Here is a 114003-nt window from a genome sequence, read left to right as displayed (position 1 = left end):
CATGAGAGTGGCAATCTGGCCTAGGGTCAGCCAGTGAAAGTTCGGCAACACCGGCACGTCGCCGGTAACTTCGACCACCATGTTGCGGTTGCGCTTGCGCTGAAAGCACGACCCATGCTCTGACTGGCGCACATCGGCCAGGATGCGCCGACGTGGCTGCGCCTCGGCGCCACCGAAGAAGTGCTCGAGGTACGGCGTCGATGCTCCCCCGTGACGACGGGTGAAGTTGCTGCGAGTCGCTTGGACGGTAGGTGAGAGTTGAATCCCGTTGATGTTTCCCGGCTCCGCCTTGTTCTGCATGAGGCAATGCAGGACCCCGCCGATCTCGCGGATCAGCAGGCCAAGCATGCCGACTTCGCGCTGCACGATGGCTGGCTGCTGCCACCAGTGCGGGGTCGCTCCCCCGGACCGAGTGACGTCGATGCCCTCGATGGTGAAGAATCCGCCGCTGCGGTGCGAGATCGCGGGCTCTCCAGGGCCAGCATGCCACTGCTTCAGCTCTTCGAGAGGGACCACCGTCGCCTCCGTGAACATCGCGACCTGCTCGAGGCGCGTGTGCTCGAGGTACTCGGCCAGCGACGTCACTCGCCCCGAGGAGGACAGGCTCCTCAGCAACGCCCTGGATGCCTCCCCTGCACTGCCGGAGCGGCTTGAGAGGCGTGGTTGCGTTGCGAACATTGCAACCCTCCTTTGCGGGCGTTGCGGCCAGGGACGACGAACGCGAGTTCGGACCGAGCCGCATTCGCGCTCAGCGTCGCACCACCGCTGGGCGTGCGCCAGCCCCTCGAGCAAGGAGCGCACGACCTGAGAAGGTTCACGTATTCAACGGGCCTACGAGCAACCTCGGAGATGGGCATCAGGAGCGCAACGCCCTAGCGTTGCGGCATCCCGCCTTTCGAATGACCCACGAGGAGCCGCACATGCCGAAGGTCTCGCGAGAGAGCGCGACACAGATCGAGGAAGTTGGACCTGTCCGGGACCGGTTCGAGGTCCTTCACGGATACTCGGTCAACTTCACGATCTTCGACGAGGACATCGACGCTACCCCGTTGCTCGAGGGCCTCCCTCAAGACGAGTGCCAGTGCCCGCACTGGGGATACGTCATCGAGGGCCGGATGATCGTCAGCGTCGGCGGCGTCGATGAGGTGTACGAAACCGGAGAGGCTTTCTACACCCCGCCCGGTCACGTTCCCATCCACCACCAGGCTCACACCAAGGTCGTCATGTTCAGCCCTGAAGACGAGCTGCGCCGAACCGGCGACGCTGTGGCGGAGAACGCTGAGACGCAGGGCCTGCGGGTGCAAAGGCCGCCTCAATTCTTGTGATCACGGTCCGAGTCCTGCACATCTGATCTCCCAGGCACGGCCATCCCACTACCTCCCCTCGACCAAGGAGACACACGTGTTCGATGCCATCATCGTCGGAGGCGGGCCGGCGGGTTTGTCCGCCGCGCTCACCCTGGGACGCGCTCTGCGTCCCGCCTTGCTGATCGACTCTGGCGAGTACCGCAACTCACGGGCCGCGGACATGCACAACGTCTTGACGCGGGACGGCATGGCACCACAGGAGTTCCGAGCCATCGCGCATTCCCAGCTCGAGGCATACGCCACCGTCCAGACCCGCAGCGTCGCGGTCGACCACGGCAAGCACCTGCCCGGCGGGGAGGGATTCGAGCTGTCGCTAGGTGACGGCACGACCGTCCAGACTCGCCGTCTGGTCATCGCAACGGGGCTGGCCGACGACCTGCCGCCGATCGAGGGAATGCAGGAGCTGTGGGGTCGCGGCGTCTACCACTGCCCCTACTGCCACGGATACGAGACTCGTGACACGACCATCGCCGTGCTCTCCGGCGACCCCATGATGATCGAGTTGGCGCTGCACCTGCGACGGTTCAGTTCCGACGTGGTCCTGTGCACCAACGGCGATGACATCGACAGCACCGCAATGAGCCGGCTGTCTCACCAAGAGATCGCTGTCCGCGGCGAGAGGGTGGTGCGGCTTGAGCCCGGCACGAAGGGACTCGAACGCGTCGTCTTCGAGTCGGGTGCGAGCCTCAATCGGCAGTCCATGTTCGCGATGTCTCAGTACCGGCAGCGGTCCGACCTAGCTGCCCAACTCGGGTGTGACCTTTTACCGGATGGCTGCGTCGCGGTCGACGACTTTCAGGTCACTAGCGTCCCCGGGGTGTACGCGGCCGGGGACATGGCGCACCGCACGAGTCTGCCCATGCCGACGCCGTTCGTCGTCACAGCCACGGCCAGCGGCACGATCGCCGCGATCTCGGCCGACAAGAACCTCGTTGCGACCGACACCGCGTTCCGCCCGGCCTGAGTGGATCGGACCGTTCAGCTCGTCTCAGCGCTGCTGTGGCGTCGCCCTTCGGCCGGACACGACGTACGACGTCCCGCGCCCGACCGTCAGTGACATCCGGGCCAGCACACCGGTCCTCCGACCCACGACCGGTCGCAGCACCAGTCGCCGACTCGCCTCGGCGAGCCACAACGTCGCCTCGACGTCCGCCAAGGCGACGCCCGGGCAGCCTCGCGGTCCCAGGCCGAACGGGTGGTATCGCCCGTGATCGGACCGTGACAGGAACCGGGTCGGGTCGAACTGATCTGGATCTGTCCAGCCGTCGCGCTGCACCTCGGCCGTGATGACACACACGTCGTCACCAGCTCGAACCGGCCACCCGTCGATGACGTCGTTCTGGACAGCTCGGCGACTCAGGAGCCAGACGGGGGGGCGCAGCCGGAGAACTTCCTTGATCACGGCCGTCGTGAGCCGGAGCTGACCCATCATCTTCAGCACGCTGGCGGGATCATCAGTGGGTTCGCCGGCATCGTCGCGCTCCTCGGCGAGCGCGTCAAGCAGCGCGGGTCGCCGGCTGAGCTCGTCAATGGCCCAGGTCAGTGTCGAGGCAGTGGTCTCGTACCCGGCGAGGAACAGGGAGACAACGCCATCTCGGTCAGCCCATGCCGGAGGTTCCTCATCGACCGTCGTGGATGCATGAACGGCCGCCACGACATGGTCGGCCATCTCGTCGAGAACTGCTCGCGCCTCCGCGAGACGGCGCTCGGCCCGCGGACGCAACCAGGCTGGCACACGGTCTTGGCTCATCGCGCGGAACATGGCGTCGTCCTGGATCAGATCCAAGGCATGAGCGACCGGTCGAACTTCCGGCGGTGGGACGTCGAGCACGGTGCACAGGCAACGCACCGCGTACTGCGCGAGGACTCCGTCGACTGGCAATTGACGTGAAACCGGGACTGAGAGCTCAGCAACTGAGTCAGTCGCCAACTGATGGATGGCACCGGCGTGCTTGTGGACTGTGCGTGCCCGCAGCAACGGGTTCAGCGAACGTCGAGACCGTGCCCAGGCATGACCCTCACCGGTGAGAATTCCGTGCCCGAGGCCGGCTCGCGCCTCAGCCTGCCCCAGACCTTTCTCGTACCGCTCGGCCCGGTCGACCAGCACGTGCTTGACCGCAGCCGGGCTTGTCATCACATGCATCGGACGGCCAGGGAGCGGAACCGTGACTCCCCCCGGGTGCTCGCGCGCCAAACCAGTGAACGCCGCTGCGCGGTCGGTGAGCATGCCATGCAGCAAGCCCGGCATGCGGCGCAGAGGCAGCGACGCTGGCACTTGATCCTGACTTCCGGTCATGCCAGTCGAGCGGCAATCGCACGCCGCCAGTGCTCGTAGCCGCTCCAGTCGCCGGTGTCGGTACGAACAGGATCAGGCCTCGACTCCCGCGTCACGACCGACACCTCGTCGGCGCCACCACCACACAGCACCTGTGCCGCAACCTCTGTGTGCGGCACCTCCGTCCCCGCGCGGAGTCGTGCGTCGACAGCGAACGAGGCGCCCTGGGCGAGCCAGACACGGTCCTCGCCCGCCAGGTCTTGCAGCTGACGCAAGGCTGCGGCATCTCTGCCGCCCGCGTAGGCGGCTGCCAGCCCCATGCCTGCCCACAGCGAGCTGCGCACCTGCTGATCGAACCGGTCGATCAGCTCGGCGGCAACGGCAGGACTGCCGCCCGCGACGAACCACAGGGCTCGGCCGACGCCCTGCGCCAATTGCTGTTCCCCGTCCTCGACGCTTCCGGGCCAACGACGTTCCAGCGGGAACGGCACAGTCCTTTGCTCAAGTACCTTCTCAGTGCGGAAGAACGTCTGGTGGAACGCGAAGCCGTCCAAGATGAGCGGGGCGACCAACGGATCGAACCGCTCCAGCTTCGGCCACGCGGCACCTGGCACTCTGGCCAGCGACCAGCCAAGACCCACGTACAACATGTAGGCATGTCGCTCGCCGCTGAGCACGAGCAGGTCGGCGAAACGACGACCGCTGGGGCCGAACGCGTCCCGCACGCCGGCCGCCATGCCAAGACCCTCCATGGCGAATCCGCGCCACTGCACGGGAAGGACCTGGATCGCTGCAACAGCACCACGGACCGAGGCGGCCCGCAGACCGGCCCTGTACCCAGACAGGAACGACCGTCCCACCGGTTCGACGATGCTCGGCCCGGATTCCCACAGATGGAAACCGCGATGCCGCGGATCCACTTCCTTGACCGACGGCAGGAACAATCGCTCGCGGAGCCAGGCACCCGGCCCGGCACCGCCATCCACGAGCGGCTCGATGGTGGTTGGTGCGCCGTCGTCAGCGATGAGCAGGGGCATCGGTGTCCTCCTGGCGTGGTTGGGTTGGCGGCTGGGTGGCCCTCGGCGACCACTCCGAGATACGACCGTGCGCGAACACCAGCGGTGCACGGGCGGTGCTGCTTTCGAAGGACTGGACTTCGCCCACCACGATGATGTGGTCGCCACCGTCGTGGACAGCTCCGCGCCTGCACTCGAAAACCGCCTCCGCACCGGCGAGGACCGGAGCCCCGGTGACAGCCCCTGGTGCCCAGCTGGCTCCGACGAACTCGTCATCGCCGGCGGGGCGACTGTCATCGGCGAAATGTCGAGCTATCTGCATCTGACGCTCACCCAGGACCGACACTGCGAAATGTTCGGCACTTTGGATCAAGTCGTCCATGCGCGCGGACCGTGCAATGCACGCAAGAACCATGGGGGGCTGTAGAGACACCGCGGTGAAGGAGCTCGCCGTCATCCCGTGCGGGTGATCACCACCAACCGTCACGACGGTCACGCCCGTCGGGAACGAACCAAAGGCCTGGCGCAACCTGAAGCGTTCAGGCATGTGATCAGCTTCCTGCTGTGAGTCGGAGACGGCTGCGCTCATCGTTGTGCCACCGCATCCGACATGAAAGGGAGCAGCGCCTTGACGAGCGGCTCCGGAACACGGGTCGGCTGGGTGTGACCGTTGGGGCCGCGCATGCACGCAATTCGTTGCAGGCCACGTCCAACGAGTTGCGATCCCTCGGGGCGTTCGCACCAGTACTCGAAAGTGAGCTCGAGTGTTGTCTGCCCCAGGGCTGCCAGCGACATCCGGATGACGAGGTCGTCGAAAGCGGTGATCTCTGCGATGTACTCGCACTCGACCTTCTGGGTGAAGAGCTTCAGATCGCTGCGGATGTCGGCCAGCAGTTCGGGCACCAGCTCCTTGAGGAACATCTCGCGGCAGCGGCCCTGCCACCGCACGTAGTTGACGTAGTACACGTTGCCAACCAGGTTGGTCTCCTCGAAGCCCACCACATGCTGATACTCGTATGCGCGCGCCGTCACACGACCCCACCGCCCACCACGAGAGCGCCGACCGGGGCCCAGGCGATCGTCAGATGAAGGAGGTCCCCCTGGCTCGTGAGCGCCTCGATGGCGACGGCCTGTGCCGGACCAGATGCGGTCCGCGTCAACCCTCTGACTATGCCTGATTCCTCGACGTGCACGTCCGCGGAGCGACCATTGAGCTGCGTGAGCACGGAGGTGAGCACACCCTGCGTCGACGCGGTCGCCAAACCGCGCGTGCACTCGACGCTGCACACAGAATCGTCCACAGAGGCGCGCACCACAGGGAGACCGTCACCACCAGCCGGGCCTACTCGGATGGAGGCCCGTACACCAGCGTCCTCAAGGACCCGCTCGAGATGGGGACCGAGCAGCGCTGTCGGCCACTGCGGCGGCGTGTTGTGCCGGACCGCGCGCAAGTGCAGGCCTCGCCATCGCTCCACGAGAACACCCTGCTCGTCTAGGACATCGATGTCGTACACGTGCAGGGTTCCCTCGTGAAGAATCTCGTTGGCAATGAAGGTGCGGTCGCCCTCGGGATCGGTCCGGAGGATTTCCAACAGGTCTATGTGCTGAGGAATCAGGGTCGCGTCGGGCACGCTGACCTGATTGGCATGCATGAGCGCGTCCCGCGCACCGGGATCACCCAGCACGAGGTTGCCGGGAAGGACATCGGCGAACCACCGGTCCGCACGGCCTGCCACACGGCCCTGCACCTGCGTCGAGCTCAGCGAGTCGTACCCGAGAACCCGCTGGAACCGGCCGCTCTGGAACAGCATCGATCCATACAGTTCGGTACTGGGATCAAGCTCCACGAAGTCGTCCTGTGGTGGCTTCATGAGACGGCCGGGGCCCTGGTCCGTGCGCGCGCCAGTGGTGATCGTGGCCGAGAAGTGTGCGACTGAGTAGTTGGAATCCTGACTGAGGAGCACCACATCGACCGCGCCGTCGACTCGGCGCACTGCCGAAAGCCGCACGGTGACCTCGTGACCGGCCGGCACGACCACCGGGTGATCCAGCCGCACGTCGGTGAACTGGAAACCCGCGGTCTCCCTGGTCACGGCGGAAGCGACCTGCGCCATCGCTTCAAGTCCGATCACGGCAGGAAGCACCAGATCGCCGTCGATCTCGTGATCTGTCAGGTACGGATCGCTGCCCAGCGCGAGAACTGCATCCGTCACCAACTCGTAGCCGACGTGATGTCGGCGTACCCGGTCCAGGAATCGCCCGAGCGGAATCTGCTCGGTGCGAACCGACACCGTGGGAAGTGCGTCGAGACGTCCGCCCACGACCAGAGAAGCTGGCACCTGGCCGGCGGTCGCCCGCAGGAAGATCTCGGTGCCGTCCCCTGGAGTGATCGCCGTGATCCCCGAAGCGGTCAGCGTCTCTACCGCGCCGAGGCGCGCTCCCATACCGACGTCGGACCACACCGACCACTCCAGACACGTCGTCTGGCAGTGCGGGTTCTCCTCACCGTGGCGACGGGTCACCCGAGAGAGCTCTGCGTTGGCCATCGCATAGTGAGCGTCGCCCCACAGACCCGTACGCCCAATGATGCTTCCGAAGGTGACCAGGTGGCGGAGGTTGTGAGCGCCCACCTCGGCCAGTGCGCTCAGAAGAGCCTCGAGGCTGTCGACCTTGGCGGCCAAGGTTTCCTCGACATCGGACCAATCGAGGTTTTCGAGGATCGAGGGTCGATTGTTCCCAGCCCCGTGGAGCAGATGCGTGACAGGGCCCAGCTCGGTCGCGATCTGCTGAACAGTGGACGAGACCTGCGTCGCATCCGTGAGGTCAGCCGCGAAGTACTGCACCTCCAGGCCTGCTTCAGCGAAGCGACTCAGCGTGGTGGCGACCTCAGCATCAGTGATCGGGGCTCGGCCCACAAGTGCTACCCGGGCTCCGAGTCGCCCAGCCCACACGAGGGCGCACTCGGCGGTGATGCCCTTGGCGCCGCCCGAGGCCAGAAGAACAGAGATGCCGGGCCCGTCGGCACCAAGAAGATCCGGCACGGCTGGGAGATGGTGCGGAACGAGATGCGGCACATGTCGCACTCCATCGAGGTATCGAACATGCATGAAGGAGCGGGTCGCTGCGACGTCGGCGACGAGATCACCCGTTCGACACGTGCCATCACCGTCGATGACGGTGACTCTCAGTTCAGGGTGCTCGAGGAACAGGGACTTCGCCAGTGCCGTCGTGGTGTCGTTCCCTCCCACGAAGACGACCCGTTGGCCTACCTCGAGCTGAAGGGCTTGGCGGGCGAGGGTGAAGGTCTCGCGGAGGTCCTCACGACTGGTGTCGGATCGGACCCCGAGCAGCACTCCACCGTCAGGATTGCCGGAGAGCTGCTCGGCCCATACATCCCCGGGGGTGTCGGACGGCCAGCTTCCTGCAACGACCCAGGCGCCTCCCGCCTCGCCATCTGCAACAGGCACAACCGGAACCGGTGCCGGGGTGAACAGCTCCACCCACGTGCCCACGAACGTGCCCACAGCCCCGAGGGGATCGGCCCCACGCTCCTCGGGGACGCGATCGCGCTGTGCTTCCAAACCGTCAGCGAGCTCACCGACGGTCGATGTCGCCAGATTCAGGGCGCCATATTCCTTCACGCCCACCGTCGTCGCTACCGTGGCGACGATCTGTCCAACGGTGATCGAGCTCAGATGCAGGTCCTCGAGCAATCGAGTGTCGGCACCGATCGCTTCGGGCGGCATCTCGGCCCGCTCTGCGACCGTGGCGATCAACACGCCGAGCACGTCCATCTTGCTGTCGTGCGGCTGCTCGTCCAGCACCACGGCGGTGGTGGACGGCACCTGTTCCACCGGGTTGGACAGAAATGATGGGCTCGTGCCGGGAGCCGGGCGGTGAAACCGGCCCCTGACCAGCACGCTCGCGTCCGACAACGCACCGCCGACCCAGGCTGCTGCTGCAACGGTCAGATAGGAGCCAAGTGTGTCGTCGTCGGTATCGAGGCTCACGACCGGCACCGCAACATCGTTGGCCCCGGCCAGCTGCGTCATGCTGCGACCGGGCCCGACCTCGATCAGCAGTGAGCACTGGTCAGCGACGACGGTGACGGCTTCGGCGAACCGCACCGGATCGACGATCTGCCGACAGAGGAGCTCGCGCACGTCATCGGGTCCCATCGGCTCGGTCTCCGCAAGTGCGCCACCGGTGACGGTTGACACCACGGTGCGCTCCCCCGCCGGGACCAGTGCTGTCAGCTCGATCGCGCGAAGCTCATCTCGCAGGACGTCGGCTGCCGGCCGCACGAGGGCTGAGTGAAAGGCGTGCGAGACTGGAAGACGCCGACCGCTGAGGCCAGCGGAGGCGGCGTCGTCCATGAGTTGCTGGACCGCGTCCGTCGTTCCGGCGACCACCGTGTGGCGCAACGAGTTCAGCGCTGCGACGGTGACATCATCAGTTCCGGGCAACAGGTCCCGGACCACGGCTGCTGAAGCGTCGATCGTGGCCATGGTGCCGGGCAGCCCGTGCTGGGCCATCACTGCGCCCCGCATGCGCGCCGTCTCAATCAGCGTCTGCTCCTCGAGCACGCCGCCCCACGCCAACGCAGAGAGCTCGCCCAGTGAGTGGCCGGTGGCGATGTCGGCGCGAATACCCAGTGAGTCGAGTGCGGCGAGACCGGCAAGACTGCCTGCCACGGTCAGTGGTTGAGCATTCTGCGTCGCCACCGGATCCTCGAGCGAAGCGGCGTCGACCGCTGCATGCAGGTCCGCGACTGCGGGCACCCGACCGCTCAGAGCTCCACCACGCAGGTGGCTGCCGGTGCCCTGTCCGGGAAAGAGCAGGCCGACGGCAAGCCAGCTGCCCGCTGGTGCAGTCCCGACGAACCCGGCCCCCGGGACCTCGGTGACGACAGCTCCGGTCGAGGCGCTGCCGCCGGTTCGGGTTCGCGCGATCTCATCATCGAGATAGGTCGCGAGGATCCCCCACCGTCGGTGCGCATCTTGCGGCGACGTCGCCACCACGGCCGCACGATGGGTTCCCTTGGCCGCCGCAGCCCACGCCACGCTGAGGTCGGTGAGCTCGGCATAGCTGCACGAGCGCAGGGTCTCGTCCACCTGACGCACCCGTTCGGCCAGCTCGATCATGGAGCCCGCAGCGACGAGGAGAACCTCGACCTCCTGGCGCGTGGAGCCGATCGCGCGCATGTCCGGTCGTTGCGCCCAGTCCACCATCGCGTTGCCGAGCGGATCGCCTTCGACGACGACGTGCGCATTGATCCCGCCGAAACCCATCGAGGTGACTCCGGCACGAAGCGGTGCCCCCGACGGCCACGGCTCAGCTACTTCCACCGGCCGCAAAGACGCATCCTCTGCCGTGAAGCGCGCGTGGGGGCGTCTACAGCCGATGGTTGGAGGTATCACGCCGTGGCGCACGACCTGGACTGCCTTGATCAGCCCTGCAATTCCGGCAGCAGCCTTGGTGTGGCCGATCTGAGCCTTCACCGAGCCGATCGCCGCACGGTCCGTGGCCCCCCGGTCACGCCGAGCGCCGGAGATGGCCGAGAGCTCCAGGTCGTCGCCCACAGGAGTGCCCGTGCCGTGTCCTTCGAAGTACGGGACCGTCTCGATCCCGAATCCCGCCTTGGCGTAGGCCCGTTCCAATGCCAGCTGATACCCGTTCAGCTCGGGTCGAGTCATGCCGCCCGCGCCGTCGGAGGACACACCCCACCCCGCGAGTCGGGCGAGTGGTGTGCGGCCGGCGGCGAGGGCGTCCTCCTCCCGCATCAGGACCACCATCCCGCAGCCCTCACCTGGCCAGAAGCCGTTGGAACCCTCGTCGTACAGCTTCATCTCCGTACGCGCGAGCGCTCCCGTCTTGGCGAATCCGACGATCTCGAATGGATCGATCGACAGGTCGACGCCGCCGGCCACCGCAGCGTCAAGGTCACCGTCCACCAGCTGTTGGGCCGCCGTCGTGACCGACAGCAGGGACGAGGAGCACGCCCCGTCGACGGTGTAACCACCACCGTTCAGGTCGAAGTAGTTGCAGATCCGGCCAGCGATGGTGTTGGCCAGCCCCCCGGCAAGACTGTCCTCGTCGATCGTGGGGAAAGGTGCCTTGTACCGGCCCTCCAGCTCGTCGACGAACGTCGCCACGGCGGCGTCGTCCCAGCCCATCTCCCGGGCCTGTGCGGCGACGACCCGCCGCACGTATGGCCAGCGCAGGCGCAGCGTGTTCGCGCGGGAGAACTCGCCGGTCAACGTGTTGCCGATGATGACTCCCGTGCGGTCGCGCGGCAATCCATCGCCACCGGCGAATCCAGCATCAGCCAGGGCTCGAGCAGCCACGTCGAGTGCCAGCCAGTGGGTCAGGTCAGTCGACCTGAACGTGCTGCCGGCAATCTTGAATCCCAACCGGTCGAACTCGTAGCCCTCGAGCACGGCTGCTCGGTCGGAGTAGAACGTGTCAGGAGTCGTCGGGTCGGGGTCGTAGTAGTCGGCAAGCGACGTACGGGTGTCGGGAATTCGGCGAAACGCACGGCGCCCGGACATGGCGCTCTCCCACAACTCCTGGGGGCTGTCGGCGTCGGGGTAGACACAACCCATGCCGACGATCACGATTCGACTCACCATGCGCTCCTCTGCTGGCAAACGACCCTCTGGACGTAGCATCGATCGTCTCGACCGAACCTCGGAAGCGACCACTCCGCCGTTGCGCAGTGTTGGCAATCACGGTCCACCTTGGCGATCTCTACCCACTGACCTTCTGCAGCACCGCCCGCACCTGGTCCCGCCACACCCCATATCGGGGCATCGGCCAGTCGCGGCTGGATCGTGGTTCGGACTCATCGACGGCGGCGACGGCCGTCGCCATCGTCATCCCCGTCGTCGCCTGTACCACCTCGGCGCTGTGCAGTGGCACCCATCCAGCTTCGTGACGGGCTTTTGCGGCGAGCAGGGCTCCCACGCCAAGGTCAGGCGCGTGCTGGCCGGCCAGCGGCACCATCGCGGCGAGGTCGTCAGCCTGACCTGCGAATGTCGCGGCGAGGCCGATGCCGGACCACAGGTCGGCTCGCCGTTCCGGCGCGAAACAGCCAATCTCCCGGGCGACGTCGGTCACCTGTCCTGCGTGAGCGAACCACAGGGCGCGCCCGAACCCTTGGTCGACCACCTTCTCGAAGTACCAGTCCTGGCCGCTGAGCCACGGATATGGCTTGGGACGTTGCTGTCCCCTCAGGTACCGGGCGGGATTGAAGTACGCGAGGTCGAATCCGTACCCGTCGACCGCGAGCCAGGCGAGTGTCGGGTGGTACCGAGACGACAGGTGGGTCGGGAGCACACTCGACCACAGGCGGCGAGGCAACCTCGCCATGGCAAAGCCGATACCGATGTAGTTGAGGAGCAGGTGCGGCGTGCCGGCGCCGGACATCACCGCATGAGTGGCCCCCGGCCCAGGGCGAAGACGCGGCATCGCATCCAAGATGGTCGTGGCCATCGTGGCTCCCTCATAGGCGAAGCCGCGATGTTCCTGCTCGACCAGGGCAAGGCGAGCGTGCAGGCTGTCCCCGCTGGTCTCTCGCAGAGCGTGCTCCAGCCCCACGACGACGGCCTGCGGAATCGCCGACAGCGCACGCACGCGGGGGTCTGTGGGATCGCACCCGAACCGGGCGGTCAAGGTGACCTGCTCGACGCCCGGCGACACAGCACCGGCACGTGCGCCGCGGACAAGTCGGCCCAGTACGTTCACGGTCGATCTCCATTCTCTCCCTGAAGGAGCGCCGCGCCATCGAGGATTCGCGGAACGACGACACCAGCGGCCAGCACCGCCACAGCGGCCGTGTATCCGGGGTGGTCCACGTCGAGCTCGAGGTCGTGCAGCGCCACATGGTTTCCGCGGTGCGGCTCGATGAGCTGCCCCGTGCTGCTGATGGGAACATCGCGCAGTGGAACTGAAAGACCGTCGCCCGTCGCCTTCACGACTGCTTCCTTGCGACACCACGCTCTGACCGCAGCGGCCGCGCCAGTCGGTGGGTCCTCTCCGGGACCCGAGATGTACCACGCGATCGCCTCGGCATCGATGGAATCCTGGCGCAGCTCGACGTCGATGCCCACCGGTGCGGCATCGGTGACCGCAACCAGCACCAGGGCGGCCGAATGGGTCACTGAAACGTGCCCGTCGAATCCCACGACAGTTGGCTTACCGTGAAGCCGGGACCCACACCTCAGGCAACGCCGGGCAACTAGCACGTGGTCCGCCTGCGTCTGGGTCCGCGCGGCCACGACGGCGCGGAGCAGGCTGCGGCCACCCGTGTGCCGTCGGTGATCGCGTGGGTGCTTCCCGATGTCGAACCGCCCTCGCTCGTCAACGGTGGCGAAGCGCGAGGTCGCGTCACCCACCTGGTCGACGTCGAGAACCCAGACATCGCACGCCAAGGACCTCATGGGCGCGGGGACACGTGACGAGGGTCGAGCAGCCCGGCCCGAGCCACCGTGGCGATCGCCTCGGTACGCGAGGCCACACCGAGGCGACGATAGACAGCAGCCAGCCGTCGGTACATGACCCGTTCGGACAGCAGCTCGGTCTCGGCGAGCTCGAGTACTGACCATCCCGTCGACAACCGGGCCAACCACGCGAGCTCGTGCGCCGAAGGAACATTCTCGACAGTTGCGGACCCACGCATCATCTGATTGGCCATGGCCGCCGACACGACGAACTGTCCGACCAAGGCGGCACGCACACCGAGCGCTGTGCTCGATTCCGATCCGCGAAGATCCACCACACCGTCGTATCCGCGAGCGAGGGCAGCCCAGAAGGCGTCGTCCCCGCTCACAGCGGCCACGATGATCTCGTGCTCGTCTTCACGGTGAGGCGCCGGCAGAACTGACTCACCTGCCTCGTGGATGACGATGACAATCCGCCGTGTCCCACTGTTCTCGTGGTCCTGGCATGCACCGTCATCCACCACGATGTCATGCAGCCCGCGGCGCATCGCCGGCGTTCCGCCTACGAGCTTGAGCCGGGGCCGGACGTCAGAGACACCCGCAGATCTCGGCGTGCGTCCCTCGCTCATGATGGCTGACATGCAACCTCCTCGTCGTCTCCACGCAGTATTCGCCAGCGCAAGCAGCCGTAGCGCCTTCTGACGTGCGTACCTGTCTCGCGGAACCGCACGTCATGAGATGTCGCGCACGCGGTGCGGTGCGACTCTTGCCAGAAGTGCTCTGCGCCGAGAGGAATCGACCATGCGCGTTCTGTTTGTCACCTGGCCCGGAAATTCACACCTCTACCCCCTAGGACCGCTGGCCTGGGCCCTTCAGGGTTCCGGCCACGAAGTCAGGGTCGCGACTCACTCGTCGCTGACCGCAGCCGTGACCTCGCTGGGCCTCGTGCACGTGCCCATCGGAGACCCCCACGTCCAGCCGACGGGCCCGACGAAGGAGTACCCCGAGGAACAAGAGGCTCAGTTCGAGCGCGACACCGAAGCGCTGGCGATTCCCGCCGACGAAAGCGATCCATGGGAGATATTTCGAAACTTCATGGTTCCGGGCATCTGGGACTACGCGCCTCCGGCAGCTGATCCCGGGCAGCCGAATCCTGCTGTGGACGACCTCGTCGAGTACTGCCTGGCCTGGCGACCTGATCTCGTCGTCTGGGACCCATGCATGCCGGGCGCTGCAGTCGCGGCGCGCGTCTGCGGCGCAGCCCACACACGACTCATGTGGTGGCAGGACTATTTTGCATGGACGCACGACCGCTGGACCGCTGCTGGTCTCGAGGAAGGCGAGGACCCACTGTCGCGGATCATTCGACCGTTGGCTGAGCGGCACGGCGTCGCAGTCGACCGCGAGCTGCTCCTCGGTCAGTGGACCCTTGACCTCCTTCCCAACGGCTATCGTCTCGCGACCACGACCCGAGCCATGCCGTTGCGGTGGGTTCTTTCACCTGTGCGTACCGAGTTGCCTGAGTCCCTCCTCCGACCACCTGAGCGTCCCCGCATCGCCTTGTCGCTCGGCATGTCCCAACGGGACTTCACGACAGGTGGATGGTTCTACGTTCCAGCCGCTCTCGAGGCTCTCGGGAGCCTCGACGTCGAGGTCATCGCGACCTTGACCAAGGAGCAGCTTGAGGACGTCGACTCGTTGCCGCCCAACGTCCAGACGGTCGACTACATGCCACTGGACCAGCTGCTCCCCTCGTGCTCGGCCATGGTCCACCAGGGTGGCTTCGGCACAGTCGCCGCGGCAGCCCGGCACGAGATGCCGCAACTCATCACCGATGCCCCCGGCGTTCCCGTCGTGATGAAGTACCCGGTCGCAAAGTGCGCAGCCCAGTACGTCCTGGGCCACGGCGCCGGACTCATCTTGGACACCGAGGACCCTTCACCCACGGCAATCGCCGATTCGGTCACACGTCTCTTGACCGAGGAGTCCTTCCAGGCTGGTGCCGCGAACGTTCATCACGACTGGCTGGCGATGCCCGGGCCTAGTGACCTGGTTCCCCAGATCGAGCGAATGACTGCGCGCTTCCGCACCGCAGGAACCCGCCCCGACTGACGTGACGCCCAACGTCACGACACGTGAGCACCACACCGAGATACGACCCCGATAGACGCGAGAGACGAGGACGCATGACTGCATTTGTACTCATCCATGGCGCAGGAGATTCTGGTTGGGCATGGCACCTGCTGGAAGCCGAGCTCCAGGCTCGTGGGCACACGAGTGTCGCTCCGGACCTGCCCGCCGAGAACGACGAACTCGGCTACGAAGACTACGCCGACGTTGTCCTCGATGCCGCCGCACCTCTGGGTGACCCGTCCGAGCTGGTCGTCGTCGGCCACTCGCTCGGCGGCTTCACCGCACCGATCGTCGCCGAGAAGGCGAACGCGAAGCAGCTGGTCCTGCTCGCAGCGATGATCCCCGCCCCCGGTGAGTCGACGAACGACTGGTGGTCCTCCACCGGCTACATGGAGGCGGCGAGTGCACAGTCTCAACGCGACGGCGGACTCACCGGGAACTCTGATGAGATGATCTCCTTCTACAACGGTGTACCCGAGGAGCTGGCGCGCGAGGCCGCAGAGCACGCGCTCGGCCAGTCGGAGCGGCCGATGGGCCAGCCGTGGCCATTGACGGCGTGGCCGGACGTCCCCACGCGTTTCCTTCTGTGCCGCGACGATCGTTTCTTTCCCGCTGATTTCTTCCGGGCGCTTGTTCCCGCCCGTCTCGGCATCACACCCGAGGAGGTGCCCGGAGGGCACTGCGTGATGTTGGGCCAGGCCGATGAGCTCGCCGACGCGCTCCTGGCGGGACTCGACTAGCCACTCCCCCGCCGGACGGCAACCTCAGAGATGCCGCACACATACCCGTGCTGGCAACACTGGAGGTCGTTGCCCATCCCATCAGGAGACCCCATGCGTGTTCTATTCGTCCCCTCCATCAATCGGTCGCAGGCCTACACCATGACGCCTCTCGCGTGGGCACTGCGCACGGCCGGACACCAGGTCCGCATGGCAGTGCCGCCCGACCTTGTCGGTGAGATCGCCGGGACGGGGATCTCACCGACACCGGTGGGCCCGTCGAGGGTGGACCTGGAGCAGGACATGAAGGACGCAGAACCCGTTGAGGATCCCGTCGCACCGATACCGACCCCGGACGAGCGTTCCCGACAGGTCGAGTACGGATGGGGCGACGCCGCCACGACCTTCACCCACCTGACGACCGACTTCTTCCAGCTGCTGACTCCCGACGACTTCACCGAGAGCCTGATCGACTACTGCCAGCAATGGCGGCCCGACCTGGTCATCTGGAACACCCTGGCGTTCGCCGCACCCGTTGCCGCGCGCGTCAGTGGCGCTGCACACGCACGGATGCCGTGGGGCGTCGACACCCTCGCCCAGATCCGAGCCGCCGACTGCAAGGCTCGTGCCACCACCGGGGCCGCGGACCCGATGGAGACCTGGCTCGCGCCGTTTCTCCGCAAGCATGGCCACGAGTACGACGAGGAAATGGTGCTCGGACAGTGGACTATCGACCCTGCCCCACCCTGGACCTTCCACGCTGACGCTGGAGTCCGCTACGTCCCCATGCGTGCTCTGTCGTTCAACGGGCCGGCACCAGTGCCATCGTGGGTCGACGAGCCGTTGGAGCGCAGGCGGGTCTGCCTGACGCTGGGTCTGTCCAGCCGGGAGTCACACGGAGTCGAGGCCTCGCCAGCGAAGCTCCTCGAAGCGGTCGCAGATCTTGACATCGAGGTCGTAGCCACCTTCAACGAGAGCCAAGTATCCGGCAACGTTCCCGACAACGTTCGACTCGTCGACTTCGTACCACTCGGCGCCCTACTTCCTTCGTGCTCGGCCGTCGTTCACCACGGCGGGCCCGGCAGCTTCTCCTCCGCACTCGAGCATGGAGTTCCTCAGCTGATCGTCCCCGGAGGCTACTGGCACATCAAGTGGTGGGGTGGCGTGGCGCAGGCCAACGGCCTGGAGGACGAAGGCGCCGGGATCTACCTTGCCGACAGCCCCCACCTCACGCCCGAACGCGTGCGCGAAGGCCTCCACCAAGTACTCGACACTCCGTCGTACGCGACGAACGCCGCGCGGCTGCAGCGAGAGTGGGCCGGCATCCCGAGTCCCAACGAGATCGTCCCAGCCCTGGAGCGTCTGACCGCCGAGCATCAGGCCCGCAAGACTGCACCCCACCGGTAGGACACTCCTTGAGTGACCGACTCGACCACGGAGCGAGCAGGTCGACAGGCGACGCGGCGCCGGTCGACCTGCTTGCGGTCATGGGTGACTCAGGCTGAGCCATCACCCGCGGGCACCGTGGCGCTCACAGCCGCCAGGACCCGCCAGAGGCCGTCAGAGCCCTGCGCGAACGTGAGCGCCGTGTAGAAGTGCTCCGCGAATCCGTCGAACGTCAGCGTGATCTCCGTGACCTGAAGTGCGGTCGGCCCCGTGATCACTCTGCTGAGCTCGGGAAAGGTCGCCGTGAACTCCATCTGGAACAAGCCGCCGAACAGCTCGGCGATCGCCGCAGTTCCCTGCACGTACGTCCCGTCGGGGTCGATCTTGATCGCATCGTCGCGAAAGAACGTGATGAACGTGTCGATATCGCGCGACTCGAACGCCTCGTTGTAGAGACGGATCGTGTCATCGAACGATCGCTTCGCTACATCGTGAACAGTCATGGCGGCCTCCTGGGTGGCGGATGGTAGAACGGCTGGTCTGGACCTACGGGCAGCCTAGGGACGAGCGTCCACCCCAAGCCCCTCTTCTATTGCGGCTCATTGGACGAGAAGGCACTGCTCACACCGACATCCGATACCGCACAGGCCGGCTCTCCAGTCCGCTCATGCGTGCCAGCAGAACGGGCGGTTCGACCAGACGGAGCGTGTGCAGAGCGAGATCGACAACCGCGGCGACGCCTGGCCGCAGGGTGAGTGGGCCACTTGATCCGACGACCTGCGATGCGCCATCGCGGTCATCAGCGCTGGCGCTGGCGCTGGCGCTGCAGGCCATGACGTACCAGTCACCGGCCGGCACACTGTCCAAGGTGAAGTGCCCGGGTCCATCGAGGACGACTGAGCGGATGGGCTTCCCCTCGTGCACGGGCCCCGAGAACACCCCCACGAAGATCAATCCGGTGAGGTCGCATCCCTCGGCCTCGACCCGGCCATGAATGGTCGAGCTTGTGGTTGGATCGGGACGCTGGTCGGGCGGATCACAGGTGCCCGATGTATCTGTTACCGGGCGAAAGCCTCCCAGCGCTCGGTACGCACTCGGCGAGACACCGACGCTTTGGGCGAAGCGCGAGCTGAAGGTGCCGCAACTGGCATAGCCCACGCCATGGCTGATCTCGGTCACCGTCAGGTCGGTGCGAAGCAGTAGCTCTTTAGCTTTCTGGATCCGCACGGCAGACAGGAATCGACCAGGCGTCACGCCCGTCAATCGGTGAAAGACTCGCGTGAAGTGAAACTTGCTGTAGAACGCAGTCTCGGCCAGATCGTCAATGGTGAGCTCATCGCTGTACTCACCATTGATTCGTTCGACAACTCTGGCAACAGCACGTTCGGCTTCACTCATGGCTCCCCCTCGTTGACGTAGCCAGCTCCTCCATGAGCGGCGATGTCATCGAGACTCACAGCGGTTCGTGCCGGCGCGTAGACCCAACGGGGCTATCACTACGGGCGGGAGCAGCTGCGGTGCTCACACGGACCGGCCCAGCTGGGGCCCCTGACGGCATACCCACATGGGTAGGCCACCGACAGGGGGCATGCCAGCACCCCGACCGATCCCGGGCGGGTATTAAGTCAGGCCAACAGGTCGAAGTTCAACGCCTGAGCGACCGCTTGAGTGCGGTTCGAGCAGTTCAACTTGGCAAGCACACAAGAAACGAGACGTTTCACGCCATTCACCGACACCCCGAGCTGTCGGGCGATCTGCTTGTTGCTCAACCCTTCAACCATGAGCTCGAGCACCTGACGCTCCCGAGGCGTCAACGCCGCAGCGACCGGCGACCGCTGGGAGCTGCTCACACGAGCCAAGAGAGTCCGCGCCATGAATCCGGGCATCGGTAGCTGTTCTACGCTGGGCAGGCCTTCGAGAGTGGACCGCAGAACCTCACTGGTCACGTCGCCCATCAAGTACCCGTTGCTCGGGGCCATGGCGAGGATGTCGATCATGTCGTCGCGAAACTCCTCCAGCAGCATCAGGATCTTCACGTTTCGGTCCCGAGCCGTGGTGGTGAGCCGGCTGGTCTCCGTGGCGCTCAGCGTCCCGAAGGACAGGAGCACGACATCGGCTGTCCGGTGCTGGTCGAACATCCATTCACCGCACGACGTGCAGTCACCGTTGCATTCATGGATGACCTCGCACGACTCCAGTTCATTCACCAACGCCACGATGCCTTGCCGTGTGCAATCTCTGGCGACTACGACAGCAATTCGCACGACGTCTCCCCTGGCATTGTTTCGCAGCCACTACGTCTGGACCAATGGCAGCGTGAATCATGATCGTCATGGCTCTTGTTGTCTAGGCCCGTAGTTCGTTCAGGCCATCAGCAAGACAACCATTCGGGACAGGACCCGTCAATATATTTAATCGTTGTATCCATCAACTACCCGACGTCGTGCTGCGTCCTCGATGACAGGCGAGGGTCTGGTCCTAACCGGGCGAGATCATGCGGACGACACGCGCGTCGAGATGGCAATCGCGAAGATGCCACGACCAGCATCCGCGGCGAAGACTGTGAGCTCCAGACCAGGAGTTGATTATGGCCGACACTCACCACACCAGTACCTCCTCTCAGCACTGGGGGGATGCCACCGACATCTTGACCAAAGCCGGAGTCGAGGAAGACACGACGTACTACGGCGAGTTCGACGCACCCGATCAGCGGGCCGTCCAGGCGGTCGCGCAACGCATACAGGTCGCCTGGGCCACCAACGACGCCGACGCCTTCGCCGAGGTGTTCGCCGAGAACGGCAGCCTGTTGCTGCAGGACACCCAACTCACATCGCGCGAAGAGATCCGCGAGTTCATGACCGCGGGGTTTGCCGGCCCGTTCAAAGGCGCTCACGTCGAGGGCGGCCCGCTGCACCTGGAATTCTTGTCCGACACCGTTGCCGTGCTCGTCACTCATGGCGGCATCATCTTCGACGGCCAGTCGGCTATCGAGCCCCAGAACGAGATCCGTGCCATCTGGGTCATTTCTCGCAGCGCCCCTGGCGTTCTCGAGCTCGTGTCTCACCAGAGCAGCCCCGTGCACAGCTGACCACCACACGTCCGGCAATCGGGAAGATGCGGCGCCCCCAAAGACCGCAGGACAGTGAGTGACATGACAGCCATCGCAGGACAACAAGCACCTGACCTGGACGCCTACTACGGCGACTTCACCAGCGACCGGGAGAAGGCCGCACTGAGCGTCCCCCTTCGCCTCGTGCAAGCCTGGGCGAACAATGACGGCCACGCAGTCGCCGAGGTCTTCACCGAGAACGGTCTGATGATTCTTCCCGGTGATGTCTTCAAGCGGGGTCGTGAGGAAATCGGCGGGTTCATGGCCGCCGCCTACGCAGGCCCCTTCAAGGGAACCGGGGTCACCGGACAGCCGGTCGACGTGCGCTTTCTTGGCGACGACGTCGCGCTGCTGCGCACGCATGGCGGCATCCTTCCCCCGGGGGAGACACAGATCGCTCCGGAGCTGGCTGTCGGTTCGACCTGGGTCGTCGTCAAACGAAACGACATCTGGCAGCTCGCCGCTTACCAGAACAGCCCCCGTGGCGACGGCGCCACGCTCCGATGGTGAGCCGGGACGACACCATGACCATCGACAACAAGGCAGCTGACCTCGTACATGGCGCCAAGCAGTGGGCAAGCCAGTACGGCGACTTCGCCCACGGTAGCGAGGGTGCAGTGCTCACCGCTGTTCTGCGCTGCCGAGCAGCGTGGGACTCCGGCGATGCTCGCGCCTTCACCGACATGTTCATCGACGACGCCTGGATGCTCGTTGGCGACCAACAGCTCGCCGACCGCGACGCCATCCACGACTACCTGTCCACCGCGTTCGCCGGTGCTCTCGCGGGCACCCGCCTCGTCGAGGCCCCGCTCGACATCAGGCTGATCACCCCCGATGTCGCCATTGCTGTGACTGAGGGCGGCATCGTCCGGGCTGAGCACGACAGTCCCGACTCCTCGGACCTTGTCCGCAGCACCTGGGTGGCAGTTCGCCGGGGCGGGGACTGGCGCATCGCTTCTCACCAAACCTCACCTGTCCACAACTGAACGCGGCGTGCCGCGCCTGCGGTCGTCCCCCGACCAACTGGAGGTACTTATGTATGACTTCGTCATCATCGGCGCAGGTTCTGCAGGCTGCGTACTCGCGTCGCGACTGACCGAGGACCCCTCGGTCACGGTCTGCCTCATCGAGGCCGGGCCCGCCGACACTGCCCAAAATATTCATGTTCCGGCGGCGTTCTCCAAACTGTTCCGCACGAACGTGGACTGGGACTACGACACCCACGACGAGCCGCACCTCAATCGTCGGCGGGTCTATCTTCCACGGGGCCGCGTCCTCGGTGGAACGAGCTCCATCAATACCCAGATCTACATCCGTGGCAATCGGGTCGACTACGACGGCTGGAACCAACCGGGCTGGAGATACGACGACGTCCTGCCGTACTTCAAGCGGTCGGAGAACAACGAGCGTGGAGCCTCCGAGTTCCATGGCGCCGACGGGCCGCTCGCCGTGTCCGAGAACCGTTCACGCAACCCCATGTCCGAAGCGTTCGTCGAAGCCGCACTCGACGCCGGACACCCTGCCAACACTGACTTCAACGGAGCCGAGCAGGACGGTGTCGGTTGGTTCCAGCTGACCCAGCGCGACGGCCGCCGCGAGAGTTCATCGACCGCTTTCCTCCACCCCGCGATGGGACGGCCGAACCTGACGGTCGAGACCAACCTGCAGGTCATTCGACTGCTGTTGGACAACGGCGTCGCCACCGGAGTGGTCAGTCACCGCTTGGGCGAAGAAGTCACGGTCCGAGCACAACGCGAAGTGATCGTCTCAGCGGGTACGTACAACTCCCCCCAGCTGCTCCTGAACTCCGGGATAGGTCCCGCTCAGCAGCTCGCGCCGTTGGGCCTCCAGGTCGCCGTAGATCTGCCGGGAGTCGGACAGAACCTGCAGGACCACGTCCTGATTCCCATGATCTTCACCCACGACGAGCCCGTCAGCATGCTGGCAGCGGGATCGCCCGAGAGTCTGGCCGAGTTCATGTCCGAGGGTCGCGGCCCCCTGACGTGCAACGGACCCGAGGTTGGCGGGTTCGTACGCACCGACCCGAGCCTGCCAGCGCCGGATGTGGAGCTGCTGTCGGCGCCCGTGATGTTCGTCGACAACGGTCTCGGCGTGCCCACACGTCACGCGGTGTCGTTCGGACCCTCGCCGATCACCCCGCGCAGTCGCGGCTCCGTCACCCTCGGTGGCGAAGACCCGACGACGAAGCCCCGCATCCTGCACAACTACTTCGACGACCCGGACGACATGCGAGTGGCCGTCACTGCTCTTCGCCTGGCGCTCGACATCGCGCGTCAGCCAGCGTTGAACAAGTATGCGGGCTCGCCCTACCGCCCGCCGGCGTCAGATTCTGATGCAGATCTCGAGGCCTACATTCGCGCGTACGCGCACTCGATCTATCACCCGGTCGGCACGTGCGCGATCGGGTCGGTCGTCGACAACGAGCTGCGGGTCAAGGGGGTCGCCGGGCTCCGTGTCGTCGACGCCTCGGTGATTCCAGAAGCGATTCGCGGCAACACCAACGCACCGACGGTCATGATTGCCGAAAAGGCTGCGGATCTGCTGCGTCAGGATCAGAACGACTGACGCAGCAGCCAGTCTTCCCAACGCTCAAGTGCTTCGGCGGCGCCGCTGCGACCGAGACCCACGCGGAACCGGTCCCGCGGTACCGGTCCGAGTTCGGACTCGTACACGCTGGCGGGCAGCAGCAGCACCCCTTCCTGCTCGACGAGGTCGGCACACATCGCCTCGACCCCGTCGGGGCCGAGGTATCGCGGAAAGCAGACACAGCCGCCCTGGGGCGGTACCCACTCGAACAGATCTCGATGGCGACCGAAGAACTCCTCGAACAGGGGAACGTTGTCAGCAATGATGCTTCTGTTGCGGGCAAGAACGTGCTCCTTGGCTCGCAACGCGACGACGGCCAGCACCTCGCTGGGGGCGGAGTTGCAGATCGACGCGAAGTGCTTGGCTCGCTCCATCCGGTCAAGGACGGCGCGATCGCGGCACGCGATCCACCCGACGCGCAGCCCACCCATGCCGTAGGCCTTCGACATGACATTCAAGGACAGCGCCGTGCCTGACATATCGGCGGCCTGCGGCAAGGTGGTGCGTGGGTCGAGCTCGACTCCTCGGTAGACCTCATCGCTCAGCAGCCAGACGCCGCGCTCCTCGCACAGCTGCACCAAGCGTCGCCAGGTGTGATGGTCTGGCACAGCACCTGAAGGGTTGTGCGGGAAGTTCACCGCGACCACTCGCGTGTTCGGGCGCAGCGCCTGCTCGATGGCGTCGACGTCCGGCAGCCAGGAGTCCTCGGGTCGCAGTGGCACGCCGGTCACGTCGCACAGTGCGAGCGGGATTGTCTCGGAGGACTGGTACCCCGGCGTCAGCACGACCGCGTGATCGCCCGGTCCGAGAAGAACCTCGAACGCCACCGCCAGGCCCTCTTGAGCACCTGCAAAGCACAAGACGTCCTCGGCAGCGACGTGGTCGTACGTCGATGCGATCGCTTCGCGCAGGGCCGGCAGCCCGTACGTCGGGCTGTACCCGAGATCGAGGCTCTGCCACAGTTCACGGCCCTCGTCGTCAGCGAGCTCCATGAGCTTCTGGACTGGCATCGACTCCAGGTCAGAAGCAGCGAGGTTGTGACGCGCGACGAACTCCCACTGAGAGAAGTACACCTCAAGTGCGAAGTCACGTCGTGCCATGTCAGGCAGCACCGGAGTCTGGCTGCTGCAACCAGGTTGGGTTCGACCGAGCCCAGTCGATCGTGGCTACCAATCCGTCGTGCAAAGAGGTGAGAGCCTCCCAGCCCAGGACGTCACGCGCCTTGTCGGTCCTCGGTACGCGACGGGCCAGGTCTTGATACCCGGCTCCAAGAACTTTGCACACGTCGGTCGCGCCAAACGAGCGAGGGTCGGTGCCCGTCAGCTGGAGCACCATGGCAATCACCTCGCGGACCGACGTCTCTCGCGTCGCGCCCAAGTTGAACGCCTCACCACGAGCAGCTGGCAACGCAGCCGCGCGCACCGTGCCCTCGACTGCATCGTCGATGTACGTGAAGCAGCGGGTCTGCTCCCCCGAGTCGTAGAGGGCAGCCGGCAGTCCGTTGAGCGCGCGATGTATCGAGCGGCTGACCAGGAACGCCGGACGTTGTCCCGGCCCGTAGACATTGAAGTATCGAACGATCGAGGCGTCCAGCCCGTGCTGGCGGACGAATCCGTACACCATGTGCTCCGCGAGACCCTTGCTCGACGCATAGGCCCACCGGTCGGCCGAGGTGGGGCCGAGCACCCGGTCGCCGTCCTCCGCCCAGGGAACGGCGGGATTCTTGCCGAAGACCTCGCTGGTGCTCGCCATCACGACCCGCACACCTTCGCGGACGGCCGCGTCGAGGACGGCACGGGTTCCCCCCACATTGACGTCGAGCACGTCCAAGGGCCGCCGCAGGTACTGGTCGACGCCAACGACCGCGGCCAGGTGGAACACGACGTCGGCGCCCCCCACGACACTCGCGACGAGGTCGGGGTCGCGGACGTCGCCCTCGACAAAGCGAACCTCACGCGACCACGGAGGGGGCCTCGAGTCGAGAACAGTCACATCGTCACCGTCCTCGAGCAGGCGCCTCACCAGATGGCTGCCGATGAACCCCCCACCGCCGGTGACGACCGATCGCCGCGTACTCACCTCCCGATGCCTCGGTACGTGAGACCTGCGTCGGCGAATCCGGCGATGCGTTCCTTCGAGTAGTAGGCACGGCCGTCCAGGACGACGCAGCCCGAGGCCACCGGAAGGGCCGCCAGGTCCACGTCGGCGAACTCTCGGTGCAGCGCGAGCACGGCCACGCAATCAGCACCGCGAACGGCATCTTCCAGCGATGCCTCAGGCACCATTTCGAACAGGTGATACGCCTCGGCGGGATCGACCAGCGGGTCGTACAGACGCACGGTGGCGCCGGCCTTCTCCCAGATCTGCACCGCAGGATGCACCGGCGTGGCCCTGAGGTCTCCGGTGTTGTTCTTGAACGCCAGGCCCAGCACGGCGATGGTCACGTCCTTGGCCTCCTTGCCCTGGTCCGCCAAGACCCGCAACAGGTCCTCGGCTACGCGCTCGGGCATGGCGCTGTTGACCTCCCGGCCCACGACAACGGTCTGCAAGTTGGTGCCTGCGCGCTTGGCCGAATGCCAGATCATCCAGGGATCCTTCGTCAGGCAGGACCCGCCCACTCCGATGCTCGGCATCAAGATGTTGACCTTCCCGGCACCCTTCGGGATGGTGTTGGCCGCCGAGATGACGTCCAGGACGTCCACGCCGTGCAGGTCACAGAAGATCGCGAGCTCGTTGGCGAGGGCGATATTGACATCTATCCACCAGTTGTCTGCAAGCTTGACGATCTCGGCTGCCTCAAGTGACTCGACCTCCAACACCGGAACATCGAGGTGCCGCTTCCAGAAGGCTGCGGCGGCCGCCGTCGAATCCGCTCCCAAGCCGCCCACGATGATAGGGAAGGTCGCGAGCTCCTGCATGGCCATGCCCTCCGACAGTCGCTCCGGAGAGATCGCCACACCGAAATCATGCCCGGCCTCCAGGCCCTCGTGCTCAAGAAGTCCGGCCATGGTGCGGGTCATGCCCGGAGGGACGGTCGTCTTGAAGACGATCAGCTGATGCCTGCGGAGATGAGGAGACAGGGCCGAGCACGCGGCGCGCACCTGATCATCGTCGATTGATCCGTCGGGCAGGATCGGGGTACCAACTGTCACCAGCACCACGTCGGCTGCCGCCGCCATCGACATGTCAGTGGTGGCGCGCAGGCGTCCGGCCGCCACGCTGTCGGCGATGGACTCAGCCAGACCTGATTCGCGCAGAGGGGTCCGAGCCGCATTCATCTCCTCGACCCGGCTCACGTCACGGTCGATGCCCGTGACGTGAAGACCTCGTGAGGCGAGGGTCGCAGCGAGGCACGTGCCGACATAGCCGATGCCCACCACGGCGACGGACGGTGATTCCTCAGGCAAGAATCGCATGATGTGAATCCCGCTCACAGATAGTGTGTGTTGGGGTCGAGCCCGCACATCAGCCGACCGTAGAGCTCGTAGTTCGTGTCCGGATGCATGACGCCATGCAAGTTGAGTGCCTGGACGTCTCGCGAGATCCGTTGGATCGGTACGTGCCGGTAGATCGAGGAGCCGCCGCTTGCAGTGCTGCAGACGTCGACAGCTTCCTTCGCCCTCACGCAAGCAGCTCCCATCTCGAGTCGGACTCGCGCACGTTCCTCGGTCGTCCAGGTCTCGAACGCCTCGTTCTTGGAGTCGACAAGGTCGGCGGCACGCGTGGCGTGATACGTCGCCTCTTCAGCCTTGATCGTCGCCTCCGCCACCTGCAGATGAGTCAGCGGCGCATTCGACTGCTCTGCATAGTCGGTGTAGGTGATCTTGCGACCGGGCAAGCGGAGACGGAACTCCTCGACGCTGGCCCGCGCCAGTCCGGCAGCCACGCCGCTGACCGTCGCGGAGGCGGTAGAGACCAGGGGCGCCTGGTAGATGGGTTGGTCGGCGTTGGCCACCGATGAGTATTCCTGCCGAAGCACCGGCCCCATGTCCAGCGCATAGTCGCCTGGCACGAACACGTCGCGGGCCACGGTCTTGATGCTGCCCGAACCCTGCAGCCCTGATGAATACCAGTCGTCGACGAGCTCCAGATCCTTCATCGGAATGGCAGTCATCAGCGGAGAAGGCTGACCGCCGGGCGGCATCAGAAGCACCGAGTTGGTGTTCCACTGACTGTCTTGCGCTCCGGAGTTGAACGACCACGCCCCGTTGACGACGTAGCCACCATCGACGGGAACCGCGGTCGCTGTGGGGCTGAGAATGCCGCACACGCGAGTGCCGGGGTCGGAGAAGATCTCATCCTGGACCGAGTCGGGGAACAACCCGGCGATCCACGTGCTGATCATCCAGACCGAGACGGTCCACGAGACCGAACCGTCACCACGGGCGAGCTCGGCGACGACCGCCTGAGTCGTGCGCATGTCGCTCTCGTAGCCACCGTAACGACGCGGCACACGCATTCGAAGTATGCCAGCATCAGTGAGCGCCTGGACGGTTTCGGCCGGGATGCGGCGTGCACTCTCGGTCTCGGCGGCGCGCTCGCGAAGCAGCGGCACCAGTCCGGCCGCAGAACTGACCAGATCGGCTCTGGTCGGTACCGTTGCAGTTTCCACTGGTAACTCCTCGGTTCTCAGGCGGGCAATTCTTCAGTGAACGCAACTGTTGCATGCGCCGGTGGACCGGATGTCTCCCAGAATGCTGACCCCCGCAGAGGCCCTGCCGCACCCCCATCTGCGCCGCTAGCATCAGGTGTCATGTACGAAAGTGACGTAGCTGAGATATGGGATGCCGTCTACACCGGGCGAGGTCGCGACTACCCTGCCGAAGCCCGCTGGGTAGAAGGCGCTGTCCGTGACCTGCGCCCTGCCGCGACGTCGCTGCTCGACGTCGGTTGTGGCACCGGAGAGCACCTGCGTCACCTGCAGACCCTGTTCGACGAGGTCGAAGGAGTCGAACTGTCCGCAGACATGATTGCCTCCGGCCTGGCCCGGTCGCCGGAGCTCACCATGCACCAGAGCGACATGCGCGACTTCGACCTCGGTCGCACCTTCTCAGCGGTCGTGACTCTCTTCAGCTCGATCGCCCACATGGCCACTGGCGAAGACCTCGATGGCGCAGTTTCGCGTCTAGCCGCTCACACCGAGCCAGGAGGCGTTGTCATCGTGGAAGGGTGGTGGTTCCCCGAGAACTTCATCGACGGATATGTCACCGGGGACGTCGTCGAAGACGATGGACGAGTCCTCGCCCGGGTCTCACATTCGTCGCGGGTCGAGGACTCTTCGCGCATCCAGTCGCACTTCGTCGTCTCAGAACCCGCCGGCGGACTGCGTCATTTCACCGAGGACTTCCGGCTCACGTTGTTCACCCAAGGACGGTACGAGGAAGCATTCGCCCAGGCCGGGCTCAGCTGCACCTATCGGACCGACGGCCCTTCGAAGCCCGGAGCGTTCATCGGAACCCGCGAGCCAGCACCTTCCGAACCTCCGCAATGACCTGGTCCACCTGTTCGGGCCAAAGGTGCGGTCCGATCGGAAGACTGAGCGCCTCCCGGGCCAGACGCTCCGCTATCGGGAAGTCGCCCGGGCGCAGTCCCATCTCGGAGTAGGCGCCGCTCAGGTGCACAGGATTCGGATAGTGCACGAGCGTCTCGACGCCCTCCGCGCGAAGCGCCGCGCGAAGCGCGTCTCGGTCGGGCGTCCGGACCACGAACTGATGCCAGGCGTGCACGCCGCCGAGCTGCGGTCCAGGAAGGTCGAGCTCGGCCGGCAACTCGTGGAGATACCGGGCGGCGACCTCTCCGCGTCGATCGTTCCACTGCGACAGTCGCTTCAGCTTGACCCTCAAGAATGCAGCCTGCAGCTCATCAGTTCGCGAGTTGGTTCCCACCACTTCGTGGTCGTACTTCTCACGGGATCCGTAGTTGCGAGCAACCCGCACCCGCTCCGCGACTGTCGGGTCTGACGTGACGACACATCCGCTGTCCCCGAACGCACCGAGGTTCTTGCCCGGGTAGAAGCTGAACGCGACAGTCGAGGGGGCCGCTCCGATGCGCCGGCCGTTCAGTGCAGCGCCGGGCGCCTGAGCAGCGTCTTCCACCACGGCAAGACGATGGCGGTGCGCGACCGCGGTGATCGCGCCGAGATCAGCGGGACGCCCGTAGAGATGAACAGGAACGACAGCTCGCGTACGGCGGGTCACCGCTGCGTCGACAGCAGCGGGATCCAGAGTCATCGTGACCGCATCCGGCTCAGCCGGGACCGGGGTTGCCCCAGTCGCAGACACCGCCAACCACGTGGCAATGAAGGTGTGCGAGGGCACCACCACCTCATCCCCTGGGCCAACTCCGACTGCCCTGAGCGCCAGTTCCAACGCATCGCAGCCGCTCCCGACGGCTACCGCGTCGGAGTTGTCGCAGTACGCCGCCCACTCGGCCTCGAAAGCCTCGACCTCTGCCCCTAGGACGTACCGTCCCGAACGCATCACCCGACGGTAGGCCGCGTCGAGTTCCCCGCTGAGCTCTTCGTACGGCGCCTGCATGTCCAGGAAGGGAACGATCACCGACTCAGTCTCCTCAATCCTGGCCAGTCCGGCTTCTCGCGCCGTGCCGTCTGCCGTGCTCGCGCACGCTCGGAGATGCCGCGCCCGACCAGGCGCAGAAGAATCGCTGCTCAAACAAGGACGACACCGCAGGAGCGAACTCGATGACCGACAAGCGCGTGGCAACAGATCTTGCGATCCTCGGTGGGACGACGGCATGTGCCGAAACCTTGCACACACACCGACCGGGCGACTTCGACCGCGAGCGCCTCCTGACGCGGATCAACGAGGCGCTCGACCGTCGATGGCTGTCCAACGGCGGGCCACTGGTGCAGGAGTTCGAGGCTCGCGTGGCCGAGATGGCAGGAGTCAACCACGCTGTCGCGACCAGCAGCGCCACGATGGCGCTCGAATGCATCGTGCGCGCCCTCGACCTCACCCAGGAGGTCATCATGCCGTCGCTCACCTTCGCGGCCACACCGAACGCTGTTCGCTGGGCGGGGCTCCAGCCCGTGTTCTGCGACGTCGATCCGGTCACGGGATGCCTTGACCCTCAGCGCGTCGCGGAGGTCATGACTCCTCGCACCTCAGCCATCCTCGGGGTTCACCTCTGGGGCCGGACCTGCGCCGTGGACGAGTTGGCCTCCCTCGCCGAAGAGCGTGGCGTCCGGCTCTTCTACGACGCAGCGCACGCGATCGGCTGCGCAGTCGACGGAGTTCCGGTCGGCGGGTTCGGCACGGCCGAGGTGTTCAGCTTCCACGCGACGAAGATCGTCAGCTCCTTCGAAGGGGGCGCCGTCGTGACTGACGACGCCGAACTCGCCGCCCGTGTCCGAGCCCTGCACCAGTTCGGCAAGGGCGGGACGCAGGGCGGAATCAACGGGAAGATGAGCGAGCCATCCGCCGCAATGGGCCTCACCTCGTTGGAGGCCTTCCCCGTCGCCGTGTGGCACAACACTCAGATTCAGCACCTCTATCGCGAAGAGCTGGCCGGCCTGACCGGGCTCACCTTCTTCTCACCGCCGCCATCGGAGGCCACCAATGCGCAGTACGTCATCGTTGAGATCGACGAATCAGAGTGCGGTCTGGGACGCAACACACTCCTTGACATCCTTGAGGCCGAGAACATTCGCGCACTACCTCCGATCGGGGTTCCGACCTGTCACCAGATCGAGCCCTTCGCAGGTGATCGGGCGCGCGAATCACACCCGGTCGCACTTCCTTACACCGAGCGGATTGCCGCTCGCACGATCTCCCTCCCCGCTGGCTCGTCGATCCAGTTCGACGAGGTCCGAACCGTCTGCTCGGTCATTCGCTGTGCCGTCGGCCGTGGGCTCGAAGTGAGACGGGCCCTTGACCTCCACGCGACGAGCAAGCTCGCGACAACTTCAGCATGAACCTCGACGTAGCAGACCCACTGCGCGCCTTCGCCCTGCACGACACCAGCCGGACGTCCGCGCACACACGGGTCGACGACTTGCTGGGCGCAGCGGGCCGACCCTCCCGCGCCGATTCAGCTCACCTGCTGAGTCTCATCCGTCGCTACGCCTCGGAACCGACAACTCCGATGGAGACGGCGCGAGAAGAGCTGCAGGTCCCTCGCGAGAAGTTCGCGCAGCTCGTCGACCTCTTCACGACCATTCCGGAGCTGCGGGCCGCTGTGCTGGCTGGCCCCGCCAGCAAGTACTGGACCAACACCGTGCTGCCGATGGAAGATGCGCACGTCATCGATGACGTGCTGCACCATCGTGTCGTCTATCCGCGTGTCGTCTCCCTCTATCCAGGCCCCACCTGCATGTTCCGCTGCCATTTCTGCGTGCGCGTCACTGGCGCACGGTATGCCGCAGATACCCAACCCGCAGGTGCTGAGATCTTCACCTCGCTGATCGAGGAAATGCCGCAAGCCAACCCGTTCGCGATGTACGCCTCCGGCGGACTCGAACCACTGACGAACTCAGGCATCGGTGACATCGTGGCGCACGCCGCGCGACGCGACTTCAAGTTCACGGTGTACACGAACGCATTCGCCCTCACCGAGCAAACACTCGACCGACAGCCGGGCCTCTGGAATCTGCACGCCGTCCGCACTTCCTTGTACGGACTGGACGACGCCGAATACCTCGAGACCACCGGCAAGAAGGCAGCCTTCAGTCGCGTGAAATCCAATCTCTTGAACTTCCAGCGCCGCCGGTCCGAACGCGACCACCGCGTCCGTCTGGGTTTCAGCTACTTGGTCCTGCCAGGCCGTACTCGAAGGCTCCTCGACCTCGTCGATCTGATCGCCGAGCTCGACGATGCTGGAACTCCGGTCGACTTCCTCGACCTGCGCGAGGACTACAGCGGGCGGTCCGACGGCAGCCTGACTCGTTCGGAGCGCGCCGACCTACAGGAGGTTCTAGAGGAGTTCGAGGAACGCGTCGCCACACGGACGCCGCACCTCAGAGTGGACCTCGGCTACGCCCTGCACAGTCTTCGCGCGGGAGTCCAGGCCCAGCTCATACGCATCGAGCCTGACCAGATGCGCCCGTCGGCCCACATCCAGGCCGGCGTGCAGGTCGACCTTCTAGGAGACGTGTACCTCTACCGTGAGGCGGGCTTCCCAGGCCTCCAGGGAGCCGAGCGCTACATCGCCGGTCGGATTCGCCCGGGCCACGGACTCATGGACGTCATTGCCGAGTATGTCGCCGAAGGTCGGACCATCGAGCCGAGGCCCGGTGACCAGTTCTTCCTCGATGGCTTCGACCAAGTCCTCACGGCCCGGCTCAACCAGGCCGAGGCTGACCTCGCCGCAGGCTGGGGCGACCGGCGCGGTTTCCTACGCTAGCTCCGCGAAGTTCTGGCCGCTGCCATCAGCGCCGAGCAAAGGCCATCACGGCAGCAACCACGGCCAGGCCGGCGGCATACAGGAGGCTGACGCCGACGAAGGGCAAGATCGCAGCCGTGACGACTGCGACCGCTGCGATTCCGGTGCGCAGCGCCCGTCCTTCCTCGAGCATCCAGGCACTGCACAGCGTGACCAGGAACAGAAGCAAGAAGGCTGATGAGGTCGCGGTGATCAGAAGAGTCTCGATGCTGCCGGTCAGCGCAAGAATCCCGACGGGAATTCCGTAACCCGGGATGAGGGCCAAGATTGCGACCCAAGGGACTCCCCAGCGTGTGGTGACGCGGGTCAGGACGCGGGGCAGCAGACCCTCCCGTGCGGTCGAGTAGACCACCCGGGACGTGCCCAGGACCCACGCGTTGGTCGCGAGGACCAGCAGCACGACGGCCACCACATTTCCGAGCTTGGCGACCGAGCTGCCGCTGGCCACCTCGAGCAGCGTGGTGAACGCGGTGATCTGTTCGCCCTGGCCCGCCGCGGGAGGCACCACCATGAGCACCGTGAGCGCCATCGCGAAGTAGAGGAACCCGATCGCGAACACGGCGACCAGGATGGCCCGCGGGTAGGTGCGTTTCGGGTTGACGACCTCCTCGGCGACCGGCGCCGCATTCTCCCATCCGATGAATCCGAAGAAACAGATGATCAGCACTGGGCCCAGTGCCCCCCAGCCTTGCGGGGCGAACGGCTCCAAGTTCGCCGGCTCGGCCGAGGGGATCGCCACCACCATGACCGTCACGAGGAACAACACCAGCACGACGAGCATGAGGCCCTGGACCGCGCCGCTGACCTGTACTCCGGTGAGGTTGAACAGCACCGAAGCAACGACGATCAGGAAACCCACTCCGACGACCGCCAAGGCCGACGGATTGGGGTCCCAGATGCCAAGCAGGTAGCGAGCGGCTGCCAGGCCCAGCACTGGATTGGCGACGAGGAGCGTCGCCACGAGGAAACACGACACGAACCGCGCGGCACGCTCCCCGAAGGCGAACTGAACGAACTCTGGAATGCCCCGGCTGGTGGGAAACCGTGTGGACAGACGAGCGAAGATGAGGGCCAGCGGGTAGGAGTAGACGATCAGGGCACCCCACGCGACCAACGACAGAGGGCCCGCCTCCGAGGCAGCGTGCCCTGGAAGGATCAGCAAGCCGGTGCCGATCACCGAGGTGATGTAGTGGACTGTCAAGCCCGGGACCCGCATGGTCCGTGTGAGGCTCTGCTGAGTTAGTTGCGACGACTCAGATTCCTCGCTCATCGAATCGCCTCGGCGATCCGGGCAAGCAGCATCTCGACGGTCTGCCGAGTTCCATCCATTCCCACCAGACCGACCCGGAACGCATCGCGCTCGAATGGCGTCAGGCCACCAGCGATCATGATGCCGTCGCCAGCCAGCTTCTCCCGGATCTCGTCGGCCCGAGGGCTGAGCGCCACGACCACGAGCGAGGCGGCGTGCCCCTGAGGCTCGACCACGTCGAAACCGAGCGCTCTGAGCCCGTCCCGACACAGTTGAGCGACCTCGGCTCGTTCGGCCAACCACCGATCGAACCCGCCCTCCCGCATGCGGGAGAGACTGCTGGCCAAGGCCAGGACAAGTCCAGTTGGCATGGTCACCGGGGTCGGCTCCCAGTCGTCGAGCGAGGCCTCGTCCCACCGGGCGAGATCGTAGAACCACGTGTGGGGTCGTGAGGACCGCGCAAGGACAGCCCGGTGGCCGTGCTCTCCGAGCCCCACCACGGCCAGGCCTGGAGCTGCACCAAGGCCCTTCTGCGAGGCAGAGACCACGGCGTCGACCTGGGTGTTCGTGAGGTCGATCCGCTCACCTCCAGCCGCTGAAACTGCATCGACCACGGTGAGCGCTCCGTGAGACCGGGCGAGGTCGGCGATCTTCTCGACAGGGTGACGCACTCCGGTTGCCGTCTCCACGAGCGGCACGATAACACCCCTGCAGCCCGGCAACAGCTGCTCCACCCGCGCAATATCGACCGGAAGTCCGGGCTCGACCGCCGCGACTCGAACCGTCAGTCCGTGAGCCCTTGCCATCTCGATGAGCCGTTGCCCGAAAAAGCCGGTGTCGGCCACCACAACGGTCTGCCCGGGCTCGAACAGGTTGAGCAACGTCGCATCAAGTCCAGAGGAGCCCGATCCCGGCATGACGTACACATGCGCGGCCCCGAGCAGTACCGACAAGTCCGTAAGCACCGACCGGAACGCCGTGACCCATCCTGCGCCGTAGTGCGGACGGGTGGGTTGTGCGAGCACTTCGGAGTCCCTCGGGTCGAGCCGACAAGGTCCCGGAATCATGAGATGGGCGTATTCCAGCGGGTCCACCTGGTCGGCGACGCCGATCTGGGCAGAGGTCACGAAGAGAGCTCCCATCTCTGGCGCGGTGCATGGGATTGGGTCGAGAGCAGATGCTCTGCGGCAGTCCGGGTAAGTAGTGTCCACAACCGCGCAACATCAGGCCCTGTGGTGCGGATATTGCCGATAGAGACACGGATGACATAGCCGTCGTCGAGCACGGCGTGCGACACAAAGGCATCGCCTGAGGCGTTGATCTGCTCCGCGACGGCTTCGTTGAGATCGTCGATCCACGCGCGACGCATGGAGTCTTCGAGACCTGCTGGGGAGGCCGGCTCGAAGCGAATACAGACCAGCGGATACTCCGATTCGACCGGACAGACCCAGTCCGGATGGTCTGTGGCTTGCGCCCTCAACCACCGGGCGTGCTGAACGCTGCTCTCGAGCATCTGGGCGATGCCCCTTCGCCCGAACGACCGGATGACCCACCACACCTTGAGCGCCCTGAAGGCCCGGCCCAGCTGCGGTGACAGGTCCATGAAGTCGACTGTGTCCGTGTCGGGCCGAGAGGTCAAGTACTCAGGAACGAGTCGAAAGGTTGCGGCCAGCGAGCCCTTCCGGCGGCAGTAGAGCGCCGACGCCTCAAGCGGCACGTACAGAGTCTTGTGCGGGTTGACGACCATGGAGTCAGCCGCAGAAATATCGACTGCGCTGCCGGTCAGGGATGGTGCGACCCGCCAGAAGCCGCCATAGGCGGCATCGACGTGCAGCCAGATCCCGTGGCGTGCGCAGACCTCGGCGATCTCGGGCACGGGATCGGTAGCGCCCACCGCCGTCGTGCCCACTGTGGCCACCACGGCGAGGGGCCGCAGGCCGCGGGCAAGATCGTCCCGGATGGCCCGGTCAAGCGTGGCCGGGTCCATCCGGTGACGGTCGTCGCAAGGCAAGTGGACGACGTTGCGCATGCCGATGCCGAGTGTGATGGCCGCCTTGTCGACCGAGCTGTGCGCCTGGTCCGACGTGTAGATGCGCAGGATCGGACCCCCTGCTGTGCCCGAGACACGGACGTCGCCGATCGCGTCGTCTCGGGCTGTCGCCAGCGCGTACATCGTCGCGAGTGAAGCCCCGTTGACCAAAACACCGTCCGCACCGGTGGGGTACCCGGCCAGCTCAGCGATCCAGCCGAGCACCACCCGCTCGAGGGCGGACGCGGCCGGACCGCTCTTCCACAACATCGCGTTGACGTTCAACGCTGCGGTCAGGGTCTCGGCGAGAACCCCTGGGAAGCTTGCGCTGGTGGAGAAGTAGGCATGGAACGACGGGTGGTTCCACTGCACGAGGTGGGGTATGACCCGATCCTGGGTGTCGGCGAGGATGGAGGCGAAGTTCTCGCCCGCCTCGGGCAGGTCGTCACCGAGCGAGGCCATCAGGTCCGCTCCCGGCTTCGGCACGGTGACGGGCGTCGCGCGGACAGTCTCGAAATGCTCGCGGATCAGGGCCAGCACGGCATGACCGTTGGCCTCGAACTCAGCAGGCGTCCAGTCCGACACCGGCTCGTCGGTCATGACGTGCTGCCCTCGAAGATCTCGCCGACCTGAATGTTCTGATCGCGAAAGAGCTCGGTCACCCCTGAGTCGTGCTCGAGCGGACGGTCCTCCCAGTCCCAGCCTCCGGACACGGCGAGCGTCGCTCCTGAGATGTAGGAAGCCGCTTCGGAGACCAGGAAGCCTACGGCTTCAGCGATGTCATGGCCCGTGCCTAGACGGCCAGCGGGCACCCGCTTGGCCATCCAATCTGCTTGCTCGGGCGGCAAGTGCCCGTTGTCAATCAGCCCCGGCGCGACGCAGTTGACCGTGATTCCGTTCGGCGCCTCCTCAGAGGCAAGCGAGCGTGTCAGCACCGCGACTCCCGTCTTGGCGACAGCGTACGCCGCCATGTTGGGTGCGCCGCGCACCCGGAGCGTCGGGCTCAATCCGATCATCACGATCCGCCCGCGCCTCTGCGCGCGCATGCTGGGCAGGGCGGCATGCGTGACGTAGAAGGCCGAGTTCAGGTTGCTGTCAAGGACTCCGTTCCATCGCGTGACCGATGTCTCCGACACTGGGCTGAGAGTGAAGTCACCGACGTTGTTCACCAGGACCGACGCTGGCGTCCCGAACCGCATCGCAACTTCTTCGATCAGGCCCTGGGACTGTTCTGCGTCGCTGACGTCGGCCTGCACTGCTTCTGCCCGGCCGCCGGCTGCTCGCAGCCGATCGACGAGCGCCTCGGCGGCCCCGACGTCTGACCGGTAGTTGACGGCCACGGCGAGGCCGGAGGCGGCGAGGCGCTGACAAATCGCCTCACCGATCCCCCGGGCTCCGCCCGTGACCAGAGCTACCTGATCAGGCATGTGCGTGGCCGTGCTCGTGGTCGTCCTCCATGTCGTGGGTGTGGGGAACTTCGGTCAGGTACCTGACCTCGCGAGGCGCCGTGCAGTACTTCTGGGTGAACTCTGCGATGACGAGGTCCTCGCCGGCAATCAGTTCGTCGGCCTCCTCGGGGCTGCGCCACTGATACAGAACCTTGACCGAGGCGGGATCGTTGACCTCATCACGCAGGAACGTCGCATGACCGCTGAACGCCGGATGGTCGTGAGCAGCCGGTCCGACGAGTTCGTCCATCGTCTGCATCACCGCAGCGATGTCCCCGAGGTGCTCGTCCTTGAAGTGCCATGTCTCAAGTACGTGGATCATGTCGTGCTCCTTTATCTGTGCGGTTGTTGCTGCTGGGAATCTGGGGTGGTCAGTTCGTTCTCGTCCTGCTCAGCGAAGTAGGCCGACAGCAGGGACTTGCCCTCTGGCACGAAGCGCTCGCAGATCAGCACGTGACTGCGGCGGTTGCGCGACTCCGCCCGCCACAGCTGCTTCGCCGCATCCCGCGCCTCCGCGGGTACCTGCGCCGACCGTTGCAATTGTTTGAATCGATGGCGGAAGTCCCGCAAGCTGCTCGCCATCTGCTCGTGCTCGAGGTTGAACACACCCGAGAAGCCGGGGCTGACGAACGGCGGCGCCATGGAGGGACGGATGAGTTGTTCGTACATGTCCTGACCGAAGTCAGAGGCGTACTGCATCGTGGAGGTCGCTGCGTCATAGAGGACGCACAAGTGGTGGACGCGATCACAGACCACGTCCCACCGGGGCTCCTGGAGAGCCGCCCGAGCCTCGTCCAGCATCGAGGTCATCGTCACGAGGTGCATGTGGAACAAGTGATGGCCAAGCTTCCAACGCAGCACCGCCTCCCGAGAGCCCTCCGGAACTTCATCGATCCCAGGAATCGGGATGGGGCATCCACTCATCGGTCCGCATCCTCATCGGTATTGATCCACCGCTCCAGCGTGGAGTGCAGAACGGTCAGGCAACCGGCGAGGATCTCGTTGCGATCCTCGGCGGACAACTCCGTGCGGTCCAGATCGCGCATCACGGCCCGCTGGACTTGGAGGCACGTCCTGACCCACGAGGTGGCGTCTGGGGTTCCGCGCTCCAGCCGAAAGTAGCTGTCGTACTCCTCTTGGCCGGAGGACCCTCCTAGATCCGGCAGCATCCCGTCGCGAGGCAGGGTGATCGCGTCGATGACGCCCAGGTCCGTCGGAATTTCGCTACGGGTCATGCGTCCCCCAGATGTCCACGAACCACTGCACTGGCGTTGCGGCCGGGCACCCCGAAGACCCCGCCCCCGGGACGCGTGCCCGATCCGCACAAGAACAGGCCGGCTACCGGAGTTTCGTGATCGGCGTAGCCCGAGACAGGTCGACCCGCAAAGAGATCCAGGGGGCTCATGGCCCCGTGGTAGAGGTTCCCACCCGGTAGCGCGAACCGCTCCTCAAGATCCGCCGGGGTCAGTATCAGTCGATGAATGACGGCGTCTGTCAGACCCGGAAGATACGGCTCGACGTACTCCAGAAGGTCGTCGAGATAGGCCTCCTTGACATCGCTCCAGTTGCCGTCTGCGACGGTGTGGGGCACGTACTGCACGTACATGCTCAAGACATGTTTCCCGGGCGGCGCCATGCTCGGATCGAGCACGCTGGGGATGGTGCACTCGATGTGAGGCCGTTCCGGCGCGATACCTCGGGCTGCCTTGGCGTGGACCATGTCGAGATGATCCATGCTCGGCAGGATCTGCAACGTGCCGTTGAGATGTCGGCCGGGACCAGTGAACCCTCGGACGTCGGGCAAGTGATCGAGCGCGAGGTGGACCTTGGCCGCAACTCCGGGGAATGGTCGTTGGGCGATGGCGTGCCGGTAGGCGCTCGGCACGTCCTCAGGACCTAGAAGGTCCAGGAAGGTCGTTCGGGGCGAGACCCCCGACACGACGGTGCTGGTGGAGATGCGAGAGCCGTCATCGAGCTCGACTGCCTCTACGCCGTCCGAACCAGTGACGATTCGTTGTACGGCACGGCCCGTGACGAGGGTGACGTCGTACTCGAGGCAAGCCGCGGCCAGCGCTTGAGTGATGCTGCCCATCCCGCCCATGACCTGGCCCCACGCCGGGCGACCGGCCTCACGCGAACCCAGCTGGTGGTAGAGCATCAGGTACGCCGAACCAGGCATCGACGGCCCTGCATCGAGACCAACCGTGCCGTCGGTCGCGAGCGTCACCTTCAGCTCCTCGGACTCGAACCAGGAGTCGAGCAGGTCACGAGCGCTACCGAACATGGCGCCGACCAACCGACCGAGTTCGTCGTCAGGCAGCTTCGCGGCGTCGAGCAGCGCCGACTTCAGCGAAGCAACATCGCGCAACAGCGGCTCTCGGGCGGGTCCCAGGAAGTACGGCTCCACGAACTCGGCCATCTGCCGCATGGCCCGCCCGAACTCTGGGTACCGCTCAGCGTCCCGAGGAGAAAATTTCGCGATCTCCCGAGCGGTCGCCTCGTCGTCAGCACTGAGCGTGAGTGGCTGGCCATCGTCGAAAAGTGCCGTGACCGAGGGATCCCGCGGGACGATCCGCAGCCCCCTGCTCTCCAGCTCGAGATCTTCGATGATCTCCCGCCTGAACAGGGTCGTCACCAAACTCGCGGTAGAGACCTTGAACCCGGGCCAGAGCTCATCGGTCACGCATGCGCCACCGACCTGGTCCCATCGCTCGATCACCGTCACGCGGTGCCCGGCCTGCCCGAGGTATGCCGCGCAGACCAGCCCGTTGTGACCGCCGCCCACGATGACGACGTCGGACGTGGTCTCGCTCTGCTGCGTTGAAGTCACCACAAAAGCGTCCGTCGCCCAGGACCGAATCAACACCTCATGAATTGCGCACCGCCCACCGCGTCAGAAGGCAATTCATGAGGTGCTTGGACGTCTTGTCCTTGCGATAGTGCGCCCATGACACCGACGGAGCACGTCACAAGGAACGTCGAGACTGGCCTGAGTCTCCCCCCGACCTTCCCGGCCGCCTTTCAAAGGACGGTCGCGGCGCACCGTGACGACATTGCACTGCTCACCATCGACCGCTCTGTTGAGCTGACCTGGCAGCAGTACGGCGACGAAGTGCGCCGGATCGCGGGCGGACTAGCGGCGCTCGGGCTGCGCCGAGGCGATACCTTCGCGGCGATGCTGACCAATCGACCGGAGTTCAACGTGACCGAGGTAGCCGCGTCCCACCTCGGTGCCACCACGTTCTCTGTGTACAACACCAGCTCTCCTGAGCAGATCCACCACCTTCTGGCGCACTCCGGTACCAAGATTGTCGTGTGCGACGACCAGTTCGCCGACCGAATCAAGGCCTCAGGTGCCCCCCTCGAGCATCTCCTCGTCGTCGAGCACGGGGACCTGGACCGCCTGCAACCCGCGCCAGACTTTGATTTCGAGGCGGCGTGGCGGGCCGTGGAACCCGATGACCTGTTGTGCCTGATCTACACCTCCGGAAGCACTGGCCCTCCGAAGGGTGTCGAGCACACGCACCGCGGATGGATGCGAATGATCGACGCGATCTGCACCATCTGGCCGCTTGCGGCAGGCGACTCTGCGATCTCCTACCTACCCTCCAGCCACTCAGGCGACCGCTTCTTCCGGCACTACTACCCGATCGTGCGAGGCGCACTGGTGATCAGCGTCGCCGATGCCAACCGGGTCGCCGAGGCGCTCGCCCGCTTCCACCCCACCACGTTCGCGGCCGTGCCCCGCACCTGGGAGAAGCTCAAAGCCGCTGTGGAGCGCGATCTCCTGAAGGCCCCGGAGGCCGCCGAAGCGTTGGCTGCTGGCCACCAGACGGCTCGCGACGACCTCCGCGAAAAGCTCGGCTTTGATCGGATGAAATGGGCTCTCACCGGTACCGCACCGATTCCGGACTCCGTCTGGTCATTCTGGAGAGACCTCGGAGTGCCCGTGACCGTGGGGTGGGGAATGTCCGAGTGTGGATTCGGGGCCGGGGCCTCGCCTGCGGAGTCCGTGATCGGAACAATCGGAACGGTCGCTCCCGGGGCCGAGGCCCGACTGAGCAAAGACGGAGAGCTGCTGGTGCGGATGCCGTGGATGATGCGGGGCTACCGGGACGATCTTGCGGCAACTGCCGAGGCCTTGGATCCCGAGGGGTGGCTTCACACCGGAGACCTTGCAGAAGTCGACCGTGGCACCTACCGCATCATCGGTCGGAAGAAGGAACTGATCGTCAACTCTGGCGGCAAGAACATGTCGCCGAGCAACATCGAGCATGCCGTCAAGGCAGGAACCCCACTCATCGGCTCGGTGCTGGCCGTCGGCGACGACCGTCCCTACAACGTCGCCCTGATCACTGTCGATCGGGACGCGTTGACGGCGCTCTCGGTCGAGCTCGGTCTTGACCTGGATGCGGCCTCGGACCCGGCCAGGTTCGCGACCGACGGACGAGTTCTTGATCGGATTCAGGCCAGCGTCGAGGCCGGCAACCGAACGTTGTCTCGGATCGAGCAGATCAAGAGGTTTGCCGTGCTGCCAGAGCTCTGGGAGCCCGGCGGCGAGGAGCTGACCGCAACGTCGAAGCTCAAGCGCTCGTCGATCTCGCAGAAGTACGCCGCCACCATTGACGCGCTCTACGCAGAGCCGCCCTCTTCACACGGTTCGGCGCTGGTGAGCACTCTGCGAGTGGGCGACACCCGAACACCTCACCGAAGGTGAGGTCGAAGCCCACCACATGATGCGGGAGCCGAGCCGTGACAAGCAGAATGCACACCACCTCGCAGGAGGCGACCCACCGCGGACCAGTCGCTTGCTCCGGCACGCTGCGCGACCGGCCCCCTGAGGAGACGTGGGAGATGGTGGCTCCCCGGATGCTCGACTACGGGGTGACCCGAATCGCCGAGCTCACCGGACTCGACATCATCGGGATGCCGGTCTACATGGCCGTCCGGCCACTCGCAACGACGGTAGGAGTCAGCCAGGGCAAAGGGGCGACACCTCTGCTTGCCCGGATCTCGGCCGTGATGGAAGCGATCGAGATGTCGGTGTGCGAGCGGTACTTCTCGACGCCCGCCTCCTTCATCTCGACGGGCAGCGAGCTAGGCCTTTCCTACGCCACCACGACATTGACCCCCACCAGGCTGTCGGTCATCTCCGAGGAGTTTCCCCTCCGCTGGGTACCAGCTGATTCCTTGACCGACGACAGCTCGACGTTCGTCCCTCTCCGAGCGGTAGCGATGGACGGCACCACCGACGGCAGCTGGCGACCGCCGACACAGTTCTCGACCGCCAATGGCCTGGCCAGTGGGAACAACTTGGCTGAGGCCACCATTCACGCGCTGCTCGAGGTCGTTGAGAGATACTCGACCGCCGCGATGGCGAAGACTCCAATCCGGCAACGACGCGTCATGAACCTGACGAGCCTCCCCGACTGCTGGAGTCGAGACCTCGTCGTGCATCTGCAAGGCCTGGACTTCTGGGTGGAGATCGTTGACTGCTCGATTGTTCCTGGTGTCGCAGCTTTTGCCGCCTTCGTGTGGAGCTCAGACATGCCCGGCCTCTACGCGGGATCGGGCAGCCACTTCCTCCCCGAGATAGCTCTGCAGCGCGCGCTGACCGAGGCAGTTCAAAGCAGGATGTCGGTCATCAGCGGGACACGTGAAGACCTCGGCAGCATGTCCTACCGGGGGGTTCGGCAACCCGTCCCCCCGGAGATCGTGCAACCGAATCACACGTGGGACGCCATCACCCACCCCCTCCTCACGGCCAGTGCGCCGAGCACCACCATGCTCGAGTGGCTCGTGACCCAAGTCGAAGCCAGGTCGGGGAGTTCGGTGTTGCGAGTCGACATGACTCCGCCCGGTGAGCCGTTCGCCGTCTGCAAGGTCTTGGCCCCCGGGCTGCCGGAATCACTCCACGAGGCCACCGAGGAGCTTCCTCGTTACCCGGCACCACCGGAGAGGCAGACGCACACGATCATGGAGGACACCCCATGACCCTGCACGTCTTCGCGGGACCCTCGATGGCGGGTTCACCCGAGCTGGAGCACGACGACGTGTGCTCGCATCCCCCGATCGCCCACGGCGATCTCTACCGGGTGCACCTTGCTCCCGAGGACTCCGTCCTCATCGTCGACGGCGTCTACCAGCACACCGCTCCGGTGCGGCACAAGGAGATTCTCCACTTCTACGCCCAGGGCGTCTCGATCTACGGCGCCGCAAGCCTCGGAGCGCTCCGCGCCTGTGAGCACCTGGGTCACGGCATGACCGGCTTGGGCACCGTCTTCGCGTGGTACCGCGACGGGCGACTGATGTCTGATGCCGACGTCGCGCTGACCCACGGCGACTCCGAGATCGCCTTCCGGGGATTCACCCACGCCATCGTGAGCATCCTGCACGTCACCGACCAGCTGGTGGCCCAAGATCGCCTCGACGCTGATACTGCGGCACGCGTTGTCGCGCTGGCCCGGTCCGTGCACTTCACTGTCCGAAGCAGAGGCGCTCTGTTGGCATCGGTCCACGACGACGAACTCGGTGCTGCAGTTCAGCTCGTCATCGACGAGCTCCACCCAGACCGGACAGGCGACGTCAAGCGGATGGATGCCGAACAGGCAGTCCGCGACATCCGTTCCGAAGCGGCGGGCGCACCGCCGAAACACGTAGCTGTCCCGGTCACCGCCTATCAGAAGGAGTGGCAGCTCCAGCACACCTCGGCGACGGCGGACGCGGACAGCCCCTCCTTGCGCCAGGTTCTGGCCCAGGTCCAATTGTTCATCCGGGACTTCCCGGACCGTCACACCCGCTACGTCCTGGCACATCTGCGTCCCGAGTATCCCCAGTTCGCAGTCACCGAGCCGGCCTCGAACACCGACACACACCGGGCGTCGTGGCTCGACGCCTTGAGCGCGACCGACCTCGTCGAACGGGGGATCTTGACGAGCCACGAAGCCGAGCACCTCAACGAGCGTGAGCGCACCGTGCGCGTGCTGGTGCGAACATTCCGGCGCCAGTCCGGCCGGCTGGTCTTCGAGGAGATGCCCAACGATCTTCATCTCGATCTACCAGAAAAGGCTGCGCAGAGCGCGCGTCTGCTCGGACTGAGCCACCAGGCCATGCGGCTCAATCCTCGCTTTCATCCGGGCGACATTCCGAACGACCTCCTCGACTCGACCTTCGCCGACTTGTGGCAGGTCGACGACGTCGCGACTCACGTCCTCGACCGCGGATTCCGCTCGACCGAGGACTTCCGCGAGAATGCCAGGCCCTACTTCATCGCAGCGCGCGCCTTCATAGCGATGCGCGACGAACGCAACCCGCCCGAGATCGGCTGACGACGACCGCACCGGTGCACACCAGGCGGCAGGGACTCAGGCTCGTGCGGACCGTGCCAGTTCTGCCACGTCCGACATCACCTGGCCGGGAATCTCGCCCACCCCTGAGCCCATCTCTTGGCGCGCACGCGACGTCATCGGACCGGGCTCCAGCACGTGGTGGCCGTCTTCACGCAGAGTCGCGACCGCCCGCCGGACAGCGGGGCTGGCCCACATCCGGGCGTTCATGCATGGCGCGAAGTAGACACCGGGACCGTGAGCACAAATCAACGCCGTCACCAGCGTGTCAGCGATGCCAGCTGCGGCCTTCGCCAACGTCGTGGCCGTGGCCGGCGCGACCACCAGGGTCGACGTCTGCTCCAGGAGCGTGACATGAAGAGGTTCACGGACCCACTCATCATCGGTGTGCACGACAACACGAACGTCGTCGGACACGAAGAGCGCCGCAGCCGCCGGCGTGGCGACGACGATCACCTCATCGGCGAGCTGCATCGCATCATCGACCAGCGCTGCGGTGTCCACGGCGGCACTTGAGCCACAGACCCCGATCAGCACGGTTCCGAGCGGCCGTTCGGTGGGTGGCACAGGATGCGGCACGGGCCCTCTCTCAGGTGGCGATACGTACGAGATTGGGGTGGCGTCGACAAAGCGGCGCCACCCCAATCACGAACTTGTCAGGCGCAGGGCTCTCCAGCCATCACCGACGGGGCAACAGACCCCGCGGAGAAGTCGAGCCCGCTCACACCAGCAGCCGCAAGGAGCTGGTCATCAGAGGTCTTGATGATGTCAGTCATTTTCTTCCTCCATTCGTGCCAGGAGAGGGTCCCCTGGACAGTTCCCCTTCACCATGGCGCGCCCCGCACCAAGGTCACCACTCCTGGATTGCGAAGGGAATCGGCCACATCGTCCTCGGACTGATCTCGCACTACACGAGATGCCGACCGGCACGGACAACCACTGGGATGTAACCAGTCTCTGACCCAGAAGGAAGGTTCGATCCTGCGATGAAACGATTGATTCTGCCGATAGTGGCTCTGAGCGCGAGCCTGATCATGTGGATGCTGATCCCGGCTGGCTCGAGCCCAGCCGAGGTCGACGAAGCTTCGCAAGACGTGCAGTTCGATCGAAAGCTCCTTCCTGCGCCCCAGAGCAACCAGCGCGAGCGACCAGTGGCGCCAGACCTCGAGAACATCCAGGCGTGGATCTCAGCTGTCGGTGCTTCAGTCGGTTCCATGGATCTGCGCGGCCAGGGTCACGCCGGCGACGCCTGCATGACCGATCCTCGAGACGACAGCCTCAAGGTTTTTTCCGTGCCTGGAAGCTCGGGAGCGCCGTTGGAGTCCTTCGAACTTCGCCCTGACGGTCTGAGCTACGACGACACGATGGCACCAATGGGCTGCGTCCCGAGCGACATCAACCAGGACGGCGCCACGGACATCATCGCCTACTACTGGGGTCGTTCCCCGGTGCTCTTCCTCAATCAGCGACAGCCGGGCGAGGGCTCACCGAAACGTGCCGACTTCGAACCGCACGAACTGGTCTCGCCGATGGCGATATGGAACACGACTGCCGTCAACGTCGCCGACGTCGACGGCAACGGGGTTCTCGACATCTACGTCGGCAACTACTTCCCCGACGGGGCACGAGTGCTCGATCCTGCAGCAAACAGCGACCCTCGGATGGCCATGCAGCACAGCATGGGCAAGGCGCGGAACGCAGGAATAGATCGGCTGTTCCTGGGCAGCGCTGTCGAGTCTCCTGGCGAGATGCCTGAGTTCACCGACACCAGCACCGCCATCCCGTTGGAAGCTGCAGATTCCTGGACTCTGGCCATCGGGTTCCAGGACATGACCGGCGACGGCCGACCGGAGGCATATATCGCCAACGACTTCGGACCCGACCAGCTGCTCGTCAACCGGTCGACACCGGGCACCGTTCGACTCGAGGTGGTACGAGATCAAAGGTCGCTGACAGAGCGGCGTTCCACTGCGCTAGGTCACGGGTCCTTCAAGGGCATGGGCGTCGCATACTCATACGACGAGGGCGAGGAGTTGCCTCGAATCTTTGTCAGCAACATCACGACCCCGTGGGGCCTGCAGGAATCCAATTTCGCCTTCTACCCGGACGGGGATCGCGACGATCTGCTCAGAGGCCGGGTTCCTTTCAGCGATCGCTCAGCGCAAACAGGTATCGCGCACTCCGGGTGGGCCTGGGACATCAAGGCCGTCGACTTTCTCAACGAAGGCCAGGACGACCTTCTGCAGGCCACCGGGTTCATCAAGGGCGATCGCAACGTGTGGCCACGTCTGCAGGAGATGGCCATGGGGAACGACCTCATTCTCCAGAACCCGGAAGCCTGGTTGCGCATCGAGGCGGGCGACGACGTCTCCGGCCACGAGCCGAACCGGTTGTGGCGCGAGATGGACGACCAGTGGGTCGACATCGGCGGGCGCGTCGGATTTGACGAGGAGGTCTCTCGTGGTTTCGCCGTGGCCGACGTCAACGGGGACGGTCGGCGCGACTTTCTGGTGGCGAACCAGTGGGAGGATTCATTCGCCTATCTCAACACTGCTCAGACCGACCACAGACGGTTCAGTCTCCGAGTCGTGACCCCTGGCGTCGGCGGACAGCCTCGTTCAATGATCGGCGCGACGGTCGTGATCAACGGCGACGACGGTTACAGCCGCCAGGCCCAGGTCTACCCGGCGAACGGCCACTCGGGAGTCACCGACGACATCGTGCACTTCGGCATCCCCGAGGACCACCGCGACGACGCATTCACCGCCACCGTGACGTGGCGAGATGACGCCAAACTGCACACACGCACGTTCGACCTCGACGACGTCGTCGATCCCGACGAGCCCACCACGACCTTGGAGGTCCGGCCATGACCACGCTCCACCCCCCAGCGACCAACAAGCCAGAACCCGGATCTCCTGCGCCCGACGACGAGACTTCGAGCCGCGACGTCGACGCTCCCTCCGCCGCCATTGCCTCGCCCAGCGAACTACCCCCGTCGCCGGACCCCTTGGTAATCCGCCGGAAGGCGCTGCTGCGTTTTGCGATGTCGATCACCGCGCTCACGGTCATTGGTCACGCGGTGCTCGGCTTCGAGCAACCGCCGATCGTGCCGATCGTCGCAGTTGCCCTCAGCTACGCCCTCAACGTGATCTTCGAGGCCATCGACGCCTGGGCTTGGGGCAGAACTCCGGAGTACGCAGGTGGCGGGAGCAACTTCTTCTACTTCTTGCTACCCGCCCACATCGCTGCGCTCGCCTGCGCGCTGCTGCTGTACACCAGCGTCATCTGGCCGTATCTGCTCGCAGTCACGGTCGCTGCATCGTCGAAGTATCTGTTCCGGGTCACAGTTCGTGGCCGCCGCAAGCACTTCCTGAACCCCTCGAACACCGGCATCGCCGTGACGCTGCTGCTGACCCCGCTGGTGGGCTTCACCCCGCCTTACATGTTTCTCAACAACACCGACGGGCCGGTTGACGTCCTGATACCACTCGGCGTCCTGATGCTGGGCACGATGCTCAACACCAAACTCACCCACCGACTACCACTCATCTTGGCGTGGGTCGGCGGCTACGTGCTGCAGGGAGTCGTGCGATCTCTCCTGTTCGACGACCCTGTCCTCTCGGTGCTGGGTTCGATGACGGGTGTGGCCTTCATCCTCTTCACCAACTACATGATCACTGACCCCGGAACGACACCAATGTCTACCCGCGGCCAGATCGTGTTCGGCCTGACGACGGCGACGATCTACGGCCTCCTCATCACCACTCAGGTCGCCTACGCCATCTTCTTCGCCTTGGTGATCACCTGCGCGCTGCGGGGCGCGGTGATCTACTTCGCTCCTCGGCTGAAGCGGGTCCGCTCGGCCGGTACCTCAGCGGTCCCCGCACCGGCAACGCACTGAGGTCCTCGCCCGGGCGGCGAGGACCTCCTCGCCGTCAGGGTGCGTGGAGGTTCTGGCGGGCTGACGCTTCGCCTCCGGCGAGCCTGCGCTCCAGCAGGTCGAACTCGATGGTGATCGTCTCGATCACCGAGGCCGAAGCGGCTTCGGTGATCCGGTTGCGAAAGAGGGGGACGGTTGCTTCGAGCTCACCTCGCCAGGCCAACCTCGTCCCGGTCTCGACGCTGTGCAGCCGCGCCGAGCCGCGCAGGCGGACCGGGGCACCTTCGATGTCGAGAAGGAACTCCGCATCCCTGGACCGATCGGCCTGTGGTTCATCCCAACGCTCGGTCTCCACGACTGTCATCGACGGCTTCACCAGCGCCTTGACGAACTCCGGCATGCCGCCCGTAGCGACCCGGCGCCGCGTAACGACGACCAGGCGGCCGTCGACAGTCTCGGTCGTCATGGAGTGCGCAAGGGCCGACAATGCTTCGGCCTTCGCTGTCTGGAGGACGGGATCAATCAACGCGCCGTGAACATCATCGGGCGCTGCGTCAAATGTCCGTTCGATCTCGATCAACATGCGGTCTCCTGGTGCGGTGTGGTCACGACCGGGGCAGAGTGCCGCGGTAGTGGACATCCGCGCCCCGCTTGCGGAGGCGGCGAATGACGTGTGGTGCGGCCCGCTCTGCCAGGGCCGCGATCGTGTTCGACGGGTTGACAGTCAATGCCGTCGGCACCGCTGAACCGTCGATCACGAAGATTCCCTCGTGCCCGCGCAGCTCGTGCGTATCATCGAGCGCGCTGGTGGCAGGGTCGTCTCCGATCCGGCATGAGGACAGCGGGTGCACGGTATACGCCCCGACCAGGTCATTGGACCACGGCGTCACGGTACCGAAGCCCGGTTCCTCGACGACGCTGCGCACGAACTCGTCGGCCTCGGCCCAGGCGTTGCGCGTGCTGGGCCGCGGACGGTACCGCAAAGTTCCGCGACCAAGGAGCTGCTGACTGAGGCGTACGGCGTTGCCAGTGGGAGGAGGGGCGCCGAACACGCCCTCGTTGTCATCCTCGATCAGCTGGAACAACATGAGCCACGACTGCCACTTCTCGAGCATGTGCTTCTTCTCGAGCCCGAACCAGCCGGGACCGGTCGCCTCAGCGCGCGAAGCCTGCGCCAGGATCGTGCCCAACCCGGGCGGGAAATACAGCTGCTCGACGGAGTAACGGGTGAACTCAGGACGGTGTGCGTCGAGGAAGTCCCACATGGAGACCACCGGGCCGCGGCCGACCTGGAACGACCGGTAGGGCGAGTCTCCGGCGTCAAGGCCAAGTTCCGAGCCCAACCGGTCCTCATCGAGAACCGCAACGTTGATGCGTTCGCCATTTCCCGAGAAGTACCGACCGACCGCGTGTGGGAGGTTCCCACCCAACCGTTCGCGCGAGCGTTGCAGAATCGTCGGGGTCGCTCCGGCCCCAGCCGCGACCACCACGACCTTGCAGTTGATCTGGCCCCGGCCCGTGTGCTCGCGATAGTCAACAGGGTCCACGACCGTGTACTCGACCGTGTAGTCGTCCGTGCCGGTCCGGGTGATCAACTGCACCTCGTGGAGCGGGCGGATCTCAGTTCCCGCACGCTCCGCGCCCGGCAGGTAGTTCAGGAGCATCGACTGCTTGGCGTCCTCCCGACACCCGGCCATCATCCAGTTGCAGCTCGTGCATCGCGACGTGTCGACGCCCGAGGGCAGCGGATTGGCGGTGTGGCCCGCGTGGTTGCACATCGAGGCCCACGCACCACCCGGGTAGCTGACGTCGTCCCACCCGTGGGAGGTGATGGGCAGCGCCTGCGCCACCCGGTCGTACCACTGGTCAAGTGTGCTCCGCTGAATCGAGGAGGGCCACAGTCGACGATTCAGGGATCCGCGACGCTCGAAGATGAATGAGGGCACACGCGGCATCGCTGCGAAATAGACGACGCTGCCGCCCCCCACGCAGTTGCCCGCCAACACGCTCATTCCGTCGCCGGCGGTGAAGTCGAAGATGCGTGTGCTCGAGCTGCCGAACTGGAAGCTCTGTTGGAACTCCGCAGCGGTGAGGCGTGGACCTCGCTCCAGCACGACCACACTGGCCCCGGCTTCAGCCAGGTGGAAGGCCGTGATTGCTCCGCCGAAGCCCGAGCCGATCACCACGACATCGACCGTCTCTTCCTGCTGAGTGGTCATGGCAGATTCCCGTTCTCGTCAGTAGCCGGGTGGAGCGTTGCCATGGGGCGCCCGTACGTGGCCGGGTCGAATTCCCACACTCCGTTGTCGTCGGGTCGGGCAAAACCGATCGCCAGCAAACCCGGATGGTCTTCGGCCAACGCCATGGCTGTGTCGAGGTGGGGCGCGGAGTCGAAAGCCATGTACGAGAACAGCGCCAGCAGGAACCAGAAGTCCCTCAGCGTTGCGCCGGGCGCCGTCAATGACGCGACCAGCTCGCGCCGGGACGGGTAGTCGAGATCGGCAAAGGCTGTGCCGTCGACGGCCACGACCAGACCACGCTCACTGGCGACGTCCTGAGCATGCTGGTCCAGCAGGTCAGCCATGTCGCCGACACCGTCCTCGATTCCCGTGGCGGGGTCCTGAAGCACCAGCAGTGCCCCAGCGTCCACCGCCCCAGGCGTGGTGGAGACACCCGCGATCGCTCGGTCCTCCGGGTACCGCTTGCACCCGGGAATCACGGTGTCGGCGAAAGCCTCAAGTGTCATGGTCTGGAACTCGGTGAGCACGGCGTCCCTTTCGTCGCTGGATCGGCCCTGGCGCCCAGATTCGTGTCCATCGAAGGCTATGTGTCTGGCCAACGCACGACACCTCGTGTCGTGCCATATCCGAAGCTCTAGCCTTCTCGTCGCGTGCGGTCCCCAGAACGCCCCCGGCGATTCCTTCCCGGACCGCAGGACAGCTGGCAGATCTCTGCCACAAGTACGTCAGACTCCTGACGCCCCGTCCTTGCTAGATGTGTGGAAGACACCTCTCACCCATCCGAGGAGCGACATGCCCGCACTCACCCCCGCCACCATCAGCCCCCTCTCTGCGCTCCGAGAGGAGGTCGAGGCCATCTCGGCACTTCTCGACGACATCGGCGGCGAGGACTGGAGCACCGAGACACCAGCCGAGGGGTGGACGGTGCAACATCAGGTGGCTCATCTGATCAGCGTCTACACCCTCGCTGGCCGGGCCGCGTCAGATCCCGACGGCTTCCGCACCTTCTTGACCCATCTGAGTTCTGACTTCGGCGGCAACGTCGCGGCGGCGATGGAACCCATGCTCACGAAGTCTCCGGACGAGCTGGTCGCGATGTGGGCCGCCACGTCAGCGGAGACCGTCGCGGCGCTCGATACGCTGCCCGGCAACCAGATGGTGCCGTGGCTGGTGAACGACATTCCCGCAGCCGTGCTCGCGATGGCCGGTACGACCGAAGCCTTCGCACACGGACAGGACATCCGCGATGCATTCCGAACCCTGCGCACCCGCACCGATCATGTCCGGATGATCTGCGAATTCGCCTTCCACACCCGCACCTTCGGATGGCTGGGCCGTGGCGAGGAGCCCGCCGAACTCGCTCTGCGCCTCGAAGTCGAAGCGCCGAGCGGCGACCTGTGGGTCATCGGTGATCCCGACGGTGCCGACATCGTCACCGGCGACGCGTGGGACCTGGCCTTGCTGGTGACTCGGCGGCGCCACCTCGACGATCTCAAGGTGCGCGGCAGTTCACAGATGGCTCGCGAATGGCTGACTGTGGCCCAGGCCTACCGCGGGGCCGCTGGTGTGGATCGTCGTCCCGGCCAGTTTTCGGATCACGTCGACGTCGAGGCCTGAAGTCCTTGACGTCAGCGCCCGAGGAACGGCCGCCGATCACCATCGTCGGTTTCCCCCCAGCCGGTGTCGGCGCATCCTTCTTCGTACCGGTCAATCGTTCGGGCGTCCCCGTGCGAGGCCACGACTTGCCCGGTCGGGAGAGTCGTATCTCTGAACTTGCCTGCAGCCACCTCGCCTGCGCGATCGAGGACGCGCTGCGCTTCGTGGAGGAAGTCGCGCTGCAACAATCACGATCCGACGGCGGACTGGTGCTCGTCGGGCACAGCTTCGGGGCGGTGATTGCGTGGCAGGTGGCTGCCGAGCTGACCGAGACGGCGAGTTTGCACCAGCAGCTCGCCGTTGTGGTCAGCGGCGCACCGTCGCCCGCACGCCACCGGGTGCCCCTCGCTCACCTGCCGGACGCTGCGCTCGTCTCGACTGTGGCCCGGCTGACCGGATACTCCCATCCTGCGTACGACGATCCCCACCTACGGTCCATGCTATTGCCGGCGCTCCGCGCGGATCTGGCCTGCCTGGCGATGCCACCTCGACCGCGCCGACCCCTTGACGCCTCCATCCGGCTCATCCGCGGATCTGAGGACCCTGTGGTCGGTCCCCATGACGCTCAGGGGTGGTTGACGACGTCACGGCATCCGGTCCGCGAAGTGATCGTTCCCGGCGGACACATGCATCCAGTCAGCCACCCTTCGCCCTACGCGGCGGTCCTGTCCGAGGTCGTCGACGAGCTGCGTCAGACACTCCCCCCGGTGGTCATTGCCGACCGACGTGAGGACCCGATGAACGCCCTGCGGTAGTGCTGCATGGCAGCGAGCCTCTGATCACCTCGTCGAGCGTCCACTCGCCGTCCGGTGAGCCGGTCGCCGGCCCGTGCCAGCTGACGTCGAGATCGTTGCCCCCGATCGCACCACGAGGTCGTTCGAACGGACGTGCAGGTTCGAGCCTCGCACCACGGACCCCAGAGCTGACGACACGTCGCCATTGAATACCGTGGCAGCATGACTGACTCCGCGCCGGCGACCGCCTCCGACGTGGAGTCAGCCGCCGGACGACTGGCCGGCATCGTCGCTCGCACCCCCTTGGAGCGCAACACCTACTGGTCGTCTGTCACCGGGTACGAGGTGTGGCTGAAGCGAGAGGATCTCCAGCCGGTCCGGTCCTACAAGATCCGTGGCGCGTACAACTTCATCGTCCAGCTCGACGAGGCAACCCGGGCCCGCGGCGTCGTGTGTGCCAGCGCCGGCAATCACGCCCAGGGCGTTGCGATGGCCTGCGAGAAGCTGAAGGTGCGGGGTCGCATCTTCGTCCCGGGGACCACTCCGCGGCAGAAGCGCGACCGGATCGCCGCGATCGGCTCCAACCAGGTCGAGGTGATCGTGGTCGGTGACTCCTACGACGACGCCGCTGCCGCCGCGGACGCCGACGCGGCCGACACCGGGGCTGTTCTCGTCCCTGCCTTCGACCACCCGCGCACGATCGCCGGCCAGGGGACCATCGCGCTCGAGATCGTCGATCAGCTGGGCCGCGCGCCCGACGCCATGGTCGTCCCGGTGGGCGGGGGCGGCCTGATCAGCGGATCCTGTGCGTGGCTCGGAGAACGGCATCCGGGCACGAGGATCATCGGCGCCGAGCCGCTGGAGGCGGCCTCCATGGCAGCCGCACTCGCCGCAGGAAAACCCGTGCGCCTGGAGCACACCGATCCGTTCGTCGACGGCGCCGCCGTCGCACGGGTGGGTCGGCACACCTTCGCCCTGGTCGAGGGCTCCGGCATCGAGCTGCGCACCGTCAGCGACGGGCGCCTGTGCACCGAGATGCTGCGGCTGTACCAGTCGGACGGCATCATCGCCGAGCCGGCGGGCGCCCTGGCCACCGCGGCGCTCGACGTCCCGCTCGACCTGGCGCCCGGCTCGACGGTCGTGTGTGTCGTGTCCGGTGGCAACAACGACATCAGCCGCTACGGCGAGATCATCGAGCGCTCCCTGATCGATCAGGGACTCAAGCACTACTTCTTGGTCAACTTCCCGCAGGAGCCCGGTGCCCTGCGGCGTTTCCTGGACGAGGTGCTGGGCCCCGACGACGACATCACGCTGTTCGACTACGTCAAGCGGAACAACCGCGAGGCGGGGCCGGCGCTCATCGGGATCGAGCTCGCGAACCCCGACGACCTCCACGCACTGATGAGCCGGTTCGCCGACAGCCCGCTCGGGGTGGAACGCGTCGAACCCGGCAGCCCGATGTTCCACTACCTTCTCTGAGCCCGAGAACGAGCCGTTCCTCCCGAGCCTTTGCGACGCCCATGCCCGTCTCGCGATGCCGCAGTGGCACGGGTCGGGCCCGAATTACGTCGTTGAGGCGTCGAATCCGGTCATGCGGACGAGTGTGGCTGGCACACCGGCGACTATCGCGTTCGCTGGCACATCCTTCGTCACCACGGCACCCGCGCCCACGATCGCGCCGTCGCCGATCCTCACTCCTGGGACGACTGTCACTGCAGCTCCAAGCCACACGTGACGGCCGATCACAACGGGTGCCGGAATCATGTCTGCGCGCCGGTCGGGGTCGATCCCATGGTTGAGCGTCGTCAGGGTGCTGCCATGACCGATGAGCGTGCCGTCGCCGATCGTGATGCCGCCGGTGTCCTGGAAGCGGCAGCCGATGTTGATGAAAACATCCTTGCCGAGCGTCAGGTTCTTGTCAAACTCGCTGTAGAACGGTGGAAAGACCGCGACCGACTCGTCGACAGGCTTGCCGGTGAGTCGACCCATCAGTGTCCGCAGCTCCTCGGGTGTGCGGTATCCCGTGTTCATCTCAGCAACCGTGCGCAGCGCCTCCTGCGCGGCGGCATGCATGAACGCGTGAGGCTCTGAGCCGCCCTCGATCGGTGCGCCGCGATTCACGTGATCCAAGAATTCGTGCAGCTCCATCGTCCGATCCTGCCACTCCACGACATGTGCGGGGTGGGTCTCGGCCGCATCGTGTACGCCGGTGACGAGTCGACCCAGCAGCGAGGTGCCAACCGGCAGACTCAGCGGTCGTTGACGTCCTCGTACGCCGGCACGACCTTGTTGATCGCATCGCCCATGTTGTGCACGCGCAGGGCGTTGGTCGAGCCCGGGATGCCGGGAGGTGAACCGGCCACGATGACGACGCGGTCGCCGGGTTCGCACTTCTCGATGGCGAGCAGGGCCTTGTCGACCTGCATGACCATCTGGTCGGTGTACTTCACCTCGGGGACCAGGAAGGTCTCGATCCCCCACGTGAGTGCCAGCTGGTTGCGGGTCAGCTCGTCGGGGGTGAACGCCACCACGGGAATGTGCGAGCGGTACCGGGCCATGCGTCGCGCGGAGTCACCCGTGGTGGTGAACGCCACGGTCATGCGGGCGTCGACGGCCTCCGCGACCTGGCTGGCGCCGCGACAGATGATGCCGGTGGTGGTCTTGGGCGTCCAGGTGAAGGCGGCCATGCGGGGCATGCCGTGATCCTCGGTGGATGCCACGATCCGGGACATGATGCGCACCGTCTGCACCGGGAACTCCCCCACGCTCGTCTCGCCGGAGAGCATCACGGCATCGGCCCCGTCGAGGACGGCGTTGGCGACGTCGGACGCCTCGGCCCGGGTGGGGCGGGGAGAGGAGATCATCGACTCGAGCATCTGGGTGGCCACGATGACCGGCTTGGCATTGCGGCGTGCCTTCTCGATGATCAGCTTCTGCACGATCGGGACGTCCTCGAGCGGCAGCTCGACCCCCAGATCACCGCGGGCCACCATGACGCCGTCGAAGGCGTCCATGATCGCGTCGAGGTTCTCGACGGCCTGCGGCTTCTCGATCTTGGCGATGATGGGGCGGTGCACGCCCTCCTCGGCCATGATGGCGCGAACGTCGTCGGCGTCCTCCGCGTCGCGCACGAAGGACAAGGCGACGAAGTCGACCTCGGCCTGCAGCGCCCAGCGCAGGTCGTCGATGTCCTTCTCGCTCATCGCGGGAACGCTGACGTTCACGCCGGGCAGGTTGATGCCCTTGTTGTTGCTGACCGCTCCGGGCACCTCCACGACACAGGTGACGTCGTTGCTGGTCACCTGCGTGGCGCGCAGACGCACACGACCGTCGTCGATGAGGATCTCGTCGCCGGGACTGACGTCGCCGGTCAGACCCGTGTACGTCGTGGAGCACCGATGCTCATCACCGACGACGTCGTCGACGGTGATGATGAACTCGTCGCCGGTGCCCAGGTGGTGCGGACCGTTGGCGAACCGCCCGAGGCGGATCTTGGGGCCCTGCAGATCTGCGAGTGTCGCGATCGCCTTGCCGGTGGTTGCGGCGGCGGCCCTCACCCACTCGAGATTCTGCACATGGTCGGCTCGGTCGCCGTGGCTCATGTTGAGTCGAGCGACATCCATGCCGGCCAGGGCCAGCTCGAGGATGCGCTCGGAGGAATTGGTGGACGGTCCCAGAGTGCAGACGATCTTTGCTCTACGCACGAGGTCCACCGTAGCCGCGCCGGGCTGTTACCCGCGAGTCAATTTTGTGGTTTCGCGCAACTTATTTGGTGGACCGGTCAGGCAGTCAACGGGCGATCGTTCGGTCCGACCGGCCTGGGCAGGTTGGTCGAGCCCGACAGGTACGCGTCGACCCCGGCCGCAGCCGAACGCCCCTCGGCGATGGCCCACACGATCAGCGACTGACCACGACCGGCATCGCCGGCCACGAACACGCCGGGGACGCTGCTCATGTACGCCTTGTCCCGCTTGACGTTTCCGCGGTCGTCGAGCTCCACACCGAGCTGCTCGACCACTCCCTCGGGCTCGGGGCCGGTGAAGCCCATCGCGAACAGCACGAGCTGGGCCGGGATCACCTTCTCGCTGCCCGGCACCTCCTCGAACTTTCCGTCCTTCATCTCCACCTCGCTGAGGCGCAGGCCCGAGACGTGTCCGTCGTCGTCGCCCACGAATTCCTTGGTCGACACCGCGTAGACCCGGTCGCCGCCCTCCTCGTGGGCCGAGGCGACGCGGTAGGTCATCGGGTAGGTCGGCCAGGGCTGGTGGTCCGGGCGGTCCTCGCCGGGCTGCGCCATGATCTCGAGGCTCGTGATCGACTTGGCCTTCTGCCGGATAGACGTCCCGAGGCAGTCCGCGCCGGTGTCACCGCCGCCGATGATGACGACGTCCTTGCCCTCGGCGGTGATCTGGTCCGAACCGTCCCTGGTCGCGTCCTCGCCGAGCGCCACCCGGTTGGCCTGGGGCAGGAACTCCATGGCCTGGTGGATGCCGGTGAACTCGCGACCCGGGGCCGGCAGGTCACGACGCACCGTGGAACCGATCGCGAGCACGACCGCGTCGTAACGGTCGCGCAGCTGCGATCCGGTGAGGGTCTCCCCCACCCGCACGCCCGTGCGGAACACGGTCCCCTCGCGAATCATCTGGTCGACGCGACGGTCGACCTGCTTCTTCTCCATCTTGAACTCGGGAATGCCGTAGCGCAGCAGCCCGCCGATCTTGTCGTCGCGCTCGTACACCGCGACGGTGTGTCCGGCGCGCGTCAGCTGCTGAGCCGTCGCGAGTCCCGCAGGCCCCGATCCGACGACCGCGACGGTCTTGCCGGTCAACCACTCCGGGGGCTCCGGCTTGACCTGACGGTCCTCCCAGCCCTTGTCGATGATCGAGACCTCGACGTTCTTGATCGTGACGGCGTCGCGGTTGATGCCGACGACGCAGGCGGTCTCGCACGGAGCCGGGCACAGGCGACCGGTGAACTCGGGGAAGTTGTTCGTGGCGTGCAGGCGATCGAGCGCCTCGTCCCACTCCTCGCGCCAGACGAGGTCGTTCCACTCCGGGATCAGGTTGCCCAGCGGGCAACCGCTGTGGCAGAACGGGATGCCACAGTCCATGCACCGGCCAGCCTGCTCGCTGATGATCGGCAGCAGGGCCCGGCCCGCCCCGCCGGGGTAGACCTCGTTCCAGTCGTTGACCCGTTCCTCGACCGGTCGCCGCTCAGCGGTCTCACGCGGCGTGGTGATGAATCCTCGGGGATCAGCCATTCTTGGCCACCTCCATCATGCGTTCGGTCGTGTCTTCCTCGGACAGGCCCTCAGCCTCGGCGGAGGCCTGCGCCTCCAGGACCAGGCGATAGTTCGTCGGCATGATCTCGGTGAATCGAGCCAGCGACTGCTCCCAGTTGCCGAGCAGCTGCTCGGCCACCGCCGACTCGGTCTCCTCGAAGTGCTTGCTGATCAAAGCCTTCAGCTCATCGCGAGCATCCGCAGCGAAGCCGCTTGCCTCCGGCCCCGCCAGGGGCCGCAGCTCAACCATGGCGGTGTTGACCAGGGACTCGTCGAGATCGAGCACGTACGCCTGACCACCACTCATGCCCGCGGCGATGTTGCGGCCGGTGCGGCCCAGGATCACCACGGTGCCGCCGGTCATGTACTCCAGCGCGTGGTCGCCCACGCCCTCGACGACCGCACTCGCACCGGAGTTGCGCACGCAGAACCGCTCGCCGACCTGACCGCGCAGGAAGATCTGCCCGGCCGTGGCGCCGAAGCCGATGACGTTGCCGGCCACGATCTGGGACTCGGCGGCGAAACCGGCGTCGCGGGGCGGTCGCACGATGATGCGTCCCCCGGACAGCCCCTTGCCGACGTAGTCGTTGCCGTCGCCCTCGAGCCGCAACGTGATGCCGCTGGGGACGAAGGCCCCGAACGACTGGCCCGCCGACCCCAGGAAGGTCAGGTCGATCGTGTTCTCGGGCAGCCCCTCACCCCGGTACCGCTTGGTCACCTCGTGGCCGAGCATGGTGCCGACCGTGCGGTTGACGTTGCGGATGTCCAGCTGGGCGCGCACGGGTTCACCACGCTCCAGAGCATCGGCGCTGAGCGCGATGAGCTCGACGTCGAGGGCCTTGTCCAGGCTGTGGTCCTGCGTGCTCGTCTGGTGCAGCGACGCACCCTCGGGCAGCTCGGGCACGTAGAAGATCGGCGATAGGTCGAGACCCTCGGCCTTCCAGTGATCGATCGCAGCGCGAGTGTCCAAGAGCTCCGCGTGGCCGATGGCCTCATCAAGCGTTCGAAAACCCAAGGCGGCGAGAAGTTCCCGCACCTCCTCGGCGATGTAGGTGAAGAAGTTGACCACGAACTCGGCCTGGCCGGAGTACTTCTCGCGCAGCATCTTGTTCTGGGTCGCGACCCCCACCGGGCAGGTGTCCAGGTGGCACACGCGCATCATGATGCAGCCGCTGACCACCAGGGGCGCCGTGGCGAAGCAGTACTCCTCGGCACCGAGCAGCGCGGCGATCACGACGTCGCGTCCCGTCTTGAGCTGACCGTCGGTCTGGACCACGATGCGATCGCGCAAGCCGTTGAGCAGCAAGGTTTGCTGGGTCTCGGCCAGGCCGAGCTCCCACGGGCCGCCGGCGTGCTTGAGCGACGTCAGCGGCGACGCTCCGGTACCGCCGTCGTGGCCGGAGACCAGCACGACGTCCGCCTTGGCCTTGGACACACCGGCCGCGACCGTGCCGACGCCGACCTCCGAGACGAGCTTGACGTGGATGCGCGCGGCCGGATTGGCGTTCTTCAGATCGTGGATGAGCTGCTTGAGGTCCTCGATCGAGTAGATGTCGTGGTGCGGCGGCGGGGAGATGAGTCCGACGCCAGGCGTGGAGTGACGGGTCTTGGCCACCCACGGGTACACCTTGGGGCCGGGCAGCTGGCCGCCCTCACCGGGCTTGGCGCCCTGGGCCATCTTGATCTGGATGTCGTCGGCGTTGGTCAGGTACTCCGACGTGACGCCGAAGCGGCCCGATGCGACCTGCTTGATCGCGGAGCGCCGTTCGGGGTCGTGCAGTCGCTCGGAGTCCTCGCCGCCCTCACCGGTGTTGGACTTGCCGCCGAGGCGGTTCATCGCGATCGCCAAGGTCTCGTGCGCCTCCTGGCTGATCGAGCCGTAGGACATCGCGCCGGTGGAGAAGCGCTTGACGATCGCCTCGACCGGCTCGACCTCCTCCAGCGGCACGGGCTCGCGCTGGCCCTCGGCTCCCTGCTCGTGCGGGAGTGCGAACAACCCGCGCAGGGTCATCAGTCGCTCGGACTGGTCGTCGACGCGCTGCGTGTACTGCTTGAAGACCTCGTAGGAGCCCGACCGGGTCGAGTGCTGCAGCCGGAACACGGTCTCGGGGTCGAACAGGTGCTCCGGTCCGCCGCGGCGCCACTGGTACTCGCCGCCGACCTCGAGCTGGCGGCGCTTGCCCGCGATCCCCCTGGTGGGGTAGGCCCGCTGGTGACGCGTCAGGACCTCGCGCGAGATCACGTCGAGACCGACGCCACCGAGCTTGGAGGCCGTCCCGGTGAAGTAGGAGTCGACCAGATCGTGGCTGAGGCCCACGGCCTCGAAGATCTGGGCACCGGTGTACGACGCGACGGTCGAGACGCCCATCTTGCTCATGACCTTGAGCACACCCTTGCCGAGTGCCGTGACGACGTTGCGCAACGCCTGGGCGGGTTCGACGCCCTCCACGAAGATGTGTTCGCGGGCGAGGTCCTCGGCCGACTCCAGGACCAGGTACGGATTGACCGCGGTGGCGCCGTAGCCGATCAGCAGGGCGACGTGGTGCACCTCGCGCACGTCGCCGGACTCGACGAGCAGGCCGGCCTGGCTGCGCAGCTTCTCGCGCACCATGTGGTGGTGCACGGCGCCGGTCAGCAGCAGCGACGGAATGGGTGCCAGATCGGCGTTGGAGTGGCGGTCGGACAGCACGATGATGCGCGCTCCGTCGCTGATCGCCTCGGACACCTCGGTGCAGATCTGCTCGAGGCGGCTCTTCAGGGCGTTCCCGCCACCGTTGATCTCGTACAGGCCGCGGACCACGTGCACCGCGAAGCCCGGCATGTCGCCGTCCTTGTTCATGTGCCGGATCTTGGCCAGCTCGTCGCTGTCGATCACCGGGAACGGCAGCTGCAGCATGCGGCACGACGCCGGACTCGGCGCCAGCAAATTCTCCTCCGGGCCGATCGTGCCGGCCAGCGAGGTCACGACCTCTTCGCGGATCGAGTCCAGCGGCGGATTGGTGACCTGCGCAAAGATCTGCGAGAAGTAGTCGAACAACGTGCGCGACTGGTCCGACAGTGCCGCGATGGGGGTGTCGGTGCCCATCGATCCGATCGCCTCGGCGCCGGCCCGAGCCATCGGCGCGACGAGCAGCCGCAACTCTTCCTCGGTGTAGCCGAAGACCTGCTGGCGACGCGTCACCGAGGCGTGCGTGTGAACGATGTGCTCGAGGTCCGGCAGGTCGTCGAAACGAACCAGACCCGAGTACAGCCACTCGTCGTAGGGCTTCTCGGCGGCGAGCTGACTCTTGATCTCCTCGTCCTCGATGATGCGGTGCTGGTCGAGGTCGAGCAGGAACATCCGACCGGGCTCGAGACGACCCTTGCGCGTGATGGTGGACTGGTCGAGGTCGAGCACGCCGGCCTCGGAGGCCAGCACGACCAGGCCGTCCTGGGTGACCCAGTACCGGCCGGGGCGCAGACCATTGCGGTCCAGCACGGCGCCGATCTGGGTACCGTCACTGAAACACACACCGGCGGGTCCGTCCCAGGGCTCCATGATCGAGCTGTGGAACTCATAGAACGCCCGGCGGGCCGGATCCATGTCGGCGTCGTTCTCCCACGCCTCGGGGATCATCATCATGATCGAGTGCGGCAGGCTGCGGCCGCCCAGGTGGAGCAGCTCGAGCACCTCATCGAGCGAGGCGGTGTCGCTGCCGAGCGGATCGCAGATCGGGTAGAGCCGCTGCAGGTCGCCGGGGATCAGATCGCTGGCCAGCGTCGCCTCGCGAGCGCGCATCCAGTTGCGGTTGCCCCGGGCGGTGTTGATCTCGCCATTGTGGGCCACGAACCGGAACGGGTGTGCCAGCGGCCAGCTGGGGAAGGTGTTGGTGGAGAACCGGCTGTGCACGATGGCGAGCGCTGACTCGATGCGCTCGTCGGCGAGATCGGGGAAGAACCCCTCGAGCTGCTCGGTGGTCAGCATGCCCTTGTAGATCAGGGTGCGGCACGACAGCGACGGGAAGTACACGCCAGTCTCGTGCTCGGAGCGCTTGCGCAGGCAGAAGGCCATGCGGTCGAGCTCGATGCCGGTGCGGGGTTCACCCGATGAGGCCACAAAGACCAGGGAGAACGACGGCATCGCACCGCGGGACATCGAACCCAGGATCTCGGGATTGACCGGCACGTCGCGCCAGCCGAGCACGTCGAGTCCCTCCTCGATTGCCAGGGCCTCGATCCGCAGTCGGGCCGCGGCCGCCTCACGCTCGTCGACCGGCAGGAAGGCCATGCCGGCCGCGTAGGTGCCGGCCGCGGGCAGCTCGATTTCCGCGTCGTCGCGGGCCACGCCACGCAGGAACCGGTCCGGGACCTGCAGCATGATGCCGGCACCGTCGCCGGTGTCAGGCTCGCCGCCCACGGCGCCGCGGTGATCGAGGTTGCGCAGAGCAGTCAGGCCCTTGAGCACGATGTCGTTGCTCGGCACGCCGGTGAGCGTCGCCACGAACGCCACGCCACACGCATCGTGCTCGTTGGCCGGGTCGTACAGACCCTGCGCGGCGGGCTGGGCCGAGAACTTCGGTGCAGACATCGGGGCCTCTTTCAGTCGTCGGGTGAGCGAGTGCTCGAAACCGGGGACGACATTGGCCTCGGACAGCGTGATGAGTTTACACAGATCTGCGGTGATGGGCCTGCCGCCGTGCGCATGCACCCGGCCCTGTCATTCGGTCGAGGATCCACCGTCCACGGGGGTGGGCTCGTCGAGACGGGTGCGGCGGCGGGTTCGCAGGTAGTAGATGAGCGCCAGCACGAACACGACGACCGAGGTCCACACGTTGACGCGGAACGGCCCGATCTCGTTGGCCGTGTCGATGCGCAGGAGCTCGATCCAGAAGCGACCGGCGGTGTAGAGCATGACGTACAGCGCGAAGGCGCGGCCGGCGGTGAACGAGTAGCGACGATCGAGCGCGATCAGCAGCGCCGCGGCGGCCAGGTTCCACAGCAGCTCGTACAAGAAAGTGGGGTGGAAGGTCGCGAACTGCTCGAAGCCGGTCGGCCGGTTGACCGGGTCGATCTCCAGCGCCCACGGCAGGTCGGTGGGCTGACCGAACAGCTCCTGGTTGAAGTAGTTGCCCAGACGGCCCACGGCCTGGGCCACCAGCAGCCCCGGGGCCAGGGAATCGGCGAGCATCGAGTAGGACGCGTTGTATCGACGGCATGCGATGTAGGCGCCCAGAGCGCCACCCATCACAGCGCCCCAGATGCCGAGGCCGCCCTGCCAGACGTACAGCACGTCGACCACGCTGCGCCCTTCGCCGAAGTACAGCTCGGGGTCGGTGATCACGTGGTAGATGCGGGCGCCCACGATGCCGAAGGGGATGGCCCAGATGGCGATGTCGCCGACCACACCCGGTTTGCCTCCGCGGGCCACGAAGCGCTTCTCCGTGATCCAGATGGCCAGCAGCGCACCGATGATGATGCCCAGCGCGTACGCCCGCAGCGGGACGGGGCCGATCTCCCACACGCCGGTGGACGGGCTGGGGATCGAGGTCGACACGCTGTGCAGGGAGCCTTGCAAGGTCACGATCAGGTCCTCTCGACGCCAGCGCGCAGGTCTTCGGTGAGTGTACGGATCGCCGTGATGCCGGCGGCTGCGTCCGGCGCGTCGAGCAGCGTGCGGACCAGGGCCGAGCCCACGATCACGGCATCGGCGAACTGGGCGATCTCGTGCGCCTGGGCGCCGTTGCTGACGCCGAGCCCCACACCGATCGGCTTGTCGGTGACCTCGCGGGCGCGGGCCACCAGCTCGGGCGCGAGCGAGCTGGTCTGCTCGCGTGCACCCGTCACACCCATGACGGCCGTGGCGTACACGAACCCGCTCGCGGCCTCGGTGGTCATGGCCAGACGTTCAGGCGTCGACGACGGAGCGATCAGGAACGTCCGATCCAGCCGGTGCTCGTGCGACGCGGCGATCCACTCGCCCGCCTCGTCGGGGGTGAGATCCGGAGTGATCAGGCCCGACCCGCCTGCGGCAGCGAGGTCACCGGCGAACCGGTCGACGCCGTACCGCTCCACCGGGTTCCAGTACGTCATGACCACGGTCGGCACGTGGGCCGCCGAGGCGCGCACGACGTCGAACACGTCGGTGGTGCGGAAGCCGGCGGCGATCGCGGTCTCCACCGCGACCTGCACGGTGGGACCGTCCATGACCGGGTCGCTGTAGGGCAGACCGACCTCGACCAGGTCCACTCCCCCGGCGATCATCGCCTCGATCGCGTCGATCGAGCCCTGCTTGGTCGGGAACCCGGCCGGCAGGTAACCGACCAGGGCGGCCCGGTTCTCCGCCCGGGTGCGTTCGAACAGCTCGTCGATCCGGGACGTCGACCCGCTCATCTCTTGATGGATCACTGGCTGACGCTCGTTCACTCCTCGACACCTTCGGTGAGGACGACCGGGCCGTCGAGCAGGCCGAAATACTCCGCGGCGGTGTGCACGTCCTTGTCGCCGCGACCGGACAGATTGACCAAGATGGTCGAATCCGGACCGAGCTCCTTGGCCAGCTCCAGCGCTCCGTGCAGCGCGTGGGCCGACTCGATCGCCGGGATGATCCCCTCCGTCTTGCACAACAGGTCGAATGCCGTCATCGTCTGGGCGTCGGTGGCCGGTCGGTAGGTGGCTCGGCCGATGTCCGCGAGATGGGAGTGCTCAGGACCCACTCCCGGGTAGTCGAGGCCGGCCGAGATCGAGTGCGACTCCATCGTCTGCCCGTCCTCGTCCTGCAGCAGGAAGGACCGTGCCCCGTGCAGCACACCGACGTCGCCACCACTGATGGTGGCCGCATGCCGCCCGGTCTCGACACCGTCGCCGCCGGCCTCGATGCCGACCAACCGCACGTCGGCGTCGTCGATGAAGGCCGTGAACAGCCCGATCGCGTTCGAGCCACCGCCCACGCAGGCGACAGCAGCGTCGGGCAGGGCACCGAACTGCTCGAGGCACTGGCGGCGGGCCTCGTCGCCGATGCCGCGCGTCAGGTCGCGCACCATCGAGGGAAACGGATGCGGACCAGCGGCGGTGCCGAACAGGTAGGAGGTGGTGTCGACGCTGGAGACCCAGTCGCGCAGCGCCTCGTTGATGGCGTCCTTGAGGGTGCGGCTGCCGGTGGTGACCGACACGACCTCGGCACCGAGCATCTGCATGCGGGCGACGTTGAGCGCCTGGCGCTCGGTGTCCACCTCGCCCATGTACACCGTGCAGTCCAGGTCGAGGTAGGCACAGGCCGTGGCCGAGGCGACGCCGTGCTGACCTGCACCGGTCTCAGCGATGGCACGCGGCTTGCCGATGCGCTTGGCCAGCAGCGCCTGACCGATCACGTTGCGGATCTTGTGCGCCCCGGTGTGATTGAGATCTTCTCGCTTAAGCAGGATGCGCGCACCCGCGACCTCGGAGAACCGGGTGGCGTCGTACAGGGGGCTCGGGACGTTCGCGTACTCGCGCATCATCCGGTCGAGCTCGGCCATGAAGACCGGATCTGCCCTGGCCTCGGTCCAGGCGTGATCGAGCTCGTCGAGCGGAGCGATCAGCGCCTCGGGCATGAAGCGACCGCCGAAGCGGCCGAAGTGCCCGGAGGCATCGGGCTGGGCGTAGTGCGGCTGTGCAGTCATGCGGTGTCCTCGATCAGGGTGGATGTGCGGGGCGCTCGCGACACCGAAGACCCGGCGACGCGAGCGATCACCACCGGTGTTGCAGAGCCGGGTGGGCGCCAGCGGCGACGAGGTCGGCCACCGATGCGCGCGGATCGTCGCCGCGCACGAGCGTTTCACCGACCAGCACGACGTGGGCGCCACACTTGGCGTACTCGATGACGTCGTGCGGACCACGGATGCCCGACTCGGCCACCCGCACGACATGATCGGGAATCAGCGGGGCCAACGTCTCGAAGGTGTTGCGATGGACTTCGAGGGTCTTGAGATTGCGAGCATTGACGCCGATGATCTCTGCACCGGCATCAAGGGCCCGTCGCACCTCGTCGGCGTCGTGCACCTCGACCAAGGGAGTCAGTCCCATCGAGCGGGCTCGCTCTATCAGGCTCTCGAGCGCCAGCTGGTCCAGCGCTGCCACGATCAGCAGGGCCATGTCCGCCCCGGCGGCTCGCGCCTCCCACAGCTGGTAGGAGGTGGTGATGAAGTCCTTGCGCAGCACGGGCACGTCGACGACGGCTCGCACGGCGCGCAGGTCGTCGAGCGTGCCGTTGAACCGGCGCTGCTCGGTGAGGACACTGATCGTGGCCGCGCCGCCAGCAGCGTAGTCCGCCGCCAATCCCGCGGGGTCTTTGATGGTGGCCAGCTGGCCCCTGCTGGGACTGGACCGCTTGACCTCGGCGATGACCGAGATGCCGTCGGCGCGGTACGCCGGCAGCGGATCGAGCGCCGGATGCTGCCGTGCAGCCTGTGCCTTGAGGTCGTCGAGGCTGGTGGCAGCCATGCGCACCTCGAGGTCTTCGGCCGCTCCGGCGAGGATCTCGTCGAGCACTGACATCGATTCTCCCTCGGGCCGCGTGAAGCGTGGTCGTGTCTCTAGCGTAGACCCGCTCGTGCGGCAGGTGTCCCGGGGCCTGCAGACCACCGTCCTATGCTCGGCTCATGACGACCGACGACCCGCCCGAGGACGCCGGGCGGCCACACGGTGAGCCGCACGCCGGAGATCCGTCGTCTCCCCACCCGTCCGCTGCACTGAACCAGCGGGCCGTGCTGAGTGTGGGCCTGGGAGTCGTCGCCTTCGTCCTGCTGGTGATCGAACCCTTCGGATCGCTCGTGCTCAGCATGCCGGCGGTCACCACCGGCACGCACGCTCGGCGCGAGATCCTCGCGTCCGGCGGCACGCAACGGGGGGCCGACCTGGCCGGGGCCGGCCTGGCCATCGGTGGCGCGACCCTCCTGCTGGCTGTGGTTGCAGTCTTCCTCGATCTGCTCTGATCGCGTTAGATTGTCCGCATGTCAGCCAACGAACCACCGCCGTACCCCGGCGACGACTCCGCCAACAACCCGCCTCCCCACGCCCCTCCACCTGCTGGCCCGCCGTCAGATCAGGGTCTGCCCGACTACGGCTCGGCCCCGCCGCCCCCGGCCTACGGCTCGGGTCCAGGCGCCATGCCGCCACCACCGCCCGGCGGCCCGATCGTGGGCTATGAGGCACCGGCCGCCTTCGGCTACGGCTGGAAGGCGTTCAAGGCCAATGCCGGCCAGCTGGTGCTGACCACCGTGCTGATCTTCGCCGTGGCCATCGTGCTGTCGCTCATCACCGAGGCCGTCGCGCCCTCCCCGGACTTCGTCGGTGCCGATGGCGGCTTCGCATTCGAGGGCGGTGAGCTGCTGCTCTCCTTCGTGGCGCAGACCATCCTCGGCGCCGTGGTGCTCCTGCCGACGGCTGCCATGATCCGCGGGTGCCTCGACATCTGTGAGGGAAGGAAGTTCTCGCTCGGCGATGCCTTCAGCCGGATCTCTCCGGTGCCGATCATCATCACCGGCATCATCGTCAGCCTGCTGACCTCCATCGGATTCGTGCTGCTCGTCCTGCCCGGGATCATCGTCTCGATCTTCTCGTTCTTCGCGATCTACTTCGTGGTCGACCGGGACGAATCGCCGATCAAGGCCATCGGGTCGAGCTTCGCGATGGTCGGATCGAACTTCGGCTCTGCTCTGCTCAGCGGCCTGCTGGCCTTCCTGATCCTGATCGCCGGAACCCTCGCGCTGGTGGTCGGACTCCTCGTCGCCATACCGATCACGGTCGTGGCAGGGGCCTACGCCTTCAAGAGCTTCAGCGGCCAGCCGGTCGCCGAGGTCGCCTGAACTCGCTGGACCAAACTGCCTGTTCTGAACCCCCGCGGCTGGTCGTGACCGCCTGAAGCAGTGCGGTCCGACCAGGCGCTAGGGTTCTGGCCATGTCCGCGAACGAGCCTCCCGAGTATCCCGACTACGGATCCACCCCGGGACAGGGAGGCACACCACCCCCGCCTCCACCGGACCACCTGCCACCGACGGGCGGTTACGGCCCGCCGTCGATGCCCCCGCCTGGCGCTCCGGGCGGTTATGGCGCCTACGGTCCAGTGCCGCAGACCTCCCAGAAGGCCACCTGGTCGATGATCCTGGGCATCTTGAGCCTGCTGTGCTGCGGCCTGCTCGGCATCGCCTCGATCATCATGGGCCAGCAGGCCAAGGGCGAGATCGCCTCGTCCAACGGACACCTGACCGGATCGGGGCAGGCGCAGGCGGGCTTCATCCTCGGCATCGTCGCACTGTCCCTGACCGCCCTGGCCATCGTGTTCTACGTCGTGGTGCTCGGGTTCGCGTTCAGCGCCTGACGCTCACACTTCTGATGTTCAGGGGGCCAGGGCTGCGCCGAACGGCAGGTTGCGCACCACGCCGAACACCACCAGCACGGCCAGCGCCGCGTAGCCCCAGCGCGCACTCAGCGCAAGCATGGGGCCCGGCCGACCACGCGCGCGGCGAACGGTCCACGCGAGCCACGCGACAGCGAGTCCGGCGACCAGCCCCACCGCGATCACGTTGCTGCTGACGGCAGCAGCCAGATCGCCGTGGGTGAGGTCGTTGACGGCCCGCAATCCGCCGCAGCCAGGGCACGGGATGCCGGTCAGGATCAGCGACGGACAGAATCCATAGCTTCCTGAGTCGTGCGGATCATGCAGACGGAGCAAGGCGAACAGGCCTGCCCCGGCCGCAGCGACGGCTGCGGGGTCACGCCACGTGGACCACCGCGACATCGGCTCGTTCGCGACGGCAGAACTCATCGGGCGGGACTCATCAGGTGGGGCTCATCAGGTGGGGCTCATCAGGCCCGCACCACCACGGAGCTGATCACCTTGTCGTGCACGGACTGGCTCTTGTCGTCCCACAGGGGGAAGAGGCCATCGACCAGGACGTAGACGAACCCGGCGAACGGAATGGCGCCGGGCACGATCACCTGCATGGCCCACCGGCCCAGTGCTGAGGCCGCGCCGATCGGACCACCGTGGTTCAGCGACACCACCTTGATGCCCAGGAGCTTCTTGCCGATGCTCTGCGTCCTGCGGCCCTGACGGAAGATCTTGTTCCAGATGTCGAAGGCGAAGCCGGCCAGGAACCCCAGGACGGCCACGAGGATCCCGAGTCCGTTGACGCCCGTGAGCTCGTCGGTCACGGGGTCGACGTCGGAGTCGACGAAGGCCCAGATGAGTCCAGCAGCCACGGGGACGGCGATGATCAGCGTCGTCAGGAGGCCGTCGATCAGGTAAGCACCCAGCCGCGACCCCCAGCTGGCGTACGCGCCCGGGTTGGGAGGACCGGACTGCATGGGGTGGTTCGAGATCGGTCCTTCGTAGGCAGGCGCAGACGCCTCGCCTGGAGGAGGGTTGTACCCCGGCGGAGGCGTCTGCTGGCCGGGCGACTGCTGGGGCGTCGGCTGCTCACCGGGATCGGGCTCACCGGGATACCGGGGGTACTGGGGTCCGTCGGTCACGAGGTCTCCGTCAGCTCAGTGGTCGTCGTCGGCTCAGTGGTCGTCGTCGCCGGCGCCCATGCCGGCTGCTGACATCAACAGTCCGACCGGACCTGCGATCGCGGCGATGACGCAGCCGATCGTGAAGACGATCCAGTTCGGGTTCGGGATGAGGGCGATGCCACCGATGGTGGTGCCGGCGAGGGCGAGAAGGACAGCCGTCCAGGCGGCAGGCGAGGATCCGTGCATGTCCGCAGCCTACTCGGTGGGATCGCGGCCCTCGTCCAGCGCCTTCCAGATGTCTGCCTCGGTCTTCGGCCGGGTCGGCGCGGCGCCGGTCGGCGCTTCGTACCGCCGACTCATCGCGGACCACCGATGGCCCATCGCCACGGTCACGACACCGAGCGCCACGGCGATCGCGAAGGCCGCTGCGGCGACGACCGGCCACAGCACCGACTGGCTGAACGGCGGCACGTCCCCGCCGGTGAAGGCCGGCGACTGCTCGACGGCATCGGCGAAGGCGCGGTCGATGGAGCCGCCGCCGGTGATCACGACCCACAGGCCTCCAGCAGCCGCGAGCACCGTGATGATGCCGACGCCTCGACGCATGCGGCCACCTGTGGCCAGCACCGCCAGCGCTGCCGTGACCACGACGAGTGCCAGGGCACCCATCAGGGGCAGCGCCTGCGAACCGGTGATCTCGATGGTGTCGCTCGGCAGACCGTCGGAGGCCACGGTGGCGTTCGCCCACTGACGCGACGAGGCGAGGAAGGCCATTCCGCCGGCGGCGAGCAGACCGAGCACGGTCGGCGCGTACCAGCGGCGAGCCCTGTTCTCATCGGTCGTGGCGTCCCCCGTCACAGCAGTCGGTCCGCGTCGAAGCAGGTGTGCTCACCGGTGTGGCACGCCGGACCGATCTGGTCGACGAGCACCAGCAGGGTGTCGCCGTCGCAGTCGAGACGGACCTCACGCACGTGCTGGGTGTGGCCGGACGTCTCACCCTTGACCCAGTACTCGCCGCGACTGCGACTCCAGTACGTGCCGCGGCCGGTGGTGAGGGTGCGGTGCAGCGCCTCGTCGTCCATCCAGCCGAGCATCAGGACGTCTCGACTGGTGGCGTCCTGCACGACGGCCGGGACCAGACCGGCGTCATTACGGGTCAGCCGGGCGGAGACCGCGGGATCGAGGGACGTACGCATGACTCCATGGTCCCAGCCGTCGTGCATCACGACGACAGGGAGGCCTGGGCGACCCAGCTCGCGTGCAGCCGCGCGTAGACGCCGCCGGCCTCGACGAGCTCGGCGTGGCTGCCGTCCTCGACCAGTCTCCCGCTGTCGAAGACCAGCACACGGTCGGCATTCTCGGCCGTGGACAGGCGGTGCGCGATGGTGACGCTGGTGCGGCCGTCCAGCAGACGCTCCAACGCACGGGTCGCCCGCAGCTCAGTCTGCGGATCGACCGCGCTGGTGGCCTCGTCGAGCACCAGCAGGTCCGGATCGGCCAGGGCCGAGCGAACGAGGGCGACCAGCTGGCGCTCCCCCGCCGACAACGACTCGCCGCGTTGACCGACGCGGGTGTCCAGTCCCTGCGGCAGCGTGCGGTACCAGTCGCGCAGCGCGAGCTCGTCGATGACACCGAGCAGGTCGGCGTCGGTGGCCTCGGCGCGACCGTAGACCAGGTTCTGGCGCAACGTGTCGTCGAACAAGAAGCCCTCCTGCGGCACCATCAGCACGTGCCGGCGCAGCTCGGCGAACGCGACCTGCGAGATGTCCACCTTACCGAGGCGGACGGCGCCGTCGCGTGGGTCCATCAGCCGGGTCAGCAGCTTGGCGAAGGTGGTCTTGCCCGATCCGGTCTCCCCCACCACCGCGACCCGTTGACGGGCAGGGATGTCGACGCGGACGTCGCGCAGCACGTCGGGACCGTGGGGGTAGGCGAACGAGACGTGGTCGAACGTGGCACCGAGGGCACCGTCCGGCAGGTCGCGGCCGTTCTCGCCCGGATCGATCACGTCGGCCGGGGTGTCGACCAGGTCCATCACCCGGCGCCACGAGGCGATCGCGTTCTGTGCCTCGGTCAGCACCTGGGTGGCGTTCTGGGTGGGACCCACGACCAGGCTGACCAGGAACGCGAAGGCGATCACGGTGCCGATCGACAGACCACCCGCGACACCGATCACGACGCCCGCGGCGATGACTCCGGCATTGGCGAGGCCCCCGGAGATGCCGGCCGAGGCGAAGGTGACGGCCACCAGCTTCTGGGCCTGTGTGTTGGCGTCGAGGTTGCCCGTGATGCCGCCGTCGACCCGCTCCTGGGTGCGCTGCTCGATGGCGTGCGACCGGACCACCGAGGCACCGACGACCGGTTCGGCGATGACCGCGAGCATCTCGCCGACGGTGCGGCGCACGATGTCGTAGGCGGCGCTGAGTCGCTTGGCGAAGTAGCGCAGGCTGAATACCAGCGGCAGGAAGCAGAACCACACGACGAGGGTCAGCTGCCAGGAGTAGAACAGCATGACGATCGTGGCGACCACGATCTGGCCGAGGCTGATCACGATCATGATGCCGGTCATCTGCAGGAACAGCGAGACCTGGTCGATGTCGGAGGTCACTCGCGAGACGAGCACGCCACGTCGCTCGGAGTTCTGGGTCAGCATGGACAGGTCGTGCACGTGGCGGAAGGCAGTGATGCGCAACTCACCCAAGCCGTTCTCGCTGGCCACGAACAGACGTACGCGCATGAAGTAGGCAGCGACCGCGGTGACCAGCACCAGTCCGAGGGCGATGAGCAGGGCCGGGGCGATGTTCGACAGCTCGACCCCGCCCGCACTGCCGTCGCTCAGGCCGGAGTCGATGGTGCGCTGCACCACGATGGGCACCGCGGTGCCGCCGACGGTGCTCAGCAGGGCCAGCACGATCGTGAACCAGAGACCGTCCTTGACCCCCAGCGACATGTCGAGTCCGCGCTTGATGACCGACAGACCGGTGGCACGCGAGGACTCGATCTCGGGCAGGTCCTCCTGGACACTCATGGTGAAGCCTCCCGGGCCTGGTCGTAGGCGTTGACGATGTCGCGGTACGCCTCGCTTCGCTCGACCAGCTCGTGGTGGGTGCCCTGCTGCACGACGCGACCGCCCTCGAACAGGACGACGTCGTCAGCCAGCGCGATGGTGGCCTTGCGGTAGGCCACCACGAGGACCGTGGGGCCGGAGCCACCGGAGGTCTGACGGGCCAGCGCCTTGAGGATGCGCTGCTCGACCTCGGGGTCGACCGCACTGGTGGCGTCGTCGAGCACCAGGAGGCGCGGCCGACGCACCAGGGCACGCGCGAGCGCCAGCCGTTGGCGCTGTCCCCCGGACAGCGTGGTGCCGCGCTCGCCGATCTGGGTGTCCAGACCCGCGCTGAGTGCGGCGACGAAGCCGTCGGCCTGCACCGTGCGCAGGGCGTCCCACACGTCGTCGTCAGAGACGTCGCGGCCCAGCGTGACGTTCTCGCGCACGGAGTCGTCGAACAGGAACGTCGACTGGGGCACCACCGCGACCGCTTCGGCCAGCTCGGAGTGACCGAGCTCGGGCAGGGCGACGTCGTCGAGCCAGATGGTCCCGCGCGTCGGGTCCATGAGGCGCACCAGCAGCGACGTGATGGTGCTCTTTCCGCTGCCGGTGGAGCCGACCACGGCGGTCACGCTGCCGGCCGGCACCGTCAGGTCCAGATCGCACAGGACGTCGGTCTGCGCGTCGTCGAACCGGAACGACACGTCCTCGATGCGCAGGCGAGCCGCCCCGTCGCCGGGAAGATCGGCCGAGCCGTACTGCATGGAACCGGATGCCTCGAGCACGCTGCGCACCCGCTCCCACCCGACCACGCTGCGGGGCAGCTCACCGAGCACCCAGCCGATGGCACGCACCGGGAAGGCCACCACGGTGAACAGGTAGGCGACCTGCACGACGTCGCCGGGTTCGGCCGCACCGCTCGCCACCCGACCGACCCCGAGCACGATGACCAGCAGGATGCCGAGGTTGGGCAGCACCTCCAGGAGCGGGTCGAACACGCTGCGGATGCGGCCGACCGCGATGTTGGCGTCGCGCAGCTCGCGGGTGCGGACGGCGAAGCGCTCGGTCTCGTCGGACTCACGTCCCAGCGACTTGACCACGGTGGCGCCGTCGAAGGACTCGTGCGCGACAGCACTGAGGTCGCCTCGCAGCGCCTGCGCGTGGGCCACCCGGGGTGACAGCCAGCGCTGGTAGAACACGTTGATCACGAACAGGGCCGGGAACACGATCAGGCCGACGATCGTGAGCACCAGATCGGCGGCGATCATCGCCACCAGGGCAGCGGCGAGCATCGCGATGACACCGACGGCCATCGGCAACGGCATGAACACCGCCCACGCGGCCTCGACGTCGGCGTTGGCGTTGGACAGCAGCTGGCCGGTGGGGTGGCGGTGGTGCCACGACATGGGCAGCTGCAGGTACTTGCGGGTGACGAGCCGACGGTGCGACGCGACCAGGCGGTAGTACACGAGTCCGCCGATCAGGCGGCGGGCGACCACACCGATGGCGCGCAGGACGGCCACGCCGATGAACAGGCCGGCCGACGCCCACAGAGCACCCTGCAGGACCTCGCCGCGCTCGAAGGACGGGCGGATCACGTTGTCGGTGGCCCAGCCGAGGACCCAGGCGTCAGCGACCGTCATGGCACCGAACAGCACGCTGCCGAGTGCAGAGATGGCGAACAGGAACTTCTGCTCGCGGATCCCCCGACCGAGCAGCGTCATGCCACGTCGGGTCATGTGTGAGGAGTCGGCGGTGCCGAGCGATCCGTCGGTCTCCTCGGGTTCGCTCCCCTGGCTGTCCCGCGCAGTGTCGTCGCGCACCCCGTCGTCGTGCAGGGTGTCCTCGCGTGCGGTGGCGCTATCGGACATCGTGTCCAGCAGTTCTCAAGGCGTCCTTCACCTGTCCGATTGTCATGTCTCCGAAGTGGAACACGCTTGCGGCGAGCACGGCGTCAGCTCCCGCGTCGACCGCGGCAGCGAAGTGCTCGAGCCTGCCCGCTCCGCCGCTCGCGATGAGCGGCACTTGTACAACGTCACGGACCGCCTGAATCATTTCCAGATCGAAGCCATTTCTCGTGCCGTCCGCGTCCATCGAGTTCAGCAGGATCTCGCCGGCGCCCAGCTCGGCGGCACGACGGGCCCATTCGACGGCGTCGATGCCCGCGGACTGGCGCCCTCCGTGGGTGGTCACCTCGAAGCCACTGGGCTGGACGCCGTCACCGGACGTCGGGGCGCGACGGGCGTCGACACTCAGGACCAGCACCTGGCTGCCGAAGCGGTGCGCGATCTCGGCGATCACCTCGGGTCGGGCGATGGCGGCGGTGTTGATGCCGACCTTGTCGGCGCCGGCGCGCAGCAGCCGGTCGACGTCCTCGGGCGTGCGCACTCCCCCGCCCACCGTGAGCGGGATGAACACCTGGTCGGCGGTGCGGCTGACCACGTCGTACGTCGTGGCGCGTGATCCCGACGACGCGGTGATGTCGAGGAAGGTCAGCTCGTCGGCACCCTCGGCGTCGTAGACCGTGGCCATCTCGACCGGATCACCTGCATCGCGCAGATCGACGAAGTTGACGCCCTTGACGACACGCCCGGCGTCGACGTCGAGACAGGGGATGACACGCACGGCAAGACTCACCTGCCGAGCCTACCGACGCGGCCCGCTACTCCTCGAGTCGCTTGCGCTCCTGCGCCTTCTGCACCAGCTTCTCCTCGTGGTCCTCGATGCGGGACTCGGCGTTCATGCGCATGGAGAACCACCCGATGCCGACCCCGATCATCGGGAAGATCGGCCAGAAGAAGTACGGCCCGCCGCCAGCGATGCTGGTGGCGCCCCACACCGCCACCGTCGTCGCCGACACGAAGATCCACCCGGTGCGTGCGTCGCGCAGGTCGCGTCGATACGTCGACACCGCCTGGTCGTGCAGGTCATCACGGGGACGGCGCTGTGGCGCCCTGCCGACCGGGACGAGATCGCCCAAGACCGGGACCACGTCACCGAGCACACGGATGGCGAGGGCCGCGTCGGTGCGCTCGTCGTACTCGTCACGACTCAGACGTCCGTCGGCGAACGCCTCGCGCAGCACCTCCAGCGCGAGATCGCGGTCAGCGTCACTGGCGCGCATCGCGGTGGTCGCGACCGCGCGCGGATCCGCCGAGAACCGTTCCCACGCGGCTCCGGCAGACATGCGATCAGGCCTCGGACACCGCTGACAGGGCCTGTGGCAGCGTGAAGGCTCCGGCGTACAGCGCCTTGCCGACGATCGCGCCCTCGACCCCGACATCGGTGAGGGTGGAGATGGCACGCAGGTCATCGAGACTGGAGACGCCACCGGAGGCCACCACGGGCTTGTCGGTGCGCTCGCAGACCTGACGCAGCAGATCGAGGTTGGGTCCGGTGAGCGTGCCGTCCTTGGTGACGTCGGTGACGACGTAGCGCTCGCAGCCGTCGCGCTCGAGTCGCTCAAGCACCTCGAACAGGTCGCCACCCTCCTGCGTCCAGCCGCGGGCGGCCAGCGTCGTGCCGCGCACGTCGAGGCCGACGGCGATGCGGTCGCCGAACTCGCCGACGACCTTGGCGCACCACTCGGGGTTCTCCAGGGCCGCGGTGCCCAGGTTGACCCGGCGGCAGCCGGTCGCCAGCGCTGCCTCCAACGACGCGTCGTCGCGGATGCCTCCCGACAGCTCCACCTGGGTGTCGAGTCGACCGATCACGTCGGCGAGGAGCTCGCGGTTGGAGCCCTTGCCGAAGGCGGCGTCGAGGTCGACGAGGTGGATCCACTCCGCTCCGTCACTCTGCCACTGCAGCGCGGCGTCGAGGGGAGATCCGTAGGCGGTCTCGCTGCCGAGCTCGCCCTGGACCAGGCGCACGGCCTGGCCCTCGGCGACGTCGACGGCGGGGAGGAGTTCGAGAGTCACGACGACGAGCGTACCGAGGACTCAGCCCAGCAGGCCCAGACGGGTGACGGCATCGGCTGCCAGGAAGAACCCGGCGATCCCGATGACCCACCAGATGGCGCCGCCGACGCGATCACCGATCCACCCGGCGACCCGTTCGAGCAGGGCGTCGGCCCGAGAGCGCAGGGCGAGGCGGGCTGCCAGGAGCGCCAGCGCCGGGACGATCATGGTGAGGTTGTAGGCCCCGAGGATCCCGATCTGCGCGGCGAGCGGCACACCGCTGGCGCCGATCAGCGCCAGCGCTCCCAGGTACGGCAGCATGCTGGCCGCCTCGATCAGCCCGGCGACCAGGGCCACGCCCGCGACGGTCGCGACCCGGCCGTCCCCGGTCACGATCGTGTCGACCCAGCGCTGGGCGCGCGACGGACGACCGGACTCGGCACGCTCTCGCGCGGCCGCCTTGGCCCACGGGGTGTCGGGCCAGAAGCTGCCGACCAGCAGCCCAAGCCCGACGACCACCTGGGCCCAGTCCAGCGCCCGGCTGCCGTCCAGTGAGGACACCGCCGAGGCGACCGTGTCGCCCACCAGCAGGATCACGACGCCCAGGGCGAGGTAGAACGTCGCGAGCGTGGCCAGGTAGATCAGCACCCGGTCGGCACGCACGCGCGGGTGAACGAGCATCAACAACGGCAGCACGAGGGTGCCGATGCTCGTGCTGTCGATCAACGCGAGTCCGGCCAGGGCGAGGAGCACCGTCGTCGTCATGACATCTTTTTAACACATCTGTGCGAAAATGGAGAATGCCCAAGATCGTCGATCACGCCGAGCGCCGCCGCGAGATCGCGGCGGCCCTGTGGAGGGTCATCGCCCGCGACGGGATGACAGGTGCCAGCGCCCGGTCGGTCGCGGCCGAAGCCGGTTGGTCGCTGGGTTCGGTGCGCTACTACTTCTCGACCCAGCAGGCTCTGCTGCACTTCGCCGCCGAGGCGATGTTCGATGCCATCGGTGCTCGCGCCCGCACGATCGTGCAGGACCTGCCACCGGGCCCTGCACGATCGCGGATCCTGATCGAGCAGCTGCTCCCCCTCGACACCCAGCGCACCGGTGAGGTTCGAGCCTGGCTGGCCGTGCTCGTGGAGCCCGACGACGACCCGTTCCTCACCACCATGCGTGACACGGCGTGGCGTGACACCCGCCGTCTCTCCCGGATGGTCGTGGCCGACCAGACCGGTCAGCCCCCACCACCATCGGATGACACTGCCTGGTCCGAGCCGTTGGAAGCCGAGGCGGCCAGCCTGCACGCCTGGATCGACGGCCTCACGCTGCAGTCGATCACGGTGCCGGACCGCTTCTCGACCGACCAGCTGCAGCACGAGATCGACCGACGACTGCAGAGCATCACGGATCTGTTCAGGCCCTGAGGCTCACGCCGCGAAGGTTCCGATCCAGTTCTCCAGCAGTCGTCGCCCCGCGTCACCGGACTTCTCGGGGTGGAACTGGGTCGCCCACAACGGACCGTCCTCGACCGCCGACACGAAGCGGTCATCGCCGTAGCCCGTCCAGGTCACGGTGGCGGACGGGTGCGACGGCGGCCGGCTGAGCACCCAGTCGCGCACGCCGTAGGAGTGCACGAAGTAGAACCGTTCGTCCTTGATGCCGTCGAACATCCGTGAACCGTCGGCGGCTCCCACCGTGTTCCAGCCCATGTGCGGCACGACGGGCGCCTGCAGCCGCTCGACCGTCCCCGGCCACTCGCCGCAGCCCTCGGTCCGCACTCCGTGCTCGATGCCCGTGCCGAACAGGATCTGCATGCCCACGCAGATTCCCAGCACCGGCTTGTTCGCGATCAGGCGACGCTCGATGATTCGCATGCCGTCCACCGCGACCAGGCCGCGCATGCAGGCCTCGAACGCCCCCACACCGGGAACGAGCAGGCCATCGGCCTCCAGAGCCACGGTGGGGTCGTTGGTGAGCTCGACCTCGACGCCGGCGCGCTCGACCGCACGCACCGCCGAGCGGAGGTTGCCGGACCCGTAGTCGAGTACCGCCACGCGTGGCAGCGCGGACCCGGCGCGATTCAGCACGGCGCCACTACAGGGCGCCCTTGGTGCTGGGCACACCCGACTCGCGCGGGTCGATCGCCACGGCCTGGCGGAAGGCGCGGGCGACGGCCTTGAACTGGGCCTCGGCGATGTGGTGCGGATCGCGTCCGTCGATGAGAGTCACGTGCATCGTGACACCGGCGTGGTGCGCGATGGACTCGAGCACGTGACCGGTCAGCGACCCGGAGTACTGGCCGCCGATGATGGCGGTGATCTGCCGCTCGGGCTCGCCGGAGTGCACGAAGTACGGGCGACCGGACACGTCGACGACGGCCTGGGCCAGCGCCTCGTCGAGCGGCACCAGAGCGTCGCCGTAGCGCGTGATGCCCGACTTGTCTCCCAACGCCTCGCGCAGGGCGTCGCCGATGCAGATGGCGGTGTCCTCCACGGTGTGATGGGCGTCGATGTGCAGATCGCCCTCGGCCCGCACCGTGAGATCGATCAGCGAGTGCCGCGAGAACGCGGTGAGCATGTGGTCGTAGAAACCGACCCCGGTGGAGATGTCGTGGGAGCCGGTGCCGTCGAGGTCCAGCTCGACGACGACGTGGGACTCAGACGTCCTTCGCTCGATGCGACTGGTACGGGTCATGATGAGCTCACCTCCTGCAGGGCGCGGCGGAATGCCAAGACTTCTTCGGGCGTGCCGACGGAGACGCGCAGCCATCCGTCGGGACCAGTCTCGCGTATCAGCACTCCGCGGTCGACGAGGCCCTGCCAGACGGCGTGCCGGTCCTCGAAGCGACCGAAGAGGATGAAGTTGGCATCGGACTCCGCGACGTCGTATCCGGCCCCGGTCAACCACGCGGCGAGCTCGTCGCGGGTGACCCGCAGGTCGTCGACACGGGCCAGCAGCTCCTCGGCGTGGCCGAGCGCCGCGGTCGCGGCGGCCTGCTGCACCACCGACAAGTGATATGGCAGCCGCACGATGCGCACCGCGTCGACGATCGCCGGGTCGGCCGCGAGGTAGCCGAGTCGACCACCGGCGTAGGCGAAGGCCTTGCTCATGGTGCGAGTGACCACCAGGCAGCGGTACTCGGCCAACAGCTCGAGCGCGGTCGGCGTACCGGCACGCCGGAACTCTGCGTACGCCTCGTCGACGACCACGATGCCGGGCGCCACCTCACAGATGGCCCGCACCGTGTCCAGCGGCAGGGCGGTGCCGGTGGGGTTGTTGGGCGAGGTGAGCAGCACGACATGGGGCTGCTCGGCCACGACCAGCGCCACTGCGGCCTCGACGTCGATGCCGAAGTCCTCGCGGCGCTGTCCGGCCACCCATCGCGTGTGCGTGTTGCGCGCGTACTCGGGGTACATCGAGTAGGTGGGTGCGAAGGACACCGCCGTGCGTCCCGGTCCACCGAAGGCCTGCAGGATCTGCTGCATCACCTCGTTCGACCCGTTGGCGGCCCACACCTGCTCGACACGCACGCCCCCCTCGAGATCGCGGCCCAGGTAGTCGGCCAGGCCTTGGCGCAGCACGGTGGCCTCGCGATCGGGATAACGATTCAGGTCTGCCGCGGCCTCGGCGACTGCTCCGGCGATGGACGCGACCGTCTCGGCGCTGGGACCGTACGGGTTCTCGTTGGTGTTGAGCTGCACCGGCAGGTCCAGCTGCGGCGCGCCATAGGGTTCGGCGTCGCGCAGCTCCTCGCGCAGTGGCACCCAGTCCGGTGCACTCACCGGTCGAGCCGGACCGTCACGGCGTTGCCGTGCGAGGGCAGGTTCTCCGCGTTGGCGAGGGTCACGACGTGGCCGCCGACCTCGCGCAGCGCTGCTTCGGAGTAGGTGACGACCTGCATGTTCTTGCAGAACGCACGCACGGACAGACCCGAGGAGTGGCACGCGCACCCGGCCGTGGGCAGCACGTGGTTGGAGCCTGCGGCGTAGTCGCCCAGCGACACCGGGGTGAACGGCCCCACGAAGATCGCCCCCGCGTTCACGATGCGCGCCGCCACGCCTGCGGCGTCGGCGGTCTGGATCTCGAGGTGCTCGGCGGCGTAGGCGTTGGCGACCGCGACGGCCTGGTCGAGATCGCGCACCAGCACGGTCGCCGACTGCCGACCGCTCAGCGCGGTCCGGATCCGCTCGACGTGCGGTGCTGCGTCGACCAGCTCGGTGAGCGCGTCGTCCACGCGGGCCGCCAGATCCTCGCTGTTCGTGATCAGGACCGATGCGGCCATGGGGTCGTGCTCGGCCTGGCTGACCAGGTCCGCCGCGACGAACTCGGCGTCCGCGGTGTCGTCAGCGATCACGGCGATCTCGGTGGGACCGGCCTCGCTGTCGATCGCGATCGTGCCGGCGAGGTGACGCTTGGCCGCGGCCACGTAGATGTTGCCCGGCCCCGTGACGAGATTGACCGGCCGACACTCCCCCGCGCCGTAGGCGAGCATCGCGATGGCCTGGGCGCCGCCGGCGGCGTAGACCTCATCGATGCCCAGCAGCGCGCAGGCCGCCAGGATCGACGGGTGTGGCAGTCCGCCGTGGTCCTTGGACGGCGGACTGGACAGCGCAATGCCCTGCACACCCGCGACCTGCGCGGGGACTGCGTTCATCACGACCGAGCTCAGCAGGGGCGCGAGGCCGCCGGGCACGTACAGACCCACCCGCTGCATCGGCACGATGCGCCGCTCGACGGTGGCTCCATCGGCCGTCCGGGTCATGACGCTGCTCTCCAGCTCGGCCTCCGACGTCTGCCGCAACCGGCGGATCGACTCGGTCAGGCCGGCGCGGATCGCCGGATCGAGCTCGGCCAGAGCCGTGGCCAGAGCCTGCTGTGGAACGCGGAGGGTCTGGGGGCGCACGCCGTCGAATCGCTCCCCCGCATCGAGTACGGCTTCGACCCCACGCTGGCGCACGTCCTCACAGATCGGGCGCACGGCGGCGAGGGCGGAGTCGACATCGACCTCGGCCCTTGGCACGGCACTGCCGTAGGCGGTCGCCCACTCCTCGGGTGCCGGATCGAGGGACCGCAGGTCAAGACGTCGCATCACGAGGATCAGTCTACGAAAGACCGCTACGGTATCGGCGTGGCCACTCGCAAGCCGCCGCGCGCCGCGGCTCCCACCCCGGCGTTCGCCGCCCTGCAGCGAGCCGACGTGCCGCACACGACCCACACCTACACGCACGATCCGCGGTCGGACGGCTACGGCGTCGAGGCTGCTGCGGCACTCGACGTCTCACCGGAGCGCGTGCTCAAGACGCTGATGGTGCAGGTCGACGGCGCTGACCCGGTGGCCGCGCTGGTTCCCGTCACCACACAGCTGGACCTGAAGGCCGTGGCGGCCGCGCTGGGCGGCAAGCGAGCGCAGATGGCCGATCCGCAGATGGCGCAGCGAGCCACCGGGTACGTGCTGGGCGGCATCTCACCGTTCGGGCAGCGCCAACCCCACCGCACCGTGGTGGACTCGAGCGCCCTGAGCCACGCCACGGTGTTCGTCTCCGGCGGGCGGCGAGGTCTGGAGATCGAGCTGTCGCCTCAGGACCTGGTGTCGACGACCGGAGCCGTGGCCGCCTCGGTCTCGTCCTGATCCTCGTCCAGACCGGTCTGGCCCCAGGTACCGAGCAGAACTCCGACCAGTGCGGCGATGGGCCACACCAGGAACGGGGCGATGCCGTCGACGCGGAGCTCGTCGGGAACCCGGTCGCCCAGGGCCAGACCGGTCACAGACTCGGGCGGCGGAGGCCCCAGCAGCATGCCCACCTGCCAGGCCACCACCCCGGCCAGGGTGGAGCCGACGGCCACGCTGGCGACCAGCAACCACCCGCCGTGGCGTGCCAGCAGGGTCATCGCGGCCGCCCACAGCAGGGCGGCGATCACGCCGATCAGGGTGAAGACCACGATCACCGAGAACTGTCCGCGTGAGGCGTCCTCGGTCAGGACGATGCCGGTCTCCCGGACCTCCCAGCGTGCCGGATCGGCCAACTGGGCCCACACGACGCCGCTGACGATGCCGAGCAGACCTGCGGAGATCGAGATCAGGAGCCACCGCACCTCGTTGACACGACGGGCCCCGGACGCCCGCGTCATGCCAGGCAACCCGGGCCGAGCAGCTCCTTGAGGTCGGCCACCAGGGCCGAGGACTGCGAGACCCGCAGGCCCGCATCGAGTCGCATGGTCTTGACGCCGCTGTTGCTGTGCAGCCGCAGGTGCACCTCCGACCCGCCCGGGTGCGCGGCGAGGATCTGCTTGAACGAGCCGACGGTGTCGGTGGTGCACCGCGCCACCGGCATGGTCACCACGACGGGTGCGTCGGCCCGTGCGGTGTCGATGGGCGGCAAGGTGATCTCGGTGGCGTGCAGGTCGAGCCCGTCGTCCTTGCTGCGGACCCGCATCTTGACCACGACGATGGCGTCGTTGACGAGGGCCGGACCAGCGAGCTCGTAGACCGCCGGGAAGACCATGACCTGCACGGCTCCCTCGAGGTCCTCGACCGTGATGGACGCCCACGTCTTGCCCGCCTTGGACATGCGCCGCTGGACGCCGGTGATGAGGCCGCAGATCTTGACGGTGGCGCCGTCGCGGTCGGTGTCGGAGAGCAGCTCGCCGATCGTGGTGTCGCTGGCGGCCCGCAGCACGTGCTCGAGGCCGAGCAGCGGGTGGTCCGACACGTAGAGGCCGAGCATGTCCCGCTCGAGCGAGAGCAGCTGGGACTTCTCCCACTCCGGCATCACCGGCACCCGCACCGTGACACCGGTGAAGCCGTCGTCGAGGCCACCGAACAGCGAGTCCTGGCCGATCGCGGCGCTGCGCTTGAGGTCGATGTACTGATCCACCGCCTCCTCGGCGACCGTCGTGAGCGCTCGTCGCTGGTGGCCCATCGAGTCGTAGGCGCCGGCCTTGATCAGCGAGTCGACGACCCGCTTGTTGCACACGTGCAGCGGCACCTTGTCCATGAAGTCGGTGAAGTCGGTGAACGCACCCTTGGCCTCGCGGGCCGCCACGATGCCGGCGACCACGTTCTCGCCGACGTTGCGGATCGCGCCCATGCCGAAACGGATGTCGGTCCCGACCGACGCGAAGTTGGAGATCGACTCGTTGACGTCCGGTGGCAGCACCTGGATGCCCATGCGCCGGCACTCGTTGAGGTAGATGGCCGACTTGTCCTTGTCACCGCGCGTGCTGGTCAGCAGGGCCGCCATGTACTCGGCCGGGTAGTTGGCCTTGAGGTATGCGGTCCAGTACGAGATGACGCCGTAGGCCGCGGAGTGCGCCTTGTTGAACGCGTAGTCCGAGAAGGGCAGCAGGACGTCCCACAGCTGCGTGATGGCCTGCTGGGAGTAGCCGCGCTCGAGCATGCCGCCCTGGAATCCGGCGTACTGCTTGTCGAGCTCGGACTTCTTCTTCTTGCCCATCGCGCGCCGCAGCATGTCGGCCTGACCGAGGCTGAACCCGGCGAGCACCTGGGCGATCTCCATCACCTGCTCCTGGTACACGATCAGGCCGTAGGTCTCACCGAGGACGGTCTCCAGGGGCTTCTCGAGCTCGGGATGGATGGGCTCGATGGGCTCGCGGCCGTTCTTGCGACGCGCGTACTTGTTGTGCGAGTCCGCGCCCATGGGACCGGGCCGGTAGAGCGCGCCGACGGCCGAGATGTCCTCGAAGGAGTCGGGTTTCATGCTGCGCAGCAGCGCACGCATGGGTCCGCCGTCGAGCTGGAACACCCCGAGGGTGTCGCCGCGCGAGAGGAGCTCGAAGGTGACCGGGTCGTCGAAGGTGAGGTCCTCGAGCACCAGCTCGATACCGCGGTTGCGCGAGATGTTGTCGAGCGCGTCGTCGAGCACCGTGAGGTTGCGCAGCCCCAGGAAGTCCATCTTGACCAGCCCGAGCGCCTCGCACATCGGGTAGTCGAACTGGGTGATGATCGCGCCGTCGGCCTCGCGCTTCATGATCGGCACGATGTCGATGAGCGGGTCGCTGCTCATGATGACACCGGCCGCGTGCACACCGGCCTGGCGGATCTGGCCCTCCAGGCCGAGCGCCGTGTCGTAGATCTTGCGGACCTCGGGGTCGGAGTCGTGCAGCTCGCGGAACTCCTTGCCGTCGCCGTAGCGGTCGCCGGAGGAGTCGAACATCTTCGACAGGGCCACGCCCTTGCCCATCACGTCGGCGGGCAACGCCTTGGTGATCTTCTCGCCCATGCCGAACGGGTAGTCGAGCACCCGGTTGGCGTCCTTGATGGCCGCCTTGGCCTTGAGGCGACCGAAGGTGGCGATCATGGCGACACGCTCGGCGCCGTACTTGTCCGAGACGTAGCGGATGACCTCGGCGCGACGCCGCTCGTCAAAATCGATGTCGAAGTCGGGCATCGACGGGCGCTCGGGGTTGAGGAAGCGCTCGAAGATCAGGCCGTGCGTCAGGGGGCACAGGTCGGTGATGCGCAGGGCGTAGGCGGCGATCGAGCCGGCACCTGATCCACGGCCGGGGCCGACGCGGATGCCGTTGTCCTTGGACCAGCCGATGAAGTCGGCCACCACCAGGAAGTAGCCGCAGTAGCCCTTGGCACGCACGACGTCGAGCTCCATCTCGACGCGGGCGCGGACGGTGTCGGTGAGCTTGTCGCCGGGATAGCGCGACTCGATGCCGCGCCAGACCTCGCGGGCGAACCAGCTCTCCTCGGTCTCCCCGGCCGGGATGTCGGCCTTGGCCATGTAGCCGCCGGTGGACTCGGTGAAGTCCATGTCGCAGCGTTCGGCGATCAGGAGCGTGTTGTCGCACGCCTCCTTCATGCCGTTGGTGTCCTCCCACAGCGCACGCATCTCGGCCGCAGACTTGATGTAGTAGCCGCCACCGTCGAACTTGAGACGCTTGGGGTCGGACAGCGTCTTGCCCGAGGCGACACAGATCAGCGCATCCTGGGCGTCGGCGTCCTCGGGTGCGTTGTAGTGCGAGTCGTTGGTCGCGACCGGCGGGATGTCGAGCTCACGGCCGAGCCTGAGCAGGTCGTCGCGTACGACCTTCTCGATCGCGATGTCGTGATCCATCAGCTCGAGGAAGAAGTTCTCGCGGCCGAAGATCTCCTGCAGCTCACCGGCGGCGCGCTTGGCCTCGTCGTACTGGCGCAGGCGCAGACGCGTCTGGATCTCACCGGACGGGCAGCCGGTGGTGGCGATGATGCCCGATGAGTACCGGTGCAACAGCTCACGGTCGATGCGCGGCTTGTAGTAGAACCCCTCGAGGCTGGAGTACGAGGACAGCCGGAACAGGTTGTGCATGCCCTCGGTGGAGTGCGCCAGCATGGTCATGTGGGTGTACGCGCCACCGCCGGCGACGTCGTTGCCGCCCTCCTCGCTGGCATCGCCCTTGCCCCACCGGACGCGCTTGCGCTCCGAGCGGTGCGTGCCCGGCGTGACGTACGCCTCCATGCCGATGATCGGCTTGATGTCGTGGGCGCGCGCCTTCTTCCAAAAATCGAACGCACCGTGCACGTTGCCGTGATCGGTCATGGCGATGGCGGGCATCTGCAGGTCCGCGGTGCGTTCGAACAACCCGTCGAGCAGGGAGGCGCCGTCGAGCATCGAGTACTCGGTGTGGACGTGCAGATGCACGAAGGACGAGTCACTCGCCATTGCTGGGATGGCCTCCTGAGAAGGGGGTGGAATCGGGGAAGAGTGTCAGCGTACGTCAGTGGACCGAGGCTCTGAGGCGGCACGCCGCGACGCCCCGGACCACCCGGCAACGGACCTACTTGCTGCTGGCCCGCTGGTACTGGCGCACGGACAGCGGCAGGAAGATCGCGACGATGGCGAGGCTGCACAAGGCGGTGTAGAGCACCGGGTTCTGCAGGGCCCACGACCCCGGGGGTGGACCGTCGGTCGCGACGTTGCCGAACAGCTCGCGACAGGCCTGGGTCAGGGTGGAGACCGGGTTCCACTCGACGAACTGGCGCAACCCGGTCGGGAACGACTCGGTCGGCACGAAGGCGTTGGACACGAAGGTCAGCGGCATGATGACGATGAACGAGGCGTTGTTGATGACGTCGACGCTCGGCACGATGAGGCCGACCCAGGCCATGATCCAGCTGACCGCGTACGCGAACAGCAGCAGCAGCAAGAACGCGATGGTCGCGTCGAAGATGCCCTCGCGGATGCGCCATCCCACCAGCAGTCCGGTCAGCGCCATGATGATCAGACTCAGGACGTTGTAGATGACGTCGGACGTGGTGCGCCCGACCAGCACCGCCGAATTCGACATCGGCAACGACCGGAACCGGTCGATGATGCCCTTCTGCATGTCCTCGGCCAGACCCACTCCCGTGAACGTGGCGCCGAAGACGACGGTCTGCGCGAAGATGCCCGGGACGAGAAACTCGCGATAGTTGACTTCGCCGGGCACGGAGATGGCGCCGCCGAACACGAACGCGAACAGCAGCACGAACATGATGGGCGAGACCAGCACGAAGACCAGGATCTCGGGGACCCGGATGATCTTGATGACGTTGCGCTTGGCCACGACCCAGCCGTCACTGGCGACCTTGGCCAGTCCGGTGACCGCCTCGGTACTGACCTGCGGCGACGACGCCGGGGGTCTGACCTGCCGCGAGGACGATGGCTGCGTGGTCGGATCGGGCTCGGTGCTGGTCATGACGCCTCCTGGTCGGCGGATGGTGAGTCTGCATCGGACGGATCGTCCTCAGCCTGGGCCGCGCGGCCGGTCAGGGTGAGGAAGACGTCGTCGAGGGTGGGCCGGCGCAAGCCGATGTCGAGCACGCTGATGGCCGATTGTTCGAGGTCGGCGAGCACGCGCATGAGCTGGGTGGTGCCGCCGTCCACGCCGGCGGTGAGAGTTCGCCCGTTCGCCTCGACCCGGATGTCGCCGGTGGCGACCTTGCCGAGGATCACCTGCGCCTGCTCGCGATGAGCGGCGTCGACCAGGACGAGCTCGATGCGCTCGCCACCGGTCTGCGCCTTGAGGTGATCGGCGGTGCCCTGCGCAATGGCCCGGCCGTGGTCGATGACCACGATGTCGTCGGCCAGCAGGTCGGCCTCCTCGAGGTACTGGGTGGTGAGCAGCAGCGTGGAGCCCGACGACACGAGGTCGCGGATCACGTCCCACATCTGCTGCCTGCTGCGGACGTCGAGCCCTGTGGTGGGCTCGTCGAGGATCAGGACCGGCGGCGAGGCCACCAGCGCTCCCGCGAGGTCGAGGCGGCGGCGCATGCCGCCTGAGTAGGTCTTGGACGGGCGGTCGCCGGCGTCGGACAGCCCGAACCGTTCGAGCAGCTCGCGTGCGCGGCGCGACGACTGGGCTCGGCCGAGTCCGTACAACCGGCCCACCATGTCGAGGTTCTCGTAACCGGTGAGGTACTCATCGACCGCGGCGTACTGGCCGGACAGGCCGATGTTGCGGCGCACGCCCTCGGGGTCCGTGCGCACGTCGATGCCGGCGATGGTGGCGCTGCCCTCGTCGGCCAGGAGCAACGTGGCCAGGATCCGGACGGCCGTGGTCTTGCCCGCTCCGTTGGGACCGAGCAACCCCAGGACGGTGCCCTCGGGCACCGTGAGATCGAGGTTCGAGAGCGCCTCGAGCTCCTTGTACCTCTTGACGAGGCCCGTGGCCTTGATCATGTCGGTCATGCCGTGCCTTTCGGTGAATCGGACGTGTGGAGATCATCATGGCCGAGCCCACCGACACAATTTACTGCCGGACCTCGAACCGCAGGTGAATTCTGCCCTCTCGGCCGATCTGCTGGCCGATGCGCACGGCAACCTCGACCAGCTGCGCTCACGATGGGGTCAGGCTCGACACGAGCTGCGGGCGGCCCTCGAGGGCGAGCAGGGCAAGCGCGATGCCAAGAAGTCGGCCGACCAGGACGGCAATCAAGGCGGTCAGGTCCAGGAGGGCGCCACGCTGGTGGACGGCGAAGTGGACCGGGCCATGACCCAGTACCGCCACCAGGTCGATGCGCTGCTCGATGAGCTGACCGAGTCGATGCGCCGCGTCCACCGCGCGGACGAGGACATGGCCGAGCACCTGCCGCGTCGGGACAAGAGCGTACTGGCCGCAGAGGCCGTCGACCTCGACGGCAACGCGGGAGACCAGCCGAGCATCATCTCCGGTCCCGAGGACATCCGAATGGTCGCCCAGGACGTGCGCGACGCCGCCCAGTCCATCGATCAGGTCGCAGACCAGCTGCGCGAGATCCGCCTGGGCATCCGGGAAGGGCGGATGCTGCCCGACGACGAGCGGGTCGGCAGCAGCGACGGCTTCGAGCGCACCTGGACCCAGCACTTCGACGAGCTGCGCGAGACCCTCGACCACGCACGCCGCGCGGGTGTGGAGGTTGCGGACCGGCTGGCCGAGATCGACCAGAACGGGCTCGCGCGACGTGCGTCGATCTGGCCGAGGCGGCGGTTCCTGAGGCCCGCTCAGGTCTGCTCGTAGCTGGACAGAAAGTTGCCCAGCCGGCCGATCGCCTCGGCCAGGTCGCGCGACCACGGCAGCGTGACGATGCGCAGGTGGTCCGGGTCTGGCCAGTTGAAGCCGGTGCCCTGGGTGATGAGGATCTTCTCGGACTCCAGGAGGTCGAGCGCGAGCTGCTGGTCGTCCTTGATCGGATACACCTCCGGGTCGAGCCGCGGGAACACGTACAGCGCTCCCTTGGGTTGCACCACGCTGACTCCGGGGATCTTGCGCAGCTCGGTCACCGCGGTGTCGCGCTGCTCGATCAGGCGACCGCCTGGCAGGACCAGCTCATTGATCGACTGGTATCCGCCGAGCGCCACCTGGATGGCGTTCTGGGCCGGCACGTTGGGACACAACCGCATCGAGCACAGCAGCGTGATGCCCTCGAGATAGTCGCGGGCCCGCTCTATGGGGCCGGTCAGCACCAGCCAGGCTGCTCGGTAGCCGCAGACGCGGTAGGCCTTGGACAGGCCGTTGAAGGTCAGGGTCAGCACGTCGGGTGCGATGCTGGCCATCGAGATGTGCTCGGCGTCGTCGTACAGGATCTTGTCGTAGATCTCGTCGGCCATGACGATCAGGTCGTGCTTGCGGGCCAGCTCGGCGATCGCCACCAGCGTCTCGCGCGAGTACACGGCGCCCGTCGGGTTGTTGGGGTTGATCACCACGATGACGCGGGTGCGGTCGGTGATCTTGGACTCCAGGTCGGCCAGATCGGGGTTCCACTCGTTGTCCTCGTCGCACCGGTAGTGCACCGGGACTCCCCCGGCGAGGTTCGTGACCGCGGTCCACAACGGGTAGTCGGGCACCGGGATCAGGACTTCTTCGCCGTTGTCCAGCAGGGCCTGCAGCGCGATCTGGATCAGTTCGGAGACACCGTTGCCGATCCACACGTCGTCGATGTCGATGCGGGGGAACTCCGGCTGAAGCTGGTAGTGGTGCACGACGGCACGTCGGGCGGACTGGATGCCGCGCGAGTCCGAGTAGCCCGCCGAGGCCGGCAGCCCGGCGATCATGTCCTGCAGGATCTCGGCCGGGGCGTCGAATCCGAAGGGTTGCGGGTTGCCGATGTTGAGCTTGAGGATGCGGTGACCCTCGGCCTCGAGGGCGTTGGCGCGAGCGGCGACGGGACCTCGGATGTCGTACAACACATCTCTGAGCTTCTCGGACTGACGCACCACGGGAATCATGTGCGACATCTTCCCATCTGTGGCTCAGGGAGTGCGGACGACCTCCAGGGCAGCGACGAGATCGTCGGGATACGCAGAGGAGTAGGTGACCCACTCGCCCGACCTCGGATGCGTGAAGCCCAGCCCCTTGGCGTGCAACCACTGCCGTTGCAGACCGACCCGGTCGGCCAGGGACGGATCGGCCCCGTACATGAGGTCGCCGACGCACGGATGGTGCAGCGCGCTCATGTGGACGCGGATCTGATGGGTGCGGCCCGTCTCAAGCTTGATCGTCAGCAGGCTCGCGAACCGGTGGGCCTCGAGCGTCTCGTAGTGGGTGATGCTCGCTCGCCCGCCGGCCTTGACCGTGAACTTGAAGTCGTGCCTGGGGTGCCGCGCGATGGGCGCGTCGACCGTGCCGGTGTGCGGATCGGGATGGCCCTGCACCAACGCGTGGTACGTCTTGTCGACGACCCGGTCGCGGAAGGCCTGCTTGAGCACGGTGTACGCGTGCTCGGACTTGGCGACCGTCATCAGCCCGCTGGTGCCGACGTCGAGACGGTGCACGATGCCCCGGCGCTCGGCTGCGCCCGACGTGGAGATGCGCACGCCCGCGCCGGCCAGGTGGTCCAGCACCGTCGGTCCGCTCCAGCCCACGCTCGGGTGAGCCGCCACGCCGACCGGCTTGTCGACCACGACGATGTCCTCGTCCTGGTGCACGATCTGCATGCCCTCGACCTCGTGGGCCACGACCGTCGCGGTGCGGGGCGCCGGGATGGTGGCCTCGAGCAGGGCCCCGGACTCCACGCGCTCGGACTTCGCCGGGGTGGAGCCATCCAGCAGCACGTGTCCGCCCGAGACCAGCTCGCTGGCCCGGGTGCGTGAAAGTCCCAGCAACCGGGCCACGGCGCTGTCGACCCGCTCGCCGGCCAGCCCCTCCGGAACGTGGAACACCTTCTGCTCCAGAGGGGTGGAGTCGTCGGTCGATGAGCTCATCGGGTCTCCTTGGTGCCGTCGATGGCCACGCCACGGACCGTGCGCCACACGATCACGACGGCAGCCACTGTGAGGGCGATGTCGGCGACGTTTCCGACGAACGGTCCGTAGTCGATGAAGTCGACGACCTGACCACGCAGCGGTTCGGGCTCACGGAACAGGCGATCGACCAGGTTGCCGACCGCACCGGCCAGCAGCAGGCCGAGGCCCACTGCCCAGCCGCGGTCGCGCAGCCGAGCGGCCATGCGGACCACGACGGCGGCGACCACGATCGCGATCAGTGTCAGCACGATGGTCATCGATGAGCCCTGCCCGAACGCGGCACCCGGATTGCGCAGGAACGTCAGGTCCAGGAGACCGGGGATCAGCGTCGATGAGGGTTCGCCCTCGAGGAACTCGACCGCGAGCACCTTGGTGACCTGATCGATCACCAGCACCACGGTTGCCACGACGACAAACAGGCGCACGGCACTGTTCGGGGCGGCACTGCGCGGGGCGGCCGACGACTCGGTGGGTTCGGTGATGGCGGGTTCTCCCTGCGGACTCAGTGGTGCTCCCCACGCATCCTGCGTGGCGATACCCCTCCATCGTCCCATGCTGGAGGTACCCGGTTGGTCAGGGGACCTGCCGTGGTCAGTGGCGCTCTTCGCGCTTCTTGCACGGCATGCAGAGGGTGGCACGCGGGAACGCCATGAGCCGCATCTTGCCGATTGGCTCACCACAGGACTCGCACACGCCGTACGAGCTGTCATCGAGTCGGCGCAGTGCCTTCTCGGTCTGCAGCAGCAGCTCGCGCTGGTTGGCCGCCAGCGACATCTCGGCGTCGCGCTCGAGGCCCTTGGAGCCCACATCGGCCTGGTCGTTGCCCGCGCCGTCGACGTTGTCGCGCAGCAGGTCCTGCAGCCCCTTGGCCGAGATCGACAGCTCGCGCGTCAGGCGCTCACGGTCGGCTTCGAGCTCGGTGCGCACCTCGGTGGTCTCCGCGGCTGTCCACGGGTTCTCGTCGGCCAGCACCGCGAGCTTCGTCTTTGGCATGCCGGGAGATTAAACCCGCGATGCAGTGAACACAAATCGCCACTCCGTGGTGCTACTTGAACGTTCCCTGTCTGACTGCGTCGAAGGAGGCGTATCGGGCCCCGGACACGCAAGGACGCCCCCACCCAGCGTGCGGGTGGGGGCGTCCTCGACGACTGTTCAGACGTGACTCAGTACGAGTCCTCTTCGCCCAGGAGCGAACGCAGACGACGCGGGCCGGACTCGGCCGGTGCGGTGACCGGCTCGGAGTTGGTGCTCTCGTTCGCGGCGAGCTGGTCGAGCTGGCTCTGGAAGTAGTTCTTGAGCCGTGCCCGGTACTCACGCTCGTAGGCGCGCAGGTGCTCGACCTCGCGCTGGATCTCGTAGCGCTCGTGCTCGATCGTGGCCACGGCCTGCTGACGACGCTCGTTGGTCTCCTCATCGAGCTTCTGCGCGCGGATGCGGGCGTCGGTCTCGAGGCGATCGGCCTTGCCACGCGCCTCGTTGGTGAGACGCTCGGCCTTGGTGCGGGCCTCGCCAACCACGCGGTCGGCTTCTTCCTTGGCCGAGTCCATGAGCTGGTCGGCGTTGTTGGAGGCGATCTCGAGCAGACGAGCCGCAGCCGACGACGCATCGCCCATGCTGGGCCGCGGCGCAGGAGTCTCGGCCACGGCCACCGGGGCCGGGGTCTCGACGACTGGCTCGGGGGCGGGCTCCGGCTCGGGCTCGGGCTCGGGCTCCGGCGCCGCCTGCACGACGGGCTCGGGCTCGGGAGTGGGGGTCGGGTTCGACTCGAGGGCGGGGATCAGACCGGTGGCTTCACCGCTGGAGGCTGCGGCGACCTTGGCGCGCAGCTCCTCGTTCTCGACGGTGAGGCGCTCGAGCTCTGCCTCGACCTCATCGAGAAACTGATCAACCTCGCCCATGTCGTAACCCTCACGAAGACGGACGGGCGTGAAGCGCTTGTTGCGCACGTCCTCTGGCGTCAATGGCATTGATTCACCTCGGTAGTCGGAGCAGTCCTCGCGGACTATTGAGTGTTCAGCGTACTCTGCCGGGAGTCACTTCTGCCACATACGTCTCTGAACACGCACGAGCGCCCTGCAGACGCACTGCAATGACAGGGCCGGTCACGCGTCGGTCAGAAGATGGCGCGCACGACACCCATCAAGATGTACAGCGCGAACAGCAGGACCATGGGTGACAGATCCAGGGCTGCTCCGCCGAGCCTGATCGGCGGGATGACCCGGCGCAGGCTGCGCAACGGCGGATCAGTCACTGCGTAGATGCCCTCGGCCAGTACCGCGACCAGACCCGTGGGACGCCACGAACGGGCCAGCATGCGCACCCAGTCGAGCACGAAGCGGGCGAGCAGCAGCACGATGGCCACCCACAGGATGAACAGAAGGAAATTGCCGATGGCCTGGGTGGTCATGACTCAACTCTGATTGAAGAACCCGCCCGATGCCAAACGGTGCTTGTCCTCGTCTGTGACCGTGACGTTGGCCGGAGACAGCAAGAAGACCTTGGACGTGACCCGATTGATGGTGCCGTGCACCGCGAAGATGAGGCCGGCCGCGAAATCGACGAGCCGCTTGGCGTCGTCGTCATCGATCTCGGACAGGTTCATGATGACCGGGACGCCGGAACGGAAGTGCTCGCCGACGGTACGCGCATCGTTGTAGGTGCGCGGCGTGACGGTCTCGATGCGGGCGAAGTCGCTGGAGACGGACGCAGCACTGACCGGGGAGGCGGCAGGCCGACGCTCCTGACGGCGCTCGGAGCGACGCTCCTCGATGCTGGCCACGGGCGCGGGCCGCGAGGGCGCCGACTTGGCCGGCTCGGCGACAGCTCGCCCATCGTGGGGATCAGTGTCGTACTCCGTGTCGTACTCGTCGTACTCACCCTGCTCAACCAGGCCGAGGTACTCGCCGACCTTACGCATTGCGCCAGCCATGGGAACTCCGTGGTGTGTTAGATGTGACTAAATGACACTAGTGAGATTAGCCTGCGACGGGCCGATCTCCGAGTATCGAGCGCCCGACACGCAGGTGTGTCGCACCGGCGTGCACGGCATCTTCGAGGTCGGCGCTCATCCCGGCCGAGATCATGGCCGCACCGGGGTGTGTCTCGCGCAGCGTTGCACCGAGCGCGACCAGCTGGTCGAAGCATGGTCGAGGCTCGACACCGAGCGGCGCGACGGTCATGAGGCCGTCGAGGCGCAGGTGGTCGGCGCCGGCGATCAGGTCTGCCAGGTCGGCCACGGCGTCGGGAGTCACGCCCGATCGTCCGGGGTCGGTCGTGTCGAAGTCGACCTGGACGAGACACCCCAGCACCCGACCCGCCGACTCCGCGCCGCGGTCGAGCGACCGCGCCAGCTTGGCTCGATCGACGCTGTGCACCACGTCGGCGTACTGGGTGACCGCGCCGGCCTTGTTGGTCTGCAGCCCGCCCAGGAAGTTCCAGGTCAGCGCGGCGGCGACCTCGGCGTGCTTGTCACCGGCCTCGGGGTGGCGGTTCTCCCCCACCTCGGTGACACCGAGCTCGGCGAGGAGCTCGACGTCGGAGGCCGGGTAGGTCTTGGTGACGGCGATCAACGTGATCTCGTCCCGATCGCGGCCCGCAGCATCGCAGGCCGACTGGATCCGCTGCTCGGTCTCGGCCAGACCGGCCGCGATCTCGTCGCGGCGGCTCATCGCAGCACCACGATGCCACCGATGCGACCCGATGCCGTGCCCTGACGACGATAGGAGAACAGGTCGTGGTCGGTGATGGTGCAGGTGTCGGCACCGAGGTCGATCACCTCGACGCCCAGGTCGGTCAGCTGGCTGACCACTCCGGCGCCGACATCGACCGACGGGGTGCCCCAGGTGGTCGTGGACCGGGTGCCCGGAACCGCAGCCTCGACCTCGTCGGCCATCTGCTCGGGCACCTCGTAACAGCAGCCCCCGGCCCGTGGGCCGATCCAGGCCTGTACCAAGTCGGCTCCGCGGTCGCGCAGCGCGGAGACGAGCGCAGGCACGACACCGCCGACCATGCCGACGCGACCTGCGTGGGCCGCGCCCACCAGCCCGGTGTCGGGATCGGCCAGGAGCACCGGCACGCAGTCGGCGACCCGGACCAGCAGCGGGACCCCGATCTGGTCGGTCACCAGCGCATCGCAGACCGGCACGGTCCCCGAGCCGTGCGCTCGGATGGTGTCTGCGTACGCGACCTCGGCGCCATGGACCTGCGACATCGCATGCAGGCCCTCGACGCCGAGCTCCTCGGACAGAGCCGCGAGATTGCGCACGACGATGTCATCACCATCACCGGCCGAGCTGCCGAGGTTCAGCGAGGTGAACGGACCATCGCTGTGTCCCCCATGACGGTCGGTGAACGCCACCTCGACCTGCCCGGTCGATTCACGATGCCAGAACACGACCTCAGCCTACGTCTCGTGCCGCACGAACGACTCAGCGCAGAAAGTCCGGAACGTCGAGGTCGTCGTCGTAGTCGACCGACGGCGACTCGGGGAGCACAGCGCCGGACGGCGTGGACGAGTCGGACCGACGGTCCGCATCGCGACGCTCGGAGTCGCGACGTTCGGGCGCACCGAGGTCGCGGCGCGGCGAGTCGAGGTGCGGGTCCGGCGGATAGCTCGGGGCCGGACGCGCCGACGGCGGCGGGGGCGAGGACGACTGAGGCGGTGAACCCGCGGGAGCTGCCGCGGGCGGCTCGACCCTGTCGACCTCCTTGAGCAGGGCCGGCTGGTGGGCGTCGCGCGTCTTGGGCTCGCCGCCGTCGAATCCGGCAGCGATCACGGTGACCCGGACCTCGTCGCCCAGCGCGTCGTCGATCACCGCACCGAAGATGATGTTCGCCTCGGGGTGCACGGCGTCGGCCACGAGACCAGCGGCCTCGTTGATCTCGAACAGCCCGAGGTCGGACCCACCCGAGATCGACAGCAGCACGCCGCGGGCGCCCTCGATCGAGGCTTCCAGCAACGGGCTGGACACGGCGGACTCGGCAGCGATGGCCGAACGGTGCTCACCCCGGGCCGACCCGATGCCCATGAGCGCCGACCCCGCATCGGACATGACCGACTTGACGTCGGCGAAGTCGAGGTTGATCAGGCCGGGGGTGGTGATCAGGTCGGTGATGCCTGACACGCCCTGGTGCAGCACCTGGTCGGCCTGTCGGAAGGAGTCCAGCAGGCTGACGTTCGGATCGCTGATCGACAGCAGCCGGTCGTTGGGGATGACGATGAGGGTGTCGACCTCGTCGCGCAGCGCCTGGATACCGTCATCGGCCTGGTTGGAGCGATTGCGGCCCTCGAACTTGAACGGACGGGTGACGACACCGATCGTGAGCGCGCCGAGCGAGCGAGCGATGCGGGCCACCACGGGCGCGCCGCCGGTGCCGGTACCGCCGCCCTCGCCGGCGGTGACGAAGACCATGTCGGCGCCGCGGATGGCAGCCTCGATCTCCTCGGCGTGATCCTCTGCCGCCTGCTTGCCGATCTCAGGATTCGCGCCGGCGCCCAGGCCCCGGGTCGAGTCGCGACCGACGTCGAGCTTGACGTCGGCGTCGCTCATCAGGAGCGCCTGAGCATCGGTGTTGATCGCGATGAACTCGACGCCCTTGAGGCCGATCTCGATCATCCGATTGACGGCGTTGACTCCGCCGCCGCCAATGCCGACGACCTTGATCACCGCCAGATAGTTCTGGACCGCCATGGTGTGTGCCTCTCGAGGTAAAGCTGTGAAGTCTAACCCTCACGTTAAGGTTGATGATTATGTCAACCTCTCTGCATGGGACAGACGCTACGGGTGGGACGAAGCGTGCCGCTGCCGACACGCCGCGACGGTGGCCGCCGGGTCAATTGGTGTGCAGCTCACTTACTCGCGCGTCGTCGGCTGATCGGGTGCACTGACGTCGTACTGGCTGGCCTCGATGCCCAACAACGTGTCCAGCACCTCGAGCTTGCGAGCCGGTTCGGCCACGCTCCCCCACGTGACCGTGCGCCCCTCGGTCAGCCCGAGCTGCACCGAGTCCTTGCTGCCTGCCGTGATCAGGCGCAGCTGCTTGTTGAGAGCAGGATCGTCGCGCCGGATACGGTCCGCCACCCGCGCGACCGCCTCGAGGGTCTGCAATCGCTGTGCCGGTTCGTCGGCGGTGACCCTGGCCTCGATCAGCTTCGTCGGCTTCTCGTCATACGTGCGGAACTCGACACCGAAGCGGTCGACACCGCGGAACTCGCCATCGACGGACATCCAGGTGACAGCGGTCCGCTCGGTGATCTCGATGCTGACGGTGTGCGGCCACGAGCGCGAGACCTCGACCTCCTGCACGCGCGGCATCTTCTTGACCCGCGCCGTGATCCCGGTCAGGTCGATGCGGGCCAGGGGGCCGTCGAGCGGCACCTCGGCCACCTCGTCGACCTGCTTGGCCGACAAGGAGGTCAGACCTTCGACCTCGACCGAGCGCGCTGACAGGACCGAGGAGAACCACACGAGCCAGACCACGACGAGCGCCAGCACGAGGACGAGACCTGCCACGGCGAATCGGAACCAGCGGTGGCGGCGCAGGCCGAGCCGGCGCGCGGTGAACCGATCGTTCATGCCTGCTCCAGCAGGCCCAGGACCACCGGGCCCACCGTCGTGATGTCGCCCGCACCCAAGGTCAGCAGGAGATCACCCGCTCGCAGGCGGGGCACCAGCACCTCCGCCAGGCCCGTCACCGGACCGCCGACCGAGGCCCTCGCAGGATCCATGACCGTGGCGGCGGCGTCGACCACCAGTGCCGCGGTGACGGCCGGATCGGGGTCCTCGCGGGCCAGGTAGATGTCGGCCACCACGATCTCGTCGGCGGCGGCCAGCTCACGGCCCATGCGCTCGCCGTACAGACGGGTGCGACTGACCAGATGAGGCTGGAACGCCACGACCAGGCGATCGCCAGCCGCGATCGCGCGGGCCGCAGCGAGGTCGGCGGCGATCTCGGTGGGGTGGTGCGCATAGGAGTCGTAGACCCGCACGCCTGCGGCCTCGCCGAGCCGTTGCATGCGGCGTGCGGCCCCGGTGTAGTCAGACAGTCCCGCGGCCAGCTGGTGGGCCTCGTGCCCCAGCGCCAGGCCCGCGGCGAGGGCCAGCAGGGCATCGATCGCGTAGTGGCGTCCGGGCACAGCGAGCCGAACCTCGACCAACGGTGCCTCGTCGAGCAGCACCGTGAAGGTCGTGGACTCGGCCTCGACGCGCAGGTCGGTCCCCCGCACCCGGGCTGAGCTGTCAAAGCCTGCGGTCCACACGTCGACACCGGCCTGGGCGTGGACCGCCAGCGTTGCAGCGGCGGGGTCGTCGACCCCGAGGACCACGAAGTCGTCGACACCGCCGACGAAACGGGCGAAGGCGTCGGCGTAGGCCTGCTCGGTACCCCACTGGTCGAGGTGATCGGCGTCGACGTTGGTCACGATGGCGCCAGCCGGCGTGTAGACGAGAAAGGCACCGTCGCTCTCATCGGCCTCGGCCAGGACGACCTCACCGGTCCCCCGGCGGGCGTTGGTGCCCAGGCTGGCCACCTGCGCGCCGATCGCGAAGGAGGGATCGGCCCCGGCCGACTGCAGGGCGCAGGTCAGCATCGCGGTGGTGGTGGTCTTGCCATGGGTGCCGGCGACGGCCACGACGCGACTCCCGAGCAGCACGGACTGCAGTCCGGCCGAGCGGGGCCACAACCGCAGGCCGCGACCGATGGCCTCGAGGACCTCAGGATTGTCCTCGCGTACTGCCGTGGTCGCGATGACGGTGTCGACGCCGGCCAGGTGCGCAGCATCATGACCGACGTGGCAGGTGATGCCCTCGGCCCGCAGGGTCGCCAGCAACGGCGAGTCGGCCGCGTCGCTGCCGCTGACCTCGACGCCACCTTGCGACATCAGGCGCGCGATCGCCGACAGCCCCGCTCCCCCGATGCCGATGAAGTGGACTCGGCCGAGCTGGTCAGCAGGTGCGATGTGCTCAGGAACGTCGATCCTCACCGTGCTGCACCCGCGGCCATGATCATCTCGGCGAGCCGTTGGTCGGCGTCCCGCCGCACCAGGTCCGAGGCAGCGCTGGACATGGCGTCGAGGCGGGGAAGGTCGGTGATCAGAGGGACCACGACGTTGTCGACCCACGTCGACGTCAGTGCGGCGTCGTCGATCAGCAGGCCACCGCCAGCCTGCACGACCGGATGGGCGTTCAGCGCCTGCTCACCGTTGCCGTGCGGCAGGGGGACGAAGGCTGCCGGCAGGCCCACCGCGGCAACCTCGGTGACCGTGTTGGCGCCGGAGCGGCACACGATCAGATCGGCTGCGGCGTACGCCAGGTCCATCCGATCGATGAAGGATCGGATCACGTAGGGCGGACCGTCCGGCAACGGATCGATGGCGACCTCGTCGACCCGGCCTGCGGCGTGGAGCACCTGGATCCCTGCAGCAGCCAGGTCTCGGGCCGCGCCTGCGACGGCCTGGTTGATACGGCGAGCACCCTGGGAGCCCCCGGTGACCAGCAGGGTGGGCCGGTCCGGATCCAGTCCGAAGTGCTGCCGTGCCTCGGCGCGGACGGCGAGCCGGTCCAGCGACGAGATCTCGCGCCGGATGGGCAGACCGACGTACTGGCCGTGCCGCAGCGGAGTGTCGGGAAAGCTGGTGGCGACGTGCTCGGTGAACCGGGCTCCGAGCTTGTTGGCGATGCCGGGAACCGCATTGCCCTCGTGCACCACCAGGGGAATCTTGCGACGCCGGGCCACCAGGTAGGCCGGCACCGACACGTACCCACCGAATCCGCAGATGACGTCGGGGCGCACCCGATCGACGATCTCGCCGGTGGCCTTGACCGTCGCCCGCAACCGGCTCGGCACACGCGCCAGATCACCGTTGAGCCGGCGTGGCAGCGGGACCGGCGGCACCAGCTCGAGGCGGTGTCCCGCCGCGGGGATCAGGGTGACCTCGAGACCACGGGGTGTGCCCAGACAGGTGATGTCCACCCCGTCCTCGGCGAGCACCGCTGCGGTGGCCAGAAGGGGTGAGGTGTGCCCGGCGGTACCGCCGCCGGCGAGCAGGACACGCATGGTGCTCACGTGGCGCTTCGGGCGCGCCCGCGCGCCTTGGCGGCTCGACTGACCTGGAGGGCGCGTTGCGCACCGGGCTCGGTCTTGGCGCAGTTGAGCAGGACGCCCATCGCCACCAAGGTCACCAGGAGACTGGATCCGCCGTAGGACATCAGGGGCAGCGGGATGCCGATGACCGGGAGCAGGCCAAGCACCATGCCGACGTTGATCGCGGTCTGCGCCACGATCCAGATCGTGATGCCGGCCGCGACGTAGCGGGCGAAGGGATCGCGAGCTCGTGTCGCGATGCGGATCCCTGCGACGGCCAGCACCAGGAACAGCGACAGGACGACGAGGGTGCCCAACAGCCCCAGCTCCTCGCCCATGACGGCCAGGATGAAGTCGGTGTGCGCCTCGGGCAGGGCACCCCACTTCTGCCGGCTGCCGCCCAGACCGACACCCCAGAAACCTCCACGGGCCAGCGCCATGCTGGCGTGGATCGACTGGTATCCGGCGTTCTCCGGATCGGCCAACGGATTGGTGAAGTTCAGGAGACGGGCCACGCGGTGCGGGGCGGTCGCGACGAACAGCACGAGGAGCGCGAAGACACCCGCTCCCACCGCCGACATCTGGCGTGCCGGCAGGCCCGCCACCCACAGCATCCCGATGATGACCGAGAACAGCACCAGTGCGGTGCCGAGATCGCGCTGGAGCACCACGAGCATCGTGATGGTCATGGTGATCGGCACCATCGGCAGCAGGATCAGCCGCGGCGTCTGCATGGCCTTGGCGTGCGAGGCGAACCAGTGTCCGATCCACAGGACGACGGCGAGCTTCGCGAACTCCGAGGGCTGCAGCATGAACCCGCCGAACAGCGGGATCCAGTTCTTGTTGCCGCGGATCTCGACGCCGAGAAAGAAGGTGGCGACCACGAGGCCCACCGAGACCAGCAGGACCGGTGTGACGAGGCGGCGCATCGTCGCCAGCGGCATGCGGGCCGCGACATAGGCGCCACCGAGTCCGAGGACGGCGAACATCGCCTGGCGAATGAAGACCGAGTAGGTGTTGCCGGTGCCGCCATTGGCCATGCGGGCGTAGACCGAGCTGGCGCTCAGGACCATGATCAGACCAAGTCCCAGGAGCAGCGCCGTGGCACCGAGCACCAGCTGGTACGAGGCCAACGGACGCTCGAGAAGTCGTCGAACATTCTCGACGATCGCCGGAGGTCGACGCTCGGCCGTCGTGGTCATCGTGTGCTCATCGCGGTCTGGGTCCAATCATGGGGGAAGGAGGACTCAGGACGTGGTCTGCCACCTGGCGACCGCGGCAGCGAAGCTGTCACCGCGGGCGGCGTAGTTGGCGAACTGGTCCATGGAGGCACATCCCGGGGCCAGCAGCACCGTGTCGCCGGGCTGGGCGAACGATGCGGCGACCTCGACGACGCGATCCATGGGATCAGTGTCACCGACCTCGACCTCGACCACGGGCACATCTGGCGCGTGTCGGGCCAGCGCCTGCGCGATGACGTCGCGATCGACGCCGATCAGCACCACGGCTCTGAGCCGGTCGGCCACCTCGAGCACCAGGTCGTCGAAGCTCGCTCCCTTGGCCAGTCCCCCGGCGATCCAGACCGCCCTCCCCTCGGCCACCGGCACGCTGTTCAGCGAGGCCAACGCGGCGTGTGCGTTGGTGGCCTTGGAGTCGTCGACCCATCGGACGTCGTCGACGACGGCGATCTCGGCGATGCGGTGGGCGTCGGGGACGAAGGCCTGCAGGCCGTCGCGGACCGCACGGGGCGAGACCCCGTGGGCGCGGGCCAGGGCCGCTGCGGCCAGCGCATTGGCGATCAGGTGCGGTGCTGGGTTGGTGCCCAGGTCCGAGACGTGTCCGAGCTCTGCGGCGGTGGAGACACGTTCGGTGACGTAGGCGCGATCGGCGAGGATCCCGTCGACGACACCGAGCATGCTGAGTCCGGGGACTCCGAGGGTGAAGCCGATGGCGCGACAGCCCTCGACGACGTCGGCCTCGGCGACCAGCTGCTCGGTCGTGGGGTCGTCGACGTTGTAGACGCAGGCGATCTGCGTGCGCTCGTAGATGCGTGCCTTGTCGGCGGTGTAGTGCTCGAGCCCGCCGTGCCAGTCCAGGTGGTCCGGCGCAACGTTCAGCACGGCGCTGGCCTGCGCAGACATCGAGTGGGTCCAGTGCAGCTGATAGCTGGACAGCTCGACGGCCAGCACGTCGGCCGGGTCGTCGGTGTCCATGACCGCTTCCACGACGGGTCGGCCCACGTTGCCGACGGCCTGGGCGTTGAGACCCTCGGCACGCAGGATCTGCTCGAGCATCTGGACCGTCGTGGTCTTGCCGTTGGTGCCGGTGACCACGAGCCACGGCGCCGCGTCGTCGGCGCGCACCCGCCAGGCCAGCTCGACCTCGCTCCAGACCGGTACGCCCCGATCGAGAGCTGCTGCGATCAACGGAGCTGACGGTCGCCATCCCGGAGAGACGACCACGACATCGACGTCATCGGGGAGCTCGGTGGTGCTTCCCGCACCGAGGCGAAACTCCACGCCGAAGACCTCGAGGAGCTCGACCTTCTCGACCCATCCCTGGTCGGGTCGGGCCGCGTCGGGATCGTCGCGGGGGGTCTCGTCGACCACCAGCACCGAGGCACCGAGATGCTGCAGGGTGTCGGCGGCTGCATACCCGCTGACACCGAAACCGGCGACGACCGCACGGACACCGGACCACGAGGAGCTCCGCCCCAAGGCGTCCAGCTCTGGGGCACCGGTCATATGCCGGAGACCCACTCCCAGTAGAAGATGCCGAGTGCGGTCACGACGCACAGCCCGCTGATGATCCAGAACCGCACCACGATGGTGATCTCGGCCCAGCCGAGCAGCTCGAAGTGGTGCTGCAACGGAGCCATGCGGAAGATGCGTTTGCCGCCGGAGATCTTGAAGTATCCGACCTGCAGGATCACCGACGCCGTGATCGCGACGAACAGACCACCGAGCACGATGAGCAGGAGCTCGGTGCGAGTCATCATGGCAAGGCCGGCCATGGCGCCGCCGAGGGACAGTGAGCCGGTGTCGCCCATGAAGATCTTGGCCGGCGACGCGTTCCACCACAGGAAGCCGAAGCAGGCGCCGGTCAGTGCCGAGGCGACCACGGCGAGATCGAGCGGATCGCGGACCTCGTAGCACTTGGGTCCGGGGAAGGACGAGCAGTTCTGGTTGCTCTGCCAGATGTTGATGACCACGAAGGCACCGAACACCATGACCGAGGCGCCGGTGGCCAGGCCGTCGAGTCCGTCGGTCAGGTTCACCCCGTTGCTGGTGCCGGCGATCAGCAGCAGCACCCAGATCACGATGACGAAGGAGGGAAGGGACCAGCCCGGGATGTCGCGGGTGAACGAGATCGAGTTGGTGATGACGCTGCGCCCCGTGTCGTCGGACAGGTTGAGGGCGGCGATCGCGAAGATCAGGCCGACGACCACCTGGCCGATGAACTTGGCCTTGCTGCGCAGACCGAGGTTGCGTTGCTTGCTGATCTTGATGAAGTCGTCGAGGAAGCCGATCGCGCCCAGCCCGACGAACAGGAACAGCAGCAGCAGCGCGGAGGCGCTGGGCACGAAGCCGGTGAGCAGCTTGGCCAGGAGATACCCGAACACCACCGACACGATGATGACCAGGCCACCCATGGTGGGCGTGCCGCGCTTGGTGTGGTGCGAGGTGGGGCCGTCGTCGCGGATCAGCTGCCCGTAGTTGCGCGCCACCAGGACGTTGATCGCCACGCGGGTGCCCAGCAGGGTGCCCAGCAGTGCGAATCCGCCCGCGAACAGGATCGCCATCATGGTGCGTGCGCTCCTCGTGTCGGGGCCAACAAGGCGTCGACGACTCGCTCGAGCCGACAACCTCTAGATGCTTTCACAACCACCACATCGTCTGGCGTCAGCCACGCGGACAGTGTGTCGACCGCCACATCGACGTCGGCGACGACGGTGGCGATGTCACCGGCACCGTCGGCGATCGCCGCGGCCCCCTGGCCGACCACCAGGATGCGGTCGTAGCCGAGATCGCGGGCCAGCCGGCCGATGTCCTCATGGGCTCGGGTCGAGATCGCACCGAGCTCGAGCATCTCCCCCAGCACCGCCAGGTGGCGGCGGCGGTCAAGGCCTGCCACGGCCCGCAACGCCGCTGCCATCGACTCGGGATTGGCGTTGTAGGCATCGTTGATGACCAGGAGTCCGTCGTCGCGGGTGGTGCGAGCCATCCGCATCGGCGACGTGGCTGCGACCGAGGACAGACTGCGGACCACGTCGCCCAGGTCGAGCCCGAGGGCGAGCGCGGCTGCGGCTGCAGCGGCCGCGTTGATCGCGTGATGGGCACCGACCTGCGGGATGTGCACCGGCTCCGACCGAGCCCCGTGGGTCAGGGTGAAGTCCGGCTCTCCGGAGGCGTCGAGGGCGACGGGCCCGAGGGCGACGTCGCCGCCGACACCGAAGGTCGTGACCTCGGCCGCGGTTCTCTGAGCCATCGCGGCCACCCGAGGGTCATCGGCGTTCAGCACCGCCGTGCCGGTGACCGACAGCGCCTCGACGAGCTCGCCCTTGGCCACGGCGATGGCGTCGGTGGAGCCGAACTCGCCGACGTGGGCCGTGCCGACGTTCAACACCACCCCAACGGTCGGTGGGGCGATGCGGCACAACACCTCGATGTGCCCGATGCCGCGTGCCCCCATCTCCACCACCACGAACCGGGTTTCGGCGTCGAGCCGCAGGACGGTCAACGGAACACCGAGCTCGTTGTTGAACGACCCCACGGGAGCGACGGTGGGTCCGGCGCCGGTCAGCACGTGGGCGAGCAGATCCTTGACGCTGGTCTTCCCCTGCGATCCGGTGATCGCGACGACATCGGCTGCGGAGTGCTGCAGCTGGTGCCGGGCCAGCAGGCCGAGGGCGGCGGTGACGTCGGCCACCACGATGCAGGGGCCCTCGACGCTGCGGGATCCGAGGGTCGCGGCGGCGCCGAGCTCGCGGGCCGTCGCTGCGAAGTCGTGGCCATCGACGTGCTCGCCGGCCAGCGCGGCGAACAGGACGCCCGGCCCCGCGCCGCGAGAGTCGATGACCACGGACGTGACCACCTCGTCACCTGGGGTCCCCGACAGATCTCCGCCGACCACCGCGGCGATGTCAGCCAGATTCATCTCGATCATGAGCAGGTCTCCTACCGACTCGCCTCGATCAGCTCCGCGAGCACGGAGCGGTCGTCGAACTGGTGGACCGTGCCTGCGATGTCCTGGCCGGTCTCGTGCCCCTTGCCGGCCACGACCACGGTGTCGCCCAGATGAGCCAGGGTGACCGCATGGGCGATGGCGTCGCGTCGCCCCGCGACCTCGACGACCAGTCCGGGGCCAGCCTCGGCGCCGGCGACGATCTCTCGGCGGATCGCGGCCGGATTCTCGCTGCGGGGGTTGTCGTCGGTGACGATCGTGATGTCGGCGGCAGCAGCTGCAGCCGATCCCATGAGAGGCCGCTTGCCATGGTCGCGGTCTCCCCCGGCACCGAGCACGACGATCAGTCGACCCGCCGTCACGGGGCGCAGCGCGGCCAGGACTGCGGTGACGGCGTCTGGCTTGTGGGCGTAGTCGACGATGGCGGTGAAGTCCTGCCCTGCCTCGATGCGCTCCATGCGCCCCGGAACTCCGACCGATGCGGCGATGCCGGCCGCGAGGGCCGCATGATCGCGGCCTGTCGTCGCGAGGGCGACCAGGGCCGCCATCGCGTTGGAGACGTTGAACACCCCGGCGAGGGGCACCTGCAGCTCGAAGACGGCGCCGTCGGGGCCCACGACCTCCAGGTCGGTGCCCAGCCGGTGGGGGCGCACGTTGACCGCACGCCAGTCGGCGGCCGCTCCTTCGGAGGAGAATGTGGTGACCGGCAAGGGGGTCAGCTCGACCAGTCGCCGGCCATGGGCGTCGTCGACGTTGATGACGGCGTGACGGGCGTGCTCTGCGGTGAACAGTGCCGCCTTGGCCAGGAAGTACTCCTCGACGGTGTGGTGGAAGTCGAGGTGGTCGCGGCCGAGGTTGAGAAACACGGCGACATCGAAGGCGAACCCGTCGACCCGGCCCTGCACGAGCGCGTGGCTGGACACCTCCATGGCGCAGACCTCGACCTCTTCTTCGACCATCACCGCGAACAGTGCCTGCAGCTGCGGGGCTTCTGGCGTGGTGAGCGCCGAAGCGGCCGGCACGCCGGCAACCCGCGTGCCGATGGTGCCGACGACGGCCGACGGGAATGGAGCGACCGCCGCTTCGGCCAGGTACGTGGTGGTGGTCTTGCCCTGGGTCCCGGTGATGCCGACCGTGGTCATCGAGTCGGCCGGGTGCCCGTAGAGATGGACGCTGAGATCGGCCAGGCGAGAGCGCGGTGCGTCGACGACGAGCACGCACCCCTGCGCGATCCGTGCAGCGCCCTCCGCGTCGGTGAGCACCGCCACCGCGCCGGCCTCGAAGGCCTGCTCGGCGAAGTCGGCGCCGTGGCTGCGGGCCCCTGGGAGGGCGGCGTAGAGGTCACCGGGCTCGATCTGTGCCGTGTTGAGCGCAACACCGGTGACGACGATCTGAGCCGCGCCCTCCGGCGCCTCGACGAGCAGGAACTCCGCCAGCTCGGCCACGGTCCACCGGGGCGCCACCGTGGGCCTCATCCGCATCGTCTCGCTCATCTCCCAAACCTATCTGTCATCAAGGGTGCCGCCGGCAGCCGAGCCGATCTCGGCTCAGCAACCCACGACCCGACCACTGGTCCGAGCGAAGCGAGGACTGACGGGCAGCGGCGAAGCCGCGACCGAGTGCGAGGCACGAGCACGCCCCGTCACCACGTCTGAGGGACCTTGGGGCTCTTGGCTCCCGTGGGCGCGACGCCGAAGCGCTCCAGGGCCATCGACATCACGTCCTTGAACACCGGCGCGGCCGTCGAGCCGCCTCCGGCGCTGCTGACCGGCTTGTCGAGCACGACGTACGTCAGGAATCGGGGTGCGTCGGCGGGAGCGAATCCCATGAAGGACACGGTGTTCTGGCCGCGGATGTAGCGACCGGTGTCGGGGTCGACGCGCCAGGCGGTTCCGGTCTTGCCCGCGACGCGGTATCCCTCGATGGCTGCGGCAGGTGCGGTGCCGTCGGGCGCCGTGACGGCTTCCATCATGCGAGTGACCGTCTTGGCGGCTCCTGCGGAGACGACCTGGTCCGTGCCGGACGTGTCGGCGACCTTGTCCGAACCGTCAGGGCCGCTGATGTCACTGACCACCGAGGGCGTGCACATCGATCCGCCGTTGGCGATGGCGCCGACTGCACGCATCATCTGCACGGCAGTGACCGAGATGCCCTGGCCGAACGAGATCGTCGCGTGATTGGCCTTGGTCCAGTCCTTGCCGGGCTTGAGGATGCCGGCGGACTCACCGGGCAGGCCGAGGCCGGTCCTGGTGCCGAAGCCGAACTTGTCCAGATAGCCGTACATCTCGGTGTCGCTCATCTGGTTGGCCGCCACGATGGTGCCCAGGTTCGAGGACTTCGCGATGACGCCGGCGGCCGTGAGCTGCAGCTGGCCGTGCTCCCAGTAGTCTCCGATCGGGAACTTGTCGATGACCATCTTCGGCGGCACCACGATGGGGGTGTCAGCGGCGATCTTGCCCTGGTCGGCGAGCGCGGCCATCGTGATGACCTTCATGACAGATCCGGGCTCGAACACGTTCTGCACACCGTGCGAGACGGTGTTGGACTCCTGCATTCCGGTGCGCTGGTCAGGGTTGAACGTGGGCGACTGCGACATCTGGACGATCTGGCAGGTCTTGACGTCCATCGTGATGGCGAGTCCCCAGCTGGACTCGGACTCACGCACGGCTTCGGCGAGTCGCTCATCGGCGTAGTACTGCAGGTCGCGGTCGATCGTGGTCGTGACGTCACGCCCGGGCACCATCTCCTCGATCGTGGAGTCGCCCATCGGGATGCGCTCGCCGGACTGGGAGACCTCATAGGTGCTCTGACCGTCGTGCCCGGTGAGCTCGTCGTCGTACTGACCCTCGAGGCCTGAGACGCCCTTGCCGGCTGCGTTGGTGTAGCCGATCAGGTTGGCGGCCAGCGATCCACCGGGGTAGCTGCGCAGGGTCTGCTTCTCGCTGAACACTCCGGGCAGCCCGGCTTCGGAGACTGCTTCCAGTGCCTTCTTGGCGGTCCAGGCGGGGACGTCCTTGGCGAGGTACACGAAGCGGGAGTCCGGGGTTCGCAGCGTGTCGATCAGGTCGAAGTAGTCGAGGTCGAACGCGGGGTCGGCGCCCAGCTCCTGACGCAGCAGCCGCGCGATCTGCGGGGCGTTCTCGGCGGTCATGCTGGGATCGGCGGTCAGGGTCAGGGCGGCGACGCTGGTGGCGAGCTCCTCACCGTTGCGGTCGAGGACGGCACCGCGCGGGGCCGGGACGATGGTGCTGGCCGTGCCGGCGTCGACGGCCATGGCGGCGTAGGCGCTGGCGTCGACCCCCTGGATCTGGAAGAGCCGCACGCCGAAGATGAGGAACAGGCCGACGACCAGCACCATGCAGGTGCGCAGCCGACGGCGGCTGATCTGCAGGCGGCCGGGCTGGGTGGGAGTGGAGCTCATCAGTTCTCCTTCTCGGCCGGTGCGGGCTTGCCCAGGACCTTGCCATCGCTCAGGCGCAGGAACGCCGGGTTGGTGTTGCGCACCATGCCGAGCTCGCCGGCACGATCAGCCACGGTGCCGGGGCTGAGCAGCAGGTCCACCTCTCGCGACAGTGCCTGCTGCTGGGTCTGCAGGTCGGCGATCTCGCGATCGAGGGCTGCCTGCTCGAAGGACTGGGACTGCAGGACCGTGCTGCCCACGATCAGGCCGACCAGGCCGATCGAGAGCACGGTCAGGACGACGACGACGAAGGGCGCACGACGCGCCCTGCTCTGGACGGGACGCACCAGGCGGAGGCCGACCTCCCGGACGTCGGCCTGCACCGCTGCCCAGGTGGGGTGGCCGTTGCGGGACGGAAGTGCACTCACGAGGCGATCCTCTCGACGCAGCGCAGTCGCACTGACGTGGCTCGGCGGTTCTGCTCGATCTCGACCTCGGATGCCTGCTCCGCACCGCGGGTGACGAGGCGGAAGCGCTCGCGGTGGTGCTCAGGCACGACCGGGACTCCCGGGGGCACGTCGGTGGTGGTGGCTGTGGCGAACACGCGCTTGGTGATCCGGTCCTCCAGCGAGTGGTAGGCCATGACGACGATCCGTCCGCCGGGAGCGAGGATCTCGAGGGCGTCCGGCAGGGCGCGACGATAGGCGCCCAGCTCGTCGTTGACCTCGATGCGCAGCGCCTGGAAGGTCCGCTTGGCCGGATTTCCGCCGCGGCGGCGCGCCGGCGCGGGGATGCACGCACCGATCAGCTCGACGAGGGGGCCGTTGGTGGTGAACGGCTCCTCGGCGCGGCGGTCGGCCACGGCCACCGCGATGCGTCGGGCGAACTTCTCCTCGCCGTACTCGCGCAGCACCCGGGCGAGGTCGCGCACCGAGTACGTGTTCAGGACGTCGGCGGCGGTGAGGTCGTCCTCGGGGTTCATCCGCATGTCCAGGGGGGCGTCCTGGGAGTAGGCGAATCCACGCTCGGCCATGTCGAGCTGCATGGAGGAGACGCCGAGGTCGAACAGCACGCCGTTGACCGTGTCGAAACCGGCCTCGCTCACTGCGGTCGCAATCTCGTCGTAGACCGCGTGGACGAAGGTGACACGACCCTCGAAGGGGGCCAGACGCTGCGCTGCACGCGCCAGCGCCTCGGGATCACGGTCGATGCCGACGACGTGCAGGTCGTCGAAGCGGCGCAGCAGGGCCTCGGTGTGTCCACCGAGGCCGAGCGTGGCGTCGACGATGACCGGCGACCCTGACGTGGTGGTCGGCTCGAGCAGATCGATGCAGCGTTCCAGCAGAACTGGCACGTGCGCGCTCACAGGACACCCACCAGCAATGACAGGGCTGCAGCACACAGGACCGAGGTGCCCAGGGAGAACGCCATGAGGACCAGGCCGTCGGAGACCTCGTGCCGTACGCGCTTGGTGCGATGCATTTCCTGCCCCTGACGTGCTTTCCGTGTGATGTGGGTCGTGCTGCGCTGTGCCGTGAAGCCAGATCCGCGACCGAGTGGGTCTGGCACCGGGGAAGTGGTGTCAGAACCACACGGGCACAGATCAAGCTGCGCGGTGGGTGCGTGGTGCGGTCAGAAGATGCCGGGCATCACTTCTTCGGTCATGTCGGCGAAGGGTCCTTCCTGGCTGGCCTGGAACTCGTCCCATCGGGTGCTGTCCCAGATCTCGATGCGGTCCATGGCCCCGACGACCGTGCAGGCACGATCCAGACCGGCCCAAGTGCGCAGCACGGTCGGCACCGAGACGCGACCCTGCTTGTCCGGCATCTCCTCGCTCATGCCGGAGAAGAACATGCGCACGAAGTTGCGCGATCCGGCGTGGGTGAAGGGCAGCTGGCGGACGCGGGAGCTGAACTCTCCGAAGTCCTCCGGGGTCCACCCGTAGATGCAGTTCTCCTGCCCGCGGGTCAGCACGATGCCTCGCTCGAGGCGAGCGCGAAATCGGGCCGGCAACGTGAGGCGACCCTTCTCGTCGAGACGAGGGGTGTAGGTGCCGAAGAACGTCGTGACATCCGGGTTCACCTTCTTCCTCCTCGATCTGCACGCTTGTGCCCGTTTCCCCCATTTGTCCCCACTGTACTCCACCCTCCCCCACTGTCAACGCAAAAAGTGGAGTGTCGCCTGCCATTTCAGGCAGGTTTGTCCCCACGGCCGGGCAGGCGTGTCAGAGCGAGAACGCCTCTGGGGCATGAAAAAACCGCCCCCGTCGATGACGGTGGGCGGTTTTGGGTGACGCGGTGGGGCGAAGTGGTGGAACCTAGCGGTCGTCGCCGTCCTGGCGGCGCTGCCAGCGCTCTTCCATGCGGTTCACGAAGGAGCCGCCGGACTTGGCCTGCTTGGCCTTGGCCGGGCCGGGCGAGCGACCCGAGGACGTCTCGGCCTGATCAGCCCCGCCGATCCCGCTCTTCCACGCCAGCGCGAACACGTATCCGGCTGCGAGCATCCCCACGAATCCGATGATGCCCAGCCAGGTGTACGCCAGCACGGCGCCTGCGAACATGACGCCCAGACCGACGAGGAATCCCAGGCCGGCCAGCACGGCGACACGCCGGTTGTGGGCCAACAACTTGGACCCGCGCAGCGTCGAGGCAAACTCCGGATCCTCGGCAGCCAACGACTGCTCGAGCTGTTGCAGCATGCGTGCTTCTTCGTCGGACAACGGCACGGTTGTCGCCTCCTGGGTCTAGTACTGAGACAAGTCTAGGCGGGCAATCAACTGCAAGCCACCCGACCATGCTGTGAAGTCGCCATGATCTGCCACCAGCCGCTCTAGGGCGAACAGAGCCTCTCTGGCGCCGGGCTGGATGTCGACCAGTGCGCTGGGCACCAGATCGGTGAAGGCACGCAGGCCGCGGGTCCTGACGCCGCTGAGCCCATGCGTGCTGAGCAGGTCGTCGAGCTCGGTCGTGGTGAAGCGGCGTGGACCCATCTCGCGCAGGTTCCAGCTGGCGAGATCCGCCTCGTACATGCGCGTGGCAGACCTGAAGTCGCCGGCCAGTGCGCGGGCCACCACGCCGGCGAGGCGGCCGGCCACCACGACACTCGCGTGACCTCCGGGGCGCAGGGCGGAGGCCACGACGCCCATGGCCTGGTCGGGATCGTCGACGTGCTCGAGCACCCCGTGGCACAGCAGCAGGTCGAACGATCCCGGCTCGACGTGCTGCAGCAGGTCGGTCGTGTCGCCGAGCACACCGCGCACTCGGATGGGATGCTCCTGGCTCCGTACTGCCTCGGCCGCGCGTCGTTCCAGCGATGCCAAGGCATCGGGGCTGGGATCCACGACGGTCACGTCGTGTCCGTCGCAGGCCAGCCGGACTGCGTCTCCCCCGGTGCCTCCGCCGAGATCGAGCACGGCAAGAGGCGCCGCATCCTCGCCGTCGGCAGCTGCGGTCTGCACCGCATCCATGACGGCCTGCCACATCACTTCGGAGCGCACCGGACCCATGCCGACACTGTGACACAACCGAGGACGAACCTCGCCGCTCCGGTCGAGCGACAGACACGCGTTAGGGTTCGGCCGTGGCGAACATCGTGGTGGTCGGCGGAGGATTCGCGGGTATGTCGGCAGCAGCCCGTCTGGCCAAGCTGCGCCACGACGTCACCGTCCTGGAGGCGGGTCCGCACCTCGGTGGGCGTCTTCACGGGTATCGACCGAACCCCGAGGAGACGTCGAGCTGGCCGCTGGACGTCGAGACCGTGACGCTGCCGGGAGTCTTTCGCGACCTGTTCCGCAAGTCCGGCCGCACCCTGGAGCGCTCGCTCGAGATGACACTGACCCAGCCCCGGCGGCACCTGTTCCGCGGGGGCGAGCAGCTCGACCTCCCCTTCGGCGACCGCGCGCTGCAAAACGACGCGATCGCCTCGTCGCTGGCTCTCGAACCCGGTCTCCCCTCCCCCGCCGGCGAGTGGGCCGACTGGGTCGATGCGTGGCCCGATGCGTGGGACGTGCACCGTCGGCGCCTGCTCGATCGGGTCCCGTTGGGCCGAGCGGATCTGGACCGCGCGGCTCGTCGAACCCTGCGTGTGCGGCAGAGCATCTCACGACGCGTCGATCGCGATCTCGATGACGATCGTCTCGCCAAGCTGGTGCTCGACCCCCTGCGGCTGGAGGGACTCGACCGACGCACCACGCCGGCCTTCACCGCCGTCTCGCACTACCTGGACCGCACCTTCGGCCGATGGGCGTTCGAGGGTGGCTTCCCTGCCCTGGCCGAGGCACTGGAGACTCGGCTCGGAGAGCGCCGCGTCGCGGTGTGCCTCGATGAGTCTGCGCACGAGCTGGCCTTCACCGGGTCGGGCGCCAGCCGGACCGTCGCGGCGGTCGTCACCGACCGCCGCAGCCTCGACGCCGACCTGGTCATCTGGTGCGCACCCACCTGGCCGGGCGGGGTGCCCACTCCCCCGGGGCTGCCGGTGATCCCGGCGACGCGAACGCTCCTGACACTCTCCCCAGATGCTCCGATGCTGCCACCGGACGTGCTGCTGCACACCAATCCACCGTTGCGAGTGATCTCGGCCGCACCGGGGCGGTGCACCTTGGTGCACCTCGGTGGCGACGAGGACCCGGTGATCTCGATGGTGCGTGCCGGCCTCGACCTGCGCGAGCACGTCGTCGATCGGGTGACCCTCTCGCCGTCGGACCTGGTGCGCCTCGGCCACTGGGGGTGGGTCTGGAACGGGTGGTCCAGCCTCGACGACACACCTGGTGTCGGTCCACGACACGGCGTGCACTTCGCCGGCGCTCATGCCTGGTCCGGGGGCACTCCTGAGCAGATCGGCATGGCCACGGCGGCGATCGCCGCTGAGATCGGCGCAGTGCCCCGCTAGATGGCCGGGTACAG

The 114003-nt window shown here is 67.2% G+C and carries 108 protein-coding genes (1 of these 108 only partly in view); 28 read left to right on the top strand and 80 right to left on the bottom strand.

Annotated features, from left to right (window positions below):
- Nucleotides 1-585, bottom strand: the 5' portion of a protein-coding gene (locus tag ACHAA3_RS12275; RefSeq protein WP_435709308.1) for an NDP-hexose 2,3-dehydratase family protein. 783 nt of this gene lie to the left of the window's left edge; 585 of the gene's 1368 nt are visible here — the first part of the coding sequence; it begins with the start codon at nt 583-585; its stop codon lies off the left edge, out of view.
- A gap of 335 nt (nt 586-920) precedes the next feature.
- Between ACHAA3_RS12275 and ACHAA3_RS12270 the strand changes: the two genes are divergently transcribed.
- Together ACHAA3_RS12270 and ACHAA3_RS12265 are read left to right on the top strand one after the other, a co-directional pair.
- Nucleotides 921-1325, top strand: a complete 405-nt coding sequence (locus ACHAA3_RS12270; protein ID WP_435709307.1) for a cupin domain-containing protein — start codon at nt 921-923, stop codon at nt 1323-1325.
- Between the two features lie 76 nt (nt 1326-1401).
- Nucleotides 1402-2331: an NAD(P)/FAD-dependent oxidoreductase gene (locus ACHAA3_RS12265; RefSeq protein ID WP_435709306.1), complete on the top strand. Its 930-nt coding sequence runs from the start codon at nt 1402-1404 to the stop codon at nt 2329-2331.
- Nucleotides 2332-2355: 24 nt separating this feature from the next.
- Here ACHAA3_RS12265 and ACHAA3_RS12260 read toward each other — a convergent pair whose 3' ends face one another.
- The 7 genes from ACHAA3_RS12260 to ACHAA3_RS12230 all read right to left on the bottom strand — a co-directional run bounded on the left by ACHAA3_RS12260 (nt 2356) and on the right by ACHAA3_RS12230 (nt 12820).
- Nucleotides 2356-3594 (bottom strand): cytochrome P450, encoded by a 1239-nt coding sequence (locus tag ACHAA3_RS12260; RefSeq protein ID WP_435709441.1) that lies wholly within the window; start codon nt 3592-3594, stop codon nt 2356-2358.
- A gap of 65 nt (nt 3595-3659) precedes the next feature.
- Nucleotides 3660-4679: a DUF1702 family protein gene (locus ACHAA3_RS12255; RefSeq protein ID WP_435709305.1), complete on the bottom strand. Its 1020-nt coding sequence runs from the start codon at nt 4677-4679 to the stop codon at nt 3660-3662.
- Nucleotides 4660-5205 (bottom strand): flavin reductase family protein, encoded by a 546-nt coding sequence (locus ACHAA3_RS12250; RefSeq protein ID WP_435709304.1) that lies wholly within the window; start codon nt 5203-5205, stop codon nt 4660-4662. The genes ACHAA3_RS12255 and ACHAA3_RS12250 overlap by 20 nt, the downstream gene beginning before the upstream one ends.
- Nucleotides 5206-5243: 38 nt before the next feature.
- Nucleotides 5244-5690, bottom strand: a complete 447-nt coding sequence (locus ACHAA3_RS12245; RefSeq protein ID WP_435709303.1) for an acyl-CoA thioesterase — start codon at nt 5688-5690, stop codon at nt 5244-5246.
- Nucleotides 5687-11287, bottom strand: coding sequence for a type I polyketide synthase (locus ACHAA3_RS12240; protein ID WP_435709302.1), 5601 nt, complete (start codon nt 11285-11287; stop codon nt 5687-5689). The genes ACHAA3_RS12245 and ACHAA3_RS12240 overlap by 4 nt, the downstream gene beginning before the upstream one ends.
- Nucleotides 11288-11408: 121 nt before the next feature.
- On the bottom strand, nt 11409-12404 hold the full coding sequence (locus tag ACHAA3_RS12235) for a DUF1702 family protein (RefSeq protein ID WP_435709301.1): 996 nt from the start codon (nt 12402-12404) through the stop codon (nt 11409-11411).
- Nucleotides 12401-12820: a 4'-phosphopantetheinyl transferase family protein gene (locus ACHAA3_RS12230; protein ID WP_435709300.1), complete on the bottom strand. Its 420-nt coding sequence runs from the start codon at nt 12818-12820 to the stop codon at nt 12401-12403. Before ACHAA3_RS12230 ends, ACHAA3_RS12235 begins: the two co-directional genes overlap by 4 nt.
- 84 nt (nt 12821-12904) lie before the next feature.
- On the opposite strand from ACHAA3_RS12230, the gene ACHAA3_RS12225 reads away from it, so the two are divergent.
- On the top strand, nt 12905-13117 hold the full coding sequence (locus tag ACHAA3_RS12225; protein WP_435709299.1) for a hypothetical protein: 213 nt from the start codon (nt 12905-12907) through the stop codon (nt 13115-13117).
- On the opposite strand, the gene ACHAA3_RS12220 is transcribed toward ACHAA3_RS12225, so the two are convergent.
- A complete protein-coding gene (locus ACHAA3_RS12220) occupies nt 13096-13740 on the bottom strand; it encodes a hypothetical protein (RefSeq protein WP_435709298.1) in 645 nt (214 codons plus the stop codon). The genes ACHAA3_RS12225 and ACHAA3_RS12220 overlap by 22 nt on opposite strands.
- Before the next feature lie 160 nt (nt 13741-13900).
- On the opposite strand from ACHAA3_RS12220, the gene ACHAA3_RS12215 reads away from it, so the two are divergent.
- The 3 genes from ACHAA3_RS12215 to ACHAA3_RS12205 all read left to right on the top strand — a co-directional run bounded on the left by ACHAA3_RS12215 (nt 13901) and on the right by ACHAA3_RS12205 (nt 17358).
- Nucleotides 13901-15211: a nucleotide disphospho-sugar-binding domain-containing protein gene (locus ACHAA3_RS12215; RefSeq protein ID WP_435709297.1), complete on the top strand. Its 1311-nt coding sequence runs from the start codon at nt 13901-13903 to the stop codon at nt 15209-15211.
- Nucleotides 15212-15285: 74 nt separating this feature from the next.
- Nucleotides 15286-15972 (top strand): alpha/beta hydrolase, encoded by a 687-nt coding sequence (locus ACHAA3_RS12210; RefSeq protein ID WP_435709296.1) that lies wholly within the window; start codon nt 15286-15288, stop codon nt 15970-15972.
- Nucleotides 15973-16065: 93 nt separating this feature from the next.
- Complete coding sequence (locus tag ACHAA3_RS12205; protein ID WP_435709295.1) at nt 16066-17358, top strand: nucleotide disphospho-sugar-binding domain-containing protein; 1293 nt, start codon at nt 16066-16068, stop codon at nt 17356-17358.
- A gap of 89 nt (nt 17359-17447) precedes the next feature.
- Here the strand turns inward: ACHAA3_RS12205 and ACHAA3_RS12200 are convergent, their stop codons facing one another.
- The 3 genes from ACHAA3_RS12200 to ACHAA3_RS12190 form a co-directional block, all read right to left on the bottom strand.
- Nucleotides 17448-17840 carry a YybH family protein gene (locus tag ACHAA3_RS12200; RefSeq protein ID WP_435709294.1) on the bottom strand — a complete coding sequence of 131 codons (393 nt, stop codon included), beginning with the start codon at nt 17838-17840 and terminating at the stop codon, nt 17448-17450.
- 118 nt (nt 17841-17958) lie between these two features.
- Nucleotides 17959-18735, bottom strand: a complete 777-nt coding sequence (locus tag ACHAA3_RS12195; RefSeq protein ID WP_435709292.1) for a helix-turn-helix transcriptional regulator — start codon at nt 18733-18735, stop codon at nt 17959-17961.
- A 227-nt stretch (nt 18736-18962) separates the two neighbouring features.
- Nucleotides 18963-19601, bottom strand: a complete 639-nt coding sequence (locus ACHAA3_RS12190) for a response regulator transcription factor (RefSeq protein WP_435709291.1) — start codon at nt 19599-19601, stop codon at nt 18963-18965.
- Between the two features lie 323 nt (nt 19602-19924).
- Between ACHAA3_RS12190 and ACHAA3_RS12185 the strand changes: the two genes are divergently transcribed.
- From ACHAA3_RS12185 to ACHAA3_RS12170, 4 genes are all read left to right on the top strand, one after another.
- Complete coding sequence (locus tag ACHAA3_RS12185; RefSeq protein ID WP_435709290.1) at nt 19925-20425, top strand: SgcJ/EcaC family oxidoreductase; 501 nt, start codon at nt 19925-19927, stop codon at nt 20423-20425.
- A gap of 63 nt (nt 20426-20488) precedes the next feature.
- Nucleotides 20489-20956, top strand: coding sequence for an SgcJ/EcaC family oxidoreductase (locus ACHAA3_RS12180; RefSeq protein ID WP_435709289.1), 468 nt, complete (start codon nt 20489-20491; stop codon nt 20954-20956).
- Nucleotides 20953-21432: an SgcJ/EcaC family oxidoreductase gene (locus tag ACHAA3_RS12175; RefSeq protein WP_435709288.1), complete on the top strand. Its 480-nt coding sequence runs from the start codon at nt 20953-20955 to the stop codon at nt 21430-21432. The genes ACHAA3_RS12180 and ACHAA3_RS12175 overlap by 4 nt, the downstream gene beginning before the upstream one ends.
- A 49-nt stretch (nt 21433-21481) precedes the next feature.
- Nucleotides 21482-23032: a GMC family oxidoreductase gene (locus ACHAA3_RS12170; RefSeq protein ID WP_435709287.1), complete on the top strand. Its 1551-nt coding sequence runs from the start codon at nt 21482-21484 to the stop codon at nt 23030-23032.
- On the opposite strand, the gene ACHAA3_RS12165 is transcribed toward ACHAA3_RS12170, so the two are convergent.
- The 4 genes from ACHAA3_RS12165 to ACHAA3_RS12150 are packed head-to-tail and all read right to left on the bottom strand — an operon-like array spanning nt 23020 to nt 27665.
- Nucleotides 23020-24153 carry an aminotransferase class I/II-fold pyridoxal phosphate-dependent enzyme gene (locus tag ACHAA3_RS12165; RefSeq protein ID WP_435709286.1) on the bottom strand — a complete coding sequence of 378 codons (1134 nt, stop codon included), beginning with the start codon at nt 24151-24153 and terminating at the stop codon, nt 23020-23022. The genes ACHAA3_RS12170 and ACHAA3_RS12165 overlap by 13 nt on opposite strands.
- A gap of 1 nt (nt 24154) precedes the next feature.
- Nucleotides 24155-25132 (bottom strand): NAD-dependent epimerase/dehydratase family protein, encoded by a 978-nt coding sequence (locus ACHAA3_RS12160; protein WP_435709285.1) that lies wholly within the window; start codon nt 25130-25132, stop codon nt 24155-24157.
- On the bottom strand, nt 25129-26469 hold the full coding sequence (locus ACHAA3_RS12155; protein WP_435709284.1) for a nucleotide sugar dehydrogenase: 1341 nt from the start codon (nt 26467-26469) through the stop codon (nt 25129-25131). The genes ACHAA3_RS12160 and ACHAA3_RS12155 overlap by 4 nt, the downstream gene beginning before the upstream one ends.
- A gap of 14 nt (nt 26470-26483) precedes the next feature.
- Nucleotides 26484-27665, bottom strand: coding sequence for an acyl-CoA dehydrogenase family protein (locus ACHAA3_RS12150; RefSeq protein WP_435709283.1), 1182 nt, complete (start codon nt 27663-27665; stop codon nt 26484-26486).
- A 141-nt stretch (nt 27666-27806) separates the two neighbouring features.
- Between ACHAA3_RS12150 and ACHAA3_RS12145 the strand changes: the two genes are divergently transcribed.
- On the top strand, nt 27807-28544 hold the full coding sequence (locus tag ACHAA3_RS12145; RefSeq protein WP_435709282.1) for a class I SAM-dependent methyltransferase: 738 nt from the start codon (nt 27807-27809) through the stop codon (nt 28542-28544).
- Here ACHAA3_RS12145 and ACHAA3_RS12140 read toward each other — a convergent pair.
- Nucleotides 28501-29532, bottom strand: a complete 1032-nt coding sequence (locus tag ACHAA3_RS12140; protein ID WP_435709440.1) for a DegT/DnrJ/EryC1/StrS family aminotransferase — start codon at nt 29530-29532, stop codon at nt 28501-28503. The two genes, ACHAA3_RS12145 and ACHAA3_RS12140, sit on opposite strands and share 44 nt — an antisense overlap.
- A 221-nt stretch (nt 29533-29753) precedes the next feature.
- Between ACHAA3_RS12140 and ACHAA3_RS12135 the strand changes: the two genes are divergently transcribed.
- Together ACHAA3_RS12135 and desII are read left to right on the top strand one after the other, a co-directional pair.
- Nucleotides 29754-30986 carry an aminotransferase class I/II-fold pyridoxal phosphate-dependent enzyme gene (locus ACHAA3_RS12135; RefSeq protein ID WP_435709281.1) on the top strand — a complete coding sequence of 411 codons (1233 nt, stop codon included), beginning with the start codon at nt 29754-29756 and terminating at the stop codon, nt 30984-30986.
- Nucleotides 30983-32413, top strand: a complete 1431-nt coding sequence (desII, locus tag ACHAA3_RS12130; protein ID WP_435709280.1) for a dTDP-4-amino-4,6-dideoxy-D-glucose ammonia-lyase — start codon at nt 30983-30985, stop codon at nt 32411-32413. The genes ACHAA3_RS12135 and desII overlap by 4 nt, the downstream gene beginning before the upstream one ends.
- Nucleotides 32414-32438: 25 nt before the next feature.
- On the opposite strand, the gene ACHAA3_RS12125 is transcribed toward desII, so the two are convergent.
- From ACHAA3_RS12125 to ACHAA3_RS12090, 8 genes are all read right to left on the bottom strand, one after another.
- On the bottom strand, nt 32439-33722 hold the full coding sequence (locus tag ACHAA3_RS12125; RefSeq protein ID WP_435709279.1) for an APC family permease: 1284 nt from the start codon (nt 33720-33722) through the stop codon (nt 32439-32441).
- Nucleotides 33719-34828, bottom strand: coding sequence for a pyridoxal-phosphate-dependent aminotransferase family protein (locus tag ACHAA3_RS12120; protein WP_435709278.1), 1110 nt, complete (start codon nt 34826-34828; stop codon nt 33719-33721). Before ACHAA3_RS12120 ends, ACHAA3_RS12125 begins: the two co-directional genes overlap by 4 nt.
- The gene (locus tag ACHAA3_RS12115) at nt 34825-36330 is read right to left on the bottom strand and encodes a pyridoxal phosphate-dependent decarboxylase family protein (protein ID WP_435709277.1); all 1506 of its coding nucleotides are present in this window, start codon (nt 36328-36330) and stop codon (nt 34825-34827) included. Before ACHAA3_RS12115 ends, ACHAA3_RS12120 begins: the two co-directional genes overlap by 4 nt.
- Complete coding sequence (locus tag ACHAA3_RS12110) at nt 36327-37157, bottom strand: SDR family NAD(P)-dependent oxidoreductase (RefSeq protein WP_435709276.1); 831 nt, start codon at nt 37155-37157, stop codon at nt 36327-36329. The genes ACHAA3_RS12115 and ACHAA3_RS12110 overlap by 4 nt, the downstream gene beginning before the upstream one ends.
- Complete coding sequence (locus ACHAA3_RS12105) at nt 37150-37500, bottom strand: hypothetical protein (protein ID WP_435709275.1); 351 nt, start codon at nt 37498-37500, stop codon at nt 37150-37152. The genes ACHAA3_RS12110 and ACHAA3_RS12105 overlap by 8 nt, the downstream gene beginning before the upstream one ends.
- 11 nt (nt 37501-37511) lie before the next feature.
- Nucleotides 37512-38003, bottom strand: a complete 492-nt coding sequence (locus ACHAA3_RS12100; protein WP_435709274.1) for a hypothetical protein — start codon at nt 38001-38003, stop codon at nt 37512-37514.
- Nucleotides 38004-38098: 95 nt separating this feature from the next.
- Nucleotides 38099-38413, bottom strand: a complete 315-nt coding sequence (locus ACHAA3_RS12095) for a hypothetical protein (protein ID WP_435709273.1) — start codon at nt 38411-38413, stop codon at nt 38099-38101.
- Entirely contained in the window at nt 38410-40008 is a 1599-nt protein-coding gene (locus tag ACHAA3_RS12090; protein WP_435709272.1) for a phytoene desaturase family protein, read from the bottom strand. Before ACHAA3_RS12090 ends, ACHAA3_RS12095 begins: the two co-directional genes overlap by 4 nt.
- 117 nt (nt 40009-40125) lie before the next feature.
- On the opposite strand from ACHAA3_RS12090, the gene ACHAA3_RS12085 reads away from it, so the two are divergent.
- From ACHAA3_RS12085 to ACHAA3_RS12075, 3 genes are read left to right on the top strand one after another with little or no spacing between them, the layout of a single operon-like run.
- On the top strand, nt 40126-41895 hold the full coding sequence (locus ACHAA3_RS12085; RefSeq protein WP_435709271.1) for an AMP-dependent synthetase/ligase: 1770 nt from the start codon (nt 40126-40128) through the stop codon (nt 41893-41895).
- Nucleotides 41896-41942: 47 nt separating this feature from the next.
- Nucleotides 41943-43172: a YcaO-like family protein gene (locus ACHAA3_RS12080; RefSeq protein WP_435709270.1), complete on the top strand. Its 1230-nt coding sequence runs from the start codon at nt 41943-41945 to the stop codon at nt 43170-43172.
- Entirely contained in the window at nt 43169-44506 is a 1338-nt protein-coding gene (locus ACHAA3_RS12075) for a TfuA-like protein (RefSeq protein ID WP_435709269.1), read from the top strand. The genes ACHAA3_RS12080 and ACHAA3_RS12075 overlap by 4 nt, the downstream gene beginning before the upstream one ends.
- Before the next feature lie 36 nt (nt 44507-44542).
- Here ACHAA3_RS12075 and ACHAA3_RS12070 read toward each other — a convergent pair whose 3' ends face one another.
- Nucleotides 44543-45103, bottom strand: coding sequence for a flavoprotein (locus ACHAA3_RS12070; protein ID WP_435709268.1), 561 nt, complete (start codon nt 45101-45103; stop codon nt 44543-44545).
- 713 nt (nt 45104-45816) lie between these two features.
- Between ACHAA3_RS12070 and ACHAA3_RS12065 the strand changes: the two genes are divergently transcribed.
- Nucleotides 45817-47397: a CRTAC1 family protein gene (locus ACHAA3_RS12065; protein WP_435709267.1), complete on the top strand. Its 1581-nt coding sequence runs from the start codon at nt 45817-45819 to the stop codon at nt 47395-47397.
- Nucleotides 47394-48428: a hypothetical protein gene (locus ACHAA3_RS12060; RefSeq protein WP_435709266.1), complete on the top strand. Its 1035-nt coding sequence runs from the start codon at nt 47394-47396 to the stop codon at nt 48426-48428. Before ACHAA3_RS12065 ends, ACHAA3_RS12060 begins: the two co-directional genes overlap by 4 nt.
- A gap of 34 nt (nt 48429-48462) precedes the next feature.
- On the opposite strand, the gene ACHAA3_RS12055 is transcribed toward ACHAA3_RS12060, so the two are convergent.
- The 3 genes from ACHAA3_RS12055 to ACHAA3_RS12045 are packed head-to-tail and all read right to left on the bottom strand — an operon-like array spanning nt 48463 to nt 51153.
- On the bottom strand, nt 48463-48990 hold the full coding sequence (locus ACHAA3_RS12055) for a DUF2505 domain-containing protein (RefSeq protein WP_435709265.1): 528 nt from the start codon (nt 48988-48990) through the stop codon (nt 48463-48465).
- 22 nt (nt 48991-49012) lie between these two features.
- Nucleotides 49013-50626, bottom strand: coding sequence for an FAD-dependent oxidoreductase (locus tag ACHAA3_RS12050; RefSeq protein WP_435709264.1), 1614 nt, complete (start codon nt 50624-50626; stop codon nt 49013-49015).
- On the bottom strand, nt 50623-51153 hold the full coding sequence (locus ACHAA3_RS12045) for a DUF5987 family protein (protein WP_435709263.1): 531 nt from the start codon (nt 51151-51153) through the stop codon (nt 50623-50625). Before ACHAA3_RS12045 ends, ACHAA3_RS12050 begins: the two co-directional genes overlap by 4 nt.
- 286 nt (nt 51154-51439) lie before the next feature.
- Here ACHAA3_RS12045 and ACHAA3_RS12040 point away from each other — a divergent pair, with 286 nt between their 5' ends.
- The 3 genes from ACHAA3_RS12040 (at nt 51440) to ilvA (ending at nt 54516) form a co-directional block, all read left to right on the top strand.
- On the top strand, nt 51440-52264 hold the full coding sequence (locus ACHAA3_RS12040; RefSeq protein WP_435709262.1) for a maleylpyruvate isomerase family mycothiol-dependent enzyme: 825 nt from the start codon (nt 51440-51442) through the stop codon (nt 52262-52264).
- Nucleotides 52174-53058 carry a thioesterase II family protein gene (locus tag ACHAA3_RS12035; RefSeq protein ID WP_435709261.1) on the top strand — a complete coding sequence of 295 codons (885 nt, stop codon included), beginning with the start codon at nt 52174-52176 and terminating at the stop codon, nt 53056-53058. Before ACHAA3_RS12040 ends, ACHAA3_RS12035 begins: the two co-directional genes overlap by 91 nt.
- A gap of 201 nt (nt 53059-53259) precedes the next feature.
- The gene (gene ilvA / locus ACHAA3_RS12030) at nt 53260-54516 is read left to right on the top strand and encodes a threonine ammonia-lyase IlvA (protein WP_435709260.1); all 1257 of its coding nucleotides are present in this window, start codon (nt 53260-53262) and stop codon (nt 54514-54516) included.
- A gap of 84 nt (nt 54517-54600) precedes the next feature.
- Here ilvA and ACHAA3_RS12025 read toward each other — a convergent pair whose 3' ends face one another.
- The 8 genes from ACHAA3_RS12025 to trpC form a co-directional block, all read right to left on the bottom strand.
- Nucleotides 54601-55185: a DapH/DapD/GlmU-related protein gene (locus tag ACHAA3_RS12025; RefSeq protein ID WP_435709259.1), complete on the bottom strand. Its 585-nt coding sequence runs from the start codon at nt 55183-55185 to the stop codon at nt 54601-54603.
- Between the two features lie 101 nt (nt 55186-55286).
- Nucleotides 55287-56741, bottom strand: a complete 1455-nt coding sequence (pyk, locus tag ACHAA3_RS12020) for a pyruvate kinase (protein ID WP_435709258.1) — start codon at nt 56739-56741, stop codon at nt 55287-55289.
- A gap of 77 nt (nt 56742-56818) precedes the next feature.
- Nucleotides 56819-58297 carry a glutamate synthase subunit beta gene (locus ACHAA3_RS12015; RefSeq protein ID WP_435709257.1) on the bottom strand — a complete coding sequence of 493 codons (1479 nt, stop codon included), beginning with the start codon at nt 58295-58297 and terminating at the stop codon, nt 56819-56821.
- Nucleotides 58290-62885: a glutamate synthase large subunit gene (gene gltB / locus ACHAA3_RS12010; protein ID WP_435709256.1), complete on the bottom strand. Its 4596-nt coding sequence runs from the start codon at nt 62883-62885 to the stop codon at nt 58290-58292. The genes ACHAA3_RS12015 and gltB overlap by 8 nt, the downstream gene beginning before the upstream one ends.
- Nucleotides 62886-63014: 129 nt before the next feature.
- Nucleotides 63015-63878 (bottom strand): prolipoprotein diacylglyceryl transferase, encoded by an 864-nt coding sequence (gene lgt, locus ACHAA3_RS12005; protein WP_435709254.1) that lies wholly within the window; start codon nt 63876-63878, stop codon nt 63015-63017.
- A 2-nt stretch (nt 63879-63880) separates the two neighbouring features.
- Nucleotides 63881-64687, bottom strand: a complete 807-nt coding sequence (gene trpA / locus ACHAA3_RS12000; RefSeq protein WP_435709439.1) for a tryptophan synthase subunit alpha — start codon at nt 64685-64687, stop codon at nt 63881-63883.
- A gap of 29 nt (nt 64688-64716) precedes the next feature.
- Nucleotides 64717-65955 (bottom strand): tryptophan synthase subunit beta, encoded by a 1239-nt coding sequence (gene trpB / locus ACHAA3_RS11995; RefSeq protein ID WP_435709253.1) that lies wholly within the window; start codon nt 65953-65955, stop codon nt 64717-64719.
- A gap of 67 nt (nt 65956-66022) precedes the next feature.
- A complete protein-coding gene (trpC, locus tag ACHAA3_RS11990) occupies nt 66023-66829 on the bottom strand; it encodes an indole-3-glycerol phosphate synthase TrpC (protein ID WP_435709252.1) in 807 nt (268 codons plus the stop codon).
- A 104-nt stretch (nt 66830-66933) separates the two neighbouring features.
- Between trpC and ACHAA3_RS11985 the strand changes: the two genes are divergently transcribed.
- The 3 genes from ACHAA3_RS11985 (at nt 66934) to ACHAA3_RS11975 (ending at nt 68651) form a co-directional block, all read left to right on the top strand.
- Nucleotides 66934-67266, top strand: a complete 333-nt coding sequence (locus ACHAA3_RS11985; RefSeq protein WP_435709251.1) for a hypothetical protein — start codon at nt 66934-66936, stop codon at nt 67264-67266.
- 18 nt (nt 67267-67284) lie between these two features.
- Nucleotides 67285-68139: a hypothetical protein gene (locus tag ACHAA3_RS11980; RefSeq protein WP_435709250.1), complete on the top strand. Its 855-nt coding sequence runs from the start codon at nt 67285-67287 to the stop codon at nt 68137-68139.
- A gap of 92 nt (nt 68140-68231) precedes the next feature.
- On the top strand, nt 68232-68651 hold the full coding sequence (locus ACHAA3_RS11975) for a DUF4190 domain-containing protein (protein ID WP_435709249.1): 420 nt from the start codon (nt 68232-68234) through the stop codon (nt 68649-68651).
- 18 nt (nt 68652-68669) lie between these two features.
- Here ACHAA3_RS11975 and ACHAA3_RS11970 read toward each other — a convergent pair whose 3' ends face one another.
- From ACHAA3_RS11970 to ACHAA3_RS11920, 11 genes are read right to left on the bottom strand one after another with little or no spacing between them, the layout of a single operon-like run.
- Nucleotides 68670-69098, bottom strand: coding sequence for a DUF2752 domain-containing protein (locus tag ACHAA3_RS11970; RefSeq protein ID WP_435709248.1), 429 nt, complete (start codon nt 69096-69098; stop codon nt 68670-68672).
- Nucleotides 69099-69139: 41 nt separating this feature from the next.
- Nucleotides 69140-69805, bottom strand: a complete 666-nt coding sequence (locus tag ACHAA3_RS11965; RefSeq protein WP_435709247.1) for an RDD family protein — start codon at nt 69803-69805, stop codon at nt 69140-69142.
- A gap of 33 nt (nt 69806-69838) precedes the next feature.
- Entirely contained in the window at nt 69839-70033 is a 195-nt protein-coding gene (locus ACHAA3_RS11960) for an HGxxPAAW family protein (protein ID WP_435709246.1), read from the bottom strand.
- Nucleotides 70034-70042: 9 nt separating this feature from the next.
- Complete coding sequence (locus ACHAA3_RS11955) at nt 70043-70645, bottom strand: Trp biosynthesis-associated membrane protein (protein WP_435709245.1); 603 nt, start codon at nt 70643-70645, stop codon at nt 70043-70045.
- Nucleotides 70642-70983, bottom strand: a complete 342-nt coding sequence (gene hisI, locus ACHAA3_RS11950; RefSeq protein ID WP_435709244.1) for a phosphoribosyl-AMP cyclohydrolase — start codon at nt 70981-70983, stop codon at nt 70642-70644. Before hisI ends, ACHAA3_RS11955 begins: the two co-directional genes overlap by 4 nt.
- A 26-nt stretch (nt 70984-71009) precedes the next feature.
- Nucleotides 71010-72815: an ABC transporter ATP-binding protein gene (locus tag ACHAA3_RS11945; protein ID WP_435709243.1), complete on the bottom strand. Its 1806-nt coding sequence runs from the start codon at nt 72813-72815 to the stop codon at nt 71010-71012.
- On the bottom strand, nt 72812-74707 hold the full coding sequence (locus ACHAA3_RS11940) for an ABC transporter ATP-binding protein (RefSeq protein ID WP_435709242.1): 1896 nt from the start codon (nt 74705-74707) through the stop codon (nt 72812-72814). Before ACHAA3_RS11940 ends, ACHAA3_RS11945 begins: the two co-directional genes overlap by 4 nt.
- Nucleotides 74697-75473 carry an imidazole glycerol phosphate synthase subunit HisF gene (hisF, locus tag ACHAA3_RS11935; protein WP_435709241.1) on the bottom strand — a complete coding sequence of 259 codons (777 nt, stop codon included), beginning with the start codon at nt 75471-75473 and terminating at the stop codon, nt 74697-74699. The genes ACHAA3_RS11940 and hisF overlap by 11 nt, the downstream gene beginning before the upstream one ends.
- Nucleotides 75474-75498: 25 nt before the next feature.
- Nucleotides 75499-76023 (bottom strand): DUF1707 SHOCT-like domain-containing protein, encoded by a 525-nt coding sequence (locus ACHAA3_RS11930; protein ID WP_435709240.1) that lies wholly within the window; start codon nt 76021-76023, stop codon nt 75499-75501.
- Between the two features lie 4 nt (nt 76024-76027).
- Nucleotides 76028-76753 (bottom strand): bifunctional 1-(5-phosphoribosyl)-5-((5-phosphoribosylamino)methylideneamino)imidazole-4-carboxamide isomerase/phosphoribosylanthranilate isomerase PriA, encoded by a 726-nt coding sequence (priA, locus tag ACHAA3_RS11925; RefSeq protein WP_435709239.1) that lies wholly within the window; start codon nt 76751-76753, stop codon nt 76028-76030.
- Nucleotides 76754-76774: 21 nt separating this feature from the next.
- Nucleotides 76775-77497 carry a GAP family protein gene (locus tag ACHAA3_RS11920; RefSeq protein ID WP_435709238.1) on the bottom strand — a complete coding sequence of 241 codons (723 nt, stop codon included), beginning with the start codon at nt 77495-77497 and terminating at the stop codon, nt 76775-76777.
- A 35-nt stretch (nt 77498-77532) separates the two neighbouring features.
- Between ACHAA3_RS11920 and ACHAA3_RS11915 the strand changes: the two genes are divergently transcribed.
- Nucleotides 77533-78153 carry a TetR/AcrR family transcriptional regulator gene (locus ACHAA3_RS11915; RefSeq protein WP_435709237.1) on the top strand — a complete coding sequence of 207 codons (621 nt, stop codon included), beginning with the start codon at nt 77533-77535 and terminating at the stop codon, nt 78151-78153.
- A gap of 3 nt (nt 78154-78156) precedes the next feature.
- Here the strand turns inward: ACHAA3_RS11915 and hisH are convergent, their stop codons facing one another.
- The 4 genes from hisH to hisD are packed head-to-tail and all read right to left on the bottom strand — an operon-like array spanning nt 78157 to nt 81821.
- Nucleotides 78157-78816, bottom strand: coding sequence for an imidazole glycerol phosphate synthase subunit HisH (hisH, locus tag ACHAA3_RS11910; RefSeq protein WP_435709236.1), 660 nt, complete (start codon nt 78814-78816; stop codon nt 78157-78159).
- Nucleotides 78817-78823: 7 nt separating this feature from the next.
- Nucleotides 78824-79423 carry an imidazoleglycerol-phosphate dehydratase HisB gene (hisB, locus tag ACHAA3_RS11905; protein ID WP_435709235.1) on the bottom strand — a complete coding sequence of 200 codons (600 nt, stop codon included), beginning with the start codon at nt 79421-79423 and terminating at the stop codon, nt 78824-78826.
- Complete coding sequence (locus ACHAA3_RS11900) at nt 79420-80511, bottom strand: histidinol-phosphate transaminase (protein WP_435709234.1); 1092 nt, start codon at nt 80509-80511, stop codon at nt 79420-79422. The genes hisB and ACHAA3_RS11900 overlap by 4 nt, the downstream gene beginning before the upstream one ends.
- Complete coding sequence (gene hisD, locus ACHAA3_RS11895) at nt 80508-81821, bottom strand: histidinol dehydrogenase (RefSeq protein ID WP_435709233.1); 1314 nt, start codon at nt 81819-81821, stop codon at nt 80508-80510. Before hisD ends, ACHAA3_RS11900 begins: the two co-directional genes overlap by 4 nt.
- A 36-nt stretch (nt 81822-81857) precedes the next feature.
- On the opposite strand from hisD, the gene ybaK reads away from it, so the two are divergent.
- The gene (gene ybaK, locus ACHAA3_RS11890; RefSeq protein WP_435709232.1) at nt 81858-82358 is read left to right on the top strand and encodes a Cys-tRNA(Pro) deacylase; all 501 of its coding nucleotides are present in this window, start codon (nt 81858-81860) and stop codon (nt 82356-82358) included.
- Here the strand turns inward: ybaK and ACHAA3_RS11885 are convergent.
- From ACHAA3_RS11885 to ACHAA3_RS11870, 4 genes are all read right to left on the bottom strand, one after another.
- The gene (locus tag ACHAA3_RS11885; RefSeq protein WP_435709231.1) at nt 82307-82858 is read right to left on the bottom strand and encodes a hypothetical protein; all 552 of its coding nucleotides are present in this window, start codon (nt 82856-82858) and stop codon (nt 82307-82309) included. The two genes, ybaK and ACHAA3_RS11885, sit on opposite strands and share 52 nt — an antisense overlap.
- Nucleotides 82855-86397 (bottom strand): DNA polymerase III subunit alpha, encoded by a 3543-nt coding sequence (gene dnaE / locus ACHAA3_RS11880; RefSeq protein ID WP_435709230.1) that lies wholly within the window; start codon nt 86395-86397, stop codon nt 82855-82857. The genes ACHAA3_RS11885 and dnaE overlap by 4 nt, the downstream gene beginning before the upstream one ends.
- A gap of 115 nt (nt 86398-86512) precedes the next feature.
- A complete protein-coding gene (locus ACHAA3_RS11875) occupies nt 86513-87412 on the bottom strand; it encodes an ABC transporter permease (protein ID WP_435709229.1) in 900 nt (299 codons plus the stop codon).
- On the bottom strand, nt 87409-88404 hold the full coding sequence (locus tag ACHAA3_RS11870; RefSeq protein ID WP_435709228.1) for an ATP-binding cassette domain-containing protein: 996 nt from the start codon (nt 88402-88404) through the stop codon (nt 87409-87411). The genes ACHAA3_RS11875 and ACHAA3_RS11870 overlap by 4 nt, the downstream gene beginning before the upstream one ends.
- An 85-nt stretch (nt 88405-88489) precedes the next feature.
- Between ACHAA3_RS11870 and ACHAA3_RS11865 the strand changes: the two genes are divergently transcribed.
- Complete coding sequence (locus ACHAA3_RS11865) at nt 88490-89212, top strand: hypothetical protein (RefSeq protein WP_435709227.1); 723 nt, start codon at nt 88490-88492, stop codon at nt 89210-89212.
- Here the strand turns inward: ACHAA3_RS11865 and ACHAA3_RS11860 are convergent.
- From ACHAA3_RS11860 to ACHAA3_RS11745, 24 genes are all read right to left on the bottom strand, one after another.
- Complete coding sequence (locus ACHAA3_RS11860) at nt 89197-90420, bottom strand: pyridoxal phosphate-dependent aminotransferase (RefSeq protein ID WP_435709226.1); 1224 nt, start codon at nt 90418-90420, stop codon at nt 89197-89199. The two genes, ACHAA3_RS11865 and ACHAA3_RS11860, sit on opposite strands and share 16 nt — an antisense overlap.
- A 24-nt stretch (nt 90421-90444) precedes the next feature.
- Nucleotides 90445-91395, bottom strand: a complete 951-nt coding sequence (locus ACHAA3_RS11855; protein WP_435709225.1) for an RluA family pseudouridine synthase — start codon at nt 91393-91395, stop codon at nt 90445-90447.
- Nucleotides 91392-91991: a signal peptidase II gene (lspA, locus tag ACHAA3_RS11850; RefSeq protein WP_435709224.1), complete on the bottom strand. Its 600-nt coding sequence runs from the start codon at nt 91989-91991 to the stop codon at nt 91392-91394. The genes ACHAA3_RS11855 and lspA overlap by 4 nt, the downstream gene beginning before the upstream one ends.
- Before the next feature lie 37 nt (nt 91992-92028).
- Complete coding sequence (locus ACHAA3_RS11845) at nt 92029-92430, bottom strand: TraR/DksA family transcriptional regulator (protein ID WP_435709223.1); 402 nt, start codon at nt 92428-92430, stop codon at nt 92029-92031.
- Nucleotides 92431-92600: 170 nt separating this feature from the next.
- Nucleotides 92601-93404, bottom strand: a complete 804-nt coding sequence (locus ACHAA3_RS11840; RefSeq protein ID WP_435709222.1) for a DivIVA domain-containing protein — start codon at nt 93402-93404, stop codon at nt 92601-92603.
- A 146-nt stretch (nt 93405-93550) separates the two neighbouring features.
- On the bottom strand, nt 93551-93844 hold the full coding sequence (locus ACHAA3_RS11835; protein WP_435709221.1) for a YggT family protein: 294 nt from the start codon (nt 93842-93844) through the stop codon (nt 93551-93553).
- Between the two features lie 3 nt (nt 93845-93847).
- The gene (locus tag ACHAA3_RS11830) at nt 93848-94366 is read right to left on the bottom strand and encodes a cell division protein SepF (RefSeq protein WP_435709220.1); all 519 of its coding nucleotides are present in this window, start codon (nt 94364-94366) and stop codon (nt 93848-93850) included.
- Between the two features lie 46 nt (nt 94367-94412).
- Nucleotides 94413-95105: a YggS family pyridoxal phosphate-dependent enzyme gene (locus tag ACHAA3_RS11825; RefSeq protein WP_435709219.1), complete on the bottom strand. Its 693-nt coding sequence runs from the start codon at nt 95103-95105 to the stop codon at nt 94413-94415.
- Nucleotides 95102-95830 carry a peptidoglycan editing factor PgeF gene (pgeF, locus tag ACHAA3_RS11820; protein WP_435709218.1) on the bottom strand — a complete coding sequence of 243 codons (729 nt, stop codon included), beginning with the start codon at nt 95828-95830 and terminating at the stop codon, nt 95102-95104. The genes ACHAA3_RS11825 and pgeF overlap by 4 nt, the downstream gene beginning before the upstream one ends.
- A 34-nt stretch (nt 95831-95864) precedes the next feature.
- Nucleotides 95865-97127: a cell division protein FtsZ gene (gene ftsZ / locus ACHAA3_RS11815; protein ID WP_435709217.1), complete on the bottom strand. Its 1263-nt coding sequence runs from the start codon at nt 97125-97127 to the stop codon at nt 95865-95867.
- Nucleotides 97128-97289: 162 nt separating this feature from the next.
- Nucleotides 97290-98012 carry a cell division protein FtsQ/DivIB gene (locus tag ACHAA3_RS11810; RefSeq protein ID WP_435709216.1) on the bottom strand — a complete coding sequence of 241 codons (723 nt, stop codon included), beginning with the start codon at nt 98010-98012 and terminating at the stop codon, nt 97290-97292.
- Nucleotides 98009-99418 (bottom strand): UDP-N-acetylmuramate--L-alanine ligase, encoded by a 1410-nt coding sequence (murC, locus tag ACHAA3_RS11805; RefSeq protein ID WP_435709215.1) that lies wholly within the window; start codon nt 99416-99418, stop codon nt 98009-98011. Before murC ends, ACHAA3_RS11810 begins: the two co-directional genes overlap by 4 nt.
- Nucleotides 99415-100491, bottom strand: a complete 1077-nt coding sequence (gene murG, locus ACHAA3_RS11800) for an undecaprenyldiphospho-muramoylpentapeptide beta-N-acetylglucosaminyltransferase (protein ID WP_435709437.1) — start codon at nt 100489-100491, stop codon at nt 99415-99417. The genes murC and murG overlap by 4 nt, the downstream gene beginning before the upstream one ends.
- Nucleotides 100492-100496: 5 nt before the next feature.
- A complete protein-coding gene (gene ftsW, locus ACHAA3_RS11795; protein ID WP_435709214.1) occupies nt 100497-101720 on the bottom strand; it encodes a putative lipid II flippase FtsW in 1224 nt (407 codons plus the stop codon).
- A 45-nt stretch (nt 101721-101765) separates the two neighbouring features.
- Entirely contained in the window at nt 101766-103262 is a 1497-nt protein-coding gene (murD, locus tag ACHAA3_RS11790) for a UDP-N-acetylmuramoyl-L-alanine--D-glutamate ligase (protein WP_435709213.1), read from the bottom strand.
- The gene (gene mraY / locus ACHAA3_RS11785; RefSeq protein WP_435709212.1) at nt 103259-104323 is read right to left on the bottom strand and encodes a phospho-N-acetylmuramoyl-pentapeptide-transferase; all 1065 of its coding nucleotides are present in this window, start codon (nt 104321-104323) and stop codon (nt 103259-103261) included. The genes murD and mraY overlap by 4 nt, the downstream gene beginning before the upstream one ends.
- Complete coding sequence (locus ACHAA3_RS11780) at nt 104320-105684, bottom strand: UDP-N-acetylmuramoyl-tripeptide--D-alanyl-D-alanine ligase (protein ID WP_435709211.1); 1365 nt, start codon at nt 105682-105684, stop codon at nt 104320-104322. Before ACHAA3_RS11780 ends, mraY begins: the two co-directional genes overlap by 4 nt.
- 11 nt (nt 105685-105695) lie before the next feature.
- Nucleotides 105696-107195: a UDP-N-acetylmuramoyl-L-alanyl-D-glutamate--2,6-diaminopimelate ligase gene (locus ACHAA3_RS11775; RefSeq protein ID WP_435709210.1), complete on the bottom strand. Its 1500-nt coding sequence runs from the start codon at nt 107193-107195 to the stop codon at nt 105696-105698.
- A 149-nt stretch (nt 107196-107344) separates the two neighbouring features.
- Complete coding sequence (locus ACHAA3_RS11770) at nt 107345-109123, bottom strand: peptidoglycan D,D-transpeptidase FtsI family protein (RefSeq protein WP_435709209.1); 1779 nt, start codon at nt 109121-109123, stop codon at nt 107345-107347.
- The gene (locus tag ACHAA3_RS11765; protein WP_435709208.1) at nt 109123-109530 is read right to left on the bottom strand and encodes a hypothetical protein; all 408 of its coding nucleotides are present in this window, start codon (nt 109528-109530) and stop codon (nt 109123-109125) included. The genes ACHAA3_RS11770 and ACHAA3_RS11765 overlap by 1 nt, the downstream gene beginning before the upstream one ends.
- On the bottom strand, nt 109527-110456 hold the full coding sequence (gene rsmH / locus ACHAA3_RS11760; RefSeq protein WP_435709207.1) for a 16S rRNA (cytosine(1402)-N(4))-methyltransferase RsmH: 930 nt from the start codon (nt 110454-110456) through the stop codon (nt 109527-109529). Before rsmH ends, ACHAA3_RS11765 begins: the two co-directional genes overlap by 4 nt.
- A 278-nt stretch (nt 110457-110734) precedes the next feature.
- A complete protein-coding gene (gene mraZ, locus ACHAA3_RS11755; RefSeq protein ID WP_435709206.1) occupies nt 110735-111184 on the bottom strand; it encodes a division/cell wall cluster transcriptional repressor MraZ in 450 nt (149 codons plus the stop codon).
- A 235-nt stretch (nt 111185-111419) separates the two neighbouring features.
- The gene (locus ACHAA3_RS11750) at nt 111420-111827 is read right to left on the bottom strand and encodes a DUF3040 domain-containing protein (RefSeq protein ID WP_435709205.1); all 408 of its coding nucleotides are present in this window, start codon (nt 111825-111827) and stop codon (nt 111420-111422) included.
- Nucleotides 111828-111845: 18 nt separating this feature from the next.
- Complete coding sequence (locus ACHAA3_RS11745; protein WP_435709204.1) at nt 111846-112607, bottom strand: class I SAM-dependent methyltransferase; 762 nt, start codon at nt 112605-112607, stop codon at nt 111846-111848.
- Nucleotides 112608-112681: 74 nt separating this feature from the next.
- On the opposite strand from ACHAA3_RS11745, the gene ACHAA3_RS11740 reads away from it, so the two are divergent.
- On the top strand, nt 112682-113989 hold the full coding sequence (locus ACHAA3_RS11740; protein WP_435709203.1) for a phytoene desaturase family protein: 1308 nt from the start codon (nt 112682-112684) through the stop codon (nt 113987-113989).
- Nucleotides 113990-114003: the final 14 nt, after the last annotated feature.

It is taken from the genome of Aeromicrobium sp. CF3.5 (assembly GCF_051262695.1).
In the GTDB taxonomy this organism is placed as follows: domain Bacteria; phylum Actinomycetota; class Actinomycetes; order Propionibacteriales; family Nocardioidaceae; genus Aeromicrobium.
The sequence above is the reverse complement of the archived record's forward strand: the minus strand, read 5'-3'. Positions and strand labels throughout refer to the sequence as shown.

What these genes read in the sequence shown, in the direction of transcription:
- ACHAA3_RS12025 (WP_435709259.1), bottom strand. Translation starts at nt 55,185, where the DNA reads ATGGAGCTGCACGAATTCTTGGATCACGTGAATCGCGGCGCACCGATC.
- ACHAA3_RS12115 (WP_435709277.1), bottom strand. Translation starts at nt 36,330, where the DNA reads ATGACCGACGAGCCGGTGTCGGACTGGACGCCTGCTGAGTTCGAGGCC.
- ACHAA3_RS11845 (WP_435709223.1), bottom strand. Translation starts at nt 92,430, where the DNA reads ATGCCAAAGACGAAGCTCGCGGTGCTGGCCGACGAGAACCCGTGGACA.
- ACHAA3_RS11920 (WP_435709238.1), bottom strand. Translation starts at nt 77,497, where the DNA reads ATGACGACGACGGTGCTCCTCGCCCTGGCCGGACTCGCGTTGATCGAC.
- ACHAA3_RS12035 (WP_435709261.1), top strand. Translation starts at nt 52,174, where the DNA reads ATGGCTGACTGTGGCCCAGGCCTACCGCGGGGCCGCTGGTGTGGATCG.
- ACHAA3_RS12155 (WP_435709284.1), bottom strand. Translation starts at nt 26,469, where the DNA reads ATGCGATTCTTGCCTGAGGAATCACCGTCCGTCGCCGTGGTGGGCATC.
- gltB (WP_435709256.1), bottom strand. Translation starts at nt 62,885, where the DNA reads ATGTCTGCACCGAAGTTCTCGGCCCAGCCCGCCGCGCAGGGTCTGTAC.
- ACHAA3_RS11825 (WP_435709219.1), bottom strand. Translation starts at nt 95,105, where the DNA reads ATGAGCCGCCGCGACGAGATCGCGGCCGGTCTGGCCGAGACCGAGCAG.
- ACHAA3_RS12060 (WP_435709266.1), top strand. Translation starts at nt 47,394, where the DNA reads ATGACCACGCTCCACCCCCCAGCGACCAACAAGCCAGAACCCGGATCT.
- ACHAA3_RS11960 (WP_435709246.1), bottom strand. Translation starts at nt 70,033, where the DNA reads ATGCACGGATCCTCGCCTGCCGCCTGGACGGCTGTCCTTCTCGCCCTC.
- ACHAA3_RS11810 (WP_435709216.1), bottom strand. Translation starts at nt 98,012, where the DNA reads ATGAACGATCGGTTCACCGCGCGCCGGCTCGGCCTGCGCCGCCACCGC.
- ACHAA3_RS11855 (WP_435709225.1), bottom strand. Translation starts at nt 91,395, where the DNA reads ATGAGCTCATCGACCGACGACTCCACCCCTCTGGAGCAGAAGGTGTTC.
- ACHAA3_RS12270 (WP_435709307.1), top strand. Translation starts at nt 921, where the DNA reads ATGCCGAAGGTCTCGCGAGAGAGCGCGACACAGATCGAGGAAGTTGGA.
- trpC (WP_435709252.1), bottom strand. Translation starts at nt 66,829, where the DNA reads ATGTCAGTGCTCGACGAGATCCTCGCCGGAGCGGCCGAAGACCTCGAG.
- ACHAA3_RS11840 (WP_435709222.1), bottom strand. Translation starts at nt 93,404, where the DNA reads ATGCCATTGACGCCAGAGGACGTGCGCAACAAGCGCTTCACGCCCGTC.
- ACHAA3_RS12085 (WP_435709271.1), top strand. Translation starts at nt 40,126, where the DNA reads ATGACACCGACGGAGCACGTCACAAGGAACGTCGAGACTGGCCTGAGT.
- ACHAA3_RS11875 (WP_435709229.1), bottom strand. Translation starts at nt 87,412, where the DNA reads ATGACCAGCACCGAGCCCGATCCGACCACGCAGCCATCGTCCTCGCGG.
- ACHAA3_RS12095 (WP_435709273.1), bottom strand. Translation starts at nt 38,413, where the DNA reads ATGACCCGTAGCGAAATTCCGACGGACCTGGGCGTCATCGACGCGATC.
- ACHAA3_RS11830 (WP_435709220.1), bottom strand. Translation starts at nt 94,366, where the DNA reads ATGGCTGGCGCAATGCGTAAGGTCGGCGAGTACCTCGGCCTGGTTGAG.
- ACHAA3_RS11745 (WP_435709204.1), bottom strand. Translation starts at nt 112,607, where the DNA reads ATGGGTCCGGTGCGCTCCGAAGTGATGTGGCAGGCCGTCATGGATGCG.
- ACHAA3_RS11985 (WP_435709251.1), top strand. Translation starts at nt 66,934, where the DNA reads ATGACGACCGACGACCCGCCCGAGGACGCCGGGCGGCCACACGGTGAG.
- ACHAA3_RS12080 (WP_435709270.1), top strand. Translation starts at nt 41,943, where the DNA reads ATGCACACCACCTCGCAGGAGGCGACCCACCGCGGACCAGTCGCTTGC.
- ACHAA3_RS11885 (WP_435709231.1), bottom strand. Translation starts at nt 82,858, where the DNA reads ATGACGCGGGCGTCCGGGGCCCGTCGTGTCAACGAGGTGCGGTGGCTC.
- ACHAA3_RS12210 (WP_435709296.1), top strand. Translation starts at nt 15,286, where the DNA reads ATGACTGCATTTGTACTCATCCATGGCGCAGGAGATTCTGGTTGGGCA.
- ACHAA3_RS12075 (WP_435709269.1), top strand. Translation starts at nt 43,169, where the DNA reads ATGACCCTGCACGTCTTCGCGGGACCCTCGATGGCGGGTTCACCCGAG.
- ACHAA3_RS12015 (WP_435709257.1), bottom strand. Translation starts at nt 58,297, where the DNA reads ATGGCTGATCCCCGAGGATTCATCACCACGCCGCGTGAGACCGCTGAG.
- hisB (WP_435709235.1), bottom strand. Translation starts at nt 79,423, where the DNA reads ATGACCCGTACCAGTCGCATCGAGCGAAGGACGTCTGAGTCCCACGTC.
- ACHAA3_RS12050 (WP_435709264.1), bottom strand. Translation starts at nt 50,626, where the DNA reads ATGACCACTCAGCAGGAAGAGACGGTCGATGTCGTGGTGATCGGCTCG.
- ACHAA3_RS11945 (WP_435709243.1), bottom strand. Translation starts at nt 72,815, where the DNA reads ATGAGTGTCCAGGAGGACCTGCCCGAGATCGAGTCCTCGCGTGCCACC.
- ACHAA3_RS12255 (WP_435709305.1), bottom strand. Translation starts at nt 4,679, where the DNA reads ATGCCCCTGCTCATCGCTGACGACGGCGCACCAACCACCATCGAGCCG.
- ACHAA3_RS12180 (WP_435709289.1), top strand. Translation starts at nt 20,489, where the DNA reads ATGACAGCCATCGCAGGACAACAAGCACCTGACCTGGACGCCTACTAC.
- ACHAA3_RS11930 (WP_435709240.1), bottom strand. Translation starts at nt 76,023, where the DNA reads ATGTCTGCCGGAGCCGCGTGGGAACGGTTCTCGGCGGATCCGCGCGCG.
- murG (WP_435709437.1), bottom strand. Translation starts at nt 100,491, where the DNA reads ATGCGTGTCCTGCTCGCCGGCGGCGGTACCGCCGGGCACACCTCACCC.
- murD (WP_435709213.1), bottom strand. Translation starts at nt 103,262, where the DNA reads ATGACCGGTGCCCCAGAGCTGGACGCCTTGGGGCGGAGCTCCTCGTGG.
- ftsW (WP_435709214.1), bottom strand. Translation starts at nt 101,720, where the DNA reads ATGACCACGACGGCCGAGCGTCGACCTCCGGCGATCGTCGAGAATGTT.
- ACHAA3_RS12165 (WP_435709286.1), bottom strand. Translation starts at nt 24,153, where the DNA reads ATGGCACGACGTGACTTCGCACTTGAGGTGTACTTCTCTCAGTGGGAG.
- ACHAA3_RS11975 (WP_435709249.1), top strand. Translation starts at nt 68,232, where the DNA reads ATGTCCGCGAACGAGCCTCCCGAGTATCCCGACTACGGATCCACCCCG.
- ACHAA3_RS11970 (WP_435709248.1), bottom strand. Translation starts at nt 69,098, where the DNA reads ATGAGTTCTGCCGTCGCGAACGAGCCGATGTCGCGGTGGTCCACGTGG.
- ACHAA3_RS12205 (WP_435709295.1), top strand. Translation starts at nt 16,066, where the DNA reads ATGCGTGTTCTATTCGTCCCCTCCATCAATCGGTCGCAGGCCTACACC.
- lspA (WP_435709224.1), bottom strand. Translation starts at nt 91,991, where the DNA reads ATGGGACGATGGAGGGGTATCGCCACGCAGGATGCGTGGGGAGCACCA.
- mraY (WP_435709212.1), bottom strand. Translation starts at nt 104,323, where the DNA reads ATGATGGCGATCCTGTTCGCGGGCGGATTCGCACTGCTGGGCACCCTG.
- ACHAA3_RS12100 (WP_435709274.1), bottom strand. Translation starts at nt 38,003, where the DNA reads ATGCACCTCGTGACGATGACCTCGATGCTGGACGAGGCTCGGGCGGCT.
- ACHAA3_RS11770 (WP_435709209.1), bottom strand. Translation starts at nt 109,123, where the DNA reads ATGAGCTCCACTCCCACCCAGCCCGGCCGCCTGCAGATCAGCCGCCGT.
- desII (WP_435709280.1), top strand. Translation starts at nt 30,983, where the DNA reads ATGAACCTCGACGTAGCAGACCCACTGCGCGCCTTCGCCCTGCACGAC.
- ilvA (WP_435709260.1), top strand. Translation starts at nt 53,260, where the DNA reads ATGACTGACTCCGCGCCGGCGACCGCCTCCGACGTGGAGTCAGCCGCC.
- ACHAA3_RS12170 (WP_435709287.1), top strand. Translation starts at nt 21,482, where the DNA reads ATGTATGACTTCGTCATCATCGGCGCAGGTTCTGCAGGCTGCGTACTC.
- ACHAA3_RS11780 (WP_435709211.1), bottom strand. Translation starts at nt 105,684, where the DNA reads ATGATCGAGATGAATCTGGCTGACATCGCCGCGGTGGTCGGCGGAGAT.
- hisI (WP_435709244.1), bottom strand. Translation starts at nt 70,983, where the DNA reads ATGCGTACGTCCCTCGATCCCGCGGTCTCCGCCCGGCTGACCCGTAAT.
- dnaE (WP_435709230.1), bottom strand. Translation starts at nt 86,397, where the DNA reads ATGGCGAGTGACTCGTCCTTCGTGCATCTGCACGTCCACACCGAGTAC.
- ACHAA3_RS12200 (WP_435709294.1), bottom strand. Translation starts at nt 17,840, where the DNA reads ATGACTGTTCACGATGTAGCGAAGCGATCGTTCGATGACACGATCCGT.
- ACHAA3_RS12215 (WP_435709297.1), top strand. Translation starts at nt 13,901, where the DNA reads ATGCGCGTTCTGTTTGTCACCTGGCCCGGAAATTCACACCTCTACCCC.
- trpB (WP_435709253.1), bottom strand. Translation starts at nt 65,955, where the DNA reads ATGACTGCACAGCCGCACTACGCCCAGCCCGATGCCTCCGGGCACTTC.
- ACHAA3_RS12185 (WP_435709290.1), top strand. Translation starts at nt 19,925, where the DNA reads ATGGCCGACACTCACCACACCAGTACCTCCTCTCAGCACTGGGGGGAT.
- ACHAA3_RS11835 (WP_435709221.1), bottom strand. Translation starts at nt 93,844, where the DNA reads ATGACCACCCAGGCCATCGGCAATTTCCTTCTGTTCATCCTGTGGGTG.
- ACHAA3_RS12195 (WP_435709292.1), bottom strand. Translation starts at nt 18,735, where the DNA reads ATGAGTGAAGCCGAACGTGCTGTTGCCAGAGTTGTCGAACGAATCAAT.
- ACHAA3_RS12145 (WP_435709282.1), top strand. Translation starts at nt 27,807, where the DNA reads ATGTACGAAAGTGACGTAGCTGAGATATGGGATGCCGTCTACACCGGG.
- trpA (WP_435709439.1), bottom strand. Translation starts at nt 64,687, where the DNA reads ATGAGCGGGTCGACGTCCCGGATCGACGAGCTGTTCGAACGCACCCGG.
- ACHAA3_RS11775 (WP_435709210.1), bottom strand. Translation starts at nt 107,195, where the DNA reads ATGAGCGAGACGATGCGGATGAGGCCCACGGTGGCGCCCCGGTGGACC.
- ACHAA3_RS12220 (WP_435709298.1), bottom strand. Translation starts at nt 13,740, where the DNA reads ATGTCAGCCATCATGAGCGAGGGACGCACGCCGAGATCTGCGGGTGTC.
- ACHAA3_RS12040 (WP_435709262.1), top strand. Translation starts at nt 51,440, where the DNA reads ATGCCCGCACTCACCCCCGCCACCATCAGCCCCCTCTCTGCGCTCCGA.
- ACHAA3_RS12110 (WP_435709276.1), bottom strand. Translation starts at nt 37,157, where the DNA reads ATGCCTGATCAGGTAGCTCTGGTCACGGGCGGAGCCCGGGGGATCGGT.
- ACHAA3_RS11940 (WP_435709242.1), bottom strand. Translation starts at nt 74,707, where the DNA reads ATGTCCGATAGCGCCACCGCACGCGAGGACACCCTGCACGACGACGGG.
- ACHAA3_RS12140 (WP_435709440.1), bottom strand. Translation starts at nt 29,532, where the DNA reads ATGCGTTCGGGACGGTACGTCCTAGGGGCAGAGGTCGAGGCTTTCGAG.
- ACHAA3_RS12105 (WP_435709275.1), bottom strand. Translation starts at nt 37,500, where the DNA reads ATGATCCACGTACTTGAGACATGGCACTTCAAGGACGAGCACCTCGGG.
- ACHAA3_RS12125 (WP_435709279.1), bottom strand. Translation starts at nt 33,722, where the DNA reads ATGAGCGAGGAATCTGAGTCGTCGCAACTAACTCAGCAGAGCCTCACA.
- ACHAA3_RS12135 (WP_435709281.1), top strand. Translation starts at nt 29,754, where the DNA reads ATGACCGACAAGCGCGTGGCAACAGATCTTGCGATCCTCGGTGGGACG.
- ACHAA3_RS11915 (WP_435709237.1), top strand. Translation starts at nt 77,533, where the DNA reads ATGCCCAAGATCGTCGATCACGCCGAGCGCCGCCGCGAGATCGCGGCG.
- ACHAA3_RS12055 (WP_435709265.1), bottom strand. Translation starts at nt 48,990, where the DNA reads ATGTTGATCGAGATCGAACGGACATTTGACGCAGCGCCCGATGATGTT.
- ACHAA3_RS11870 (WP_435709228.1), bottom strand. Translation starts at nt 88,404, where the DNA reads ATGACCGACATGATCAAGGCCACGGGCCTCGTCAAGAGGTACAAGGAG.
- ACHAA3_RS11980 (WP_435709250.1), top strand. Translation starts at nt 67,285, where the DNA reads ATGTCAGCCAACGAACCACCGCCGTACCCCGGCGACGACTCCGCCAAC.
- ACHAA3_RS12250 (WP_435709304.1), bottom strand. Translation starts at nt 5,205, where the DNA reads ATGCCTGAACGCTTCAGGTTGCGCCAGGCCTTTGGTTCGTTCCCGACG.
- ACHAA3_RS12260 (WP_435709441.1), bottom strand. Translation starts at nt 3,594, where the DNA reads ATGCTCACCGACCGCGCAGCGGCGTTCACTGGTTTGGCGCGCGAGCAC.
- ftsZ (WP_435709217.1), bottom strand. Translation starts at nt 97,127, where the DNA reads ATGGCGGTCCAGAACTATCTGGCGGTGATCAAGGTCGTCGGCATTGGC.
- ACHAA3_RS12045 (WP_435709263.1), bottom strand. Translation starts at nt 51,153, where the DNA reads ATGACACTTGAGGCTTTCGCCGACACCGTGATTCCCGGGTGCAAGCGG.
- ACHAA3_RS11860 (WP_435709226.1), bottom strand. Translation starts at nt 90,420, where the DNA reads ATGATTCCCGTGGTGCGTCAGTCCGAGAAGCTCAGAGATGTGTTGTAC.